This is a genomic window from Modestobacter lapidis (assembly GCF_054780755.1).
Genome location: NZ_BAAGVS010000017.1, coordinates 1 through 83,181 on the forward strand (window position 1 = coordinate 1; position 83,181 = coordinate 83,181).

Sequence of the window (83,181 nt, forward strand, 5' to 3'; positions counted from 1 at the left end):
ACCGGGCGGCCGACAGATCAACTGGAAGACACCAACGGTCAGCCGTTCCCAGAGTCAGACCACCGGTGCGGGGCTCGCCTTCAATCATCACTGCCGTCCCCTTCGCCGCTGAGCCGTTGAGTCGCGCCTGCGCGGAGCCCTCCGGGCCCCACTCGGCGCAACAGCGCAACTACAACAGGCGGTTGGTCGCCGCCCACCGGGTGAGCTCGTTGCGGTTGGACAGCTGGAGCTTCCGCAGCACGTTCGACGCGTGGGACTCGACCGTCTTCACCGAGATGAACAGGCGGCCACCGATCTCGCGGTAGGTGTAGCCGCGGGCCAGCAGCTGCATCACCTCCCGCTCGCGGGCGCTGAGCAGGTCCAGCCCGGGGTCGGTGGCCGGGTCCTCGGCCACCGGCGCCGGGGCGGCCGGCGCGGCGGCGGCGGCGAAGGCGTCCAGCACGAACCCGGCCAGGCGCGGGCTGAAGACGACGTCGCCGTCGGCGACCCGCTGCACCGCGGCCCGCAGGTCGGGGCCGGAGATGGTCTTGGTCACGTAGCCACGGGCCCCGGCCCGGATGACGGCGATGACGTCCTCGGCGGCGTCGGACACCGACAGCGCCAGCCATCGGGTGGCCGGCAGCTCGGCGTGCAGGGCGGCCAGGACGGCGCGCCCTCCCCCGCCGGGCAGGTGCACGTCGAGCAGGACGACGTCCGGTGTCGCCGCCCGGATGCCCTCGACCGCGGTGGCGACGTCGGCGGCCTCGCCGACCACGTGGACCGCCGTCCCGAGCTCCGCGCGTACGCCGGCCCGCACCATGGCGTGGTCGTCGACGATGAAGACCCGCGTCGCCGCGGCCCCGGCCGCGGTCCCGGCGGCGGTCATGCCGGCACCTCCGTCCGGGCGCGGGGCAGGCAGAGCTCCACCTCCGTGCCCTCCCCCGGGGCCGAGCGCACGGTGGCCGTGCCACCCGTGCGGGTCAGCCGGGCCACCACCGAGTCACGTAGGCCCCGCCGGTCGGGGGCGACCGCGGTCGGGTCGAAGCCGGTGCCCCGGTCGCGGACGAAGACGACCACCGAAGCCGGGGTGACCTCGCTGTAGAGGGAGACAGCGGGGGCGCCGGAGTGCTTGGCGGCGTTGACCACCGCCTCCCGGGTGGCCTGGCCGAGCGCGGCCACCACGTCGTCGACCGGCAGGTCGCCGACCACCACCGGCTCGACGGCGACCGCGTGGTCGGCCTCCACCTCGGCGACCAGCCGGGCCACGAGCCCGGCCCAGGTGCCTCCGGTGGCCACGGTGGGCTCGTACAGCCAGGTGCGCAGCTCGCGCTCCTGGCTGCGGGCCAGCCGGCCGACCAGCTGCGGGGACTCGGCGTGCCGCTGGATGAGCGCCAGGGTCTGCAGGACCGAGTCGTGCAGGTGGGCGGCGACCGCGGCCCGCTCCTCGGAGCGCACCCGGGCGGTGCGCTCCTCCGCCCGCTGGTCCAGGAGACGGCGCCACAGCGGAGCGGTGGCCAGCGCGACCCCCACCAGGATGACCAGCGTGGCGGCGAATCCGTTGCGGGCGTTGACCAGCTGACCGGTGGTGGCCAGCAGCAGCACCACCCCGCTGATGCCCAGCACCAGGCCGGCGACCAGCCCCCACCGGGTGGCCCCGCGGGCCAGCGTGCGGTCGGTGTCGAACTGCCGCCAGATCAGCGCGAGGCCGGCCCCGGCCAGCAGCAACGGCACCACGACGTTGCTCCCGCCCCAGGTGGCGAGCGGGGTGACCAGCACGAGGGCGCCCAGGCCGAGCAGGCTCAGCCCCACCACCTGCCGCCGGCTCGGCGCCGCACCGGATGCCGCGTCGTCCGCCGGCCCTGCCTCGGGGTCGCGGTCGGCCAGCGTCATGGTCAGCCACAGCAACGCGTAGCCGAAGACCCCCACTCCGGTGACCGCGAGCACGACGAAGGCGATCCGGACGACCAGCGGCTCCAGCCGGAGGTGCTGCGCCGTCCCGGCGGCCACCCCGGCGAGCATCCGGCCCCGCCGCGGCCGCACCAGGGGCGGCCGGGGCACGAGCAGCGCAGCGGAGGTCACGCCGACGATCGTCCCACCGGCCAGGCCCGTCAGACACCGGTGATCACCCGGAGTCGGGGCAGCCGGCACAGATCAGGGTCGGGTCAGGTGGTTCCCCGATACCGCCGGGCGCACCTGCTCGGCAGGCTCGGGGCATGACATCGGCACCTCCTCCCGCCTACCCGCCGCCGGCCGGCGAACTGCCACCCGGGCCGTTCCCCCCGCCACCACCCGGCGCCGACCAGCGGCCCCCGTTGCATCGCAGCCGGACCAACAAGGTCATCGGCGGGGTCGCCGGCGGCCTGGCCGAGTACACCGGCATCGACGCGCTGCTGTGGCGGGTCGGCTTCGTCGCGGTGACGCTGGCCTGGGGCGTCGGCCTGATCATCTATCCGCTGCTGTGGCTGCTCATGCCGCCGGCGGCGGCCGGCCAGGCCGCCCAGGTCACCCAGACGCCGAGAGCACCGCACGGTCCGCGCTCCCCTGTCCCGGGCATCACGCTCGCCGCCCTGCTGATCGTGATGGGCATCGGCGCCCTGGTCTCCCGGTTCACCGACTGGGACCTCGGCGCCCGCGGCTTCCTCGGCAGCGCGCTCGTCGTCGTCGGGATCGGGCTCGTCATCGCCGCGGTGACCGGCGCCGGCCGGGGCGCCCGCAGCGTTCTCGTCGTCCTGGGCGGTGTCCTGTCGCTCGCCGCGATGGTCAGCACGACCGACCCCGTGCCCGAGGGCTCGGTGGGCGACCGCACCTACCGGCCGATGACCGCCGATGCGGTGCAGGACCGGTACGACAGCGGCGTCGGCGACCTCACCCTGGACCTGACCCGCCTCGACCTCAGCGACCTCGACGGGCCGCTTCCCGTGCTGGTGAACTCCGGCATCGGCGACGTCGCGGTGATCGTGCCCCGCTCGGCCGACGTCCGGGTCAGCGTGGACAACGGTCTCGGGGAGGCCGACGTGTTCGGCGACTCCTCGGACAGCGGGTTCTACCCGGGCACCGGCTCGGCTGCCTGGACCGACGACGACCTCGCCGAGTTCCGCCTCACCGTGGAGTCCGGCATCGGAGATGTGAAGGTGTCCCGTGGCTGACTACAGCGAGTTTCCGACCACGCCCACCCGGTGGCAGGAGAACCTGTGGCCGGAGCCGATCACGACTCCCGAGGCGGAGCCGCCGGCAGCCACGGGGAAGCGCGCGGTCGACCGGTTCTCCCTGGTCGTCGGGCTGGCCTTCGCCGTGCTGGGCCTGCTGGTGGCCGTGGACGTGGACCTGCCCGACGGCCTGTTGTGGGACGGCGGCATGGCCTGGCTGCTGCTCCTCGGGGCCGGCGTGGCGCTGCTCGTGACCGAGCTGCGCCGTGCCCGTCGCCACCGCTGACCGACCGACCCCGACCCCGACCCGGAGGCGGACCGTGGACGAGACCCGGCAGCTCGCCGACCGACCGGCCGAGGTGCGGCCGGCCCCCACCGGGCCGGCCGGTGCCCGGCCGGCCTGGTGGGGGCTGGTCACCCTCGTCGCCGGGGCGCTCTCGGTTCCGCTCGTGCTGGTCGACCCGGTCTTCGCCGCTGCGCTGGGGATCGTCGTCGGCGTGGTCGGCGTGCTGGGGGCGCGCTCGAGCAGCGGCACCGAACGCCGGCAGCACCTGGCGGGCACGGCGTTCGGCATCACCACCGAGGTGCTCCTGGTCCTGGCGCTGACCGTGCTGGGCTCGTCCCTCGGGGCGGCCGCACCCTGGCCGGTCCTGGTCGCCGTGCCGTGAGCGGACCGGTCGAGGGCACGACGACGTCCCTGCTCGGCGGGCACGAACACTCCCGTCGCTCGCTGGCCACGCCCGGAGCGGCACGGTGTCACCGGCTGAACAGGGCCAGGGCGATGGTGGCCACGTAGATGACAGGTATCAGCATGCCCTCGAAGCCGATTCCCTTGCGGTCGCGCATGACCAGCCCGGCGGTGAGCACGGCGATCAGCAGCATGGTGCCACCCAGGAGCACCAGGCTGGTCGGCCCGGCCGCCCGGTAGAGGGACCCCTCCAGGTAGCCGATGTCCGCCAGGGAGATCATCAGCATGTCGTAGACGTTCCCCCCGACGATGTTGCCCACCCCGAGGGTCAGCTGGCCCATCCGCACGGCCGTGACCAGCACGACGAGTTCGGGCAGCGAGCTCACGGCGGTGGTCAGGGTGAACCCGACGATGCCACCCTCCAGACCAGTGCCGGCCGCCACGCCGAGACCGGCCTGCCCGACGATCCAGCCGGCGACGCCGACGAGCAGGCCGAGGCCGGCCAGGGTGCCCCACAGCCGGCCGGTGGAACGCCCGGAACCCTCCTCCCCCTCGGCGTCGTCCACCTCCGTCGCCGACGTGTGGGTGGGCACCCACATCGGGTGATCGTGCATCCGGCGCAACAGCACGAGCCCGTAGGCGTACAGGAGGGGGATGAGCAGCGTCACGGGATGGATCCAGCCCAGCGTCAGCTGGGGTGTCGAGTAGGCGATCACCGGCAGCGACAGCATCGCCATGAGGATCACCGACTGCATGACGTTCTCCAGGGACGCCGCGGCGTGCTCCAGGTTCGCCCGCCGGTACACCAGGTCGGCGATCGCCAGCCAGACCGTCTGCAGGGCGATGCCACCGACCGGGTTCGCCAGCGCGAATCCGGCATCCCCCTCCAGTGCGCCGGTGAGCACGGTGACGTTCCCGGGCAGCGACGTGACCGCACCCAGCAGCAGCGCCCCGCCGACCGCGTCACCGAGGCCGGTGCGGTCGGCGAGCTCGTCGGCGGTGCGGGTCAGCCGAATGCCGACGAACACGATGAGCAGCGCCATGGCGGCCAGGGCCAGCACGCTCGGCAGGAGTGGCCAGGTTCCGGTGGTCACTCGCGAACCTCCTGGTGACGACGGTCAGACCGCCGACCACCTCAGCACGGCCGCCGGCCGCCCGCAGCTCGTGCGGCCCTCCTGCAGGCCCCGCCCCGCGCCTCAGCGAGGGGCGGGAGGCAGCACGGCCCTCATTCCCATTCGATGGTGCCCGGGGGCTTGCTGGTCACGTCCAGCACCACCCGGTTGACCTCGGCCACCTCGTTGGTGATCCGGGTGGAGATCCGAGCCAGCACGTCGTAGGGCAACCTGGTCCAGTCCGCGGTCATCGCGTCCTCGCTGGACACCGGGCGCAGCACCACCGGGTGGCCGTAGGTGCGCCCGTCGCCCTGGACGCCCACCGAGCGGACGTCGGCCAGCAGCACCACCGGGCACTGCCAGATCTCGGTGTCGAGCGACGCCGCGGAGAGCTCGGCGCGGGCGATCGCGTCGGCCTGGCGCAGCACGGTGAGCCGCTCGGCGGTCACCTCCCCGACGATCCTGATACCGAGGCCCGGACCGGGGAACGGCTGGCGCTGCACCAGGGTGTCCGGGAGCCCCAGCCGGCGGCCCACCTCGCGCACCTCGTCCTTGAACAGCGTGCGCAGCGGCTCGACGAGGGTGAAGGTGAGGTCCTCGGGCAGCCCGCCGACGTTGTGGTGGCTCTTGATGTTCGCCGTCCCGGATCCGCCGCCGGACTCCACCACGTCGGGGTACAGCGTCCCCTGCACCAGGAAGTCGACGGTCTCGCCGTGCTCCTGCGCGTCGGCGACGACGTCGAGGGCGGCCCGCTCGAAGACCCGGATGAACTCCCGGCCGATGATCTTCCGCTTCTGCTCCGGGTCGCTGACCCCGGCCAGCGCACCGAGGAACTGCTCGCCGGCGTCGACCACCCGCAGGTCGGCGCCGGTGACGGCGACGAAGTCGCGTTCGATCTGCTCGGTCTCGCCCTCGCGCATCAGGCCGTGGTCGACGTAGACGCAGGTGAGCCGGTCGCCGATGGCCCGCTGCACGAGTGCCGCCGCCACCGCGGAGTCGACCCCGCCGGACAGTCCGCAGATCGCCCGCCGATCCCCGATCTGCGCGCGGATCGCCGCCACCTGCTCCTCGACGACGTTGGCCATCGTCCAGCTCGGCTCCAGGCCGGCGATGTCGAACAGGAAGTGCTCGAGCACGGACTGCCCGTGTGCGGTGTGCCGGACCTCGGGGTGGAACTGCACCCCGGCCAGCCGGCGGTCGACGTCCTCGAACGCGGCCACCGGCGCGCCGGTGCTGGTCGCGGTCACGGTGAACCCGGGTGGAGCGGCGCTGACCGCGTCGCCGTGGCTCATCCACACCGACTGCTCGTTCGGCAGCGCGCCGAACAGCTGCCCGGGGGTGGTGACGGTCAGCTGCGTTCCGCCGTACTCCCGGTCACCGGTGCGGGCCACGGTGCCGCCGAGGCCCGCGGCCATGGCCTGGAAGCCGTAGCAGATCCCGAAGGCCGGGACCCCGGACTCGAACAGCGCCGGGTCGACCTGGGGGGCGCCCGGGGCGTACACGCTCGACGGCCCACCGGACAGGATGATCGCCGCCGGCTTCCTGGCCAGCACGTCGGCCACCGGCAGGTCACCGGGGACGAGCTCGGAGTAGACGCCGGCCTCCCGGATGCGCCGGGCGATGAGCTGGGCGTACTGGGCGCCGAAGTCGACGACCAGGACGGTCGGGAAGTCCACCTCAGCCGACCAGGTGCCCGGCGGCGGGTGCGGTCTCGCCGTTGCCGCCGCCGATGACCAGGTCGACCCGCTGGAACTCCTTGAGGTCCCGGTACCCCGTCTTGGCCATCGTGCGGCGCAGCGCCCCGAACAGGTTGGTGCGCCCGTCGGGAGCCTCGGCCGGGCCGAGCAGCACCTGCTCCAGCGTGCCGCGCGGCGCGGCGGCCGTCGAGGCGCCGCCGCGGGGCAGCCGCGGGTGGGCCGCCACCGAGTCCCACCACACGCCGCCGGCCGGGGCCTCCTCGGCCGACCGCAGCGGCTCACCCAGCTGGACGGCGTCCGCCCCGCAGGCCAGCGCCCGGGCGATGGCGCCGCTGGTCTCGATCCGGCCGTTGGCGATCACGTGCACGTACCGGCCGCCGGTCTCGTCGAGGTAGTCGCGACGGGCCGCGGCGGCGTCGGCGATCGCGCTGGCCAGCGGCACCCGGATGCCCATCACCGCGTCGGCGGTGGACCAGCTGTCGGCGCCCACGCCGACGATGACGCCGGCCGCGCCGGTGCGCATCAGGTGCAGCGCGGTCTGGTAGTCGGCCGCCCCGCCCACGATCACCGGGACGTCGAGGTCGGCGATGAACTCCTTGAGGTTCAGCGCCTCCCCGGAGGTGGTCACGTGCTCGGCGGAGACGATGGTGCCCTGGATGACCAGCAGGTCGACCCCGGCCGACAGCACCGCCGGGGCGAGCCGCAGGGTGTGCTGCGGAGAGATCCGCACGGCCGTGGTCACCCCGGAGTCGTGCAGTTCCTTGACCCGGGCGGCGACCAGGTCGGGCTTCACCGGCTCGGCGTAGAGCCGCTGCAGCAGCGCGGTCGGGGGGCCGGCCTCCGCCGACGACGCCGCCTTGAGCTGGCGGTAGACGTCGGTCGGGTCGTCGTAGCGGGTCCAGAGGCCCTCGGCGTTGAGCACGCCCAGACCCCCGGCAGCACCGACGGCGATGGCGGTCGCCGGGCTGACCACCGCATCGCTGGCGCTGGTGATCATCGGGATGTCGAACCGGAAGGCGTCGATCTGCCAGGCCGTGGAGACGTCGTCGACGTCCCGGGTGCGGCGGCTGGGCACGAGGGAGACCTCGTCGAGGTCGTACCCACGGCGGGCGAACCGGTTGAGACCGATCTCGACGTTGTCGCGTACGGGCATCAGGTCACCGGGCTCGGTAGTTGGTGGGCTTTGTTGTTCTCGCGGATGGCACGGGTCGCATCCGGTCACCTCGCCCGGTAGTTGGGAGCTTCGTTGGTCATTTGAATATCGTGCGGGTGGCTCTCGGTGAGCCCGGCGGAGGTGATCCGGGTCAGCTGGCCACGCTCCTGCAGCTCGGCGATGGTCGCCGCGCCGGCGTAGCCCATCGAGGCGCGCAGCCCACCGACCAGCTGGTGGGCGACGCCGGCCAGCGGCCCGCGGTAGGGCACCTGGCCCTCGATGCCCTCGGGGACGAGCTTGTCGTCGGAGAGCACGTCGTCGGCGAAGTACCGGTCCCGACTGAAGGACTGGCTGCCGCCGCGCTTCTGCATCGCACCCAGCGAGCCCATGCCCCGGTAGGACTTGTACTGCTTGCCGTTGGTGAAGACCAGCTCCCCGGGGGCCTCCTCGACGCCCGCGAACAGGCCGCCGATCATCACGGTGTCCGCACCGGCGACCAGGGCCTTGGCGATGTCGCCGGAGTACTGCAGCCCGCCGTCGCCGATGACCGGGACGCCGGCCGGGCGGGCGGCGAGAGCGGCCTCGTAGATGGCAGTGACCTGCGGGACGCCGACGCCGGCGACCACGCGGGTCGTGCAGATGGAGCCGGGGCCGACGCCGACCTTGACCGCGTCCACCCCGGCGTCGATGAGCGCCTGCGCGCCGGCCCGGGTCGCGACGTTGCCCCCGATGACCTGGACGGCGAAGTCGGCCTTGACCCGGGCGACCATGTCGAGCACGGCGCGCTGGTGTCCGTGCGCGGTGTCCACGACCAGGACGTCGACCCCGGCGTCGACGAGCAGCCCGGCCCGCTTGTAGGCGTCCTCGCCGACGCCGAGTGCGGCACCGACGAGCAGCCGGCCGCCGGCGTCCTTGGTGGCGGAGGGGAACTGGTCGCGCTTGACGTAGTCCTTGACGGTGATCAGGCCGCGCAGCCGGCCGGCCTCGTCGACCAGCGGCAGCTTCTCGATCTTGTGCTGGCGGAGCAGCGCCAGCGCAGCCTCCGGGTCGACCCCGACCGGGGCGGTGACCAGCGGCATCGGTGTCATGACGTCGCGGACGAGCCGGTTCTGATCGGTCTCGAAGCGCATGTCGCGGTTGGTGATGATCCCGACCAGCACACCTTCGGCGTCGGTGACGGGCGCACCGGAGATGCGGTAGCGCGCCGAGAGCGCGTCGACCTCGGCGAGGGTGTTGTCCGGCGAGCAGGTGACGGGGTTGGTGACCATGCCGGCCTCGGACCGCTTGACCAGGTCGACCTGGCCGGCCTGGTCCTCGGCGGCGAGGTTGCGGTGCAGCACGCCCACCCCGCCGGCGCGGGCCATGGCGATGGCCATCCGCGACTCGGTGACGGTGTCCATCGCGGAGGAGACCAGCGGGATGGCCAGCCGGATGCCACGGGTCAGCCGACTGCTGGTGTCGACCTCGGCCGGGACGACGTCGGAAGCCCCGGGGATGAGCAGGACGTCGTCGTAGGTCAGCCCCAGCGGGGCGAACTTGGCCGGGAGTTCGGGGATGCGCTCGTCGGGCTGCATGCGTGCCGCCACCCTCTCACGATGATGGGGGAGCGCCGGGAGGGCGCATGGGGACCCACCTCATGCTAGGCGGAACCCCCCGGAGTCCCCCCGCCCCGTTACCGTTGTCCGGTGGGCGGGCGTGCACGTCCACCTGCCGGCTCCACCGGCAGCGCAACGGGGCCGGCACGTGCTGGCGAGGAGGACACGTGGACGCGTGGGACGACACATTCGGTCCGGACCCGGAGTTCGGGCCCGACGACCGGTCGGGTCAGCCTCCGCTGACCATCGAGGAACGCGCCGGGGTCCTCGACGACCTGGCTGAGCTCGAGGTGTTCCGCACCCTGCTGGAACCGACCGGGGTCAAGGGCATCGTCGTCGACTGCCCGGACTGCGACGAGGAGCACCACGTCGACTGGCCGCTGATGCAGGCCAACCTGCGGCAGCTGCTCGACGAGGGGCAGACCGGCCGGCACGAGCCGCCGTTCGACCCCGACCCCGACGACTACGTCAGCTGGGACTACGCCAGCGGGTACGCCGACGGGGTGGCTGCCCTGGCCGAACGCGAGGAGCCCAGCGGCCGCCACGGCACCGCCGGACGGCACGCCCGCGACGACTAGCGGGGGCGACCGAGCCTGAGCCGCCCGGCCGACCGGTGGACCGCTTCACGACGTGGTCCACCGGTCGGGCAGCCGGCTCAACCCGTCGCGGCGGCGGCGGCACGCACCCGCCCCAGCGCCCGTGGCACGGCGCGGAACGACCGCTCCACGGGCCCGGGGACGACGAGCTCCCGGCGCATCCGGGACTCGACCGGCGCCCAGCCCCGCCCCAGGTCGGCGTTGACCAACCGGACGAACCGCACCCCGACGGCTCGGAGCAGGTCCTCACGGCGCTTCTCGTCGAACAGGACGTCAGGGGGTGCCGTCGGTAGGCCGGCGCGGATGTAGGGGCCCCTGTGCAGGGTTCCGCCGCGAGCTTGCGAGCGGTGGGGGGCAGAGGGGTCCTTCGTCAGCCGTCGACCACCTTCACCAGCCGTCCGTCGACCCACAGTTCCACCTGCGGCACGTAGGGCGGCAGGCCAGCAGAGCGGAAGCGCAACCGGCCACGGGTCTCCAGCCAGGTCTCCGCACGCCCGTCCGCCGCGGCGACCGCGCGGGCGGCACGAGGGGTGCGTGGCGCGAAGCGGTGCCGTTCGAGGACCTCCTGGAGCTGTTCCGGCGTGACCAAGCCACGGAGCAGGGCCGCGTCCAGGGCGGCGACCGCGGGCAGCTCCGCCCACTCCCTGGCCGTGTCGACCAGGGTGCGGGCCGGGATCGTGAGCCGGTGTCCGCCGCGGGTGGTCACCTCGTCGCCCGGGAGTTCCGCTCGCGTCATCACGTAGCCGGGCCCGGAGCGCCACCGGTCCGGGTCGGTGAGCCGCACGTCCGGCGCCAGCCCAGCGGGGACGGGCAGACCCCAGAGCCGGGCCGCGGTGCCGTGGCTCAGCGCCGCGCCGGGTCTGGCCAGGGCCGAGGTCACCACCAGGACGTCGAGCTCGGGACGTCGCCCGGCTGCCTCGACCGCGGCCAGGTCGGTCGCAGTGACGAACCACCCCCGGCGCACCCGGACCCAGCAACCGGAGCGGACAGCGCTGCTGATCTCCCGCTCGGTGACCCCGGCCGCCGTCAGGTCCGCGCTGCTGAAGAGGCCGCAGCGGGAGGAGGCGGCGACGCGGACCGGGCCGGGCAGTGGCAGGGACACCAGAGGACGCCAGGGAGATCTTGAGCTCAGCGGCAGCCGGGAAGGGCACTCGCTCGCCGACATAGTCGGCTCCGGAGTCCGGGCGCGGGGCCGGAGGCTCCCGCCCGGACTCCGGGCAACGGCTCAGCGAGAGCCGGGCACGACACCTGACCGCGGGGCGATCCGCGAGGATCGCAGTGTCACTGCATCAGGCCGCGGCGGAAGCCGGTGGCGACCGCCTCGGCACGGTCCTTCGCGCCGAGCTTGCGGAACAGCCGGCGGGCGTGGGTCTTGATGGTGTCCTCGGACAGGTAGAGCTCGCGGCCGATCTGGGCGTTGCTCTTGCCCTCGCTCATGCCGGTGAGCACCTGCATCTCCCGCGCCGACAGCGCCACGTGGGCGACCTCGGGCACCGTGGAGCGCACCGTCGTGGGGGCGAACCCGGCCAGCGGGCTGGCTCCGGCCCAGGACGGCGCTCCCCCGGCGGGGGGCCCGGCGAGGGAGCCGGCGAGGGAACCGGCGGCGGCCATGGCGTGCAGTGGCTGCCGCGCAACAGAGGCCATCGGCTGCCCCGGGCGCTGCACCTCCGGGCGCATACCGGTCCGGGAGAGGCCCAGACCGAGCTCCAGCGGGCTGGCGTCCCAGCGCAGGTAGCCGCGGGCGCCGAGGGCGATGGCGGCGCAGATCGTGTCGGCGTCCTCCGGCGCGCCGAGCATCAGCACCGCCAGACCGGGGTGGCTGCGCAGCACCAGGGTGGCGACGGACAGGCCGCTGTCGGTGGCCCGCTGCGTTCCGACGAGCAGGACGTCGGGCAGCCGGTTGGCCAGCCGGGCGGTCAGCGAGGCGGGGTCCCCGACGGCCTCCACGCGGCTCACGAACGGCAGCGCGAGCAACCGGCCGGCGACGTCGTCCCGCACGCGGCGCCGGTCGTCGAACACCCACACGACGGCGCTTGCGCCGTTGCCCCGCACCCTGTCCTCGATCACTGCTGCTCCTGTCCGCGTCGCCCCCCGGGGAGCCGGCGCCATGCCGGCCGGGCGTCGCCCGACCGGGTGGTCGAGGCGGGTGACACCCGCCTCGGGAACGCCGTCGCCGTGTCCCCACCGGGGTGGTCGGCACTCCCTGTGACCACCTTGATCCACCCCGTCAGGTGACGACACCGCCTCTCACTCCCGCGGGTGACGGTGGTAATGGGAGGGATCCGGCCACCCCGGCCCGATGCACATCCGCGGACATCCCGCAGCGCGAGGGCGAACAGGTGTGTTTGGGCGCGGTTGGCAGCGGGCACCGGCTGATTCGTGACCGGGTAGACCCCCGGGTGCACCCGAGCCGAGGAGGTCCCATGGCCGACATCCGTCGACTGCCCACGCCCGTTGCCGAGGTGTGGGACTGGCAGCTGCACGGCGCCTGCCGGGGCGAGAGCACGTCCCTGTTCTTCCACCCCGACGGTGAGCGCGGCCCGGCCCGCGCCCGCCGCCAGACCGCTGCCAAGGCCGTCTGCGGACGCTGCCCGGTACTCGACGCCTGCCTCCAGCACGCCCTGTCGGTCCGCGAGCCCTACGGGGTCTGGGGTGGCATGAGCGAGGAGGAGCGCACGAGGCTCATCGCCGCCGAACCGGCGGCCATCGCCGCGGGGGTCTGAGAAAGGGTTCCCTGCCCCCCACCGCTCGCAGGCTCGCGGCGGAACCCGGCAGGGGGCCAACCCGGGAACGCCGAGAGGGCCGGTCCGACATGCGTCGGACCGGCCCTCTCGGCGTTCAGCGGGCCGTACGGTCGGCCGGGCAGTTCGCCCAACCGACCTTACGGCCCCGCCCTCCTCACCCCGGCGTGCGAGGGGTGAGGAGAGCGGTCAGGCCCCGCTCAGAGGCTCGCCCCGAGCTTGCGAGGGGTGAGGAGAGCGGTCAGGCCCCGCTGCAGGGTCCCGCCGCGAGCTCGCGAGCGGTGGGGGGCAGTGGGGTCCTTCTTCAGTGGCTGTGCCCGTGCCCGCCGTGCGAGTGACCGTGGGTGTGGTTCCCGGCGGAGTCGTCCTGCTCGGCGGGCTTCTCCACGATCGCCGAGTCGGTGGTCAGCACCATCGCCGCGATCGACGCGGCGTGGGACAGCGCGGCCTTGGTGACCTTGACCGGGTCGATGACGCCCTGGGCGGCAAGGTCGCCGAACTCACCGGTCGCGGCGTTGAAGCCCTGCCCGATGCCCAGCTCGCGGACCCGGCCGACGACGACCGGACCCTCGAAGCCGGCGTTGGAGGCGATCAGCGACAACGGGGAGTCGATCGCCTTGCGCACCGACCGGGCACCGATCAGCTCGTCGCCGGTCAGCGTCAGGTCGTCGATGGCGGCGGCGGCGTGCACCAGCGCGGACCCCCCACCGGGGACGACGCCCTCCTCCACCGCGGCGCGGGTGGCGGCGATGGCGTCCTCGATCCGGTGCTTCTTCTCCTTCATCTCGACCTCGGTGGCCGCTCCGACCCGGATCACCGCGACGCCGCCGGCCAGCTTGGCCAGCCGCTCCTGCAGCTTCTCGCGGTCCCAGTCGGAGTCGGTCTCCTCGATCTCGCGGCGGATCTGCGCGACCCGCTCGCCGATGCCCTCGGAGGTGCCGCCACCGTCGACGATCGTGGTCTCGTCCTTGGTGACGGTGACCCGCCGGGCGGTGCCGAGCACCTCGAGGCCGACCGAGTCCAGCGACAGGCCGACGTCCTCGGTCACGACCTGGCCGCCGGTGACGACGGCGAGGTCAGCCATGAAGGCCTTGCGCCGGTCACCGAAGAACGGCGACTTCACCGCGACGACCTTGACGGTCTTGCGGATCGAGTTGACCACCAGGGTCGACAGCGCCTCGCCCTCGACGTCCTCGGCCACGATCAGCAGCGGCCGGGCGCCGCCGGCGAGCACCTTCTCCAGCAGCGGCAGCAGGTCGGCCAGCGCGCTGATCTTGCCACTGACCAGCAGCACGAGGGCGTCCTCGAGGACGGCCTCCATCGCCTCGGAGTCGGTGACGAAGTAGGGCGACAGGTAGCCCTTGTCGAACTGCACGCCCTCGGTGACGTCGAGGTCGGTGGAGAAGGTGTTGGCCTCCTCCACGGTGATGACGCCGTCCTTGCCGACCCGCTCCATCGCCTCGCCGATCAGCTCGCCGACCTCGGCGTCCTGGGCGGAGATGGTGGCGACCTCGGCGATGGCGCGACGGTCGTCGACCGGGGTCGCCGCCTTGTCCAGGGCCTCGCTGACCGCGTCCACGGCCACGCGCATGCCGCGGCCCAGGGCCATCGGGTTGGCGCCGGCGGTGACGTTGCGCAGGCCCTCGTGGACGAGGGCCTGGGCGAGCACCGTGGCGGTGGTGGTGCCGTCGCCGGCGACGTCGTTGGTCTTGGTGGCGACGTTCTTGGCGAACTGGGCGCCGAGGTTCTCGTACGGGTCCTCGAGCTCGATCTCGCGGGCGATGGTCACGCCGTCGTTGGTGATGACCGGCGCGCCGAAGCTCTTGTTGATCACCACGTTGCGGCCGCGCGGGCCGAGGGTGACCTTGACGGCGTCGGCGAGCTTGTCGACGCCACGCTCGAGGGCGCGGCGGGCGTCCTCGTCGAACAGGATGATCTTGGCCATGCCAGACCTCTCTCAGGTGGTGCGGAGCGATGCGGGGCAAACGACGACCGCCCCGGAAACCCGGTGGATCGGGTCGCCGGGGCGGTTGTCAGGTGACGTGCTGGAGCGGCCCCGTCGCAGGGCCCCGACACGAGCTCGCGAGTGTCGGGGGGCGACGGGGTCCTTCTACTACTTCTCGACGACGGCGAGCAGGTCGCGGGCGGAGAGGACGAGGTAGTCCTCACCGGCGTACCGGACCTCGGTGCCGCCGTACTTCGAGTAGACGACCACGTCGCCGACGTTGACGTCGAGCGGAACGCGGTTGCCGTTGTCGTCGATGCGGCCGGGGCCCACGGCGATGACCGTGCCCTCCTGCGGCTTCTCCTTGGCGGTGTCCGGGATGACCAGGCCGGAGGCGGTGGTGGTCTCGGCCTCGTTGGCCTGGACCACGACCCGGTCTTCCAGCGGCTTGATGTTGACCTTGGTAGCGGTCGTCACGATGTGACGCCCCCTTCGTGTCGACGGGCTCTTGAGGATGGTGCTGATGCTGGTGGCACGGGGCCGGGCTCCTGCCGTCGCGGGGGTCAGGTACCGGCCTGTGTCGTCTGGCACTCTACCCACCCGAGTGCCAGCCGCTCAACCGGGTCGGTCGGGGTTCCCCCGACCGGGTGCGACAGGCTGTCCCGGTGGCCGCCCCGGACGACGCCGACGACTCCGCCGGGCAGGCCGCGGAGACGGTGCGCCAGCTCCGCGCCCTGGCCACCCCGGCGGGCGCCACGGCCCTCACCCGGGCCGCCGCGCTGCTGGCCGACCGCACCGACGCGGTGACCGCGTTGACCCGGCTGCGCGCCGAGGTGGGCGTGGAGCTGGCCGGGCCCGCCTGGGGCATCGCCCGCCAGCGGGCCAGGGCCCGGCCGGTGTTCGGGGCTGACGCCGACCGGCTGCTGTTCACCGGCGACACCCTGGAGCAGGCCGGCCGGCCGGCGCTGGCCGACCGCCGCGCCGCGCGGCTGCTCGCCGGCGGGGCCGGCACCGTCGCCGACCTCGGCTGTGCCGCCGGCACCGACACCGTGGCCCTCGCCCGGGCGGGGGCGTCGGTGGTGGCCGTGGACCGCGACCCGGTGGCCCGGGAGCTGACCTCCCTGAACGTGGCTGCGCTGGGCCTGGGCCGGGTGGAGGTGCGCGAGGCCGACGTCGTCGAGCTGGTGGCCGCCGCCGGCGACGGCCGGGTCGCCGGCTGCGCCGCCGCCGTGCTCGACCCCGCCCGGCGGGCCGGCGGCCGGCGGCTGCTCGACCCCGACCGGTGGTCCCCGCCCTGGTCGACGGTCACCACGCTGCTCGACCGGGTCGGCACCTGCGTGGTCAAGGTCGCCCCCGGGCTCGACCACGACCGGGTTCCCGCCGGGGTCGAGGCCGAGTGGGTGTCGGTGGGCGGCTCGATCGTCGAAGCGCTGCTCTGGGGCCGGGGCGTGACCCACACCTGGCGCCGGGCGACCCTGGTGGTGGGCGAGGCCGTGCACGAGCTGACCGCGGCCAGCGACCCCGGCCCCTCGCCGGTCGGCCCGGTGCGCGGCTGGCTGCACGAACCGGACCCGGCGGTGATCCGCTCCGGCCTGGTGTCGCAGGTCGCCGCCGACCTCGGTGCCACCGGCGTCGACCCCACGATCGCCTACCTGACCAGCGACGCCCCGGCGCCGTCCCCGTGGGTGAGCAGCCTCGAGGTGACCGACGTGCTGCCGTTCTCGCTGAAGCGGCTCAAGGCGCTGCTGCGCAGCCGGGGCGTGGGCCGGGTGACGGTGAAGAAACGGGGGTCGGCGATCGAGCCGGAGACGCTGGCCCGGCAGCTGCGCGGGCCCGGCGACGGGACGGCGGTCGTCGTCGTCACCCGGGTGGCCGGCGCTCCCACCGTGCTCGTGTGCCAGGCCCCGTCCAGAGGCTCGCCCCGAGCTTGCGATGGGTGAGGAGGACGGGGTCCTTCAACGGCTGACGACGTCGATCGGCAGTGAGCTGTCCGCGCCCAGGTCGGCCCCCGACGGGGCGATGCCGGCCTCGACCAGTCGGGAGCCCAGCGCGGCGACCATCGCGCCGTTGTCGGTGCACAACCGGCGGCTGGGCACGCGCAGCACGATCCCGGCGGCGTCGCACCGCTCCTGCGCCAGCACGCGCAGCCGGGAGTTGGCCGCCACCCCGCCACCGATGACGAGGTGGTCGACACCCTGATCACGGCAGGCCCGCACCGCCTTGGCGGTGAGCACGTCGACCACCGCCTCCTGGAAGGCCGCCGCGACGTCGGCGATCGGCACCGGTTCGCCGGCCCGCTCCCGCGCCTCGACCCAGCGGGCGACCGCCGTCTTCAGCCCGGAGAACGAGAAGTCGTAGGGGGCGTCGCGCGGACCGGTGAGCCCGCGCGGGAAAGCGATGGCCGCCGGGTCGCCGTCCCGCGCCGCCCGGTCGATCGGCGGGCCGCCCGGGAACGGCAGCCCGAGCACCCGGGCCACCTTGTCGAAGGCCTCCCCCGCGGCGTCGTCGATCGTCTGCCCCAGCGGCTGCACGTCCTGGGCCAGGTCGGGCACCAGCAGCAGCGAGCTGTGCCCGCCGGAGACCAGCATGGCGATCGTCGGCTCGGCGAGCCGACCGTGCTCCAGCTCGTCGACCGCGACGTGGGCGGCGAGGTGGTTGACGCCGTACAGCGGCACGTCCAGGGCCAGCGCGTAGGCCTTGGCCGCGGCCACGCCCACCAGCAGCGCGCCGGTCAGCCCGGGCCCCGACGTCACCGCGATCGCGTCGACGTCGGTGGCCGCCACCCCGCCCTCGGCCAGCGCCCGGTGCACGGTGGGGACCATCGCCTCCAGGTGCGCCCGGGAGGCGATCTCCGGAACGACGCCGCCGAACCGCTCGTGCGCAGGGCTCGACGTGGCGAGCGCGTCGGACAGCAGCGTCTGCCCGCGCACGAGACCGACGCCGGTCTCGTCGCAGGAGGTCTCGAACCCGAGCACCAGCGGCTCGCTCATCGTGTCCACCGTTCGCTCCCGCGGGGCGCTCCGCTCATCGCCGTACCTCCCGGCTCATCACGACCGCGTCGGTGTTGCTGGGCTGGTAGTACCCGCGGCGCCGGCCGATCTCGGTGAACCCGCGCCGCCGGTACAGCCCCTGGGCGACCTCGTTGTCCGCGCGCACCTCCAGCAGCACCACCTGGCTGCGGGTGTCCGCCTCGGCCAGCAGGGTGTCCAGCAGCCGGGCACCGACGCCCTGCCCCTGCGCCGTGGCGGTGACGCCGATGGTGGCGATGTGCGCCTCCTCGGGGTAGGCGATCAGCCCCGCGTACCCGATCAGGGCGCCCGCCTCGTCGACGGCGACCAGGTAGTGCCGGCTGTCGGTGCGGTGCAGCTCGTCGCGGTACATCGCCGCGGTCCAGGTGTCCGGGGCGAACAGCTCCTCCTCCATCGCCAGGACGGCGGGGAGGTCGGCGCGGGTCATGTCCCGCAGGATCACGCTCACGAGGCTTCCTCGCTGGCGCTCGTCCGCCTCGTGCGCGCCGCTGCTCTGCCCATGCATGAGCTCGCAAGCTCGCTCATGGCTGGCTGACCGCCTTGCGCAGCGGCGGCGGGACGGCATCGGGACGGCGGAGGTAGAGGGGGACGAGCGGGGCCGCCGACGCCGGGTCGGCGAGCTGGGGCGCCGCGGCGCGCAGCAGCCCCGCCGTCGTCACCTCGGCCGGGGCGACCTCGACGCCGAGCCGCGCGCCGAAGGCCGCGTCGCCGACCACCGGCGGAGTGGGCGACAGATCGGCCGGGCGGTCCACCGCCGGCCCGGCCAGCCGGATGCCGTCGGCGCCGTAGCGAGCCCAGTAGACCTCCTTGCGGCGGGCGTCGGTGACCACGGTGCGGAGGCCCGCGCCGATCGCGTCCAGCGAGCAGACCCCGACGACGGGGAGCCCGCGGGCATCGGCCAGCGTGGCCGCGGTGACGACGCCGACCCGCAGGCCGGTGTAGGGCCCCGGCCCGAGCCCGGTGACCACGGCGCCGAGGTCGGCCATCGCTGCGCCGGCGCCGGCCAGCACCGCACGGATCGTCGGGGTGAGCAGCTCGGCGTGCCGGTTGCCCGACGCCACGCTCCGCTCGGCCAGCACCTCGGCAGCGGCGCCGGGCGCCCAGCGGGCGAGCCCGACGACGAGGGTCGGGGTCGCGGTGTCGAGAGCGAGGACGAGCACGACGAACCAGAGTAGTTGCCGCTGCTCCGGCATCGGGGCGCCGCTCTGCTCTCGCCGGCCTGCGGAGGGCCGGCACCCGCCGGCTCCTGGCCGACGACGAGTCGACGACCGACGAGGACGTACCGGCGACGTCGGGGTACCGGCTGGGGACCGGCCGGGTGCCCGTGGACCGGGGCTCAGCGCAGCCGCTGCTCCCAGCCGGGACCGTGCGGGACGAGCCGGGCGGTGCGGACGTCGTCGTCCCGCCGGTCGAGCTCGACCACCAGGTGCTCGTCGGCGAGCTGCTCGACCAGCCCGTGCCCCCACTCCACGACGGTGACCGCCTCCCCCGCGGTGGCGTCGAGGTCGAGGTCGTCGACGTCGGCCATGCTGCCCAGCCGGTAGGCGTCGACGTGCACCAGGGGCACCCGGCCGCCGCGGTGCACCCGGGCCAGCACGAAGGTCGGCGAGGTGACCGGGCCGGGCACGCCGAGGCCCGCCCCGATCCCCTGGGTCAGCGCGGTCTTCCCCGCGCCCAGCGGGCCGGCGAGGACGACGAGGTCACCGGCCTGGAGCAGCTGCGCCAGCGCCCGGCCGAACGCCTGGGTGTCGGCGACGGTGGCCAGCAGGTGGTCGCGGTTCACAGGCTGCCCACCACGGCCGCGAGGTCCTCGGCCAGCGCTGCCCGCGGGGCGCCGTTCGGCCCGAAACGGATCGCGGCCGACGGATGGTAGGTGACCCAGAGCGCCCGCCCGCCCACGTCGTGCGGCCGGCCGCGCACCTGCCCGAGGACCGTCCGGGGTCCGAGGAACCACTTCGCCGCCGAGAGCCCCAGCGCCACGACCGCCGGGGGGTCGAGCAGGTCGAGCTGGCGGTGCAGCCAGCCGCTGCAGCGGGCGACCTCTGGGGCCTTCGGCGTCCGGTTGCCGGGCGGGCGGCACTTGACCACGTTGAGCACTGCCGTCTCGGCGCGGTCCAGGCCGGCCGCGGCCAGCAGCTGGTCCAGCAGGGCGCCCGATCGCCCGACGAAGGGCCGGCCGGTCTCGTCCTCGGTGGCGCCCGGCGCCTCGCCGACCAGGGCGACCAGCGGCCGGCCCGACACCGGCACGTCACCGACCACCACGTGCTGCCGGGTGGCCGCGAGCTCGGGGCAGGCGAGGCAACCACCGGCCACGGCTGCCAACGACGCCCAGTCCGGAGCCGCCGCGGCGGTGCGGGCCACCTCCTCGGCCGGCGCGCCCGAGCGAGGCGGGCGGAGGTCGGGCATCAGCGGCGGGCGGGCTGCTCGGCCGCCACCCGCCGCAGCAGCGCCGAGAGCGCAGCCGTCACCTCGGCCGGCTTCTCCAGCAGCACGAGGTGGCCGGCACCGGGGACGACGACGAACTCGGTCGAGTCGCTGCCCGTGCGCCCGAGCTCCTCGACGATCCGCTCGCTGTGCGCCTGCGGGATCAGCTTGTCCGCGTCGCCGGTGAGCACCAGCGTCGGGACGCGGCGCAGCGGCTCGATCGCCCCGCCGGCATCCAGGCCGGCAATCGCCGGGTAGAACTCGGCGATCACGTCGACCGGGGTGCCGGCGATCATCGCGTCGACGTAGCGACCGAGTGCCGGGTCCACGTCGGCCGAGGCGAACGACAGCGACCAGGTCGCCGCGGAGACGACGTCCTTGGCCAGCCGGCGGGCGTGCTCGGCGAACCCGGGCCGCCGGCGCATCACGAACGCGGCCACCGGCAGCACGGCCGCGCGCACCCGGGTGAGCAGCTGGGGCAGGCCGAAGTCGAGGTCGGCCAGGTTGCCGCTGGAGGTAGAGGCCAGGGCCACCCCGGCCACCCGGCTGCCGAAGAGGTCCGGCCGGTGCTGGGCCAGCGTCAGGATGGTCATGCCGCCCATCGAGTGGCCGACCAGCACCACCGGCCCGCGCGGCACCCGCGCGGTGAGCACCGTCTCCAGGTCCGTGGCCAGCTGGTCGATCGTCGCGGAATCGGCGGCGCCCCGGCCGGAGGAGCCGTGCCCGCGCTGGTCGTAGAACACCAGCCGGGCGGTGGGGCGGTGCCCGTTGGCGGTGGCCAGCTCGGTGGCCAGCTCGCGGCGCTGGAAGGTCCACGATGCCATCGACAGGGCGTACCCGTGCACGAAGACGACGGTCAGCGGAGCGTCGAGCGGGCCGATCTCCTCGACGGCGAGGAGCACCCCGTCGTCGGTCTGGACCAGGGCCGTGCGGTCGGCCGGGCGGCGGGCGGCGCCGAGCGGGTCCTGCTCGCGCTGCTCCCGCGCCGGCAGGTCGGCGACCGCGCGGCCGCCGTTCCCGGCCTGGCCGGCGAGCTGGCCGGCCCGCACCCGGGACGTCGCCGTCCGGGTGACCGCGACGCCCACCGCGGTGCCGGCGGCCGCCAGCCCGACGGCCGCGCCGATCAGACCGGCGGTGCGGCCCAGGTGGTGCTCGTGCGGATGTCCGGCTGCCATCACCGCACCCCCGCCGTGCCGACGTACCGGCGGCGGAACCGGCCACCGACCCGGGTGACCAGTTCGTAGTGGATGGTCTCGACGGCGTCGGCCCACTGCTGCGCGGTGGGCTCCCCGCCGGTGCCCGGCCCCCACAGCACCACCGGGTCGCCCACGGCCACCGGGTCGTCACCGACATCGAGCACGAACTGGTCCATGCACACCCGCCCGGCGATCCGGCGCTGGGCGCCGCCCGCGAGCACGCGCGCGCGGTTGCCCGCCGCGCGGGGGACGCCGTCGGCGTAGCCGACCGGGACCAGCGCGAGGGTGGTCGCCTGCGCCGGTGAGTAGGTGTGGCCGTAGGAGACCCCGGCGCCGGCCGGCACCCGCTTGGTCAGCACCACCCGGGCCTGCACGGTCATCGCCGGCCGCAGCCCGTACTGCGCGGGGTTGCCGCCGAGCGGATCGAGCCCGTAGAGGGCGACGCCGGGGCGCACCATGTCGAACCAGGTGCCGGGGAGCGCGATCGTGGCGGCCGAGTTCGCCAGGTGCCGGCGGGCGCCGGTGAGCCCGGCTGCCCGGGCGACCGCCACCGCCTCCTCGAAGACCCGCACCTGCGCCCCGATGGTGGGGTGCCTCGGGGCGTCGGCGTAGGCCAGGTGGCTCCACAGCCCCACCACGGCGACCTCCCCGTCGGCCTGGGCCCGCGCCGCCGCGGCGACCAGCTGCGGCCACTCGTCGGGGGTGGCGCCCTCGCGGCCCAGCCCGGTGTCGATGGTGAGGTGCACCCGGGCGGTGCGGCCGGTGGCACGGGCCGCCGCCACCACCTCGGCCAGGCCCCAGGCCGCGTTGACCGAGACCTCGACGTCGGCCCGCAGCGCGGCGGCGTGGTCCTCCCCCGGCCCGTTCAGCCAGGCCAGCACGGGTGCGGTGATGCCCGCGGCGCGTAGCGCGAGGGCCTCCTCCAGCACCGCGACGCCGAGCGCGTCCGCGCCGCCGGCCAGCACCGCCCGGGCGGCGGGGAGCAGGCCGTGCCCGTAGCCGTCGGCCTTGACCACCGCCATCAGCGGCCGGTCCACCCGCTCGCGCAGGGCGGCGGTGTTGGCCGCGATGGCGTCGAGGTCGACCACCACCTCGGCCCTGTTCCCGACGGCCCGGTCCTGCGGGGCCTGCTCCACCAGCGTCACGTCCCCACTGTCCCAGGCGCGGCGTCGCCCGCCGTCCCGGCGCCCCGCAGCCGGGCCAGCGTCGCGGGGAGCCGGCGAACCAGGTCGCCCGCGATCAGCGGACCGGCCTCGGCGGCGAGCTGCCCCGCGCGGCCGTGCACGTGCGCGGCGACGGCGGCCGACTCCGGCGCGCCCAGGCCGGTGGCCAGCAGCGCGCCGAGGATGCCGGCCAGCACGTCGCCGGTGCCAGCGGTGGCCAGCCACGGGGTGCCGGTGGCGTTGACGTGGACCTGCCCCGAGGCGTCGGCGACCACGGTGGCGGCACCCTTGAGCAGGACCGTGCAACCGAGCTGGGCCGCTCCCCGGCGGGCGGCACCGACCCGGTCGTCGCCCACGTCACCGAACAGGCGGGCGAACTCGCGGTCGTGCGGGGTCAGCACCGTCGGCGCGGCGCGGCCGCCGACCAGCCCCGGCTCGCGGGACACCATGGTGAGGGCGTCGGCGTCCACGACCACCGGCAGGTCGGTGGCCAGCACCTCGGCGAGCGCGCTGCGGGCGTCGTCGTCGGTGCCCATGCCCGGGCCCACCACCCAGGCCTGCACCCGGCCGGCGTCGGCGGGCCGGCCGGCGGTGACGATCGCCTCGGGCCAGGCCGCCCGCACGCCCTCGGCGGCGGTGCCCGCGTACCGGACCAGTCCCGGCCGGGTGCGCAGCGCGGCACCGGTGCAGAGCACGCCGGCGCCCGGGTAGGTCGCCGACCCGGCCACCACGCCGACCACGCCCCGGGAGTACTTGTCGTCGTCGGCGCTCGGCGGCCCGAGGTGCGCGACGACGTCGGCGTCGGCGAGCTGCCCCGCGTCCGGCCGGGGAAGATGCCCGGCCAGGCCGATGTCGACCAGGTGCACCGTTCCGGCCGCGCCCCGCCCGGGGCCGACCACCAGCCCGGTCTTCACCGCGCCGAACGTGACGGTGTGCTGGGCGGGGAAGGCGGCACCGGGCACGGCGCCGGTGTCGGCGGCGACGCCGCTGGGCAGGTCCACGGCGACGAGCAGGCCGGGGCCCTCGGTGGCCTGGCGCACCAGCCGCGCGGCGGTCTCGCGCAGGCCACCCCGCCCGCCGATGCCCACGATGCCGTCGAGCACGAGGTCGGCGCGGTCCAGACCCGGATCACCGGGGCCGGTCACCCGGCCGCCGGCCCGACGCAGCGCGGCCAGCCCGCCGGCGTGCGCGCGGCCGGGATCGAGCAGGACGGCACGCACCGCGGCCCCGCGGGCGGCCAGCACCGCGCCGGCGTGCAGGGCGTCCCCACCGTTGTCGCCGGAGCCGACGAGCAGCACCACCCGGACGCCGTGCCCCCGGCCGAGTAGCCGGAGACAGACGGCCGCCAGGCCGGTGGCCGCCCGCTGCATGAGCGTTCCGGGGGGCAGCGCGGCCATCGCGGCGCGCTCGGCCCCCCGGACCTGGTCGGCTGTGTAGAGACCGATCACGCGGGGGCACCTTCGGCTATGACCACAGCGGAGGCGATGCCCCCGTCGTGCGACAACGACACGTGCCAGCCGGTCACCCCCAGCTGGGCGGCCCGGCGGGCGACCGTGCCACGCACGGTGAGCAGCGGCCGGCCGTGTTCCCCCACGATGACCTCGGCGTCGTGCCAGTGCAGGTTCCCCGGCGCGCCGAGGGCCTTGGCCAGCGCCTCCTTGGCCGCGAACCGGGCGGCCAACGACTCGCCGGTGCGGGGCGCACCGGCCGGGGTGTGCTGCTCGGCGCGCGTGAACAACCGGTCGCGCAGGCCCGGGGTGCGGGTGAGGGACGCGGCGAACCGCTCCACCGGGCACACGTCGATGCCGACCCCGATGATCACGCCGCCAGTGTGTCAGCGCCCGATGGTCGCCGTACTGGAACGGCCCCTCTGCAGGGCCCCGCCGCGAGCTTGCGAGCGGGTGGGGGCAGAGGGGTCCTTCACTCGACGGTGCCCCCACGTCGGTTCCGCCCCTGCTCCGCTCCTCGCTCGCTGGCGCTCGCTGGCGCTCGCTCACAGCGGCGTCACTCGACGGTGCCCCCACGTCGGTTCCGCCCCTGCTCCGCTCCTCGCTCGCTGGCGCTCGCTGCGATGCTCACAGCGGCGTCACTCGACGGTGACGCTCTTCGCCAGGTTGCGCGGCTGGTCGACGTCCAGGCCGCGGGTGGCGGCGATCTCGCAGGCCAGCACCTGCAGCGGCACCGTCGTCACGACGGGGGCGAGCAGGGTCGGGGTGCGCGGCACCCGGATGAGGTGGTCGGCGTAGGGCACGACGTCGTCGTCGCCCTCCTCGGCGATCACGATCGTCCGCGCGCCGCGGGCCCGGACCTCCTGGATGTTGCTGACCACCTTGCCGTGCACCGACTCGCGGCTCAGCGGCGAGGGGACGATGACGACGACCGGGGTGCCCTGGTCGATCAGCGCGATCGAACCGTGCTTGAGCTCACCGGCGGCGAAGCCCTCCGCGTGGATGTACGCCAGCTCCTTGAGCTTGAGCGCACCTTCCAGCGCGACCGGGTAGCCCACGTGCCGGCCGAGGAACAGCAGCGTGTCCTCCGTCGCCAGCGACCGGGCGAGCTCGCGCACCGGCTCCATGGTGGCGAGGACCGCGGTCACCTGCTCGGGCAGCGCGCGCAGGTCGTCGACGATCGCGCCGACCTCGTCGGCGTACTTGACCCCGCGGACCTGGGCCAGGAACAACCCGACCAGGTAGCAGGCGACCACCTGGGTGAGGAAGCCCTTGGTCGAGGCGACGGCGACCTCGGGACCGGCGTGCGTGTAGAGGACCGCGTCGGACTCGCGCGGGATCGTCGAGCCGTTAGCGTTGCAGATGGCCAGGACCTTGGCCTTCTGCTCCTTGGCGTGCCGCAGCGCCATCAGGGTGTCCATGGTCTCGCCGGACTGGCTGACGACCACGACCAGCGTGCTGCGGTCGAGCACCGGGTCGCGGTACCGGAACTCGCTGGCCAGCTCGACCTCGACCGGGATCCGGGTCCAGTGCTCGATCGCGTACTTGGCGATCAGCCCGGCGTGGTACGCCGTCCCGCAGGCGACGACGAAGACCTTGTCGACGTCGCGGAGGTCCTGCTCGGCCAGCCGCAGTTCGTCGAGGACCAGCTCGCCGTTGTCGCTGAGCCGGCCCAGCAGCGTGTCGGCAACCGCCTTGGGCTGCTCGGCGATCTCCTTCAGCATGAACCAGTCGTAGCCGCCCTTCTCGGCGGCCGCGGCATCCCAGTCGACGGTGTACGGGGTGGCGCCGACCTCGGCGCCGGCGAAGTCGGTGACCGTGACGCCGTCGGTGCGGTCGATCTCGACGACCTGGTCCTGGCCCAGCTCGAGGGCCTCCTTGGTGTGCGCGATGAACGCGGCGACGTCGGAGCCGAGGAAGTACTCGCCGTCGCCGACGCCGACCACCAGCGGACTGTTGCGACGGGAGGCGACCAGCCGGTCGGGCTCGTCGGCGTGCGTGACCACCAGGGTGAACGCGCCCTCGAGCCGGCGGCTGACCGCCCGCATGGCAGCGGCCAGCCGGCTCCGCCCGGCGGGCAGCTCGCGGTACTCGGCGGCCAGCAGGTGGGCGACGACCTCGGTGTCGGTCTCGGAGGAGAACTCGACGCCGGCCGCCTCGCACTCGGCGCGCAGCGCGGCGAAGTTCTCGATGATCCCGTTGTGGACGACCGCCACGGTGCCGTCGGCGGAGACGTGCGGGTGGGCGTTGCGGTCGGTCGGACCGCCGTGCGTGGCCCAGCGGGTGTGCCCGATCCCGATGGTGGAGGCGGGCAGGGACTCCTGGGCCAGCTCCTTCTCAAGGTTGGCGAGCTTGCCCGCCTTCTTCGCCGTCGTCAGCCGGCCTCCGGCCAGCACGGCGACGCCTGCCGAGTCATAGCCGCGGTACTCCAGCCGGCGCAGCCCTTCCAGGACGACGTCCAACGAGTCCTGCGGGCCGACGTACCCCACGATGCCGCACATTGTTCCGAGGGTACCGGCGCCGGGCGGCCATCCGGCCGGAATCACCCGTCCAGGTGACCAGGCTCGCGCGGTGACCCTCCGTGCCGACGTCAGCTGACGGCGGCGACGACCCCGGCCAGCCGCCCGGCGGTGGCGTCGGCCTGCTCCTGGGTGGGCGCCTCGACCATCACGCGGACCAGCTGCTCGGTGCCCGACGGGCGCAGCAGCACCCGGCCGGCATCGCCCAGCTCGGCCTCGACGGCGTTCACCGCGGCGGCGACGTCGTCGCTCGCCGCGACCGCCAGCCGGTCGGTGACCGGCACGTTGACCAGGGTCTGCGGCAACCGGCGGACGACGGAGGCCAGCTCGGCCAGCGACGCCCCGGTCGCGCTCATCCGGGACAGCAGCGCGAGCCCGGTGAGCAGTCCGTCGCCGGTGGTGGCCCAGTCGAGGAAGACCAGGTGGCCGCTCTGCTCGCCGCCCAGGCTCAGCCCGCCGGCGTGCAACGCCTCCAGCACGTACCGGTCACCCACGGCGGTGGTCTGCACGGCGATGCCGGCGGCGCGCATGGTGTGGTGGAAGCCGAGGTTGCTCATCACCGTGGCGACGACGGTGTCGTCGGTGAGGTTGCCGCTCTCGTGCAGCGCGAGCGCGCAGATGGCCAGGATCGCGTCGCCGTCGACGACGTCGCCGGCGGCGCTCACGGCCAGGCAGCGATCGGCGTCGCCGTCGTGGGCGATGCCGATATCGGCGCCGAACCGGGCGACCGCGGCCTGCAGCGGCTCGAGGTGCGTCGACCCGATGCCGTCGTTGATGTTCCAGCCGTCGGGCTCGCCGCCGATGACGTGCACCTGGGCGCCGGCCCGGCGGTACACCTCGGGCGCGACGCGGGCGGCCGAGCCGTGGGCGCAGTCGACGACCACCCGCAGTCCGGACAACGGCTGCCGCAGGGCGGACAGCACGTGGTCGACGTAGTCGTCGGCCGCCCCGGGCAGGTCGCGGACCCGGCCGATGCCCCCGCCGGTGGGGCGGTGGTCGGTGCGGCTGTCGCCGCCGGTGATCTGCCGCTCGATGGCCGCCTCGACCGCGTCGGGCAGCTTGTGGCCACCGCGGCTGAACAGCTTGATCCCGTTGTCGGGCATCGGGTTGTGGCTGGCCGACAGCATCACGCCGAGGTCGGCGCCGGTCTGGCCGGTGAGGTGCGCGATGGCCGGGGTGGGCAGCACGCCCACCCGCAGCACCTCGGCGCCCGCACTGGTCAGGCCGGCGACGACCGCGGCCTCCAGCATCTCCCCGCTGGCCCGTGGGTCACGCCCGACGACCGCGACGGGACGCGAGGTCCCGTCGCGGTCGGCGAGCACACCGGCGGCGGCGCGCGCCACCGCCAGTGCCAGCTCCGGTGTCAGGTCGGCGTTGGCCAGACCGCGGACACCGTCGGTTCCGAAGAGGCGACCCATGGACGTCTCGGGGAGACCGGGGTCAGCGCTTGGAGTACTGGGGCGCCTTGCGGGCCTTCTTCAGTCCGTACTTCTTGCGCTCGGTGACCCGGGGGTCACGGGTCAGGAAGCCGGCCTTCTTGAGGGCCGGACGGTCCTCCGGCTCGATCTCGATGAGCGCCCGGGCGATCGCCAGACGCAGCGCGCCGGCCTGGCCGGAGACGCCACCACCGTGCAGCAGACCGACGACGTCGTACTGCTCGCCCTTCTCCAGGATGACGAGCGGCTCACGGATGAGCTGCTGGTGCACCTTGTTGGGGAAGTACTCCTCGATGGTGCGGCCGTTCAGCTTGAACTGGCCGGTGCCCGGCAGCAGCCGGACGCGGACGACGGCCTCCTTGCGGCGGCCGACCGTCTGGATGGGGCGCCCGTCGGCGTCGGTCACGGTCTGGGCGGCGCTGGTCACTTGCTCTCCTCGCTGGCGCTCGTCGGCATTGTGACCGACGGTGCAATGCTGATGGGTGACTTCGCAGGCTCAGTCACTGGGACACCTGCTTGATCTCGAAGGTCTGGGGCTGCTGGGCGGCGTGCGGGTGCTCCGGCCCGGCGTACACCTTGAGCTTGGAGATCATCTGCCGGCCCAGCGAGTTGTGCGGGAGCATGCCCTTGATGGCGCGCTCGATGACGCGGTCGGGGCGGGTCTGGAGCTCGTCGCCGACATTGATCGTCCGCAGGCCGCCCGGGTAGCCCGAGTGGCGGTAGGCGACCTTGGTCTCGCGCTTCGAGCCGGTGAGGGCCACCTTGCCCGCGTTGACGATGACGACGAAGTCACCGGCGTCCACGTGCGGGGCGAACTGCGGCTTGTGCTTGCCGCGCAGCAGGATGGCGGTCTGGCTGGCCAGTCGACCGAGCACCACGTCGGTGGCGTCGATGACGTGCCAGGCCCGGGTGATGTCACCGGGCTTGGGGGAGTACGTGCGCACGAGGCTCACTGTCCTTGTCGTCGTCAGGCGGGCGGCTGGTCGGATCGCCTCACCGAGCACGGGAGACAGACCCTGGAGGGTCGAGAGGACGCGCGCGCACCAGCCGGCGTCGCGCGCCAGCCGACGACGATACCAGCGCGGGCTACGAACCCGACTCCTGGCCCTGGCCCTGCTGCAGGGGCCCGCCGCGAGCCTGCGAGTGGTGGGGGGCAGCAGGGTCCTTCACTTCGCGGAGCAGCCCGGTGGCCACGTCGTAGACGGCGCCGCGGACCTCGGTGGACAGCAGGTAGGGCGCCGCACGGACGAGCTCCATCGACTCCCGGACGTCGGCGTCGACGTCGGAGAAGGCCCGGGCGGCGAAGGGGGGCCGGTGCCCGGTGGTGCGCTCGACCAGGTCGGCGAACTCCGCGTCGGTGGCCTTGTTGAGCCCGCAGTCGGTGTGGTGCACGAGCACCACCTCGCGCGTGCCCAGCAGGTGCTGGGAGATCGCCAGCGACCGCAGGGTGTCATCGGTGACCACGCCGCCGGCATTGCGGATGACGTGCGCGTCGCCGACCGCCAGGCCGAGCATGCCGAACAGCGGCATCCGGGAGTCCATGCAGGCCACGACGGCGGCGCCGCGGGCCGGAGCGACCGGCAGGTCGCCCGGGAAGTTCGCGAGCCACTGCCGGTTGGCCGCCAGCATCCGGTCGATCTCTGTCATGCCAGGTCTCCTGTCCGCTGTGTCCGGAGGCCGACGGTAGCGGGGCGCCCTTCCGGTTCCGTCCCGCGCTGCGCCGCCACGGCATCCCGGGTCACCCCGACCGGGTCCAGCCGCGGGCGGCCACCGGCTCGGGCCACGGTCAGCGCCGCCGCGGCACCCGCCTCCCAGGCGGCCGTGCGCGGGCCGGCGCCGCGCAGCAGGGCGGCCGTCAGTGCCGCCACGATCGTGTCGCCCGCGCCGGTCGGGTCCACCGGCTCCGCGCCGAGCAGCGGCACCAGTTGCTCCTCGAGCCCACCGTCCGGGCCGGCCCAGACGGTCAGGTCGCCGTCCTCCCCGGCGGCCAGGGACACCACCCGCGGGCCCCGGCCGCACAGTTCGCGGGCCGCCGCCCGCACGTCGTCCAGCCCCGCCAGGTCGCCGTCGACCCAGGCCCGGGCCTCGGACGCGTCGGCGCGCAGCACGTCCACCGCCGCGAGCACCGCCGCGCGGGTGCCGGGTTCGGCGGCGGCGCCGTCGGCGACGAGCAGCGCCCCGCCGGGGGCGTGGGCCAGCGCCGCCCGGACCGCGTCGCCGGGCTGCTGCAGCTGGAGCAGGACCGCCGGCGCGCGGTCCAGCAACGGTGCGGCCGCCGCGACGTCGGCGGCGGTGAGCAGCGCGGCGTCGGGCACGTCCTCCAGCAGCCGGCGGACGCCCCCGGTCTCGACGAGGTCGAGGAGCAGCGCGGTGGCCACGCCCGGACGGCGGGCCACCCCCGAGACGTCGAGCCCGTCGGCGACCGCCTCGGCCAGCACCTGGTCACCCGCCGCGTCGGCGCCGACGACGCCCAGCAGGGCCGCCGGTCGACCCAGCTGGACCAGGGCCACGGCCTGGTTGGCCCCCTTGCCGCCCAGCACCTCCCGGCGGCCGCGCACGGGGGCGCTGCCACCCGCATCCGGGAGCCGGTCCACCTGCAGGACGAGGTCCCGACCCACCTGACCCACCACCACGACGGAACCGCCCGCTGCACCCACCCCGGCTGCCTGCCCCGCGCGAGCCGCCCGCACACCCTCCGGCGCGACCCCGCCGGGGCCGCCGGCGCCCCGGGTCGGAGAGGATGGGGTCGTGCGGACCGTCGAGGAACACCAGGCGGTGGTGGCCGGGCTCCTGGGGCTGCTGCCGGTCGAGCACGTCGCGGTGCCCGCGGCCGCCGGGCGGGTACTGGGCGCGGACCTCCCCGCCCTGGTCGCGCTGCCCGGCTTCGACAACTCGGCGATGGACGGCTACGCCGCCCGCTGGGCCGAGGTCGGCGCGGCGAGCGAGGCGGCGCCGGTCCGGCTGCCGGTCGCCGCGGACATCCCCGCCGGGCGCACCGACGTCCCGGCGCTCGCCCCCGGCACGGTGCACCGGATCATGACCGGCGCACCCCTGCCGGCCGGCGCGGACGTCGTCGTCCCGGTGGAGCGCACCGACGGCGCCACCGACGTCGTCACCATCACCAGCTCCCCCGCCGCCGGCACCCATCTACGGCACGCCGGGGAGGACATCGCCGCCGGCGCCGTGGCGCTGCCGGCCGGCACCGCCCTCGGTCCGACCCAGCTCGGGCTGGCCGCCGCGGTCGGTCACGCCACCCTGCCGGTGCGCCGCCGCCCCCGCGTGCTGGTCCTCTCCACCGGGAGCGAGCTGGTCGCCCCCGGTGAACCACTGGCGCCGGGGCAGATCTACGAGTCCAACTCGGTGCTGCTGGCCGGCGCGGTCGCCGACGCCGGCGGGGAGGCGCGCACCCTCCACTTCGTGCCCGACGACGTCGACACCTTCCTGCGCACCGTGCGCGCCGAACTGGTCGGCGCCGACCTGCTGATCACCAGCGGTGGCGTGAGCGCCGGCGCCTACGAGGTGGTCAAGGACGCGTTCGGCGCGCTCGGCACCGTGGAGTTCGGAAAGGTGGCCATGCAGCCGGGTGGGCCGCAGGGCGCCGGCACCGTGGACGGCGTCCCGGTGGTCACCCTGCCGGGCAACCCGGTGAGCTCGTTCGTCTCCTTCGAGGTGTTCGTCCGGCCGGCGCTGCGCCGCGCGCTCGGGCACGCCTCGCCCGACCGGCTGCGCACCTCGGCGCGGCTCACCGAGGGCCTGCGCTCCCCCGCCGGGAAGCGGCAGTTCCTGCGCGGCCTGTTCGACGGTGGGGTGGTCACCCAGGTCGGCGGGCCCGGTTCCCATCTCGTGGCCCACCTCGCCCGCGCCAACTGCCTCGTCGTCGTCCCCGAGGCAGTGACCGAGCTGCCCGCCGGCACCGAGGTCGACGTCGTGCTGATCGAAGGAGCGCTCCAGTGAGTCGACGCTGCGGTGAGCATCGCAGCGAGCGCCAGCGAGCGAGGAGCGGAGCAGTAGCGGAGACGAACAGGAGTGCGCAGTGAGCGAGCAGCGACTGACCCACGTCGACGAGTCCGGCGCCGCCCGGATGGTCGACGTCACCGCCAAGCCGGTCACCGCCCGGGTGGCGACGGCGGCCGGCCGGGTGCTCGTCAGCCCGGAGGTCGTCGCCCTGCTGCGCGGCCGCGGCGTGCCCAAGGGCGACGCGATCGCCGTCGCCCGGATCGCCGGCATCGCCGGGGCCAAGCGGACGCCGGACCTGATCCCGCTGTGCCACCCGATCGCGCTGCACGGGGTGACCGTCGACATCGAGGTCACCGACGAGGCCGTGGAGATCACCGCCACCGCGCGCACCGCGGACCGCACCGGGGTGGAGATGGAGGCGCTGACCTCGGTCGCCGTCGCCGGGCTGACCGTGATCGACATGGTGAAGGCGGTCGATCCGCGGGCCACCGTGACCGACATCCGGCTGCTGGCCAAGTCCGGTGGCAAGAGCGGCGACTGGGTCCGCTGATGAGCGAGCCCACGAGCTCATCCAGGAGCACAGCAGCGTCGCGAACGCGGTCGACGAGCGCCAGCGAGGAGATCAGATGAGCGAGCCCGCGAGCTCATCCAGGGGCACAGCAGCGTCGCGAACGCGGTCGACGAGCGTCAGCGAGGAGATCAGATGAGCGAGCCCGCGAGCTCATCCAGGGGCACAGCAGCGTCGCGAACGCGGTCGACGAGCGCCAGCGAGGAGATCACGTGAGCGAGCTGCCCGCCGGCGCCCGCGCCGTCGTGATCACCGCGTCCAACCGGGCGTCCGCCGGCGTCTACGCCGACACCAGCGGCCAGCTGCTGGCCGACGGACTGCGCGCGCTGGGTTTCACCGTGGCGGGCCCGCACGTCCGGCCGGACGACGTCGACGCGCTGGTCGAGGTGCTGCGGGCAGCCGTCGCCGGTGGGGTCGACGTCGTGCTGACCACCGGCGGCACCGGGCTGTCCCCCACCGACGTCACGCCGGAGGCGACCCGGCTGGTGCTCGAGCGGGAGGCGCCGGGGATCGCCGAGGCCGTCCGCCGGTACGGCGCACCCACGGTGCCGACGTCGGTGCTGTCCCGCGGGCTGGCCGGCACGGCGGGGCGGACGCTGGTCGTCAACCTGCCCGGCTCCACCGGCGGTGTGCGCGACGGCCTGGCCGTGCTCGGGCCCCTGCTACCGCACATCGTCAGCCAGCTGCGAGGCGGAGATCATGTCTGATGTCGCGCTGCGCGCTCCCACCGCGGCCAGGTGCCGTCCCGGCTTGCGCTGAGCCGCTTCGTGACACTCCGATGGGGAGCCTCCGGCCCCGCCATCGGACTGCACCCTCGCAGGGCGGCCTGCGTGGCGCTGCCTCGCGGGGCCAGCTTCACTGCCCTACACGGGCAAGATAAGCCGCTCGGTGTGGCTGTAGACGTTGCAGCCGTCGCCGCGGAGGAAGCCGATCAGGGTGATGCCGACCTCCTCGGCCAGCTCCACGGCCAGCGAGCTGGGGGCGGAGACCGCCGCCAGCACCGGCACGCCGGCCATGGCGGCCTTCTGCGTCAGCTCGAACGAGGACCGCCCGCTGACCATGAGCACGTGCCCGGCCAGCGGCACCCGGCCCTCGCGGACCGCGTCGCCGATGACCTTGTCGACCGCGTTGTGCCGGCCGACGTCCTCGCGCAACGCCACCAGCTCACCGGCGACGGTGAAGAGCCCTGCCGCGTGCAGCCCACCGGTCCGGGAGAACACCTCCTGCGCCGCGCGCAGCCGGTCGGGGAGCGCGAGCAGGGTGGCCAGGGGCAGCCGGATGTCGTCGGCGGCGACGTCGTGGGTCGTCCTGGTCCGGATGGCGTCGATGCTGGCCTTGCCGCACACGCCGCACGAGCTGGACGTGTAGAAGTTCCGGTCCAGCGCGGTGTCCGGCGCCTCGACGCCGGGAGCCAGGTCGACGTCGACGACGTTGTAGGTGTTGCGGCCCTCGGCATCGACGGAGTTGCAGTACCGCAACCCGGCCACGTCGGCCGAGGAACGGATCACCCCCTCGGTGGCCAGGAAGCCGTGCACGAGGTCGAAGTCGTCGCCAGGGGTCCGCATGGTCACCGCGAGCGGCGTGCCGCTCAGCCGGATCTCCAGCGGCTCCTCCGACGCCACGGTGTCGGAGCGGGTGCCGTGCACGGCCCCACGGATGCGCAGTACGGGCGTACGGCTGGTGACTCGTCCCACGTCGTTGACGGTACTCACCGGTAGCGCCCTACCGTTCGCCCCATGAGCGCCCTCCCTCCCTTCGCCGCCGTGGTGCTGGCCGGCGGCCGGGCGGCCCGGCTCGGCGGGCAACGGAAGCCGCAGCTGCAGGTGGGCGACCGCACGATGCTGGCGACCGTCCTCACCGCGGTGGCCGGTGCCGCGCCCCGCGTGGTGGTGGGCCCGCCGCAGCCGGTCCCGGCGGACGTCGTCCTGGTCCGGGAGGAACCGCCCGGGGGCGGCCCGGTGCCGGCGCTGCGGGCCGGGCTGGCCGCCGTCCCCGGCGACGTGGTGGCCGTGCTCGCCGGCGACCTGCCCTTCCTCACCGCGGAGCTGGTCACCGCGCTGCGGGAGCGGCTCACCGGCGATGGTGTGCTGGTCGTCGACGACACCGGCCGCGACCAGCTGCTGCTCGGTGTGTGGCGAACCCAGGCGCTGCGCGCGGCGGTCGCCGGTGGGGGCGGGCCGACCTCCATGCGTGCGGTTCTGGCGCCGCTGGCCGTGCGCCGGTACCGGCCGCCGGCCGTCCCCGGCCGGCCGGCGCCCTGGACCGACTGCGACACCCCGGCCGAACTCGCCCGGGCGCGGACCGCCGCCGGGGCCGATGACGGGACCCCGCCGACGACGACCGCCCGGTCCGGCCGTGACCGACGGAACACCGCACCCGGCGTGCCCGGGACCGGCCGGGGTAGGGGTTGATCATGCGCATCGTCATCGCTGGAGCCCATGGTCAGGTTGCCCGCCGCCTCGGACGGTTGCTGAGCACCCGGGGAGACACCGTCGTCGGCATCGTCCGCAATCCCGACCACCGCCCGGACCTCACGTCCGACGGCGTCGAACCGGTGGTCCTGGACCTGGAGCACGCGGGCGTCGACGCCGTCGCGGCGGTGCTGGCCGGCGCCGACGCGGCGGTCTTCGCCGCCGGTGGCGGCCCGGCCAGCGGGATCGCCCGCAAGGACACCGTCGACCGCGGTGCCGCGGTGCTGCTGGCCGACGCAGCGGAGCGGGCCGGCGTCGGCTCGTACCTGCTGGTGTCCTCGATGGGCGTCGAGTCGGTGGCCGACGGGGCGACCCCCGAGGGCGTGAACGAGGTGTTCGTGGCCTACCTGCGGGCGAAGCTGGCGGCCGAGGAGGACGTGCTCGCCCGCCGCGGGCCGGCCGTCACCGTGCTGCGGCCCGGTGGCCTCACCGACGACCCCGGCACCGGCCGGGTCCGGCTCGACCGGCACGTCGGTCGGGGGCAGGTGCCCCGGGACGACGTCGCCGCGGTGCTCGTCGAGCTGCTGGACCACCCGAGGTCCGGTGCCGTGGTCGAGCTCGTCGGCGGCGACACCCCGGTTACCGAGGCCGTCGCAGCCCTCGACTGACGGGTCACCGGGGTCCACGACGGTTCCGGGTGACCAGCGACCGGGCGGCGAGCGCGTCATCGGCCGGGTAGTCGACCCGCACCAGCGTCAGCCCCCCGGCCGGCGCGACCGGTACGTCGCCGGCCCGGCTGGTCCGGCTGAGCAGGGAAGCCGGCCACGCCACGTCCCGCCGCCCCTCCCCCACGGCCAGCAGCGCACCCACGAGGCTGCGGACCATGGAGTGGCAGAAGGCGTCGGCCGAGGCGCCGACGGTGACCAGGTCGCCGGTGCGGGCCACGTCCAGGGCCAGCAGGGTGCGGATCGTCGTCGCGCCTGCACGCCGCCGGCAGTAGGCGGCGAAGTCCTGCTCCCCCAGCAACCGCTCGGCGGCGTCGGCCATCGCCCCGGCCGCCAGGCGGCGCGGCCAGCCCACGGTGTCCGCCCGGCGGAGCGGCGGGGGCCCGGCGTCGGCGTCGGCGAGGCGGTAGACGTAGTGCCGGGAGAGCGCGCCGAAGCGCGCGTCGAACGCCGCCGGGACCTCCCGCAGGCCGGTGACCGCGATGTCGGGCGGCAGGACCCCGCGCAACCGGCGCAGCAGCTTGGGCTCGTGGGCGGTGAACACCACCGCGTCGAGGTCGGTGTGGGCCACCTGCCCGATGGCGTGCACCCCGGCGTCGGTGCGCCCGGCTACGGTCAGGTCGACGTCGCACCTCAGCACCGTGGCCAGCGCCAGCTCCAGCTCGCCCTGGACGGTCCGCAGTCCCGGCTGGCGGGCCCAGCCGTGCAGCGCGGTCCCGTCGTAGGAGATGTCGAGCCGAACGCGGACGAGCCCGCCACCGGGATCGGTGGCGGGCTCGTCGACGTGCGGGTCGTTCAGCGGAGCACTTACTTCGGGTCGGGCGCCGACTCGCCGCCGGGAGCCTTGCGGCTCTCGGTCGCGGCGTCCTGCGTCTCGGCGGCGTTGACCTCGGCGGCGGCCGCGTCGGCCACGTCCGGGGTCAGGGCCGCGTCGTCGACCACAGCGGTGCCCTCGGCGGTGGGCTGCCGGTCGACCGCGGAGTCGTCCTGCACCTCGCCATCGGGGTTGTAGACGTCGGTGACGACCTCGTCGGCCTCGTCGGCGACAGCGGTGGCGTCCGCCGGGACCTCACCGGCCGCGGAGGCGGCACCGGCACCGGTGGCGAATCGGGTGCCCCGGGCGCGCTCGGCCTCACCGACGGCCTGCTGGCCGACGGTCAGGGCCTCGACGAGCTCGATGATCGCCATCGGGGCGTTGTCGCCCTTGCGGGGACCGACCTTGACGATGCGCGTGTAGCCACCGGGACGGTTCTCGTAGCGCGGGCCGATGTCGGCGAACAGGGTGTGGACGACGTCCTTATCGCGGATCGTCGTCATGACCTGACGCCGGGCGTGCAGGTCACCGCGCTTGGCGAAGGTGACGAGCTTCTCGGCCAGCGGGCGGAGCCGCTTGGCCTTGGCCTCGGTGGTGGTGATCCGCCCGTGCTCGAACAGCGAGGTGGCCAGGTTGGCCAGCATCAGCCGCTGGTGCGCGGGGGAACCGCCGAGACGGGGGCCCTTGGTGGGGGTGGGCATGTCGGTCCTTCCTCAGGCGGCCGGGCGGGGGCCGCCGGCTGCGTTCCGTGGTGGTGCTGTCGCCCCGTGCACGACGGGCCGTGCTGCGTCCGGGGCCAGTGTGCCGGGCCCCGGATGGCCCCGCTGCAGGGCCCCCGCCGTGGCCCCGTCCAGGGTGCCACCCCGAGCGTGCGAGGGGTGGGGAGGACGGGGTCCTTCCACGGTGGGGGCAGCGGGGCCCTTCCTCAGAGCTGCTCGGTCTCCTGGTAGCCGCCCTCGGTGAACTCCTGGCCCTCGGCGTACTCGGCGACGCCCTGGTAGGCATCGGTCTCGTAGCCCTCGTCGTAGCTCTCGACGGAGGACGGGACGAACCCGGGCGGGCTGTCCTTGAGCGCGAGGCCCATGGCAGCCAGCTTCAGCTTGACCTCGTCGATGGACTTGGCACCGAAGTTCCGGATGTCCAGCAGGTCGGCCTCGGAGCGGGTGACGAGCTCACCCACGGTGTGCACACCCTCGCGCTTGAGGCAGTTGTAGGACCGGACGGTGAGGTCCATGTCCTCGATCGGCATCGAGAAGTTCGCGATGTCGGCGGCCTCGGCCGGGCTGGGCCCGACCTCGATGCCCTCGGCGTCGACGTTCAGCTCGCGCAGCAGGCCGAACAGCTCCACCAGGGTCGAGCCGGCGCTCGCGATCGCGTCGCGCGGCTCCATCGACGGCTTCGTCTCGACGTCGACCACGAGGCGGTCGAAGTCGGTGCGCTGCTCGACCCGGGTCGCCTCGACGGCGTAGGTCACCTTGAGCACCGGGGAGTAGATCGAGTCGACCGGGATGCGGCCGATCTCCTGGCCGGGCTGCTTGTTCTGGGTGGCCGGCACGTAACCGCGCCCGCGCTCGACGACCAGCTCGATCTCCAGCCGGCCCTTGGCGTTCAGCGTGGCGAGGTGCAGCTCGGGGTTGTGCACCTCGACACCGGCCGGGGGCGCGATGTCGGCGGCGGTGACGTCACCCGGGCCCTGCTTGCGCAGGTACATCGTCACCGGCTCGTCGGAGTCGGAGCTGACGACCAGGCCCTTGAGGTTCAGGATGAGCTCAGTGACGTCCTCCTTGACACCCGGCACGGTGGTGAACTCGTGCAAGGTGCCCTCGATGCGGATGCTGGTGACAGCAGCGCCGGGGATCGAGGACAGCAGGGTGCGACGCAGCGAGTTGCCGAGGGTGTAGCCGAAACCGGGCTCGAGCGGCTCGATGACGAACCTCGAGCGCTGGGCGTCGATCGTCTCCTCGGTGAGGGTCGGACGCTGTGCGATGAGCATGGTGGTTCTCCTCCAGGTCCTCCGGCGACCGCCATATGACGCCGTGAGGGTGGTGCCGGCGGGGCGGACATCGGTCCACCCGCCCCGCCGTCGTACGGCCCCCTTGCAGGGCCCCGCGCCGCGCGAAGCGTGGCGTGGGGGGCAAGGGGGTCCTTCTACTTCGAGTAGAGCTCGACGATCAGCTGTTCCTGCACGGGGGTGTCGATGACCTGGCGCGCCGGGATGGCGTGCACCAGGACCTTGAGCTGGCTGCTGATGACCTCGAGCCACGGCGGCACCGGACGCTGACCGGCCTTGGCCTGGGCGACCTGGAACGGCAGCATCTCGACCGACTTGGCAGCGACCTCGACGATGTCGTTCGCGCTCACCCGGTAGGAGGGGATGTCCACCTTGCGGCCGTTGACCTTGATGTGGCCGTGGCGCACCAGCTGGCGGGACATGTCGCGGGACTCGGCCAGGCCGGCCCGGTAGACGACGTTGTCCAGGCGGGACTCGAGGATCTGCAGCAGGACCTCACCGGTCTTGCCCGACTTCTTGTTCGCCTCTTCGTAGTAACCGCGGAACTGCTTCTCCAGCACGCCGTAGATGCGGCGGGCCTTCTGCTTCTCACGGAGCTGGAGCAGGTACTCGCTGTCCTTGGTGCGACCGCGCCCGTGCTCGCCCGGCGGGTAGGGCCGGATCTCGATCGGGCACTTCGGGGATTCGCACTTGCTGCCCTTGAGGAACAGCTTCATCTTCTCGCGCCTGCACAGACGGCAGTCGGCTCCGGTGTAACGGGCCACGTCAGGTACTCCTCAGTCTTCTCGTCAGTGCCCGGTCAGACCCGGCGGCGCTTCTTGGGGCGGCAGCCGTTGTGCGGCTGCGGCGTCACGTCCTGGATCTGCCCGACCTCCAGGCCAGTGGCCTGCAGGGAGCGGATCGCCGTCTCGCGACCGGACCCGGGGCCCTTGACGAAGACGTCGACCTTGCGCATGCCGTGCTCCTGGGCCTTGCGGGCGGCGTTCTCCGCAGCCATCTGCGCCGCGAACGGCGTGGACTTGCGGGAGCCCTTGAACCCGACGTGCCCGGCCGAGGCCCAGCTGATCACGTTGCCCGTGGGATCGGTGATCGACACGATCGTGTTGTTGAAGGTGCTCTTGATGTGCGCCGCGCCGTGGGCGACGTTCTTCTTCTCCTTGCGGCGCACCTTCTTGGCAGCACCCGCGCGAGCCCTGGGAGGCATGTCTCTCCGGTCTGTGTCTGTGTTCGTGGCCTGGTCTTGCACTGCGCGAGGGCAGCGGGGTGGAGCAGCAGCCCGAGGGCTGCGGGCGCGCCGCCGGTCCGGACGTCCTGACGTCGGGGCGGCGCGCCGTCGTGCCTAGATCAGCGGGCCTTCTTCTTGCCCGCGATGGTCTTGCGCGGGCCCTTGCTCGAGCGCGCATTGGTCTTCGTCCGCTGCCCGTGCACCGGGAGACCGCGGCGGTGCCGGATCCCCTGGTAGCAGCCGATCTCCACCTTGCGGCGGATGTCGCCAGCCACCTCGCGGCGCAGGTCACCCTCGACGCGGAAGTGCTCGTCGATGTAGTCGCGCAGCTTCAGCAGGTCCTCGTCGGTCAGGTCCTTGGCGCGCAGATCCGGGCTGACGCCCGTCGCGGCAAGGGTGGCCTGCGCCGAGGTCCGGCCGATTCCGTAGATGTAGGTGAGGGCAATCTCCATCCGCTTCTCGCGGGGGAGGTCCACTCCAGCCAGTCGTGCCATTTGTCAGGTACTCCCTCAGCCCTGGCGCTGCTTGTGCCGGGCGTTCTCGCAGATGACCATGACCCGGCCGTGCCGGCGGATCACCTTGCACTTGTCGCAGATCTTCTTCACCGACGGCTGGACCTTCACCGGTGCCGGCCCTCATTCCTCAGATCGATGTGCGCCGTCACCCGCGCGCGGTGGCGCGGTGGAGCGGCGATCACTTGTAGCGGTAGACGATGCGTCCGCGGGTCAGGTCGTAGGGCGAGAGCTCCACGACCACGCGGTCCTCGGGAAGGATGCGGATGTAGTGCTGCCGCATCTTCCCGCTGATGTGGGCGAGCACTCGGTGCCCGTTCTGCAACTCGACCCGGAACATCGCGTTGGGCAGCGGTTCGACGACGCGACCCTCGACCTCGATGGCCCCGTCCTTCTTCGCCATGCCCTGCGGGCCCCTTCGTTCGTTCGAGCTGACAGCGCCCATGCCGGATCGGCAGGAACGGTCGTGCGGGATGCGGTGGTGCGGGATGCGGTGGTGCGGGCGATCTCGCAGAGGCGCCCGGAGTCGTACGGCCACAGCACGACGACGGACGGCGCGAACGCCAACGGCCACTGTACTCCAGCCGCCACCCGGTCACCAACCCGGCCTCAGGTGACCAGCGCCATGCCCCGGCCCCGTCGCAGGGGCCCGGAGCGAGCGGAGCGAGCGCCGGGGGGCGACGGGGTCCTTCTGCTGCAGGGCCCCGCCGCAAGCTCGCGAGTGGCGGGGGGCAGGAGGGTCCTCTTTCAGGAGCGGGGGGTGATCCCGAACGGCGCGAGGCCGGCGACCCCACCGTCCTCTGCGGTGAGGACCCACGGCCCCTCCGAGGTGATCGCCACGCTGTGCTCGAAGTGCGCAGCGCGGGACCCGTCCTTGGTCACCACGGTCCAGCCGTCCTCGAGCTCCACGGTCGCCGGGTCGCCCACGGTGACCATCGGCTCGATCGCCAGCGCCAGGCCCGGGACCAGCTTGGGGCCCCGGCCGGCGCGACCGTAGTTGAGCACGTGCGGGTCCTGGTGCATCTCGGTGCCGATCCCGTGGCCGCCGTAGTGGTCGACGATCCCGTAGCGGTGACTGTGGGCGGTGATCGACTCCTCGACCCCGTGGCTGATGTCGGTCAGCCGGCCGCCCGCCACCGCCTTCGCCAGGCCCGCCCACATGGACCGTTCGGTGACCGCGATCAGCTCGGCGTCGGCGGCGGAGGGCTCCCCCACCGTGACGGTGACCGCCGAGTCGCCGTGCCAGCCGGCCAGGATCGCGCCGCAGTCGATCGAGATGTTGTCGCCCTCGGCCAGCGTCCGCTGCGGATCGGGGATGCCGTGCACGACCTCGTCGTTGACCGAGGCGCAGATGCTGCCGGTGAAGCCGTGGTAGCCCAGGAACGACGGCACGGCACCGGCCGTGCGGATGTGGTCCTCGGCGATGGCGTCGAGCTCACCTGTCGACACCCCGGGGCGGACGGCAGCACGCACCGCGGCGATGGCGCCGGCGACCACCAGGCCGGCGGCGCGCATCAGCTCGAGCTCGTGCGGGGTCTTGATCTGGATCATCCGTCCACTCCACTTCGCCAGTACGGGAAGGCGGGCCAGGAGGATGGCGCCGAGGTCAGCGTGCACCGGTGTCGGTGCCCACTCAGACCGCCGCCGGAACTCCGGTCGAGCCGCCGTCGCCGTCCCTGCCGAGCGCGCGCATCGCCCGCGCCGTCACCTCGTCGACCTCGCCGATCGCGTCGATGCGGCTCAGCAGACCCGCCTGCTCGTAGAACCCCGACAGCGGCGCCGTCTGTTCCCGGTAGACCTCGAGCCGGTGCCGGACCGTCTCGGGCTTGTCGTCGTCCCGCTGGACCCACTCGCCGTCCACGAGCATCCGGCGGCCGGACAGCCGCCGCACCAGCTCGTCCTCGTCGACGACGAGCTCCAGGCACCGGTCCAGCGCGTGTCCCAGCTCGCTGAGCGAATCGCGCAGTTGCTCGGCCTGGGCGATGGTCCGCGGGAAGCCGTCGAGCAGGAAGCCGTCGACGGCGTCGGGCTCGGCGAGCCGGCCGGTCACCATCGCGACGGTGATCTCGTCGGGCACCAGGTCCCCGGCATCCATGTAGGACTTGGCCTGCTGGCCGAGGTCGGTCTGCCCGCTCACGTTGGCGCGGAAGATGTCGCCCGTGGAGATCGCCGGGACGGCGAGCTCCGTGGCGATGATCTGGGCCTGGGTGCCCTTGCCCGCTCCGGGGGGGCCCAGCAGCACGACGCGCACTACTTCAGGAACCCTTCGTAGTTGCGCTGATTCAGTTGCGTCTCGATCTGCTTCACCGTCTCCAACCCCACTCCGACCATGATGAGCACCGCGACCCCGCCGAACGGGAAGTTCTGGTTCTGACCCGGCTGCGTGACGGCGAGGAAGAAGTTCGGCAGCACCGCCACCACGCCGAGGTACATCGAACCGGGCAGGGTGATCCGGGAGAGTACGTACTGCAGGTACTCGGCGGTCGGCCGGCCCGGACGGATACCGGGGATGAAGCCGCCGTAGCGCTTCATGTCGTCGGCACGTTCCTCCGGGTTGAACGTGATCGACACGTAGAAGTACGTGAAGAAGACGATCATCCCGAAGAAGATCGCGATGTGGACCGGGCTGCTCTGGTCGATGACGTAGTTCTCGAAGAACTGCCGGACCCCACCGGTCTCGTTGCCCTGCAGCTGGATGATCAGCTGGGGCAGGTACAGCAGCGACGACGCGAAGATGACCGGGATGACGCCGGCCTGGTTGACCTTCAGTGGCAGGTACGTCGACGTCCCGCCGTACATCCGGCGGCCCACCATGCGCTTGGCGTACTGCACGGGGATGCGGCGCTGGGCCTGCTCGACGTAGACGACCGCCCCGATGATCAGCAACGCGAAGGCGCAGACGACGGCGAACACCAGGCCGCCGCGGGTCTGCAGGATCGAGCCACCCTCGGCCGGGATGCGGGCAGCGATCGAGGTGAAGATCAGCACGGACATGCCGTTGCCGATCCCCTTCTCGGTGAGCAGTTCGCCCAGCCACATGATGACGGCGGTGCCGGCGGTGAGCGTCACGACCAGGACCACGGTCGTCCACACGGAGTCCGACGGGATGATGTCCTGCGGGCAGTTCGGGAAGAGCTGGCCGCTGCGGGCCAGCGCGATGATCCCGGTGGACTGCAGCACGGAGAGCGCGATGGTCAGGTAGCGGGTGTACTGGGTCAGCTTCTGCTGCCCCGACTGCCCTTCCTTCTTCAGCTGCTCGAAGCGCGGGATGACCACGACCAGCAGCTGCACGATGATGCTGGCCGTGATGTAGGGCATGATGCCCAGCGCGAACACCGACAGGCGCAGCAGCGCACCACCGGAGAACAGGTTCACCAGCGAGTAGACATCGGCCTGGTCGGAGGTCTGCGCCTGGTCGAGGCAGCTGTTGATCGCCTCGACCGACACCCCCGGGCCCGGAACGCTGGCACCCAGCCGGTAGACGGCGATGATCGCCAGGGAGAACAGCAGCTTGCGCCGGAGATCTGGCGTCCGGAACGCCGCGGCGAACGCCTGCAGCACGTGCCCTCCCCGAGTCGGTCGTTTGACATTAGCAAGACGCGGCCCGGCGGCTTCTACAGCCGCCGGGCCGCGTCCCGCCCCAGGTGTTTCCTGGACGGCCACCCTTCAGGGGCCCGCGCCGAGCTTGCGAGGCGTGGGGGGAAGGGTGGTCCTCTTTCAGAGCTGGGTGGTGCTGCCTCCGGCGGCGCCGATCTTCTCGGCGGCCGAAGCGGAGAAGGCATGGGCGGAGACGTGCACCTGCACGCCACCCAGCTCCCCCGTCCCGAGCACCTTGACCGGCTGTCCGCGCCGCACGGCGCCGACCTCGGCCAGGCTGTCGGGATCGATGGTCCCGCCCTGCGGGAACAGCGAGGCGATCCGGTCCAGGTTCACGACCTGGAAGACCACCTTGTTGTTGTTCTTGAAGCCGGAGAGCTTCGGCAACCGCATGTACAGCGGGGTCTGGCCGCCCTCGAAGCGGGCAGAGACCTGCACGCGGGCGCCGGAGCCCTTGGTGCCGCGACCGGCGGTCTTGCCCTTGGAGCCCTCACCACGACCCACGCGGGTCTTCTTGGTATGGGCGCCCGGAGCCGGACGCAGGTGGTGGACCTTGAGAGTCATGACTGTCTTCCTTCTCGCCCGCGGCTCAGACGATCTCTTCGACGGTGACCAGGTGCGGCACCGTCGCGACCATGCCGCGGATCTCCGGACGGTCTTCCTGGACGACCGTGTCGTTGATCCGCTTGAGCCCCAGCGAACGCAGCGTCTGGCGCTGGTTCGGCTTGGTGCCGATGGCCGACTTGACCTGGGTGACCTTCAGCTGAGCCATCTCAGACCCCCTGACCGGCCCGCGCACGCAGCATGGCAGCCGGAGCGACGTCCTCCAGGGGCAGACCACGGCGCGCCGCGATCTCCTCGGGGCGGACGAGGTCCTTCAGCGCCTGCATGGTGGCGTGGACGATGTTGATCGGGTTGGAGGACCCGAGGCTCTTGGACAGCACGTCGTGGATGCCGGCGCACTCGAGCACGGCGCGCACCGGACCACCGGCGATGACACCGGTACCGGGGCTGGCCGGCTTGAGCAGCACGACCCCGGCCGCTGCCTCGCCCTGCACCGGGTGCGGGATGGTGAGCGCGATGCGCGGCACGCTGTAGAAGTGCTTCTTCGCCTCCTCGACACCCTTGGCGATCGCCGCGGGCACCTCCTTGGCCTTGCCGTAGCCGACGCCGACCTTGCCGTCGCCGTCGCCCACGACCACCAGTGCGGTGAAGCTGAAGCGACGACCGCCCTTGACGACCTTGGACACCCGGTTGATGGCGACCACGCGCTCGATGAAGTTGCTCTTCTCGACCGGGCCGCCGGGCCCGCGCCCGCCGTCACGGCGGTCACGCCGGTCGTTGCCGCCGCCGGCGCCACCGGCACCGCCGGCGCCACCGCCGCGTCGCTGTGGTCCTGGCATCAGACGTCTCCCTCGTTCATGCTCGGCATCCCGTTCGTGTACGAGGTGCTCATCAGAAGTCCAGCCCGCCCTCGCGGGCGGCGTCGGCCAGTGCCGCGATGCGGCCCTGGTACCGGTTGCCGCCGCGGTCGAAGACCACCGCCGTGATGCCGGCGGCCTTGGCGCGCTCGGCCACGAGGGCACCCACCTGGCGGGACAGCGTGGACTTGTCGCCCGCGGCGCCCTTCAGGCTGGCGTCCAGCGTCGAGGCACTGGCCAGCGTGCGGCCGACGGTGTCGTCGACGACCTGCACGTGGATGTGCCGCGAGCTGCGCTTGACCACCATGCGGGGGCGCTCCGGCGTGCCCGAGACACGCTTGCGCAGCCGGTTGTGGCGACGCAGCCGGCCCACGCGGCGGGCGGTGCTGATGTCGGTGCCGACGGGCTTGTGCACCCGTGCGGCCTTGTCGGTGGTCCCGGTCTGGGACTGTGCCTGTGCCATCACTTGCCCGTCTTCCCGACCTTGCGCTTGATGACCTCGCCCTGGTACCGCACGCCCTTACCCTTGTACGGGTCGGGCTTGCGGATCTTGCGGATCTTGGCGGAGACCTCACCGACGACCTGCTTGTCGATGCCGCTCACCCGGAGACGGGTGGGGGCCTCGACGGTGAAGGAGATCCCCTCGGGAGCCCGCACGATGACCGGGTGGCTGAAGCCCAGCGCGAACTCGAGGTCGGAACCTCGCGCCTGGACCCGGTAACCCACGCCGACGATCTCCAGGGTCTTGTCGTACCCCTGGGTCACGCCCGTGATCATGTTGGCGATGAGCGTGCGGGACAGACCGTGCAGGGCACGGCTCTCGCGCTCGTCGTCGGGACGCTGCACCAGCAGCGTGCCGTCCTCACCGCGCTCGACGGTGATGGGAGCCGCGACCGTGTGGCTCAGCTTCCCCTTCGGCCCCGAGACGTTGACCGTGCGCCCATCGATGGCCACGTCCACACCGCCCGGCACCGGAATCGGGAGTCGTCCGATCCGTGACATGTCAGCTCGCTCCTCTTACCAGACGTAGGCGAGGACTTCCCCACCCACGCCCTTCTTGTTCGCCTGCTTGTCGGTCAGCAGCCCGGTGGACGTCGAGATGATCGCCACCCCGAGACCGCCGAGGACCTTGGGCAGTGCGGTGGACTTCGCGTAGACCCGCAGGCCGGGCTTGGAGACCCGGCGGACGCCGGCGATGCTGCGCTCCCGGTTCGGCCCGTACTTGAGGCTGACCACCAGCTCCTTGCGGACGGAGCCGTCCACCTCGACCTCGTTGACGGTCCAGCCGCCGATGTAACCCTCCTGCTGGAGGATCTCGGCCACCTTCGTCTTGAGCTTCGACGACGGCATGGTGGTCGCGTCGTGGTACGCCGAGTTCGCGTTGCGGATACGCGTGAGCATGTCCGCGATCGGGTCGGTCATCGTCATGGGTGTGTGTTGCCTCTCTCGCCGCGGTTCCGCACGCTCATCGGCGCGGGCCTCTCGGCGATCGGTGGTGCCTCAGTGGGGTGACGCGCTGTTCGGCCCAGAAGTGAGGGCCTGGAACGGCCCCGCTCCAGGGGCCCGCCGCGAGCTTGCGAGCGGTGGGGTGGAGCGGGGTCCTTCACCAGCTGGACTTGGTCACGCCGGGGAGCTCCCCGGCGTGTGCCATCTCCCGCACGCAGATCCGGCAGAGGCCGAACTTGCGGAAGACAGCGTGCGGACGTCCGCAGCGCTGGCAGCGGGTGTAGCCGCGGACCGCGAACTTGGGCTTGCGGGCCGCCTTGTTGACTAGAGCCTTCTTGGCCATCTCTGGATTCCCCTCGCCCGCGTCAGCGGGTCGCGTTCACGACGGTCTGGCCGGCGAAGGGGAAGCCGAGCTGCGTGAGCAGCTCCCGGCCCTCCTCGTCGGTGGTGGCGGTGGTGACCAGCGTGATGTCCATGCCGCGGGGCCGGTCGATCCGGTCCACGTCGATCTCACGGAACATCGACTGCTCGTTCAGCCCGAAGGTGTAGTTGCCGTGGCCGTCGAACTGCTTGGGGCTCAGACCGCGGAAGTCGCGGATGCGGGGGAGGGCCAGCGACAGCAGCCGGTCCAGAAACTCCCACATGCGGTCGTTGCGCAGGGTGACCTTGGCGCCGATCGGCATGCCCTCGCGCAGCTTGAACTGCGCGATGGACTTCCGGGCCCGGACGACGATCGGCTTCTGGCCGGTGATCGCGGTCAGGTCGCGGACGGCGCCGTCCATCAGCTTGGCGTCACGGGTGGCCTCCCCGACGCCCATGTTCACCACGATCTTGACCAGGCCGGGGATCTGCATGACGTTGGGGTAACCGAACTCGGACTGCAGCGCCGGCGCGATGTCCTCGCGGTAGCGGGCGAGCAGCCGGGGCAGCTCACGGGTGGGTGCGCTCATGGCTTCAGAGGTCCTTACCGGTGCGCCGCGAGACCCGGATGCTGCGGCCTTCCTCGTCCTTGCGGTAACCGACCCGGGTCGGCGTGTCCTCGGAGTCGATGACCATCACGTTGCTCACGTGGATCGCCGCCTCCTGCGTGACGATGCCGCCCGACTGGGCACCGCGCTGGCTGGTGCTGATCCGGGTGTGCTTCTTCACCCGGCCGATCCCCTCGACGAGCACCTTCTGGGTCTTCGGGAAGGCCGCGATGACCCGGCCCTTGGCGCCCTTGTCCTTACCGGACAGGACGACGACCGAGTCGCCCTTTTTGACCTTCATCGACGGGGTCTTCCCGTTGTCCGACTGGGCCATGATCACAACACCTCCGGGGCGAGCGAGATGATTCGCATGAACCGCTTGTCGCGGAGCTCCCGACCGACCGGGCCGAAGATGCGCGTGCCGCGCGGGTCGCCGGTGTCGCGGATGATGACCGCGGCGTTCTCGTCGAACCGGATGTAGGAGCCGTCCGGACGACGACGCTCCTTCACCGTGCGGACGATGACGGCCTTGACCACATCGCCCTTCTTGACGCCGGCGCCGGGCAGCGCGTCCTTCACGGTGGCGACGATCACGTCACCGATGCCCGCGTAGCGTCGGCCGGACCCGCCGAGAACACGGATGCACAAGATCTCCTTGGCACCGGTGTTGTCGGCGACTCGCAGCCGCGACTCCTGCTGGATCACAACCTGCTCCTGTGTCTCTGTGGCGACAGCCGGACCGGATCGGTGAACCGGCTGTCCGGTACCCATGCGTACGCACCGGCAGCCTGCGCCGCCGGTGCGTACGTGGACGGGTTCCGGGATGCGGCGCGCCCGGAGGCGCGCCAGTCGTCCAGGGTACTCCCTGCCCGCCGACCCCTGGAGGTCGGCAGTCGAACTGCCTACTTGGCCTTCTCCACGACGGTCACCAGACGCCAGCGCTTGGTGGCCGAGGTGGGCCGCGTCTCCATGATCTGGACGCGGTCGCCGATGCCGGCGGTGTTCTGCTCGTCGTGCGCCTTGAGCTTGCTCGTGCGGCGCAGGACCTTGCCGTAGAGACCGTGCTTCACCCGGTCCTCGACCTCGACGACGATGGTCTTGTCCATCTTGTCGCTGACGACCAGGCCCTCGCGCACCTTGCGGTACCCGCGGCCGGCCAGGCCCGGGCCACTGCCGGTCCGGGACTCCGTGCTGGTGCTGCTGGCCTCGCTCATGCCACACCCTCGTTCGGGGCGACCGAGAGACCCAGCTCGCGCTCGCGCATGATCGTGTAGATCCGGGCGATGTCGCGGCGGACGGTCTGCAGTCGCCGGTTGTTGTCCAGCTGGCCGGTGGCCACCTGGAAGCGCAGGTTGAACAGTTCTTCGCGCGACTCACGCAGACGCGTGGCCAGCTCGTCGGCCGACAGCTCGCGCAACTCGGGGGCGGACAGTCCGGCGGCCATCACACCTCTCCTTCACGGGTGATGAAGCGGCACTTCATGGGGAGCTTGTGGATGGCGCGGCGCATGGCCTCGCGGGCCACGGGCTCGGCGACACCGGAGAGCTCGAACATGATGCGGCCCGGCTTCACGTTGGCCACCCACCACTCGGGCGAACCCTTGCCGGAACCCATGCGGGTCTCGGCGGGCTTCTTGGTGAGCGGACGGTCGGGATAGATCGAGATCCACACCTTGCCGCCACGCTTGATGTGGCGGGTCATGGCGATACGCGCGGACTCGATCTGCCGGTTGGTGACGTACGCCGGCTCGAGCGCCTGGATGGCGAAGTCACCGAAGTTGATCGCGGTACCGCCCTTGGCGGCGCCGGACCGGCTCGGGTGGTGCTGCTTGCGGTGCTTGACCCGCCGTGGGATGAGCACGTGTCATTCCCCCTGTTCCTGGGGCGCCGTGGAGTTCTCGGTGCCGGCAGCCTCGGCGGCCGCAGTGCCCTGGGCGCCGGCAGCCTCGCCGATGCTCTGGGCGGGAGCGGCCTCGCCGGAGGAGGCAGCCACGGCGGTCGTGGTGTCCGCGACCGGCGCGGTGCCCTCGACCGGGGCGGTGCCCTCGGCCGCGGCGCGGCCTGCCTCGGTCCCGCCGGCGGTCGTGCCGGACGAGCCGGACCGGCGCTGGGGACGCTGGGCCCGCTCACGGCGCTGCTGACGCTGGGCGAGGGCCTCGAGGGCCTCCCGCTCGGCGCGCGATCCGCTGGCGTCGCCCTTGTAGATCCAGACCTTCACGCCGATGCGGCCGAAGGTGGTCCGGGCCTCGTAGATGCCGTAGTCGATGTTGGCCCGCAGCGTGTGCAGCGGCACCCGGCCCTCGCGGTAGAACTCCGAGCGGCTCATCTCCGTGCCGCCGAGGCGACCGGAGCACTGCACGCGGATGCCCTTGACCTGCGGGCTGCGCTGGGCCGACTGCATCGCCTTGCGCATGGCCCGCCGGAAGCTCACCCGGCTGGACAGCTGCTCGGCGACACCCTGGGCGACCAGCTGCGCGTCGGACTCGGGGTTCTTCACCTCGAGGATGTTCAGCTGGACCTGCTTGCCGGTGAGCTTTTCCAGCTCACCGCGGATGCGGTCGGCCTCCGCGCCACGACGGCCGATGACGATGCCCGGCCGGGCGGTGTGGATGTCCACGCGGACGCGGTCACGGGTGCGCTCGATCTCCACCTTCGAGATGCCGGCGCGCTCCATGCCCTTGCCCATGAGCTTGCGGATCGCCACGTCTTCCTTGACGTAGTCCGCGTAGAGCTTGTCCGCGTACCACCGGGACTTGTAGTCGGTGGTGATGCCGAGCCGGAACCCGTGCGGGTTGACCTTCTGACCCACTAGCGGGTCCCTCCCCTCGAGTTGCTCTTCTGCTGCGTCGCCGGGCCGGACTGCCCGGTGTCGCGCCGTGCCTTGCGAGACCGCTGAGCGAGCTCTGCGCTCGAGCTCACCTCGGTGACCTCGACGGTGATGTGGCTGGTCCGCTTGTTGATGCGGAACGCCCGGCCCTGCGCACGCGGACGGATCCGCTTGAGCGTCGGCCCCTCGTCGACGAACGCGGCGCTCACCACGAGGGCGGCCGGGTCCAGTCGCAGGTTGTGCTCGGCGTTGGCCACCGCGCTGGCGACGACCTTGGCCACCGGCTCGCTGGCCGTCTGCGGTGCGAAGCGCAGCAGCGCCAGCGCCTCGTCGGTCGGCAGGTAGCGGATCATGTCCACCACCCGCCGAGCCTTCATCGGGGTGACGCGGACGAACCGGGCGGTGGCCCGGGCGACCGGCGTCTCCTGTCCCAACTGGGAAGTCATCTCACGTCTCTTCTCTACCTGGTCGGCCGTCAGCCGCGCCGCGACCGGCGGTCGTCCTTGATGTGCCCACGGAAGGTGCGGGTGGGCGCGAACTCACCGAGCTTGTGCCCGACCATCGCCTCGGTCACGAAGACCGGGACGTGCTTGCGGCCGTCGTGCACCGCGAGCGTGTGCCCGAGCATGTCCGGGATGATGGTCGAGCGCCGCGACCAGGTGCGGATGACGTTCTTGGTGCCCTTGTCGTTCTGGGCGTCCACCTTGGCGAGCAGGTGGTCGTCGACGAACGGGCCCTTCTTGAGGCTACGTGGCATGTCTGTCTGACTCCTCTACCCGCTCAGCGCTTCTTGCCGGTGCGCCGGCGGCGCACGATCAGAGCGTCACTGGCCTTGCGCTTGCGCGTGCGGCCTTCCGGCTTGCCCTTGGGGTTGACCGGGTGGCGACCACCGGAGGTCTTCCCCTCGCCACCACCGTGCGGGTGGTCGACCGGGTTCATCGCCACACCGCGGACGGTCGGGCGCTTGCCCTTCCACCGCATCCGGCCGGCCTTGCCCCAGTTGATGTTCGACTGCTCGGCGTTGCCCACCTCGCCGATCGTCGCGCGGCAGCGGACGTCGACGTTGCGGATCTCGCCGGAAGGCATGCGGAGCTGGGCGAAGCGTCCCTCACGGGCGACCAGCTGGACGCTGGTTCCGGCCGAGCGGGCGATCTTGGCCCCGCCACCCGGACGCAGCTCGATGGCGTGGACCACCGTGCCGACCGGGATGTTGCGCAGCGGCAGGTTGTTGCCCGGCTTGATGTCGGCCGCGGGGCCGCACTCCACGAGGTCGCCCTGCTTGAGCTTCGCCGGCGCGATGATGTACCGCTTCTCACCATCGGCGAAGTGCAGCAGCGCGATCCGCGAGGTGCGGTTCGGGTCGTACTCGATGTGCGCGACCTTGGCCGGCACGCCGTCCTTGTCGGCCCGACGGAAGTCGATCAGTCGGTAGGCACGCTTGTGCCCGCCGCCCTGATGACGTGCCGTGACCCGCCCGTGGACGTTGCGCCCGCCACGACCGTGCAGCGGTCGGACCAGCGACTTCTCGGGATGGTCGCGGGTGACCTCGGCGAAGTCGGCGACGGACGAGCCGCGGCGGCCCGGCGTCGTCGGCTTGTACTTACGGATGGCCATGGTTCCTCAGAGTCCCTGTCTGTTCTCTCTGGTCCGATCGGTGGTCCGGTGCGGTGACGGCGAGGCCGTCAGGCGCCCGGGCCCCCGAAGAGCTCGATGCGGTCGCCGGGGGCAACGGAGACGATGGCGCGCTTGGTGTCCTTGCGCTTCCCCATCACAGCGCCCTTGGAGCGCTTCCTCTTCCCCTGACGGTTGATCGTGTTGACGGCGAGGACCTTCACGTTGAAGACCTGCTGCACCGCGATCTTGATCTGCGTCTTGTTCGCGTCCGGCCGGACGATGAACGTGTACTTGTTCTCGTCGAGCAGGCCGTAGCTCTTCTCCGAGATGACCGGGGACAGCAGGACGTCCCGGGGGTCGCGGACGCTCATGCCTTCTCCTCGGTGGTGTCCCCGGCGGTGCCGGTGGCCGGCGCGATCGACGGCACGTCACTGTCGATCTCGTGCGTCTCCAGGTCGGGCAGCTCCGCGGACGAGGCCCGCCCGGAGGCGACCTTGCCCTTGGCCGGCCCGGCCACGTACTCGGCCAGTGCGGTCTCGGTGAAGACCACCTCGTCGGCGACCAGCACGTCGTAGGTGTTGAGCTGGCCGGCCTCGATCAGGTGCACCCGCGGCACGTTGCGCAGGCTCACCCAGTTGAGGACGTCGTCCCGGTCGAGCACGACGAGCACCCGCTTGGCGGCGGTGACGCCGTCCAGCACGGCGAGCGCGTTCTTCGTCGAGGGGGTGTCCCCGTCGACGAACGCGGACACGACGTGCACGCGGTCCTCGCGGGCCCGGTCGGAGAGGGCACCGCGCAGGGCGGCCGCCTTCATCTTCTTGGGCGTCTTCTGGTCGTAGTTCCGCGGCTGCGGGCCGTGCGCGACGCCACCGCCGGCGAACTGCGGGGCGCGCAACGAGCCCTGGCGGGCCCGCCCGGTCCCCTTCTGGCGGTACGGCTTGGCGCCGGTGCCGCTGACCTGGGCGCGCGTCTTGGTCGAGTGCGTGCCCTGGCGGGCCGCGGCCAGCTGGGCCACGACGACCTGGTGCAGCAGCGAGACGTTGGCCGGGGCGTCGAAGAGCTGCCCGGGCAGCGTCACGCTGCCCGACGTCTCCCCCGCCGGCGTCCGGACGTCGACCTGTCGGTCGGTTCGGGTGTCGGTCGAACCCGCCGTCGTTGATGCGGTCACTTCGCGTCACTCCTCACGGGCCCGCCCTTGACCGCGGAACGGACGAGCAGCAGCCCACCGCGGGGACCGGGGACGGCGCCCTTGATGAGCACCAGGCCCTTCTCGGTGTCGACCTTGTGGACGGTCAGCGACGTCGTCGTCGTGGTGACCGCACCCATCCGTCCGGCCATCCGGACGCCCTTGAAGACGCGTCCGGGGGTGGAGGCGCCACCGATGGAACCGGGGGCGCGGTGCTTGCGGTGGGTGCCGTGTCCGGCGCCGAGGCCCTTGAAGCCGTGACGCTTCATGACCCCGGCGGTGCCCTTGCCCTTGCTGGTGCCGATGACGTCGACCTTGGTGACCTCGGAGAGGACCTCGACGGTCAGCTCCTGGCCCACCTGGTAGTCGCCGGCGTCCGCGGTGCGCAGCTCGACCACGTGCCGCCGGGGCGTCACACCCGCCTTGGCGAAGTGCCCAGCCTCGGGCTTGTTCACCTTGCGGGGATCGATCGCGCCGAACCCGAGCTGGACGGCCGAGTAGCCGTCACGCTCGGGGGTGCGGACCTGGGTGACCACGCAGGGGCCCGCCTTGACCACGGTCACCGGCACGATGCGGTTGTTCTCGTCGAAGACCTGGGTCATCCCCAGCTTCTCGCCGAGGAGACCACGGAATGTGCTCGCCATGTCTGGAACAGCCCTTACTGGATGTTGACGTCGACCGAGGCCGGCAGATCGATGCGCATGAGCGCGTCGACCGTCTTCGGCGTCGGGTCGAGGATGTCGATGAGCCGCTTGTGGGTGCGCATCTCGAAGTGCTCGCGCGAGTCCTTGTACTTGTGCGGCGAACGAATCACGCAGTACACGTTCTTCTCCGTCGGCAGCGGCACCGGGCCGACGACGCGCGCTCCGGTCTTCGTCACCGTGTCCACGATGCGCCGCGCCGAGGCATCGATCGCCTCGTGGTCGTAGGCCTTCAGCCGGATGCGGATCTTCTGTCCCGCCATCGCCTGTCTTCGCTCCTGCCGATCGGGTGTTCTGAAGTCACTGCTGGGTCGGTTGACCCGGAGTCCCGGGCGTGACCCGGGGCGGTGGGCGGCGGCCGTCGGGCCGCCGCCCACCGGGGGCTCACTGGAGGATCTTGACGACCCGGCCCGCGCCGACGGTCCGACCACCCTCGCGGATGGCGAACTTCAGGCCCTCCTCCATGGCGATCGGCTGGATCAGCTCGACCGTCATCTCGGTGTTGTCGCCGGGCATGACCATCTCGGTGCCGGCGGGCAGGGTCACGACACCGGTCACGTCCGTCGTCCGGAAGTAGAACTGGGGACGGTAGTTGTTGAAGAACGGCGTGTGACGGCCACCCTCGTCCTTCGAGAGGATGTAGACCGAGCCCTCGAAGTTGGTGTGCGGGGTGATCGACCCGGGCTTCACGACGACCTGGCCGCGCTCGACGTCCTCACGCTTGATGCCGCGCAGCAGCAGACCGACGTTGTCACCGGCCTGCCCCTGGTCGAGCAGCTTGCGGAACATCTCGACGCCGGTGACGGTGGTCTTGTTCGAGGTCGGGCGGATGCCGACGATCTCGATCTCCTCCGACACCTTGACGATCCCACGCTCGACGCGACCGGTGACCACGGTGCCGCGGCCGGTGATCGTGAAGACGTCCTCGACGGGCATGAGGAACGGCTTGTCGATGTCGCGCTCGGGCTCGGGGATGGCCGAGTCGACCGCGTCCATGAGCTCCATGAGCTTGTCGGCCCACTCGGCGTCGCCCTCGAGGGCCTTGAGCGCGGACACGCGGACCACGGGGACGTCGTCACCCGGGAACTCGTACTCGCTGAGGAGCTCGCGCACCTCGAGCTCGACGAGCTCCAGGATCTCCTCGTCGTCCACCATGTCGGACTTGTTGAGGGCCACGACGATGTAGGGGACACCCACCTGGCGGGCCAGGAGCACGTGCTCCTTGGTCTGCGGCATCGGGCCGTCGGTCGCGGCGACCACCAGGATGGCGCCGTCCATCTGCGCCGCACCGGTGATCATGTTCTTGATGTAGTCGGCGTGCCCGGGGCAGTCGACGTGCGCGTAGTGACGGTTCTCCGTCTGGTACTCCACGTGCGCGATCGAGATCGTGATGCCGCGGGCCTTCTCCTCGGGCGCCTTGTCGATCTGGTCGAACGCGGACGCCTCGTTGAGGTTCGGGTACTTGTCGTGCAGGACCTTGGTGATCGCCGCGGTCAGCGTCGTCTTCCCATGGTCGATGTGCCCGATGGTGCCGATGTTGACGTGCGGCTTGGTCCGCTCGAACTTGGCCTTGGCCACTGGGTTCCTCTCGGTCGTTTCTTCGCAGTCGTTCGCGTGTCTGGGGGTGCGAGCTCACGCTCGCGGTGGCCGGCGGGTGACCGCCTGCCGGTTACTCGCCGGTCGCCTTCGCGGGGCTCATTGCTCGACTCCGGAAGAGCTCCGCTCCTCGGGCCGTGGACGGCCCTGCGATGCTCACTCTCCCGTCGCCTTCGCGATGATCTCCTTGGCGACGTTGGCCGGAACCTCGGCGTAGGTGTCGAACACCATGGTGTAGCTCGCCCGTCCCTGGGTGCGGCTGCGCAGGTCGCCCACGTAGCCGAACATCTCCGACAGCGGGACCAGCGCCTTCACGACCCGGGCGCCGGAGCGCTCGTCCATCGCCTGGATGGTGCCGCGGCGGGAGTTCAGGTCGCCGATGACGTCGCCCATGTTCTCTTCCGGGGTGACCACCTCGACGGCCATCATCGGCTCGAGCAGGGCCGGGCTGGCCTTGCGGGCGGCCTCCTTGAAGGCGATCGAACCGGCGATCTTGAACGCCATCTCCGAGGAGTCCACCTCGTGGTACTGCCCGTCCAGGAGCGATGCCTTGACGCCGACCATCGGGTAGCCGGCGAGCACGCCGTACTGCATGGCGTCCTGCATGCCCTGGTCGACCGACGGGATGTACTCCCGCGGGATGCGCCCACCGGTGACCTTGTTCTCGAACTCGTAGGTCGCCGAGTCGGCGGTCATCGCGAGCGGCTCGAGGGCGATCTGCACCTTCGCGAACTGGCCCGAGCCACCCGTCTGCTTCTTGTGGGTGTAGTCGTAGCGCTCGACGGTCTTGCGGATCGTCTCGCGGTAGGCCACCTGCGGCTTGCCGACGTTGGCCTCGACGCGGAACTCGCGACGCATCCGGTCGACCAGGATCTCCAGGTGGAGCTCACCCATGCCGGAGATGACCGTCTGGCCGGTCTCCTCGTCCAGGCGGACCTGGAACGTCGGGTCCTCCTCGGCGAGCTTCTGGATCGCGGTGCCCAGCTTCTCCTGGTCGCCCTTCGTCTTCGGCTCGATGGCCACCGAGATGACCGGTGCGGGGAAGGTCATCGACTCGAGGATCACCGGCTTCTGCGGGTCGCAGAGGGTGTCACCCGTCGTCGTCTGCTTCATCCCGTTGACGGCCACGATCTCGCCGGCACCCACGCCCTGGCGCTCTTCGCGCTTGTTGGCGTGCATCTGGTAGATCTTCCCGACCCGCTCCTTGCGGTCCTTGGTGCTGTTCAGCACCGGGGAACCCGCGTCGAGCTTGCCGGAGTAGACCCGGATGTAGGTGAGCTTGCCCAGGTGCTGGTCGGTCTGGATCTTGAACGCCAGGGCCGAGAAGGGCTCGTTCTCGTCCGCGTGCCGCAGCACCTCGGTCGCGCCGTCGAGCGAGGTGCCGACGATGGCCTCGATGTCCAGCGGGCTGGGGAGGTAGTCGGTGACGGCGTCGAGCATGGGCTGCACGCCCTTGTTCTTGAACGCCGAGCCCGTGACGACGGGGTTGAGCTGACCGGCGATGGTGGCCTTGCGGATCGCCGCCTTGAGGGTCTCGACGGAGAGCTCCTCGCCGCCGAGGTAGGCCTCCATGATCGCGTCATCGGTCTCGGCGACACCCTCGAGCAGCTTCACGCGGTACTCCGCGGCCTGCTCGGCCAGCTCGGCCGGGATCTCCTCGACGTCGTAGTCCTCGCCGAGCTTGGTCTCGCCGCGCCAGGTGAGGGCCCGCATCTGGACCAGGTCGACGACGCCGATGAAGTCGGCCTCGGCACCGATCGGCAGCTGCAGGACCAGCGGGTTGGCGTTCAGCCGCTCGACCATCATGTCGACGCAGCGGAAGAAGTCCGCACCCGTGCGGTCGAGCTTGTTGACGAAGCACATGCGCGGAACGCCGTACTTCTCCGCCTGCCGCCAGACCTGCTCGGTCTGCGGCTCCACTCCGGCGACACCGTCGTACACCGCGACCGCACCGTCGAGCACCCGCAACGACCGCTCCACCTCGACGGTGAAGTCGACGTGCCCGGGGGTGTCGATGATGTTGATGTCGAAGCCGTTCCAGGAGCACTTCGTCGCGGCGGACGTGATGGTGATGCCGCGCTCCTGCTCCTGCTCCATCCAGTCCATGGTGGCCGCGCCGTCGTGGACTTCACCGATCTTGTAGCTGATACCGGTGTAGAAGAGGATCCGCTCGGTCGTCGTCGTCTTGCCGGCGTCGATGTGCGCCATGATCCCGATGTTGCGGGTCTTGGCGAGTTGGGCCTCGTTCTGGGCCATTCCCTTACTCCTCTTCGTTCTGGTCCGTGCGCGGCGCCCGGGGGTCGCCCGGGTTCACCGCGGGCAGCGGCTGCTGATGGACCGATGTCACCAGCGGTAGTGCGCGAAGGCCTTGTTCGACTCGGCCATCTTGTGCGTGTCCTCGCGGCGCTTCACCGCGGCACCGAGGCCGTTGCTGGCGTCGAGCAGCTCGTTCGTGAGGCGCTCGGTCATCGTCTTCTCGCGACGGCCCCGGCTGTACTGGATCAGCCAGCGCAGGCCCAGGGTCGTGCTGCGGGAGGCGCGAACCTCGATCGGCACCTGGTAGGTCGCCCCACCGACGCGGCGGCTGCGCACCTCGAGGGCCGGCTTGACGTTGTCCAGTGCCCGCTTGAGCGTGACGACCGGGTCGGTGTCGTTCTTGGCGCGAACGCCCTCCAGGGCGCCGTAGACGATCGCCTCGGCGATCGAGCGCTTGCCGTCGACGAGCACCTTGTTCACCAGCTGGGTGACCAGCTGGGACTGGTAGACCGGGTCGACGACGAGCGGGCGCTTCGGTGCGGGCCCCTTGCGCGGCATTAGCTCTTCTCCTTCTTCGCGCCGTACCGGCTGCGAGCCTGCTTGCGGCCCCGGACGCCCTGGGTGTCCAGCGAGCCACGGATGATCTTGTAGCGGACGCCGGGGAGGTCCTTCACCCGGCCGCCGCGCACGAGCACCATCGAGTGCTCCTGCAGGTTGTGGCCGACGCCCGGGATGTAGGCGGTCACCTCGACACCACTGGTGAGGCGGACGCGAGCGACCTTGCGCAGCGCCGAGTTCGGCTTCTTCGGCGTCGTCGTGTAGACGCGCGTGCACACGCCGCGGCGCTGAGGGGATCCCTTCAACGCCGGGGTCTTGGTCTTCTCGACCTTGTCCTCGCGGCCCTTGCGGACCAGCTGCTGGATCGTGGGCATGGGTGGCCTGGATCTCCTGCCTGCGCTGGGTCGTGCTCTGGATGGGTGGTGCACTGCTGTGGTGCGCCCGGTCGCCCGGCCTCGTCGTCCGAGTCTGCCCGCACGCCCCGTCCGGTACCCGCGGTCGGGCGTGTCGCCCTTCGCGAAAACCGGCCAGTCGATCGAGCCGGACTCGTCCGCCCCTCGCGACTCGGCACCGGCCTGCCCGCCTGGCGGCGGGCGGGACCCCCGGCACCGGCGGTCGAGGACGACCTCCGGGCACCCAGGTGCACCGCGAACGGGAGCAAGGCCCAGATCTCCCTGGGCACGGCTGACCACGATACCCGGGCATCGGAACCCGGTCAAAGCCGGGTCCGCACGCCTGCGCGGGCACCGGGTCGGCCACCGCACCGGGGAACCGTCGTCAGGGACGATGCATTCCCACCTGGACGTGCGGCACGCCGTCTCGGCACCCGGCCACCGCGGGCCGACCGGCGCCCGCGCATGGAGCGGAAGCGGCCACCGGAGCCCGTGCGATGGCCGGCCGGGACCGTACCGCCGGTCACAGTAACGCCCGGACGGCCTCGGCGGCAGCGCACCGCGCGCCGGCCGTCGCTCCCGTCGCAGCTGTCCCACCCCCGCCCTACGGTCGTGGCGACCCGCTCCCCCCCCACGCCATCCCGGAGGCCGCCGTGCTGCCCGACACCGCCCGCGAACTCAAGGCCCGGCTCTCCCGGCGGCTGTCCGAGGCCCCGCGCGGCAGCGTGCTGTCCCGGGGCCTGGACGCCGGGGCGCCCCCCACCGGCGGGGCGCCGCAGTGGAGTGGCGTGGCGCTGGGGCTCACCCCGGTGGGGCCGCAGTCGGTGCACCTGGCCATCCGCCTGGTCGACGAGAGCGATGCCGAGGTGGTCCTCGCCGGGCTGGACCCCACGGCTCGCGGCGAGGTCGACGTCCGGGTGATCGGCCGGGTGCGGCCGCTGTCCCAGCCCTCCCCCGGCCCGTCGCCGGACGAGCTGCAGCGCCGCGTCCGGCCGCTGCGGCCGGGGCTCTCGGTCAGCCACTCCATCGTGACGGCCGGCACCCTGGGCGGCTTCGTCCGGTATCCCGGGAGCGAGCGGCTGCTGGGGCTGTCCAACAACCACGTCCTCGCGGCCAGCGACGCCGCCACCGAGGGCGACCCGGCGCTCCAGCCGGGGGTGGCCGACGGCGGCACCGGCGCGGACCGGATCGGGGCGCTCGCCGCCTTCGTGCGGTTCTCCCCCGACCCGGGCAACCTGGTCGACGCCGCCGTCGCCACGCTGGACGACGGGGTCACCGCCGATCCGACGGCGTATCCCGGTGGCGCGCTGGCCGCCCTGGTGGCCTCGGGCGAGGACGTCGACCCGGAGGAACCGGTCGAGAAGGTGGGGCGCACCACGGGGCACACCCGGGGCCGGATCACCGCGGTGGAGGTGGACGGCGTGGGCGTGCAGTACGACTCGGGCATCGTCACCTTCGACGACCAGGTCGAGGTCGAGGGCCTCAGCGGCGGGTTCAGCGCCGGCGGTGACAGCGGATCGGTCATCTGGCGCAGTCGGGACCGGGCACCACTGGGCCTGCTCTTCGCCGGCTCCGCGACCGGCGGCCGCGCCGGGGGCGGGGTCACCTTCGCCAACCCGCTGGGCACGGTGCTGCGGGAACTCGGGGTGGAGTGGGTGTCCGACGGGGGCTGACGGGGGCACCATGGTGACCATGACGGATCGCGCCGCTGCCAGCGCAGCCAAGAGCACGCTGGCCCATCGGTTCGCCACCGACCCGGGGGTGGCCGCGGTGGGCCTCGCGCGCCAGGACGCCGAGTACGTCGTGCGGGTCGACCTGACCGAGGCCGGCGCGGGCGCGCGGGTGCCGCGGGACGTCAACGGCGTCCGGGTGGTCACGCACGTGATCGGGCCGGTCCGGATCCTGTAGGCCGGGGACCGGGGCATCGCCGGCCGGGCGCTAGCGTCGCCGACAGCGGGGCCGACGACGGCGCCGCGCTCGTTCGAGGAGGACGCGTGCGCATCGGTATCCAGGCCAGCTATTCCGGGGGCTTCGCCGAGACGGCGGCCGAGATCCGCGACTTGGAGGCCGCCGGGCTCGACGTCGCCATGGTCGCCGAGGTCTACACGTTCGATGCGGTGAGCCAGCTGGGCTACCTCGCCGCGGTCACCGAACGGGTCGAGCTGATGAGCGGCATCCTGCCCATCTACAGCCGCACCCCGGCGCTGACCGCGATGACCGCGGCCGGCCTGGACTTCGTCTCCGGTGGCCGGTTCACCCTCGGGCTGGGAGCATCCGGCCCCCAGGTGGTGGAGGGCTGGCACGGCGTTCCCTACGACGCCCCGCTGCAGCGCACCCGCGAGCTCGTGGAGATCTGCCGGCAGGTGTGGCGCCGCGAACGGCTGGTGCACGACGGCCCGAAGTACACCGTCCCGCTGCCCGCCGACCAGGGCACCGGGTTGGGCAAGCCGCTGAAGCTGATCAACACTCCGGTGCGCGAGCGGATCCCGGTGCTGCTGGCCGCGATCGGCCCGAAGAACGTCGAGCTCGCGGCGGAGATCGCGGAGAAGTGGGAGCCGATCCTCTTCAGCCCGGAGCGGTCCGCCGACGTCTGGGGCGCGGCCCTCGCCGCGGGCAGGGCCAAGCGGGACCCGCAGCTCGGCGAGCTCGACGTCGTCGTCGGCCTGCCGGTCGCCATCGGGAACGACGTGGACCACCTGCTGGATGCCGTCCGACCGGGCATCGCCCTGTACGTCGGCGGCATGGGCGCCAAGGGGAAGAACTTCTACAACGACCTGGCCCGGCGCTACGGCTACGAGGCCGAGGCCGCGACCATCCAGGACCTGTACCTGGCCGGCCGCAAGGACGAGGCCGCCGCCGCGGTCCCCGAGGACCTGCTGCGGGCCACCTCGCTGATCGGCCCGGAGTCCTACGTGGCCGAGCGGATCGCTGCCCTCGCCGAGGCCGGGGTGACCACCCTCAACGTCCAGCCCATGGACGGCAGCCGCGAGAGCCGCCTGCGCACCGTGGAGACGATGCGGAGGCTGTGCTGAATCGTCGTCCTCCGGACTCCAACCGCGGTCAGGTGCCGTCCCCCACCGCCGCTGAGCCGCTCCGTGCGATGACGGCGGGAGCCTCCGGCCCCGCGCCGACCTCGCACAGTCGTCCTCGCGGACGACACTGTGGTCGGCGCTCGACGTCGGGTCACCGGGTCGTCGGTTGCGTCACGTGACAGCCGCATGACACAGATGGCCCCGCCGACTTCCGTCGACGGGGCCATCTGTTACTCACTCAGCGCGTCAGCGCCAGTCGTACTCCTCGAGCCGCACTGCCTCGCCCGAGCCCTGACCGAAGACGTCCGGGCTGTAGTACTGCCCGTCGTCGTAGCCGGCCATCGTGTAGACCGCGGCGCGCGCCTCCTCGGTGGGCTCGACCGTGATGTTCCGGTAGCGGCTGATACCGGTCCCGGCCGGGATGAGCTTCCCGATGATCACGTTCTCCTTGAGCCCGAGCAGGCTGTCGCTCTTGCCCTGGATCGCGGCATCGGTGAGCACCTTCGTCGTCTCCTGGAACGAGGCCGCGGACAGCCACGACTCCGTCGCCAGCGACGCCTTGGTGATCCCCATCAGCACCGGACGGGCCGAGGCCGGCTCGCCGCCCTCGGCGACGACCCGACGGTTCTCCGTCTCGAACAGCGTCCGCTCGACCAGCGCACCGGGCAGGAACTCGGTGGCACCCGAGTCGATGATGGTCACCCGCTTCAGCATCTGGCGGATGATCACCTCGATGTGCTTGTCGTGGATCGACACACCCTGGCTGCGGTAGACCTCCTGGACCTCGCGCACCAGGTGCAGCTGCACCTCACGCGGGCCCATGATCCGCAGCACCTCGTGCGGGTCGACCGCACCCTCGGTCAGCTGCTCGCCGACCTCGACGTGGCCACCGTCCTCGACCCGCAGTCGCGACCGACGCGACAGCTTCTCGTAGACGACCTCGTCGGACCCGTCGTCCGGGGTGATGGTCAGCTTGCGGAACTGCTCGCTGTCCTCGATCCGCACCGAGCCGGCCAGCTCCGCGATCGGCGCCTTGCCCTTGGGGACACGGGCCTCGAAGAGCTCGACCACACGCGGCAGACCGTGGGTGATGTCCGAACCCGCCACACCACCGGTGTGGAAGGTGCGCATCGTCAGCTGGGTGCCGGGCTCGCCGATCGACTGGGCGGCGATGATGCCGACCGCCTCGCCGACGTCCACGAGCTTGCCCGACGCCAGCGACCGGCCGTAGCAGGTGGCGCAGGTGCCCAGCAGCGACTCGCAGGTGAGGACGCAGCGGACCTTCACCTCGGCGACGTTGGCGTCGACCAGCTGGGCGATCAGCACGTCGCCCAGGTCGGCGCCGGCCTGCGCGATGACCGTCCCGTCCTCGGCCACCACGTCGGTGGCCAGGGCGCGGGCGTAGACGCTGGTCTCCACGTGCGGGTCACGGGTGACCCGGCCGTCGACGAGGGTCCCGATCGGCATAACCACGCCGCGCTCGGTGCCGCAGTCCTCCTCGCGGATGATGACGTCCTGCGAGACGTCGACCAGCCGGCGGGTGAGGTATCCGGAGTCGGCGGTCCGCAGTGCGGTGTCCGCCAGGCCCTTGCGGGCACCGTGCGTGGAGATGAAGTACTCCAGCACGGACAGACCCTCCCGGAAGTTGGCCTTGATCGGCCGCGGGATGATCTCGCCCTTCGGGTTGGCCACCAGGCCACGCATGCCGGCGATCTGGCTGATCTGCATCATGTTGCCGCGAGCGCCGGAGTTGACCATGACCCACACCGGGTTGGTGGTCGGGAAGTTGTCGACCATCGCCTGGCTGACCTCGGCCCGCGCGCGGGTCCAGATCTCGATCAGCTCGGCACGCCGCTCGTTGTCGGTGATGACACCGCGCTCGTACTGCCGCTCGATCTTGCGGGCCTCATCCTCGTGCCGGTCCAGGATCGCCTGCTTGGACGGCGGGGTGACGACGTCGTCGATGGCGATCGTGATGCCCGCGCGGGTCGCCCAGTGGAAACCGGCCGACTTGAGGGCGTCCAGCGTCGCCGCCACCTGCACCTTGGGGTAGCGCTCGGCGAGGTCGTTGACGATCGCCCCGAGCTCCTTCTTCGGCACCTGGTAGTTGACGAAGCGGTAGTCCTCGGGCAGCGCCTCGTTGAACAGCACGCGCCCCAGGCTCGTGTGGACGAGCGCCGGCCGACCCGGCTCCCAGCCCTCGGGGGCCTGCCACGGCTCGTTGACCTTGCCGTTGTCGACCCCGAAGACCTCGTCGAGGCGGATCCAGACCCGCTCCTGCAGGCCCAGGCTCCCCTTGTCGTAGGCCATGACGGCCTCGGACGTGGACGAGTACGCCTGCGGCAGCTCGCCTTCGGCGACCTCGGCCACCGAGCCCGCGAGCGTGGTGATGTGGTACAGGCCGAGCACCATGTCCTGGGTGGGCGCGGTGATCGGGCGACCGTCGGCGGGGCTCAGGATGTTGTTCGAGGACAGCATCAGGATCCGGGCCTCGGCCTGCGCCTCGGCCGACAGCGGCAGGTGCACCGCCATCTGGTCACCGTCGAAGTCGGCGTTGAACGCGGTGCAGACCAGCGGGTGGATCTGGATGGCCTTGCCCTCGACCAGCTGCGGCTCGAAGGCCTGGATCCCCAGGCGGTGCAGCGTCGGCGCCCGGTTCAGCAGGACCGGGTGCTCGGTGATGACCTCCTCGAGCACGTCCCAGACGACCGGCCGCGCACGCTCCACCATCCGCTTGGCGGACTTGATGTTCTGCGCGTGGTTGAGGTCGACCAGCCGCTTCATCACGAAGGGCTTGAACAGCTCCAGGGCCATCTGCTTGGGCAGACCGCACTGGTGCAGCTTGAGCTGCGGGCCGACGACGATGACCGAACGGCCGGAGTAGTCGACGCGCTTGCCCAGCAGGTTCTGCCGAAACCGGCCCTGCTTGCCCTTGAGCAGGTCGCTCAGGGACTTCAGCGGACGGTTGCCCGGACCGGTGACCGGTCGGCCGCGGCGGCCGTTGTCGAACAGCGCGTCCACGGACTCCTGGAGCATCCGCTTCTCGTTGTTGACGATGATTTCCGGCGCGCCCAGGTCCAGCAGCCGCTTGAGCCGGTTGTTCCGGTTGATCACCCGGCGGTACAGGTCGTTCATGTCGCTGGTGGCGAAGCGGCCGCCGTCGAGCTGCACCATCGGGCGCAGGTCCGGCGGGATGACCGGGACGCAGTCCAGCACCATGCCCATCGGCGAGTTCTGGGTCTGCTGGAACGCCGCGACGACCTTGAGCCGCTTGAGCGCGCGCAGCTTGCGCTGCCCCTTGCCGTTGCGGATGGTGTCGCGCAGCGAGATGGCCTCGGCGTCGAGGTCGAAGTCGGCGAGCAGCTTCTGCAGTGCCGCGGCGCCCATACCGCCCTCGAAGTACTCACCGAAGCGGTCGCGCAGCTCGCGGTAGAGGCCCTCGTCGGCGATGAGCTGCTTGACCTCGAGCTTGCGGAAGGTGTCCATCACCTCGTCGAGGCGGTCGATCTCCCGCTGCGCCCGGTCGCGCATCTGGCGCATCTCGCGCTCGCCGCCCTCGCGCACCTTGCGGCGCACGTCGGACTTGGCACCCTCGGCCTCGAGCTCGGCGAGGTCGGCCTCCAGCTTCTGCTGGCGGGCCTCCACGTCGGCGTCGCGGCGACCCTCGAGGTTGGACTTCTCCGCGCTGATCTCGGCCTCGACGGTCGGCAGGTCGCGGTGACGCGCCTCGTCGTCGACGGTGGTGATCAGGTAGGCCGCGAAGTAGATGATCTTCTCGAGGTCCTTGGGCGCCAGGTCGAGCAGGTAGCCCAGGCGCGAGGGGACGCCCTTGAAGAACCAGATGTGGGTGACCGGCGCGGCCAGCTCGATGTGGCCCATCCGCTCGCGGCGGACCTTGGCCCGGGTCACCTCGACGCCGCAGCGCTCACAGATGATGCCCTTGAAGCGGACCCGCTTGTACTTGCCGCAGTAGCACTCCCAGTCCCGGGTGGGACCGAAGATCTTCTCGCAGAAGAGACCGTCCTTCTCCGGACGGAGCGTCCGGTAGTTGATGGTCTCCGGCTTCTTCACCTCACCGTGCGACCACTGGCGGATGTCGTCGCCAGAAGCCAGACCGATGCGCAGTTCGTCGAAGAAGTTGACGTCGAGCACGTGGCTACCCCTTTCCCGGGGCTAGAAATGCTGTGTTTCTCGTCTTTGTGTGGAGCTGTGGCCGGCCGGGGCCCGCGATGCGCGGGCCCCGGCCGGCGGACCGATCAGACGTCTTCGACGGACGACGGCTCGCGGCGGGACAGGTCGATGCCCAGTTCCTCCGCGGCCCGGAAGACCTCGTCGTCGGTGTCGCGGAGCTCGATCGCCTGCCCGTCGCCGGAGAGCACCTCGACGTTGAGGCACAGCGACTGCAGCTCCTTGAGCAGCACCTTGAACGACTCGGGGATGCCCGGCTCGGGGATGTTCTCGCCCTTGACGATGGCCTCGTAGACCTTGACCCGGCCGAGGATGTCGTCGGACTTGATCGTCAGCAGTTCCTGCAGCGCGTACGCGGCGCCGTAGGCCTGCATCGCCCAGCACTCCATTTCACCGAAGCGCTGACCACCGAACTGCGCCTTACCACCCAGCGGCTGCTGCGTGATCATGGAGTACGGACCGGTCGAGCGGGCGTGGATCTTGTCGTCGACCAGGTGCAGCAGCTTGAGGATGTAGACGTAGCCGACCGAGATCGGCTCGGGGAAGGGCTCCCCCGACCGGCCGTCGAACAGCCGCGCCTTACCGGTCTCCTTGACCATCCGCTCGCCGTCCCGGTTGGGGGTCGTCGAGCTGAGGAGACCGATGATCTCCTCCTCGCGGGCACCGTCGAACACCGGCGTCGCGGTGCGCGTGCCGGGAGCACCGGAGCGTGCACCGGGGGGCAGGTTGCCGGCCCACTCCGGGGTGCCCTCGACCTGCCAGCCCGTCTTGGCGACCCACCCAAGGTGGGTCTCCAGGACCTGGCCGACGTTCATCCGGCCGGGCACACCCAGCGGGTTGAGCACGATGTCGACCGGCGTGCCGTCCTCGAGGAACGGCATGTCCTCCTGCGGCAGGATCTTGGAGATGACGCCCTTGTTGCCGTGCCGGCCGGCCAGCTTGTCGCCGTCGCTGATCTTGCGCATCTGGGCCACGTAGACCCGGATCAGCTCGTTGACGCCGGCGGGCAGCTCGTCGCCGTCCTCGCGGGAGAACACGCGGACGCCGATGACCTTGCCGGACTCACCGTGCTTGACCTTGAGGCTGGTGTCGCGGACCTCGCGGGCCTTCTCCCCGAAGATCGCCCGCAGCAGCCGCTCCTCGGGGGTCAGCTCGGTCTCGCCCTTGGGCGTGACCTTGCCGACGAGGATGTCGCCGGGGACGACCTCGGCACCGATGCGGATGATCCCGCGCTCGTCGAGGTCGGCGAGGACCTCCTCGGAGACGTTCGGGATGTCCCGGGTGATCTCCTCGGCGCCGAGCTTGGTGTCGCGGGCGTCGACCTCGAACTCCTCGATGTGGATCGAGGACAGGACGTCGTCCTGCACGAGGCGCTGCGACAGGATGATCGCGTCCTCGTAGTTGTGGCCCTCCCACGGCATGAAGGCGACGAGCAGGTTCTTGCCCAGCGCCATCTCGCCCTCGTCGGTGCACGGACCGTCGGCGAGCACCTGACCCACCTCGACGCGCTGGCCCTCGTCCACGACCGGGCTCTGGTTGATCGAGGTGCCCTGGTTCGAGCGGCGGAACTTCAGCAGCCGGTAGGTCTGCCGGGTTCCGTCGTCGGCCATGACGGTCACGTAGTCGGCGGTGGAGTCCTCCACCACGCCGGCCTTCTCGGCCACCACGACGTCACCGGCGTCGACCGCGGCACGCAGCTCCATGCCGGTACCGACCAGCGGGGCCTCGCTGCGCAGCAGCGGAACGGCCTGACGCTGCATGTTCGCGCCCATCAGGGCGCGGTTGGCGTCGTCGTGCTCGAGGAACGGGATCATCGCCGTCGCGACCGAGGTCATCTGCCGCGGCGAGACGTCCATGTAGTCGACGTTCTCCGGCGCCAGGTAGTCGACCTCACCGCCCTTGGTGCGGACCAGGACCCGCTCCTCGGCGAGGCGGCCCTGCGCGTCCAGCGGCGAGTTGGCCTGGGCGACGACGAACCGGTCCTCCTCGTCGGCGGTCAGGTAGTCGATCTGGTCGGTGACGGTGCCGTTCTCCACCTTGCGGTACGGCGTCTCGATGAAGCCGAAGGCGTTCACCCGGCCGAAGGAGGACAGCGAGCCGATCAGGCCGATGTTCGGGCCTTCCGGGGTCTCGATCGGGCACATCCGGCCGTAGTGGCTGGGGTGCACGTCCCGGACCTCCATGCCGGCCCGCTCACGCGACAGACCACCCGGGCCCAGCGCCGACAGGCGGCGCTTGTGGGTCAGGCCCGCGAGCGGGTTGGTCTGGTCCATGAACTGGGACAGCTGGCTGGTGCCGAAGAACTCCTTGATGGAGGCGACGACCGGCCGGATGTTGATCAGCGTCTGCGGCGTGATCGCCTCGACGTCCTGGGTCGTCATCCGCTCACGGACGACGCGCTCCATGCGGGAGAGACCGACCCGGATCTGGTTCTGGATCAGCTCGCCGACCGTGCGCAGGCGCCGGTTGCCGAAGTGGTCGATGTCGTCGACGCCGTGCTCGGGCTCGCCGGCGTGGAGACGCACGACGTACTCGATGGTGGCGACGATGTCGTCCTCGGTCAGGGTGGACGTGGGCTGCGGGACGCTGACACCCAGCTTCTTGTTCACCTTGTAGCGGCCGACCTTGGCGAGGTCGTAGCGCTTGGGGTTGAAGAACAGGTTCTCCAGCAGCGCCTGCGCGGACTCACGCGTCGGCGGCTCGCCCGGACGCAGCTTGCGGTAGATGTCCAGCAGCGCCTCGTCCTGGCCGGCGATGTGGTCCTTCTCCAGCGTGGCCAGCATGGTCGGGGACCACTGGAAGTGCTCCCGGATGCGGTCCTCGGTCCAGCCGAGGGCCTTGAGCAGGACGCTGACCGGCTGACGACGCTTGCGGTCGATCCGGACGCCGACGGTGTCGCGCTTGTCGACGTCGAACTCCAGCCACGCACCACGGCTGGGGATCACCTTGGCGCTGTAGACGTCCTTGTCCGACGTCTTGTCCAGGGCCTTGTCGAAGTAGACGCCGGGGCTGCGCACCAGCTGGGACACGACGACGCGCTCGGTCCCGTTGATGACGAAGGTGCCCTTGCGGGTCATGATCGGGAAGTCGCCCATGAACACCGTCTGGCTCTTGATCTCGCCGGTGGTGTTGTTCATGAACTCGGCGGTGACGAACAGCGGCGCCGCGTAGGTCATGTCCTTGTCCTTGCACTCCTCGAGGGACGCCTTGACGTCCTCGAAGCGTGGGTTGGAGAAGGACAGCGACATCGAGCCGCTGAAGTCCTCGATCGGGGAAATCTCCTCGAGGATCTCCGCCAGACCGCCGACCGCGTCGGCCTGCTCGGCCTCGGGGAGGGTGGCCCGCCACTCCGGGCGGCCGACCAGCCAGTCGAAGGACGCGGTCTGCAGGGCCAGCAGATCCGGCACCTCGAGGGGCTCGTGGATCTTGGCGAAGGAGACGCGGAGCGGCGCGCCGGGGATCTTGAGCGATGCGGTCCCAGCGGTGTGCGTGCGCTGCTGGGGGTCGTCCGGGATCTGCTGCTCGGTGGTGCTGGGGGAGATGCTGGTGGGGCGAGAGCCTGCCAAGATGCGTCCTTCCAAGGACCTCACGACGTGCGGGCGTTCAGTGCGGGTCGTCCTGGGTCGTCGTCGGTTTCGGCGGGGCTGCCCGGTACGGCGGGGCGCCTGCCAGTGGGGTCAACGCGGAGCGACCAGGAAAGGATTCCGGGCACTCCAGGTGACCCGTCGCGGCGGGCAGTCAGTCGGAGGGCAGCGCAACAGGAAACCCTACCCCTGCTCAACGCCGGTGTCCACGCCGGGGCGCCGGAGCGACCGGGGACACACCCGCGGGGGGTGGCCGGCGGAGCGGGCTGGGTGCTGCCGAGTGCCGATGATGCCAGCGGAACGGCCCCATGGGGACCGCCACGCCGGGGAGATGCAGCAGGGGCCGACCCACCGGAGTGGATCGGCCCCTGTCGTGCGGTGCAGCGCCCGGCCGTCAGGCCGGGCTGGCCTCCTTGTCGAAGGACCCCTCGCCCCCCACCGCTCGCGAGCTCGCGGCGGGACCCTGCGAGGAGCCCGAGGGCAAGGAGGTCCTTTACTTGACGGTGACGGTGGCGCCGGCGCCCTCGAGGGCGGCCTTGGCCTTCTCCGCGGCGTCCTTGGCGACCTTCTCCAGGACTGCCTTGGGCGCGCCGTCGACCAGGTCCTTGGCCTCCTTGAGACCGAGCGAGGTCAGGCCGCGCACCTCCTTGATGACCTGGATCTTCTTGTCACCGGCGGACTCCAGGATGACGTCGAACTCGTCCTGCTCGGCCGGGGCCTCGGCAGCGGCGCCACCAGCGGCGGGGCCGGCAGCGGCAACGGCGACCGGGGCAGCCGCGGTGACGTCGAAGGTCTCCTCGAACTGCTTCACGAAGTCGGACAGCTCCAGGAGGGTCATCTCCTTGAAGGCGTCGAGCAGCTCGTCGGCGGAAAGCTTGGCCATGGTGTCTCCTTGGGGATCAGTCGGTGCCGGCCGCGGCGTCCGCGGCGGCATCGGTCGTGTCGGGGGTGGTGTCAGCAGCAGTGACGTCGCCGTCCGGGGCGGATCCGGCGGCAGGAGCTGCGGAGCCCTCTTCGGACTCCCTCTTCTCCTGCAGCGCGGCGGCCATCCGGGCGACCTGCGACAGCGGGGCCTGGAACAGCCCGGCAGCCTTGGTCAGGTTGCCCTTCATGGCGCCGGCCAGCTTGGCCAGCAGGACCTCACGGGAATCGATGTCGGCGAGGCGGGTGACCTCGGCGGCATCGACCGTGCGGCCCTCGACGACGCCGCCCTTGACGACGAGCATCGGGTGGGCGCGCGCGAAGTCACGGATGGCCTTGGCGGCCTCAACGGGGTCGCCCGAGATGAAGGCGATCGCGGTCGGGCCGTTGAGCAGCGGGGCGAGGTCGGCGTGACCGACCGCGTCCGCCGCACGCTTCGTCAGGGTGTTCTTGACGACGGCGTAGCTGCTGCCCGCACCGAGGGAACGACGCAGCTGGGTCAGCTGCGCCACGGTCAGCCCGCGGTACTCGGTGAGCACGGCTGCGCTGGACTCCTGGAACCGACTGGTGATCTCGTCGATCACCGCGGCCTTGGCCTGCGTGGGCATGGGCCTCCTCTCGTCTGTCGGGCGACCACCGGCCGGCGTGCACACGGACGTCGATGACCCCGGAGACGAGGAACGCCCCGGCGCAGGGCGCACGGGGCGAGGCGCGAAGCGCCGGTCGGTGGGCACTGGGCCCGGACCGCGCTCCGTTCGTCGAACCGTCCACCTGCGCGGGTCGCCCGGAACTCCGGGACCTTCGACCGCACGCGAACGTGCGACGACCAGCGGTCTTGGGGGGAACGATGTCGACAGTACGCCATCCGCGCCGGCTCCCGGCCGGCGGTGCCCGACTGCGACCGAGGTCACCGCATCGCACCCATCCGGATCGGCCGGTCGGATCGAACACCTGGCGGTCCCTACCCCTGCCCGAGAATGCAGCAGGGCCCCGCAGCGATCGCTGCGGGGCCCTGCTGCTGCGCTACCGGCTCAGGCGGAAGGCTCGTCGACCAGCATGTTGCGGGTGCGGTTCGGGTCGACCGGGATACCGGGGCCCATGGTCGTGGAGACGGTCACCTTGCGGACGTACCGGCCCTTGGCCGCGGACGGCTTGGCGCGGAGCACCTCGTCGAGGGCAGCGGCGTAGTTCTCCACCAGCTTGGCCTCGTCGAAGCTGACCTTGCCGATGACCAGGTGCAGGTTGGACTGCTTGTCGACGCGGAAGTTGATCTTCCCGCCCTTGATGTCGTTGACGGCCTTGGTGACGTCGGGGGTCACGGTGCCGGTCTTCGGATTCGGCATCAGGCCACGGGGGCCGAGGATGCGGGCGATGCGGCCGACCTTGGCCATCTGGTCCGGCGTCGCGATCGCGGCGTCGAAGTCCAGGAAGCCGCCCTGGATGCGCTCGATCAGGTCGTCGGAGCCGACGACGTCGGCACCGGCCGCCTCGGCCTCGGCGGCCTTGTCACCGGTCGCGAAGACGATGACGCGGGCGGTCTTGCCAGTGCCGTGGGGCAGGTTGACCGTGCCGCGGACCATCTGGTCGGCCTTGCGGGGGTCGACCCCGAGGCGGATGGCGACCTCGACGGTGGCGTCGTACTTCGTCGTCGACGTCTTCTTGGCCAGGCCGGCGGCCTGCAGCGGGCTGTACAGCGTGGCCTCGTCGACCAGCTCAGCGACCTTGCGGTAGTTCTTGCCGTGCTTCGCCATGGTGGTGCTCCTTCCCCCCGGCAACCGGGGGACGTGTGGTGTACGGGCCTGGCCAGGCCCTCCCACGACTACGGACGTGACGTGCTGGAACCGGCCGCCTCGCAGGGGCCCACCCTGAGCTTGCGAAGGGTGGGGGGCGAGGGGGTCCTTTACTTGACCGTGATGCCCATCGAGCGGGCGGTGCCGGCGATGATGCGCTCGGCCTGCTCGAGGTCGTTGGCGTTCAGGTCGGCCATCTTGGTCTGGGCGATCTCCCGGACCTGGTCACGGGTGACGGTGGCGACCTTGGTCTTGTGCGGCTCACCCGAGCCCTTCTCCACCCCCGCTGCCTTTAGCAGCATGCGGGCCGCCGGCGGAGTCTTGGTGACGAAGGTGAACGAGCGGTCCTCGTAGACCGAGATCTCGACCGGGATGACGTTGCCGCGCTGCGACTCGGTCTCGGCGTTGTAGGCCTTGCAGAACTCCATGATGTTCACGCCGTGCTGACCGAGGGCGGGGCCCACGGGCGGCGCGGGGGTGGCCGCGCCGGCGTTGATCTGGAGCTTGATGACCGCGGTCAACCGCTTCCTGGGGGGCATGACTTCCTTCTTGGTGAGTGGATGGAACGGCGCGGTCGCAGGGTCCCGCCGCGAGCTTGCGAGCGGTGGGGGGCGACCGGGTCCTTAAATCTTCTGGACCTGGCTGAACGACAGCTCGACGGGCGTCTCGCGGCCGAAGATCGAGACCAGCACCTGCAGCTTCTGCTGCTCGCCGTTGACCTCGTTGATGGTGGCCGGAAGGGTGGCGAACGGGCCGTCCATGACGGTGACCGACTCGCCGACCTCGAACTCCACGACCGGCGCGGGGCCGGCCGCCGCGGTGGTCTCGGCCGCCGCGGCCTGCTTCGGCGCGGTCGCCGGGACGAGGATCTTGACGACCTCGTCGAGGGTGAGGGGTGAGGGTCGCGACGTCGCGCCGACGAAGCCGGTGACCCCCGGGGTGTTGCGGACGGCGCCCCACGACTCGTCGTTGAGGTCCATCCGGACCAGCAGGTATCCCGGGAAGACCTTGCGGTTGACCTGGGTCCGCTTGCCGTTCTTGATCTCGGTGACCTCCTCGGTGGGCACCTCGATCTGGTAGATGTAGTCCTCCATGTCCAGTGACGTGATGCGGGACTCGAGGTTCGTCTTCACCTTGTTCTCGTAGCCGGCGTACGAGTGGACGACGTACCAGTCGCCCGGCGCCGTCCGCAGCGCCTGGCGCAGCGCCACGGCCGGGTCCTCGTCCTCCTCGGCCGCGGCCTCGAGGACCTCCTCCACCAGCGGGTCGTGGTCCGGCGCAGGCGTGGCCAGCGGGTCGCCCACCACGCTGTCCCGCCCACCGCTCGCCACGTCCGGAGGAACGTCGGCGGCCCGGCTGGCGGTGTCCTGGTCGGCGGTGTCGGACGAACCCTCGGCGGCGCCGGTCTCACCCGTGCCGGTCTCGAGGTCGACGCTGCCGCGCACGTCGGACCGGGCGTCGTCGAGGTCGGTGCCCTCGACGGCGTTGTCGGTCTCGAAGGGCTCGCGGGGGTCTGTCACTGCATCTCCTCGCTGGCGCTCGTCGGCATCGTGACCGACGGTGCTGCGCTCATAGGTGATCTCGCAAGATCGATCACAGGTCTGTGTTCCTTCTTCGGGTGCGGTGCAGGCGCCGGGTGGGTCAGCCGAAGATGGCGACCACGCCCTTGGCGAAGAGGATGTCCAGGCCGGCCACCAGCGCGACCATGACCGTCACGAAGATGATCACCACGGTCGTGTAGGTGATCAGTTCCCGGCGCCCGGGCCAGATGACCTTGCGGAGCTCGGCGACGACCTCGCGCAGGAACCGGCCGAGGTTGCGCTTCTCGCGCAGCTCCGCGGCGCGGGCGCGCTCTGCGGCGGCCCGTGAGCGGGTGCCTTCGCCGGTGCGCTCCGGCGTCCGGTTCGCCGGGCGACCGGCGGAGCGGCGGCGACGGCCGGCCGGGGTGGACACCACCTTGTCCTCGTCCTCGTGCGCCTCGCCGGCGATCTCGGCCTCGGCCGCCTCGAGCTCGCCGGCGTCGTCGACCCCGGGGGTCTCGCGGTCGATCTGCTCGTCGCTGAGCCCGCCGTCGGCGTCGGCGCCGTCGGGACCGGACGGACGGGCCGACCCGTCCTCGCGTCCCGGCTTGTCCTCGCTCACAGCGCCCTCGCTCGTCTCGGCTCGTCGTGCTCGGTGTGGTGCTGGTGGTCGTGCTGGTGGAGTGGCAGGGGTGACAGGACTTGAACCTGCAGCCTGCGGTTTTGGAGACCGCTGCTCTGCCAGTTGAGCTACACCCCTAGTGCCCGGCCGGAGCCCCGCCGCAGGGGCGGAGCTCGATCGGGCCCTCTGGGAACACGGGCCGCCCCATGGCATGACAGGGCCCATGACAGGACCACGGGCATGCCGGTGGCGGGGTCCCACGGCCCCAGAGCAACGAGTGTACGGGACCGCGGCGACCGGCAGCCAACACGCACTCCACCGTGGGCCCAGGGGCCACGGGCACGGGGTGCCGCACCGGTGCCGACGACCGCCGGGGGCGCGCGACACTCCCCCGCCCTGCCACGATGGGCCCCATGACCGCCGTGTTCCCGTCGGAGCCCGCTGCCCCGTCCGCCCTCCCGCCCGCCGAGCGCCGCATCTCGCGGCGGGTCGGCGCGATCACCGAGTCCGCCACGCTGGCGGTCGACGCGAAGGCCAAGGCGCTCAAGGCCGCCGGCAAGCCGGTCATCGGCTTCGGCGCCGGCGAGCCCGACTTCCCGACCCCGGACTACGTCGTCCAGGCGGCTGTCGCGGCCGCGTCGAACCCGAAGTACCACCGCTACACCCCCGCCGGTGGCCTGCCGGAGCTCAAGGAGGCCATCGCGGCCAAGACCGCGCGCGACTCCGGCCTGCAGGTCACCCCGACCCAAGTACTGGTCACCAACGGCGGCAAGCAGGCCGTGTACGAGGCGCTGGCCACCATGCTCGACCCCGGGGACGAGGTGCTGCTGCCGGCGCCGTACTGGACCACCTACCCGGAGGCCATCCGGCTGGCCGGCGGGGTCCCGGTACCCGTCGTCGCCGACGAGCAGAGCGGCTACCTGGTGTCGGTGGGCCAGCTGGAGGCAGCCCGGACCCCGCGCACCAAGGTGCTCCTGTACTGCTCGCCGTCCAACCCGACCGGCGCGGTGTACCCGCTCGAGCAGGTCGAGGCGATCGGCCGCTGGGCGCTGGACGCCGGCCTATGGGTGCTGACCGACGAGATCTACGAGCACCTCACCTACGGCGGGGTCACCGCGCCGTCGATGCCCGTCGTCGTCCCGGAGCTCCAGGACCGCTGCGTCGTCGTCAACGGCGTGGCCAAGACCTACGCGATGACCGGCTGGCGCGTCGGGTGGGTCGTCGGCCCGGCCGACGTGGTCAAGGCCGCGACCAACCTCCAGTCACACGCCACGTCGAACGTGGCCAATCTCTCGCAGGTCGCCGCCGTCGCAGCGCTCACCGGTGACCTGTCGGCAGTGGCGGTGATGCGCGAGGCCTTCGACCGCCGGCGGCAGACGATCGTGTCGATGCTGCGGCAGATCCCCGGGGTGGCCTGCCCCGAACCCCAGGGTGCGTTCTACGTCTACCCGTCGGTCAAGGCCCTGCTGGACCGCCCGATCGCCGGCCGCACCTGCACCAGCAGCGTGGAACTGGCCGAGCTGATCCTCGAGGAGGCGGAGGTCGCGGTCGTCCCGGGTGAGGCGTTCGGGACACCGGGGTACCTCCGGCTGTCCTACGCCCTCGGGGACGAGGACCTGGTGGAGGGCGTCAGCCGGATGCAGCGACTGCTCGGCAGCGCGGAGTAACCGGCGCCCCGGCGACCGGCCCGGCCGGTCGCCGGCGCCAGGGCAGTGGCGACCGCCCGCGCGTCAGCGCAGCGCGACCACGGCGCGCGCCAGCGAGAGGACCTTCTCCCCGCCGCTGGTCACGGTGAGGTCGACCCGCACCCGCCCGTCGTCGAGCAGGGCGGCGACCCGGCCGCGGACGGTCACCTCGGCACCGTCCTCGTCGTCCGGGACGACCACCGGGCGGCTGAAGCGCACCTGGTAGTCGACGACCGCCCCGGGGTCACCGGCCCAGGCCGTGACGGCGCGGACGGCGAGCCCGGCGGTGAGCATGCCGTGGGCGATGACGCCGGGCAGCCCGACCTCTCGGGCGACCCGCTCGTTCCAGTGGATGACGTTGAAGTCACCGGAGGCGCCCGCATAGCGGATCAGGTCGGCGCGGGTCACGCGGGAGACCTGCTCGGGCAGCTCGCTGCCGACCTCGAGGTCGGCTGGGCGGCCGGTCATGCCCCGCCCCGGGCGACCAGCATGGAGGTGGTCGTGCAGACCGGCTCACCGGCCTCGGTGGCCAGGTCGACTCGGGTGGTGAGCATGTCGTTGCCCGCCATGCTGCGGACCGCGGCGACGGAGGCGGTGGCGACCAGCCGGTCGCCGGCCCGGATCGGGCGGTGGTGGGTGAAGCGTTGCTCGCCGTGCACGACCCGGCTGTAGTCGATGCCCACGTCGGGGTCCTCGACGACCACGTTGCCCGCGCCCAGGCTCAGCACGATGGCGAACGTGGGGGGCGCGATCACATCGGGGTGCCCGGCCGCGCGGGCGGCCGCCGGATCGCGGTAGACCGGGTCGCGGTCACCGAGCGCGGCGGCGAACTCGGCGAGCTTCTCCCGGCCGACCTCGTAGACGGCGGAGGGCGGGTAGCTGCGCCCGACCAGTCCTGCGTCCAGCGTCATGCCCCCGCACCCTGCCTGCCGACCGCCCGGATCAGCGCGTCTCGCGGTGGACCGTGTGCTTCCGGTCGGTCGGGCAGTACTTCTTCAGCTCGATCCGGTCGGGATCGTTGCGCCGGTTCTTGCGGGTGATGTAGTTGCGGTTCTTGCACTCCTGGCAGGCCAGGGTGATCTTCGGACGGACGTCTGTGGCTGCCATGAGCGCATCCTCGCCTTGTTCTGGACGGTGCCGGTGCACCTTCTCGGATCGTGCCCGCGGCCGGCAGGTGCCGGACACGGCGACGGTCCCCGGAATCGGGGGCCATCAGGGGTAGCGGTGACCGGACTTGAACCGGTGACACAGCGATTATGAGCCGCTTGCTCTACCAGGCTGAGCTACACCGCCGGGTGACCTCACGGCCCGGTCTTCCGACTGGACCGGTGGTCGGAGCCCCTTTACGGAATCGAACCGTAGACCTTCTCCTTACCATGGAGACGCTCTGCCGACTGAGCTAAAGGGGCGTGCTCGGCTGCGGTGAGACTCTACCAAGTCGCTCACGCCGACCGGTGGACCCCCCCTGAACCGTGCCGGACGACTGTAACAGCCACCTCAGACGGCCCCGTCCAGAGGCTCGTGCCGAGCTTGCGAGGCATGAGGAGGACGGGGTCCTTCTTCAGGTCCGGACGAACAGCCGGCGGTGGGTCGCCCCCGGCGCGGCGGTGCGGACGCCCGTGCGAGCCAGCAGCCAGCCCTCCAGCCGGTCCTCCGGCAGAGGGCGGCTGACCAGGAAGCCCTGCACCTTGTCGCAGCCCATCTGGGCCAGGAGGTCACGGGTCACCTCGTCCTCCACGCCCTCGGCCACCACCCGCAGGCCCAGGTTGTGGGCCAGCTCGACGATCGAGCGGGCGATGAAGGACTCGTTCTGACTGGTCGACATCCCCAGCACGAAGGACTTGTCGATCTTCAGCTCGTCGATGGGGAGCTGGCGCAGCTGGGACAGCGATGAGTACCCGGTGCCGAAGTCGTCCATCGACAGCCGCAGCCCCAGGGAGTGCAGGTCGGCCAGCACGGTGCTGTTGCGCACCGTGTCGTCGACGACGCTGCCCTCGGTGAGCTCGAGGGTGAGCAGCTCCCCCGGCACGCCGTGGTGCCGGAGGGCACGGCGGACGCGGTCGACCAGGTCGGGCTCGGACAGGCAGCGTGCGGAGAGGTTGACCGCCACCGAGAGGGCGATGTCCTGGTCGAGCCAGCGCCGGCACCGGTCCAGGGCGCGGTCGAGCACGTAGTCGGTCAGCGGACCGATCCGGCCGATCTGCTCGGCGAGGCTGATGAAGTCGTCCGGCGGGATGTTGCCGTAGCGCGGATGCGCCCAGCGCACGAGCGTCTCGACCGAGACGATGTCCGACGTCCGGGTCTCCACGATCGGCTGGAACACCACGGTGATCTGCTGCTCGGCCATCGCCGTCTCGAGCTCGGTGCCCAGCTGCAGTCGGCGCAGGCTCTGCTGGTCGAGCACCGGGTGGTAGGTGGCCACCCCGCTCGAGGCGTGCGCGGCGAGCAGGGCGACGTCGGCCCGCTGGATGAGCGTGCCGGAGTCCAGCCCGTGCACCGGGGTGGCGGCCACCCCGATGGTCAGCGACACCTCGAGGTCCAGTCCGGCGACCTCTGCTCTCGTGGAGGCCGCCTCACGCAGCCGGCGCGCGGCGCGTTCGGTGGCGGCCAGCGAGAGCCCGGGCAGCAGGACGGCGAACTGCCCAGCTTCCATCCTGGCGACCACGGCCTGCGGCGGCGCGTGCTCGCGCAGCAGCCCGGCGGTGACCAGCAGGAGCTCGTCGCTGGCCGCGTGCCCCAGGGTGTCGGTGACGTTGGTGTAGCCGTCGAGCGAGGCGAGCACCAGGCCTGCCCGGGCGGCGGGCTCGGCGAGCAGCAGCGCGTCGATCTCAGCGGCCAGCCGCTGGCGGTTCGGGAGCCCGGTGAGCCGGTCATGGTCGCCGTCGTGGCGGATCTGACTCAGGAGCTGCTGCTGCCGGATCGCGGCGTTGACGTGGGTGAGCATCGACTCCAGCGCACCGCGGTCGCCGTCGGCGAAGGACACGATGTCGCCCTGCCGGTCGCAGACCTCCAGGTAGCCCGGCTCGCCGGCGGCGGTCGTGACGGGTGCGCCCAGTACCTCGCGGGCACCTCGCCGGAGGAGCGCGCCGCGCGCCTCCGGGTCGTCGGTACGGCCGTGCGAGACGAAGACCGGGCCGTCGGCGCCCGGCGCCACGGTCCACCGCCGGATGGGGTCGTCGGGGTCGCCGGGGCCGTCGTACCAGGCCAGGTCACCGTCGGCCGCGTCGACGACGAGTTGGGGCCCGTCGTCGAGATAGGGGGGCAGCCAGAGCGCCACCCGATCGGCGTTGAGCAGCTCCCGGACGGCCCGGACGATGTCCCGCGTGCCGGCCTCGTCGGGGGTGACCAGCTCCACCCGGCGGGCGAAGTCGTACACGCGCTGCACCGTACGTCGTTCGCGGACCGCCTGCGCCGACTGCCGGAAGATCGCCACGACGCCGAGCAGCAGCGGGACGATCAGCGTCCACGTCCAGGAGGTCTGGCGGGTCAGCAGCAGCGCGATCACCGCGATGACCACGCTCAACGGCCCGAGCACGATCGTGGGCAGCGCCGCGGCCACGAACGGCCAGCCGGGCCAGCCGTCGGTGAGGGTCACCGCGGCCCCGACGCCGACCATGCTGACCAGGCTCGTGACGAGGACGGCGACGATCAGCGAGAGCCAGGTGATCGGACTGCTGACGTCCAGCGGCGGCAGCAGCCGGAGCACGGCCAGGGCGGCGCACAGCTCGGCGACGGCAAGCGCGGCGTTGAAGAACACCTTGGCCGGCGGCCAGCGGCGCCACGCCTCGACCACCACCACGGCGGCGACCCGGGCGACGGCCGTCCAGAGCCCGCCGACCTCCACCAGGCCGACGACCAGCGCGATCTCGGTCGGCGCCAGGGAGATGGTCTGCCGGCGGAACTCGACGTCGAGCTGCACCGACTCGGTGAGCACGAAGGCAGCGAGAAGCGCGAGCACCATCCACACCGGGGGCGTGGACCAGGATGAGGGCAGCACGAGGACCGCGAGCACGGTAGCCAGCCCGCACCCCAGGACCGAGATCGTCCATGGCCGGCGGATGGCTGCTGACCCGCGCTGCTCGGGATCAGTGGGCTCGGCCAACATCAGCCTGTCTGTCGGGGAGCGGGCGTCGATCGAAGGTAACAGCGGAGGACGCCCCGGGGCAGGAGCCTCACCCCGAGGGGGCAGCCCGGATCCCGGGCTGCCTCCTCGGTCGGTGCGAGGGCGCTCAGCAGCCCCAGCGCCAGTTGCGGCCCCAGCGCCAGTTGCGGCTCTCGCTGGCGGTCTGGGCAACGGGCAGAGCGGTCGTGCGGGTCATGACGCCTCCTCAGGCATGGGACGACTGCAACGTGCGGCAGCCGCCCACGCGGGGGCAGAGCGTCGTCCGGCAACAGACCGCGCCCGAGAGACTGCAAGCTGTCACCCACACGAGGCAAGCGTTGACACCATCGCATGGTGCGTGTCGTGGGTGTCGTGACGTTGAGTCACCAATGAGCCAATGATCCTCACCGTGGAGTGACACCCGGACGAGAACTACCGGAAGGCTCGGCCGTCCGGCGGCCCGCGTGCAGCTGCGGCCGAGAGCGGCGGTGGCCGAACGGCGCCCGGGCGGCAGAGTCGTCGTCCACAGGTCGGCGCCCGTGCGGCGGCGGACGTCGCGGCTGTGTCCACATCGTCCACAGTTGCCGTCCACAGCGGTGGACGACGGGCGCCATCGCGGGGCGCCCGCCCCCTACGCTGCCTGGGTGCATGCCGGGCGGTCCGCGGACCCAGCTTTCGAGCGCGGGTCGACGCTGCCGTTCGTCCTGGTCTGCTGGCTGGTGGCCGCTCTCATGGCGTTCGGCGCGATCGCGGCCTCCGATGCCTTCCTCGAGCAGCAGCAGGTGCAGTCGACCTGTGATGGCGCCGCCCTCGCCGCGGCGAACCAGGTCGACGAGGCGGCCCTTTACTCCCGCGGTGTGGGCACCGCGTTGCCCCTCACGCCGGCCGGCGCCGAGGCCGCGGTGGCCGATCAGCTCACCGATGCCGGCGTCCGGCTGGACGGCTGGTCGGCCGCCACCGACGGGATCGAGGTCACGGTGCGGTGCACCCGGACGGTGCAGATCGCGTTCGGCTGGCTGTTCCTGGGCGGGGAACCGCTGGAGCGCACCGCCGTGGCGAGTGCCCGCGCGCCCACCAGCCCCTGAAGCCGGCCCCCCGACACGGCGACAGCTCCCGATACGGGCGACAGCTCCCGATACGGCGACCGCTCCCGATACGGCGACGGCCCCCGACCTGGTGGTCGAGGGCCGTCGTACCGGGGGTGGCGGGTGAAGGATTCGAACCTTCGTAGGCTAAGCCGACGGATTTACAGTCCGCTCCCATTGGCCACTCGGGCAACCCGCCCCGGGGTGGTACCGGGAGATCGTACAAGACACGGGCAGCCCGGTTCGCCGGGTCCCGGCGCCCGGGGGCCACACCCCCGGGAGAGGAGGAACCGAGATGGCCGATGCGTCCTTCGACGTCGTCAGCAAGGTCGACCGCCAGGAGGTCGACAACGCCCTGAACCAGGCGGCCAAGGAGCTCTCGCAGCGCTTCGATTTCCGGGGCACCAACGCGACCATCGCCTGGGCCGGCGAGGAGGCGGTCACTCTCTCCGCCGACACCGAGGAGCGGGTCGCCGCGGCCCTGGACGTCTTCAAGGAGAAGCTGGTCAAGCGCGGCATCTCGATGAAGGCGCTGGACGCCGACGAGCCGCAGCCGTCGGGCAAGAGCTACAAGCTCTCCGCCCGGATCCAGCAGGGCATCGCCTCGGACAAGGCCAAGCAGATCGCCAAGGCCATCCGCGACGAGGGCCCCAAGGGCGTGCAGGCGCAGATCCAGGGCGACCAGCTGCGGGTGAGCGGCAAGAAGCGGGACGATCTGCAGGCCGTGCAGCAGCTGCTCAAGGGCAAGGACTTCGAGATCGCCCTGCAGTTCGACAACTACCGCTGATCCGTCCGGTCACGTCGTGGCCGCCCCTGGCCGCGACGTGACCGGCCGCCGCTCAGCGCTGGCCGAGCCGGCGGGCCATGTCCTCCAGTCGCGCGATCCGCTGCGGCATCGGGGGGTGGGTGGCGAACATCGACGCCAGCCCCTGGCCGCGGAACGGGTTGGCGATCATCAGGTGGCTCTGGGCGACCAGCCGGTCCTCCTGGGGCAGCGGCCGGGCGGTCACCCCCTGCTCGAGCTTGCGCAACGCGCTGGCCAGCGCCAGCGGGTCCTGGGAGAGTTGCGCGCCCGAGGCGTCGGCCTGGAACTCGCGGCTGCGGCTCACTGCCATCTGGACCAGCCCGGCGGCGACCGGGCCGAGGAAGACCAGCAGCAGGCTGCCGAGCGCGTTGCCACCGCCGCGGTCGTCGGACCGCCCGCCGAACAGCGAGGCGAACATCGCCATGTGCGCCAGGTAGGTGACCACCGTGGCCATCGCACCGGCCACCGAGCTGATCAGGATGTCGCGGTTGTAGACGTGGGACAGCTCGTGGGCCAGCACCCCGCGGAGCTCCCGCCGGTCGAGCAGTTCCAGGATGCCCTGGGTGCAGCAGACCGCGGCGTTGCGCGGGTTTCGGCCGGTGGCGAAGGCGTTGGGCTGATCGGTGGGGCTGACGTAGAGCCGGGGCATCGGCTGCCTTGCCTCGGTCGCCAGTTCCCGGACCATGGCGTACAGCTGAGGCGCCTGCGTCTCGGTCACCGGGAACGCACGCATGGCGCGCAGGGCGAGCTTGTCGGAGTTGAAGTAGGCGTACCCGTTCACGCCCAGGGCGATCGCCAGGGCGATGACCAGGCCGCCGCGGCCGCCCACGAGCGCACCGGCGGCGAGGATGACGCCGGCCATCAGGCCGAGCAGCAGGGCGGTCTTCAGTCCGTTGCTCCAGCGGTGCACGCCCGCTCAACGCCCGCCCTCGGACACCCGTTCCCCCGCCCGACCGGCCCGCGCAAGTCAGGCCGGGCGCGCTGACGTGGGTTCGGTCACGTTGGCGCGACGACCGGTCGACCGGTGCGACGCGGACGTAACCTGGCACGCCGGAGGTACCTCGATCACATGACCGGCACCAGCAGTCCCGCGCCCCTGCCCGACGATGCTCCGCTCTCTGCCCCGGGTGGGTTGGTGAAGAGTGTGGTGGCCCTGGATCGGGTGGTGATCCGGTTGGCGGGTGATTCCGGTGATG

Annotated in this window: 93 protein-coding genes and 4 tRNA genes; 17 read left to right on the top strand and 80 right to left on the bottom strand. The window is 72.2% G+C overall.

What is annotated here, in order from left to right:
* Positions 1-169 precede the first annotated feature (169 nt).
* Together ACYVG5_RS15320 and ACYVG5_RS15325 are read right to left on the bottom strand one after the other, a co-directional pair.
* Positions 170-865: a response regulator gene (locus ACYVG5_RS15320; RefSeq protein WP_222050111.1), complete on the bottom strand. Its 696-nt coding sequence runs from the start codon at positions 863-865 to the stop codon at positions 170-172.
* The gene (locus tag ACYVG5_RS15325; protein WP_460683317.1) at positions 862-2,058 is read right to left on the bottom strand and encodes an ATP-binding protein; all 1,197 of its coding nucleotides are present in this window, start codon (positions 2,056-2,058) and stop codon (positions 862-864) included. Before ACYVG5_RS15325 ends, ACYVG5_RS15320 begins: the two co-directional genes overlap by 4 nt.
* Before the next feature lie 134 nt (positions 2,059-2,192).
* Between ACYVG5_RS15325 and ACYVG5_RS15330 the strand changes: the two genes are divergently transcribed.
* From ACYVG5_RS15330 to ACYVG5_RS15340, 3 genes are read left to right on the top strand one after another with little or no spacing between them, the layout of a single operon-like run.
* Entirely contained in the window at positions 2,193-3,125 is a 933-nt protein-coding gene (locus tag ACYVG5_RS15330) for a PspC domain-containing protein (protein WP_222050110.1), read from the top strand.
* Positions 3,118-3,411, top strand: a complete 294-nt coding sequence (locus ACYVG5_RS15335; protein WP_222050109.1) for a hypothetical protein — start codon at positions 3,118-3,120, stop codon at positions 3,409-3,411. Before ACYVG5_RS15330 ends, ACYVG5_RS15335 begins: the two co-directional genes overlap by 8 nt.
* 34 nt (positions 3,412-3,445) lie before the next feature.
* The gene (locus ACYVG5_RS15340) at positions 3,446-3,793 is read left to right on the top strand and encodes a hypothetical protein (protein ID WP_222050108.1); all 348 of its coding nucleotides are present in this window, start codon (positions 3,446-3,448) and stop codon (positions 3,791-3,793) included.
* A gap of 88 nt (positions 3,794-3,881) precedes the next feature.
* Here ACYVG5_RS15340 and ACYVG5_RS15345 read toward each other — a convergent pair whose 3' ends face one another.
* From ACYVG5_RS15345 to guaB, 4 genes are all read right to left on the bottom strand, one after another.
* Positions 3,882-4,907: a sodium:calcium antiporter gene (locus ACYVG5_RS15345; RefSeq protein WP_460683318.1), complete on the bottom strand. Its 1,026-nt coding sequence runs from the start codon at positions 4,905-4,907 to the stop codon at positions 3,882-3,884.
* 131 nt (positions 4,908-5,038) lie between these two features.
* Entirely contained in the window at positions 5,039-6,601 is a 1,563-nt protein-coding gene (gene guaA / locus ACYVG5_RS15350) for a glutamine-hydrolyzing GMP synthase (RefSeq protein WP_222050107.1), read from the bottom strand.
* Between the two features lies 1 nt (position 6,602).
* Complete coding sequence (locus ACYVG5_RS15355; RefSeq protein WP_222050106.1) at positions 6,603-7,775, bottom strand: GuaB3 family IMP dehydrogenase-related protein; 1,173 nt, start codon at positions 7,773-7,775, stop codon at positions 6,603-6,605.
* 65 nt (positions 7,776-7,840) lie between these two features.
* Complete coding sequence (guaB, locus tag ACYVG5_RS15360) at positions 7,841-9,361, bottom strand: IMP dehydrogenase (RefSeq protein WP_460683319.1); 1,521 nt, start codon at positions 9,359-9,361, stop codon at positions 7,841-7,843.
* A gap of 176 nt (positions 9,362-9,537) precedes the next feature.
* On the opposite strand from guaB, the gene ACYVG5_RS15365 reads away from it, so the two are divergent.
* On the top strand, positions 9,538-9,948 hold the full coding sequence (locus ACYVG5_RS15365; RefSeq protein WP_222050105.1) for a DUF5319 family protein: 411 nt from the start codon (positions 9,538-9,540) through the stop codon (positions 9,946-9,948).
* A gap of 77 nt (positions 9,949-10,025) precedes the next feature.
* On the opposite strand, the gene ACYVG5_RS15370 is transcribed toward ACYVG5_RS15365, so the two are convergent.
* The 3 genes from ACYVG5_RS15370 to ACYVG5_RS15380 all read right to left on the bottom strand — a co-directional run bounded on the left by ACYVG5_RS15370 (position 10,026) and on the right by ACYVG5_RS15380 (position 12,033).
* Positions 10,026-10,190 carry a hypothetical protein gene (locus ACYVG5_RS15370; RefSeq protein ID WP_460683320.1) on the bottom strand — a complete coding sequence of 55 codons (165 nt, stop codon included), beginning with the start codon at positions 10,188-10,190 and terminating at the stop codon, positions 10,026-10,028.
* A 146-nt stretch (positions 10,191-10,336) separates the two neighbouring features.
* Positions 10,337-11,068 carry a type IV toxin-antitoxin system AbiEi family antitoxin domain-containing protein gene (locus tag ACYVG5_RS15375; RefSeq protein ID WP_222050103.1) on the bottom strand — a complete coding sequence of 244 codons (732 nt, stop codon included), beginning with the start codon at positions 11,066-11,068 and terminating at the stop codon, positions 10,337-10,339.
* 179 nt (positions 11,069-11,247) lie between these two features.
* On the bottom strand, positions 11,248-12,033 hold the full coding sequence (locus ACYVG5_RS15380; RefSeq protein WP_222050102.1) for a LuxR C-terminal-related transcriptional regulator: 786 nt from the start codon (positions 12,031-12,033) through the stop codon (positions 11,248-11,250).
* Positions 12,034-12,389: 356 nt separating this feature from the next.
* Between ACYVG5_RS15380 and ACYVG5_RS15385 the strand changes: the two genes are divergently transcribed.
* Positions 12,390-12,689, top strand: a complete 300-nt coding sequence (locus ACYVG5_RS15385; RefSeq protein ID WP_246630887.1) for a WhiB family transcriptional regulator — start codon at positions 12,390-12,392, stop codon at positions 12,687-12,689.
* 322 nt (positions 12,690-13,011) lie between these two features.
* Here the strand turns inward: ACYVG5_RS15385 and groL are convergent, their stop codons facing one another.
* Entirely contained in the window at positions 13,012-14,652 is a 1,641-nt protein-coding gene (gene groL / locus ACYVG5_RS15390; RefSeq protein WP_222050100.1) for a chaperonin GroEL, read from the bottom strand.
* Positions 14,653-14,820: 168 nt separating this feature from the next.
* Entirely contained in the window at positions 14,821-15,129 is a 309-nt protein-coding gene (gene groES / locus ACYVG5_RS15395; protein ID WP_179654014.1) for a co-chaperone GroES, read from the bottom strand.
* Between the two features lie 188 nt (positions 15,130-15,317).
* On the opposite strand from groES, the gene ACYVG5_RS15400 reads away from it, so the two are divergent.
* Positions 15,318-16,592 carry a class I SAM-dependent methyltransferase gene (locus ACYVG5_RS15400; RefSeq protein WP_222050099.1) on the top strand — a complete coding sequence of 425 codons (1,275 nt, stop codon included), beginning with the start codon at positions 15,318-15,320 and terminating at the stop codon, positions 16,590-16,592.
* 15 nt (positions 16,593-16,607) lie between these two features.
* Here the strand turns inward: ACYVG5_RS15400 and tsaD are convergent, their stop codons facing one another.
* The 15 genes from tsaD to ACYVG5_RS15475 form a co-directional block, all read right to left on the bottom strand.
* On the bottom strand, positions 16,608-17,642 hold the full coding sequence (gene tsaD, locus ACYVG5_RS15405) for a tRNA (adenosine(37)-N6)-threonylcarbamoyltransferase complex transferase subunit TsaD (RefSeq protein WP_222050123.1): 1,035 nt from the start codon (positions 17,640-17,642) through the stop codon (positions 16,608-16,610).
* A 34-nt stretch (positions 17,643-17,676) separates the two neighbouring features.
* Complete coding sequence (gene rimI, locus ACYVG5_RS15410) at positions 17,677-18,129, bottom strand: ribosomal protein S18-alanine N-acetyltransferase (protein ID WP_460683321.1); 453 nt, start codon at positions 18,127-18,129, stop codon at positions 17,677-17,679.
* Positions 18,130-18,202: 73 nt separating this feature from the next.
* A complete protein-coding gene (tsaB, locus tag ACYVG5_RS15415; protein ID WP_246630886.1) occupies positions 18,203-18,874 on the bottom strand; it encodes a tRNA (adenosine(37)-N6)-threonylcarbamoyltransferase complex dimerization subunit type 1 TsaB in 672 nt (223 codons plus the stop codon).
* A 143-nt stretch (positions 18,875-19,017) separates the two neighbouring features.
* On the bottom strand, positions 19,018-19,464 hold the full coding sequence (gene tsaE, locus ACYVG5_RS15420; RefSeq protein ID WP_222050098.1) for a tRNA (adenosine(37)-N6)-threonylcarbamoyltransferase complex ATPase subunit type 1 TsaE: 447 nt from the start codon (positions 19,462-19,464) through the stop codon (positions 19,018-19,020).
* On the bottom strand, positions 19,461-20,087 hold the full coding sequence (locus tag ACYVG5_RS15425; protein ID WP_222050097.1) for a uracil-DNA glycosylase: 627 nt from the start codon (positions 20,085-20,087) through the stop codon (positions 19,461-19,463). Before ACYVG5_RS15425 ends, tsaE begins: the two co-directional genes overlap by 4 nt.
* Positions 20,087-21,280 carry an alpha/beta fold hydrolase gene (locus tag ACYVG5_RS15430; protein ID WP_222050096.1) on the bottom strand — a complete coding sequence of 398 codons (1,194 nt, stop codon included), beginning with the start codon at positions 21,278-21,280 and terminating at the stop codon, positions 20,087-20,089. Before ACYVG5_RS15430 ends, ACYVG5_RS15425 begins: the two co-directional genes overlap by 1 nt.
* Complete coding sequence (gene alr, locus ACYVG5_RS15435) at positions 21,280-22,446, bottom strand: alanine racemase (protein ID WP_460683322.1); 1,167 nt, start codon at positions 22,444-22,446, stop codon at positions 21,280-21,282. Before alr ends, ACYVG5_RS15430 begins: the two co-directional genes overlap by 1 nt.
* A complete protein-coding gene (locus tag ACYVG5_RS15440) occupies positions 22,443-23,912 on the bottom strand; it encodes an NAD(P)H-hydrate dehydratase (RefSeq protein WP_222050095.1) in 1,470 nt (489 codons plus the stop codon). The genes alr and ACYVG5_RS15440 overlap by 4 nt, the downstream gene beginning before the upstream one ends.
* Positions 23,909-24,286 (bottom strand): holo-ACP synthase, encoded by a 378-nt coding sequence (locus tag ACYVG5_RS15445; RefSeq protein WP_222050094.1) that lies wholly within the window; start codon positions 24,284-24,286, stop codon positions 23,909-23,911. Before ACYVG5_RS15445 ends, ACYVG5_RS15440 begins: the two co-directional genes overlap by 4 nt.
* Positions 24,287-24,550: 264 nt before the next feature.
* Positions 24,551-26,413, bottom strand: coding sequence for a glutamine--fructose-6-phosphate transaminase (isomerizing) (gene glmS, locus ACYVG5_RS15450; protein WP_222050093.1), 1,863 nt, complete (start codon positions 26,411-26,413; stop codon positions 24,551-24,553).
* Between the two features lie 89 nt (positions 26,414-26,502).
* Positions 26,503-27,849, bottom strand: a complete 1,347-nt coding sequence (glmM, locus tag ACYVG5_RS15455) for a phosphoglucosamine mutase (protein WP_222050092.1) — start codon at positions 27,847-27,849, stop codon at positions 26,503-26,505.
* A gap of 22 nt (positions 27,850-27,871) precedes the next feature.
* Positions 27,872-28,294 carry a 30S ribosomal protein S9 gene (gene rpsI, locus ACYVG5_RS15460; protein WP_460683323.1) on the bottom strand — a complete coding sequence of 141 codons (423 nt, stop codon included), beginning with the start codon at positions 28,292-28,294 and terminating at the stop codon, positions 27,872-27,874.
* A 73-nt stretch (positions 28,295-28,367) separates the two neighbouring features.
* Positions 28,368-28,811, bottom strand: a complete 444-nt coding sequence (gene rplM / locus ACYVG5_RS15465) for a 50S ribosomal protein L13 (protein WP_222050091.1) — start codon at positions 28,809-28,811, stop codon at positions 28,368-28,370.
* 142 nt (positions 28,812-28,953) lie between these two features.
* The gene (locus tag ACYVG5_RS15470; RefSeq protein ID WP_222050090.1) at positions 28,954-29,514 is read right to left on the bottom strand and encodes a beta-class carbonic anhydrase; all 561 of its coding nucleotides are present in this window, start codon (positions 29,512-29,514) and stop codon (positions 28,954-28,956) included.
* The gene (locus tag ACYVG5_RS15475) at positions 29,511-30,557 is read right to left on the bottom strand and encodes a PfkB family carbohydrate kinase (protein ID WP_460683324.1); all 1,047 of its coding nucleotides are present in this window, start codon (positions 30,555-30,557) and stop codon (positions 29,511-29,513) included. Before ACYVG5_RS15475 ends, ACYVG5_RS15470 begins: the two co-directional genes overlap by 4 nt.
* Positions 30,558-30,615: 58 nt before the next feature.
* Here ACYVG5_RS15475 and moeA point away from each other — a divergent pair, with 58 nt between their 5' ends.
* The 3 genes from moeA to ACYVG5_RS15490 all read left to right on the top strand — a co-directional run bounded on the left by moeA (position 30,616) and on the right by ACYVG5_RS15490 (position 33,099).
* Complete coding sequence (moeA, locus tag ACYVG5_RS15480; RefSeq protein WP_222050088.1) at positions 30,616-31,821, top strand: molybdopterin molybdotransferase MoeA; 1,206 nt, start codon at positions 30,616-30,618, stop codon at positions 31,819-31,821.
* Between the two features lie 79 nt (positions 31,822-31,900).
* Complete coding sequence (gene moaC / locus ACYVG5_RS15485; RefSeq protein WP_222050087.1) at positions 31,901-32,374, top strand: cyclic pyranopterin monophosphate synthase MoaC; 474 nt, start codon at positions 31,901-31,903, stop codon at positions 32,372-32,374.
* Between the two features lie 230 nt (positions 32,375-32,604).
* Positions 32,605-33,099: a MogA/MoaB family molybdenum cofactor biosynthesis protein gene (locus ACYVG5_RS15490; protein WP_222050086.1), complete on the top strand. Its 495-nt coding sequence runs from the start codon at positions 32,605-32,607 to the stop codon at positions 33,097-33,099.
* Positions 33,100-33,255: 156 nt separating this feature from the next.
* Here ACYVG5_RS15490 and fdhD read toward each other — a convergent pair whose 3' ends face one another.
* Entirely contained in the window at positions 33,256-34,086 is an 831-nt protein-coding gene (gene fdhD / locus ACYVG5_RS15495; RefSeq protein WP_222050085.1) for a formate dehydrogenase accessory sulfurtransferase FdhD, read from the bottom strand.
* A gap of 42 nt (positions 34,087-34,128) precedes the next feature.
* On the opposite strand from fdhD, the gene mobA reads away from it, so the two are divergent.
* Together mobA and ACYVG5_RS15505 are read left to right on the top strand one after the other, a co-directional pair.
* Positions 34,129-34,803: a molybdenum cofactor guanylyltransferase gene (gene mobA, locus ACYVG5_RS15500; RefSeq protein WP_222050084.1), complete on the top strand. Its 675-nt coding sequence runs from the start codon at positions 34,129-34,131 to the stop codon at positions 34,801-34,803.
* A gap of 2 nt (positions 34,804-34,805) precedes the next feature.
* A complete protein-coding gene (locus tag ACYVG5_RS15505; RefSeq protein WP_222050083.1) occupies positions 34,806-35,471 on the top strand; it encodes an NAD(P)H-binding protein in 666 nt (221 codons plus the stop codon).
* A 4-nt stretch (positions 35,472-35,475) separates the two neighbouring features.
* Here ACYVG5_RS15505 and truA read toward each other — a convergent pair whose 3' ends face one another.
* From truA to rpsL, 36 genes are all read right to left on the bottom strand, one after another.
* Positions 35,476-36,327: a tRNA pseudouridine(38-40) synthase TruA gene (truA, locus tag ACYVG5_RS15510; protein ID WP_222050118.1), complete on the bottom strand. Its 852-nt coding sequence runs from the start codon at positions 36,325-36,327 to the stop codon at positions 35,476-35,478.
* Between the two features lie 8 nt (positions 36,328-36,335).
* Positions 36,336-37,043: a 50S ribosomal protein L17 gene (rplQ, locus tag ACYVG5_RS15515; RefSeq protein WP_222050082.1), complete on the bottom strand. Its 708-nt coding sequence runs from the start codon at positions 37,041-37,043 to the stop codon at positions 36,336-36,338.
* Positions 37,044-37,267: 224 nt separating this feature from the next.
* Positions 37,268-38,335: a DNA-directed RNA polymerase subunit alpha gene (locus ACYVG5_RS15520; RefSeq protein WP_222050081.1), complete on the bottom strand. Its 1,068-nt coding sequence runs from the start codon at positions 38,333-38,335 to the stop codon at positions 37,268-37,270.
* Positions 38,336-38,490: 155 nt separating this feature from the next.
* Positions 38,491-39,117, bottom strand: a complete 627-nt coding sequence (gene rpsD / locus ACYVG5_RS15525; RefSeq protein WP_222050080.1) for a 30S ribosomal protein S4 — start codon at positions 39,115-39,117, stop codon at positions 38,491-38,493.
* Between the two features lie 35 nt (positions 39,118-39,152).
* Positions 39,153-39,557: a 30S ribosomal protein S11 gene (rpsK, locus tag ACYVG5_RS15530; RefSeq protein ID WP_179654038.1), complete on the bottom strand. Its 405-nt coding sequence runs from the start codon at positions 39,555-39,557 to the stop codon at positions 39,153-39,155.
* Positions 39,558-39,697: 140 nt separating this feature from the next.
* Entirely contained in the window at positions 39,698-40,072 is a 375-nt protein-coding gene (gene rpsM / locus ACYVG5_RS15535; protein WP_222050079.1) for a 30S ribosomal protein S13, read from the bottom strand.
* Between the two features lie 15 nt (positions 40,073-40,087).
* The gene (gene rpmJ / locus ACYVG5_RS15540; RefSeq protein ID WP_014742835.1) at positions 40,088-40,201 is read right to left on the bottom strand and encodes a 50S ribosomal protein L36; all 114 of its coding nucleotides are present in this window, start codon (positions 40,199-40,201) and stop codon (positions 40,088-40,090) included.
* 70 nt (positions 40,202-40,271) lie between these two features.
* Entirely contained in the window at positions 40,272-40,493 is a 222-nt protein-coding gene (infA, locus tag ACYVG5_RS15545; RefSeq protein WP_012950459.1) for a translation initiation factor IF-1, read from the bottom strand.
* A gap of 344 nt (positions 40,494-40,837) precedes the next feature.
* Entirely contained in the window at positions 40,838-41,641 is an 804-nt protein-coding gene (gene map / locus ACYVG5_RS15550) for a type I methionyl aminopeptidase (protein WP_222050117.1), read from the bottom strand.
* 82 nt (positions 41,642-41,723) lie between these two features.
* Entirely contained in the window at positions 41,724-42,332 is a 609-nt protein-coding gene (locus ACYVG5_RS15555) for an adenylate kinase (protein ID WP_460683325.1), read from the bottom strand.
* An 8-nt stretch (positions 42,333-42,340) separates the two neighbouring features.
* Entirely contained in the window at positions 42,341-43,651 is a 1,311-nt protein-coding gene (gene secY / locus ACYVG5_RS15560; RefSeq protein WP_222050077.1) for a preprotein translocase subunit SecY, read from the bottom strand.
* Between the two features lie 156 nt (positions 43,652-43,807).
* Complete coding sequence (gene rplO, locus ACYVG5_RS15565) at positions 43,808-44,251, bottom strand: 50S ribosomal protein L15 (RefSeq protein WP_222050076.1); 444 nt, start codon at positions 44,249-44,251, stop codon at positions 43,808-43,810.
* Positions 44,252-44,276: 25 nt separating this feature from the next.
* A complete protein-coding gene (gene rpmD, locus ACYVG5_RS15570) occupies positions 44,277-44,459 on the bottom strand; it encodes a 50S ribosomal protein L30 (protein WP_222050075.1) in 183 nt (60 codons plus the stop codon).
* Position 44,460: 1 nt separating this feature from the next.
* On the bottom strand, positions 44,461-45,090 hold the full coding sequence (rpsE, locus tag ACYVG5_RS15575) for a 30S ribosomal protein S5 (RefSeq protein WP_222050074.1): 630 nt from the start codon (positions 45,088-45,090) through the stop codon (positions 44,461-44,463).
* Positions 45,091-45,142: 52 nt separating this feature from the next.
* Positions 45,143-45,571: a 50S ribosomal protein L18 gene (gene rplR / locus ACYVG5_RS15580; protein WP_246630885.1), complete on the bottom strand. Its 429-nt coding sequence runs from the start codon at positions 45,569-45,571 to the stop codon at positions 45,143-45,145.
* Positions 45,571-46,110 carry a 50S ribosomal protein L6 gene (rplF, locus tag ACYVG5_RS15585; RefSeq protein WP_222050073.1) on the bottom strand — a complete coding sequence of 180 codons (540 nt, stop codon included), beginning with the start codon at positions 46,108-46,110 and terminating at the stop codon, positions 45,571-45,573. Before rplF ends, rplR begins: the two co-directional genes overlap by 1 nt.
* Before the next feature lie 15 nt (positions 46,111-46,125).
* Positions 46,126-46,530 carry a 30S ribosomal protein S8 gene (gene rpsH / locus ACYVG5_RS15590; protein WP_460683326.1) on the bottom strand — a complete coding sequence of 135 codons (405 nt, stop codon included), beginning with the start codon at positions 46,528-46,530 and terminating at the stop codon, positions 46,126-46,128.
* Between the two features lie 181 nt (positions 46,531-46,711).
* Complete coding sequence (locus ACYVG5_RS15595) at positions 46,712-46,897, bottom strand: type Z 30S ribosomal protein S14 (RefSeq protein ID WP_179654048.1); 186 nt, start codon at positions 46,895-46,897, stop codon at positions 46,712-46,714.
* A gap of 22 nt (positions 46,898-46,919) precedes the next feature.
* On the bottom strand, positions 46,920-47,504 hold the full coding sequence (rplE, locus tag ACYVG5_RS15600) for a 50S ribosomal protein L5 (protein WP_246630884.1): 585 nt from the start codon (positions 47,502-47,504) through the stop codon (positions 46,920-46,922).
* Between the two features lie 4 nt (positions 47,505-47,508).
* Entirely contained in the window at positions 47,509-47,856 is a 348-nt protein-coding gene (gene rplX / locus ACYVG5_RS15605; protein WP_246630883.1) for a 50S ribosomal protein L24, read from the bottom strand.
* Positions 47,857-47,858: 2 nt separating this feature from the next.
* Positions 47,859-48,227, bottom strand: a complete 369-nt coding sequence (rplN, locus tag ACYVG5_RS15610) for a 50S ribosomal protein L14 (RefSeq protein WP_222050071.1) — start codon at positions 48,225-48,227, stop codon at positions 47,859-47,861.
* Positions 48,228-48,424: 197 nt separating this feature from the next.
* The gene (rpsQ, locus tag ACYVG5_RS15615) at positions 48,425-48,736 is read right to left on the bottom strand and encodes a 30S ribosomal protein S17 (RefSeq protein ID WP_460683327.1); all 312 of its coding nucleotides are present in this window, start codon (positions 48,734-48,736) and stop codon (positions 48,425-48,427) included.
* The gene (gene rpmC / locus ACYVG5_RS15620; protein ID WP_091536438.1) at positions 48,733-48,966 is read right to left on the bottom strand and encodes a 50S ribosomal protein L29; all 234 of its coding nucleotides are present in this window, start codon (positions 48,964-48,966) and stop codon (positions 48,733-48,735) included. Before rpmC ends, rpsQ begins: the two co-directional genes overlap by 4 nt.
* On the bottom strand, positions 48,966-49,382 hold the full coding sequence (gene rplP, locus ACYVG5_RS15625; protein WP_110550656.1) for a 50S ribosomal protein L16: 417 nt from the start codon (positions 49,380-49,382) through the stop codon (positions 48,966-48,968). Before rplP ends, rpmC begins: the two co-directional genes overlap by 1 nt.
* A gap of 3 nt (positions 49,383-49,385) precedes the next feature.
* Positions 49,386-50,330, bottom strand: coding sequence for a 30S ribosomal protein S3 (gene rpsC, locus ACYVG5_RS15630; RefSeq protein WP_222050070.1), 945 nt, complete (start codon positions 50,328-50,330; stop codon positions 49,386-49,388).
* Complete coding sequence (gene rplV / locus ACYVG5_RS15635) at positions 50,330-50,794, bottom strand: 50S ribosomal protein L22 (protein ID WP_222050069.1); 465 nt, start codon at positions 50,792-50,794, stop codon at positions 50,330-50,332. Before rplV ends, rpsC begins: the two co-directional genes overlap by 1 nt.
* Positions 50,795-50,823: 29 nt before the next feature.
* Positions 50,824-51,105, bottom strand: a complete 282-nt coding sequence (rpsS, locus tag ACYVG5_RS15640; protein WP_222050068.1) for a 30S ribosomal protein S19 — start codon at positions 51,103-51,105, stop codon at positions 50,824-50,826.
* Between the two features lie 23 nt (positions 51,106-51,128).
* Complete coding sequence (gene rplB, locus ACYVG5_RS15645; RefSeq protein ID WP_222050067.1) at positions 51,129-51,962, bottom strand: 50S ribosomal protein L2; 834 nt, start codon at positions 51,960-51,962, stop codon at positions 51,129-51,131.
* 68 nt (positions 51,963-52,030) lie between these two features.
* Positions 52,031-52,333, bottom strand: coding sequence for a 50S ribosomal protein L23 (gene rplW, locus ACYVG5_RS15650; protein WP_014742856.1), 303 nt, complete (start codon positions 52,331-52,333; stop codon positions 52,031-52,033).
* Positions 52,330-53,130, bottom strand: a complete 801-nt coding sequence (gene rplD, locus ACYVG5_RS15655; protein ID WP_222050066.1) for a 50S ribosomal protein L4 — start codon at positions 53,128-53,130, stop codon at positions 52,330-52,332. Before rplD ends, rplW begins: the two co-directional genes overlap by 4 nt.
* On the bottom strand, positions 53,127-53,792 hold the full coding sequence (gene rplC / locus ACYVG5_RS15660) for a 50S ribosomal protein L3 (RefSeq protein ID WP_222050065.1): 666 nt from the start codon (positions 53,790-53,792) through the stop codon (positions 53,127-53,129). The genes rplD and rplC overlap by 4 nt, the downstream gene beginning before the upstream one ends.
* Before the next feature lie 14 nt (positions 53,793-53,806).
* Positions 53,807-54,112 carry a 30S ribosomal protein S10 gene (gene rpsJ, locus ACYVG5_RS15665; protein WP_014742859.1) on the bottom strand — a complete coding sequence of 102 codons (306 nt, stop codon included), beginning with the start codon at positions 54,110-54,112 and terminating at the stop codon, positions 53,807-53,809.
* A 121-nt stretch (positions 54,113-54,233) separates the two neighbouring features.
* Positions 54,234-55,427: an elongation factor Tu gene (tuf, locus tag ACYVG5_RS15670; protein ID WP_222050064.1), complete on the bottom strand. Its 1,194-nt coding sequence runs from the start codon at positions 55,425-55,427 to the stop codon at positions 54,234-54,236.
* A gap of 174 nt (positions 55,428-55,601) precedes the next feature.
* A complete protein-coding gene (gene fusA / locus ACYVG5_RS15675; RefSeq protein ID WP_222050063.1) occupies positions 55,602-57,701 on the bottom strand; it encodes an elongation factor G in 2,100 nt (699 codons plus the stop codon).
* An 87-nt stretch (positions 57,702-57,788) separates the two neighbouring features.
* Positions 57,789-58,259 (bottom strand): 30S ribosomal protein S7, encoded by a 471-nt coding sequence (gene rpsG / locus ACYVG5_RS15680; RefSeq protein ID WP_222050062.1) that lies wholly within the window; start codon positions 58,257-58,259, stop codon positions 57,789-57,791.
* Positions 58,259-58,633 (bottom strand): 30S ribosomal protein S12, encoded by a 375-nt coding sequence (gene rpsL, locus ACYVG5_RS15685; RefSeq protein WP_036334266.1) that lies wholly within the window; start codon positions 58,631-58,633, stop codon positions 58,259-58,261. The genes rpsG and rpsL overlap by 1 nt, the downstream gene beginning before the upstream one ends.
* Positions 58,634-59,304: 671 nt before the next feature.
* On the opposite strand from rpsL, the gene ACYVG5_RS15690 reads away from it, so the two are divergent.
* The 3 genes from ACYVG5_RS15690 (at position 59,305) to ACYVG5_RS15700 (ending at position 61,683) form a co-directional block, all read left to right on the top strand.
* Complete coding sequence (locus tag ACYVG5_RS15690) at positions 59,305-60,324, top strand: S1 family peptidase (RefSeq protein WP_222050061.1); 1,020 nt, start codon at positions 59,305-59,307, stop codon at positions 60,322-60,324.
* A 19-nt stretch (positions 60,325-60,343) separates the two neighbouring features.
* Positions 60,344-60,559 carry a hypothetical protein gene (locus tag ACYVG5_RS15695; protein ID WP_222050060.1) on the top strand — a complete coding sequence of 72 codons (216 nt, stop codon included), beginning with the start codon at positions 60,344-60,346 and terminating at the stop codon, positions 60,557-60,559.
* A gap of 86 nt (positions 60,560-60,645) precedes the next feature.
* Positions 60,646-61,683: an LLM class F420-dependent oxidoreductase gene (locus tag ACYVG5_RS15700; protein WP_222050059.1), complete on the top strand. Its 1,038-nt coding sequence runs from the start codon at positions 60,646-60,648 to the stop codon at positions 61,681-61,683.
* A 246-nt stretch (positions 61,684-61,929) separates the two neighbouring features.
* Here ACYVG5_RS15700 and ACYVG5_RS15705 read toward each other — a convergent pair whose 3' ends face one another.
* The 9 genes from ACYVG5_RS15705 to ACYVG5_RS15745 all read right to left on the bottom strand — a co-directional run bounded on the left by ACYVG5_RS15705 (position 61,930) and on the right by ACYVG5_RS15745 (position 74,446).
* Positions 61,930-65,835, bottom strand: coding sequence for a DNA-directed RNA polymerase subunit beta' (locus tag ACYVG5_RS15705; RefSeq protein ID WP_222050058.1), 3,906 nt, complete (start codon positions 65,833-65,835; stop codon positions 61,930-61,932).
* 104 nt (positions 65,836-65,939) lie between these two features.
* Complete coding sequence (gene rpoB, locus ACYVG5_RS15710; protein WP_222050057.1) at positions 65,940-69,437, bottom strand: DNA-directed RNA polymerase subunit beta; 3,498 nt, start codon at positions 69,435-69,437, stop codon at positions 65,940-65,942.
* Positions 69,438-69,948: 511 nt separating this feature from the next.
* Positions 69,949-70,338 (bottom strand): 50S ribosomal protein L7/L12, encoded by a 390-nt coding sequence (gene rplL / locus ACYVG5_RS15715; RefSeq protein WP_222050056.1) that lies wholly within the window; start codon positions 70,336-70,338, stop codon positions 69,949-69,951.
* 16 nt (positions 70,339-70,354) lie between these two features.
* Positions 70,355-70,984 (bottom strand): 50S ribosomal protein L10, encoded by a 630-nt coding sequence (rplJ, locus tag ACYVG5_RS15720; protein ID WP_222050055.1) that lies wholly within the window; start codon positions 70,982-70,984, stop codon positions 70,355-70,357.
* Positions 70,985-71,407: 423 nt separating this feature from the next.
* Complete coding sequence (gene rplA, locus ACYVG5_RS15725) at positions 71,408-72,127, bottom strand: 50S ribosomal protein L1 (RefSeq protein ID WP_222050054.1); 720 nt, start codon at positions 72,125-72,127, stop codon at positions 71,408-71,410.
* 149 nt (positions 72,128-72,276) lie between these two features.
* Positions 72,277-72,705, bottom strand: a complete 429-nt coding sequence (gene rplK, locus ACYVG5_RS15730) for a 50S ribosomal protein L11 (RefSeq protein WP_222050053.1) — start codon at positions 72,703-72,705, stop codon at positions 72,277-72,279.
* A gap of 84 nt (positions 72,706-72,789) precedes the next feature.
* The gene (nusG, locus tag ACYVG5_RS15735) at positions 72,790-73,686 is read right to left on the bottom strand and encodes a transcription termination/antitermination protein NusG (protein ID WP_222050052.1); all 897 of its coding nucleotides are present in this window, start codon (positions 73,684-73,686) and stop codon (positions 72,790-72,792) included.
* A 121-nt stretch (positions 73,687-73,807) separates the two neighbouring features.
* Positions 73,808-74,308: a preprotein translocase subunit SecE gene (secE, locus tag ACYVG5_RS15740; RefSeq protein WP_222050051.1), complete on the bottom strand. Its 501-nt coding sequence runs from the start codon at positions 74,306-74,308 to the stop codon at positions 73,808-73,810.
* Positions 74,309-74,370: 62 nt separating this feature from the next.
* Positions 74,371-74,446, bottom strand: a tRNA-Trp gene (locus ACYVG5_RS15745).
* A gap of 275 nt (positions 74,447-74,721) precedes the next feature.
* On the opposite strand from ACYVG5_RS15745, the gene ACYVG5_RS15750 reads away from it, so the two are divergent.
* Entirely contained in the window at positions 74,722-75,975 is a 1,254-nt protein-coding gene (locus tag ACYVG5_RS15750; protein WP_222050050.1) for a pyridoxal phosphate-dependent aminotransferase, read from the top strand.
* 63 nt (positions 75,976-76,038) lie between these two features.
* Here the strand turns inward: ACYVG5_RS15750 and ACYVG5_RS15755 are convergent, their stop codons facing one another.
* The 6 genes from ACYVG5_RS15755 to ACYVG5_RS15780 form a co-directional block, all read right to left on the bottom strand.
* Positions 76,039-76,461, bottom strand: coding sequence for a MaoC family dehydratase (locus tag ACYVG5_RS15755; protein WP_222050049.1), 423 nt, complete (start codon positions 76,459-76,461; stop codon positions 76,039-76,041).
* Positions 76,458-76,904 (bottom strand): FAS1-like dehydratase domain-containing protein, encoded by a 447-nt coding sequence (locus ACYVG5_RS15760; RefSeq protein ID WP_222050048.1) that lies wholly within the window; start codon positions 76,902-76,904, stop codon positions 76,458-76,460. Before ACYVG5_RS15760 ends, ACYVG5_RS15755 begins: the two co-directional genes overlap by 4 nt.
* A gap of 31 nt (positions 76,905-76,935) precedes the next feature.
* Complete coding sequence (gene rpmG, locus ACYVG5_RS15765; RefSeq protein ID WP_014742879.1) at positions 76,936-77,100, bottom strand: 50S ribosomal protein L33; 165 nt, start codon at positions 77,098-77,100, stop codon at positions 76,936-76,938.
* Between the two features lie 112 nt (positions 77,101-77,212).
* Positions 77,213-77,286, bottom strand: a tRNA-Met gene (locus tag ACYVG5_RS15770).
* Between the two features lie 43 nt (positions 77,287-77,329).
* A tRNA-Thr gene (locus ACYVG5_RS15775) sits at positions 77,330-77,402 on the bottom strand.
* Positions 77,403-77,554: 152 nt separating this feature from the next.
* Complete coding sequence (locus ACYVG5_RS15780; RefSeq protein WP_460683328.1) at positions 77,555-80,005, bottom strand: EAL domain-containing protein; 2,451 nt, start codon at positions 80,003-80,005, stop codon at positions 77,555-77,557.
* Between the two features lie 734 nt (positions 80,006-80,739).
* Here ACYVG5_RS15780 and ACYVG5_RS15785 point away from each other — a divergent pair.
* Positions 80,740-81,180: a pilus assembly protein TadG-related protein gene (locus ACYVG5_RS15785; RefSeq protein ID WP_222050112.1), complete on the top strand. Its 441-nt coding sequence runs from the start codon at positions 80,740-80,742 to the stop codon at positions 81,178-81,180.
* 117 nt (positions 81,181-81,297) lie between these two features.
* Here ACYVG5_RS15785 and ACYVG5_RS15790 read toward each other — a convergent pair.
* Positions 81,298-81,379: transfer RNA gene (locus tag ACYVG5_RS15790), tRNA-Tyr, on the bottom strand.
* Positions 81,380-81,475: 96 nt separating this feature from the next.
* Between ACYVG5_RS15790 and ACYVG5_RS15795 the strand changes: the two genes are divergently transcribed.
* Positions 81,476-81,967, top strand: coding sequence for a YajQ family cyclic di-GMP-binding protein (locus ACYVG5_RS15795; protein ID WP_222050046.1), 492 nt, complete (start codon positions 81,476-81,478; stop codon positions 81,965-81,967).
* A gap of 52 nt (positions 81,968-82,019) precedes the next feature.
* Here ACYVG5_RS15795 and htpX read toward each other — a convergent pair whose 3' ends face one another.
* A complete protein-coding gene (gene htpX / locus ACYVG5_RS15800) occupies positions 82,020-82,895 on the bottom strand; it encodes a zinc metalloprotease HtpX (protein WP_222050045.1) in 876 nt (291 codons plus the stop codon).
* Positions 82,896-83,181: the final 286 nt, after the last annotated feature.

What these genes read in the sequence shown, in the direction of transcription:
- ACYVG5_RS15320 (WP_222050111.1), bottom strand. Translation starts at nt 865, where the DNA reads ATGACCGCCGCCGGGACCGCGGCCGGGGCCGCGGCGACGCGGGTCTTC.
- ACYVG5_RS15330 (WP_222050110.1), top strand. Translation starts at nt 2,193, where the DNA reads ATGACATCGGCACCTCCTCCCGCCTACCCGCCGCCGGCCGGCGAACTG.
- ACYVG5_RS15355 (WP_222050106.1), bottom strand. Translation starts at nt 7,775, where the DNA reads ATGCCCGTACGCGACAACGTCGAGATCGGTCTCAACCGGTTCGCCCGC.
- ACYVG5_RS15385 (WP_246630887.1), top strand. Translation starts at nt 12,390, where the DNA reads ATGGCCGACATCCGTCGACTGCCCACGCCCGTTGCCGAGGTGTGGGAC.
- groL (WP_222050100.1), bottom strand. Translation starts at nt 14,652, where the DNA reads ATGGCCAAGATCATCCTGTTCGACGAGGACGCCCGCCGCGCCCTCGAG.
- tsaD (WP_222050123.1), bottom strand. Translation starts at nt 17,642, where the DNA reads ATGAGCGAGCCGCTGGTGCTCGGGTTCGAGACCTCCTGCGACGAGACC.
- tsaB (WP_246630886.1), bottom strand. Translation starts at nt 18,874, where the DNA reads ATGCCGGAGCAGCGGCAACTACTCTGGTTCGTCGTGCTCGTCCTCGCT.
- ACYVG5_RS15425 (WP_222050097.1), bottom strand. Translation starts at nt 20,087, where the DNA reads ATGCCCGACCTCCGCCCGCCTCGCTCGGGCGCGCCGGCCGAGGAGGTG.
- ACYVG5_RS15430 (WP_222050096.1), bottom strand. Translation starts at nt 21,280, where the DNA reads ATGGCAGCCGGACATCCGCACGAGCACCACCTGGGCCGCACCGCCGGT.
- glmS (WP_222050093.1), bottom strand. Translation starts at nt 26,413, where the DNA reads ATGTGCGGCATCGTGGGGTACGTCGGCCCGCAGGACTCGTTGGACGTC.
- glmM (WP_222050092.1), bottom strand. Translation starts at nt 27,849, where the DNA reads ATGGGTCGCCTCTTCGGAACCGACGGTGTCCGCGGTCTGGCCAACGCC.
- ACYVG5_RS15470 (WP_222050090.1), bottom strand. Translation starts at nt 29,514, where the DNA reads ATGACAGAGATCGACCGGATGCTGGCGGCCAACCGGCAGTGGCTCGCG.
- mobA (WP_222050084.1), top strand. Translation starts at nt 34,129, where the DNA reads ATGAGCGCCCTCCCTCCCTTCGCCGCCGTGGTGCTGGCCGGCGGCCGG.
- ACYVG5_RS15505 (WP_222050083.1), top strand. Translation starts at nt 34,806, where the DNA reads ATGCGCATCGTCATCGCTGGAGCCCATGGTCAGGTTGCCCGCCGCCTC.
- rplQ (WP_222050082.1), bottom strand. Translation starts at nt 37,043, where the DNA reads ATGCCCACCCCCACCAAGGGCCCCCGTCTCGGCGGTTCCCCCGCGCAC.
- ACYVG5_RS15520 (WP_222050081.1), bottom strand. Translation starts at nt 38,335, where the DNA reads ATGCTCATCGCACAGCGTCCGACCCTCACCGAGGAGACGATCGACGCC.
- rpsK (WP_179654038.1), bottom strand. Translation starts at nt 39,557, where the DNA reads ATGCCTCCCAGGGCTCGCGCGGGTGCTGCCAAGAAGGTGCGCCGCAAG.
- rpsM (WP_222050079.1), bottom strand. Translation starts at nt 40,072, where the DNA reads ATGGCACGACTGGCTGGAGTGGACCTCCCCCGCGAGAAGCGGATGGAG.
- infA (WP_012950459.1), bottom strand. Translation starts at nt 40,493, where the DNA reads ATGGCGAAGAAGGACGGGGCCATCGAGGTCGAGGGTCGCGTCGTCGAA.
- map (WP_222050117.1), bottom strand. Translation starts at nt 41,641, where the DNA reads ATGATCCAGATCAAGACCCCGCACGAGCTCGAGCTGATGCGCGCCGCC.
- rplO (WP_222050076.1), bottom strand. Translation starts at nt 44,251, where the DNA reads ATGACTCTCAAGGTCCACCACCTGCGTCCGGCTCCGGGCGCCCATACC.
- rpmD (WP_222050075.1), bottom strand. Translation starts at nt 44,459, where the DNA reads ATGGCTCAGCTGAAGGTCACCCAGGTCAAGTCGGCCATCGGCACCAAG.
- rpsE (WP_222050074.1), bottom strand. Translation starts at nt 45,090, where the DNA reads ATGCCAGGACCACAGCGACGCGGCGGTGGCGCCGGCGGTGCCGGTGGC.
- rplR (WP_246630885.1), bottom strand. Translation starts at nt 45,571, where the DNA reads ATGGCACAGGCACAGTCCCAGACCGGGACCACCGACAAGGCCGCACGG.
- rplF (WP_222050073.1), bottom strand. Translation starts at nt 46,110, where the DNA reads ATGTCACGGATCGGACGACTCCCGATTCCGGTGCCGGGCGGTGTGGAC.
- rpsH (WP_460683326.1), bottom strand. Translation starts at nt 46,530, where the DNA reads ATGACCGACCCGATCGCGGACATGCTCACGCGTATCCGCAACGCGAAC.
- ACYVG5_RS15595 (WP_179654048.1), bottom strand. Translation starts at nt 46,897, where the DNA reads ATGGCCAAGAAGGCTCTAGTCAACAAGGCGGCCCGCAAGCCCAAGTTC.
- rplE (WP_246630884.1), bottom strand. Translation starts at nt 47,504, where the DNA reads ATGAGCGCACCCACCCGTGAGCTGCCCCGGCTGCTCGCCCGCTACCGC.
- rplX (WP_246630883.1), bottom strand. Translation starts at nt 47,856, where the DNA reads ATGGCCCAGTCGGACAACGGGAAGACCCCGTCGATGAAGGTCAAAAAG.
- rpsQ (WP_460683327.1), bottom strand. Translation starts at nt 48,736, where the DNA reads ATGAGCGAGGCCAGCAGCACCAGCACGGAGTCCCGGACCGGCAGTGGC.
- rpmC (WP_091536438.1), bottom strand. Translation starts at nt 48,966, where the DNA reads ATGGCCGCCGGACTGTCCGCCCCCGAGTTGCGCGAGCTGTCGGCCGAC.
- rplV (WP_222050069.1), bottom strand. Translation starts at nt 50,794, where the DNA reads ATGACTTCCCAGTTGGGACAGGAGACGCCGGTCGCCCGGGCCACCGCC.
- rpsS (WP_222050068.1), bottom strand. Translation starts at nt 51,105, where the DNA reads ATGCCACGTAGCCTCAAGAAGGGCCCGTTCGTCGACGACCACCTGCTC.
- rplB (WP_222050067.1), bottom strand. Translation starts at nt 51,962, where the DNA reads ATGGCCATCCGTAAGTACAAGCCGACGACGCCGGGCCGCCGCGGCTCG.
- rplW (WP_014742856.1), bottom strand. Translation starts at nt 52,333, where the DNA reads ATGAGCGTCCGCGACCCCCGGGACGTCCTGCTGTCCCCGGTCATCTCG.
- rplC (WP_222050065.1), bottom strand. Translation starts at nt 53,792, where the DNA reads ATGGCGAGCACATTCCGTGGTCTCCTCGGCGAGAAGCTGGGGATGACC.
- rpsJ (WP_014742859.1), bottom strand. Translation starts at nt 54,112, where the DNA reads ATGGCGGGACAGAAGATCCGCATCCGGCTGAAGGCCTACGACCACGAG.
- fusA (WP_222050063.1), bottom strand. Translation starts at nt 57,701, where the DNA reads ATGGCCCAGAACGAGGCCCAACTCGCCAAGACCCGCAACATCGGGATC.
- rpsG (WP_222050062.1), bottom strand. Translation starts at nt 58,259, where the DNA reads ATGCCGCGCAAGGGGCCCGCACCGAAGCGCCCGCTCGTCGTCGACCCG.
- rpsL (WP_036334266.1), bottom strand. Translation starts at nt 58,633, where the DNA reads ATGCCCACGATCCAGCAGCTGGTCCGCAAGGGCCGCGAGGACAAGGTC.
- ACYVG5_RS15695 (WP_222050060.1), top strand. Translation starts at nt 60,344, where the DNA reads ATGACGGATCGCGCCGCTGCCAGCGCAGCCAAGAGCACGCTGGCCCAT.
- rplL (WP_222050056.1), bottom strand. Translation starts at nt 70,338, where the DNA reads ATGGCCAAGCTTTCCGCCGACGAGCTGCTCGACGCCTTCAAGGAGATG.
- rplJ (WP_222050055.1), bottom strand. Translation starts at nt 70,984, where the DNA reads ATGCCCACGCAGGCCAAGGCCGCGGTGATCGACGAGATCACCAGTCGG.
- rplA (WP_222050054.1), bottom strand. Translation starts at nt 72,127, where the DNA reads ATGGCGAAGCACGGCAAGAACTACCGCAAGGTCGCTGAGCTGGTCGAC.
- rplK (WP_222050053.1), bottom strand. Translation starts at nt 72,705, where the DNA reads ATGCCCCCCAGGAAGCGGTTGACCGCGGTCATCAAGCTCCAGATCAAC.
- ACYVG5_RS15750 (WP_222050050.1), top strand. Translation starts at nt 74,722, where the DNA reads ATGACCGCCGTGTTCCCGTCGGAGCCCGCTGCCCCGTCCGCCCTCCCG.
- ACYVG5_RS15755 (WP_222050049.1), bottom strand. Translation starts at nt 76,461, where the DNA reads ATGACCGGCCGCCCAGCCGACCTCGAGGTCGGCAGCGAGCTGCCCGAG.
- ACYVG5_RS15760 (WP_222050048.1), bottom strand. Translation starts at nt 76,904, where the DNA reads ATGACGCTGGACGCAGGACTGGTCGGGCGCAGCTACCCGCCCTCCGCC.
- rpmG (WP_014742879.1), bottom strand. Translation starts at nt 77,100, where the DNA reads ATGGCAGCCACAGACGTCCGTCCGAAGATCACCCTGGCCTGCCAGGAG.
- ACYVG5_RS15795 (WP_222050046.1), top strand. Translation starts at nt 81,476, where the DNA reads ATGGCCGATGCGTCCTTCGACGTCGTCAGCAAGGTCGACCGCCAGGAG.